A 115,343-nucleotide genomic window follows, 5' to 3' on the forward strand; every position below is an offset into this window, starting at 1 on the left:
AAATGATGATTTCTCGTTCCACGTGAGTGCCCACACAGATTGTCTGACTAATTTTTAAAGAGCTTGTCTCGTTCGAGACAGGACGCGAATCTTACGCTTCCTATTTTTCACCGTCAAGCAGAATTTCAAACTTTCTTACTTTCCGGTTTTCTTTAAGTTTTGAGCACTTCGCTTCAACTCTTAAAGAGGAGCGCCATTTTATTAAGTTAACTTCCGAAGTCAAGGACTTATTTTGAAAGTTTTCTTAGTGGCTGCTGCCTTATCAACCGTGACCAACCGCGTTACCGCTGTGCCCCGTCGATGGAGGCGCATTATAGGGAGCCGTTGAATTAGCGCAAGGCTATTTCGTAAATAAATTACCAAGCGTCGATTAATTCAACAAAACTAATCAAACCGCTAAAAATTGCAGCAAGTTACGCGCAAAAACGCTGCACTGAATTAAAGCCAAAGCGAGCTAATGCCGTTATTAACGAAGTATTGGGTTCAGCCCCGGTGAAATAAAAGCCGGCGGCCTGATTGTTCTTTGCTGAATTATTCGCCAGCAGTGCTAATACTCGTCTAGCAATCGCCGCTCCGGAGTCCACTAACTGCACCTTAGGACCCATTACCTCGGCGATCTCATCAGTTAATAGTGGGAAATGGGTGCAGCCCAAGATCACGGTGTCGACTTGCGGCTGCTGTAACGGCGCCAATACCCGGCTTAGCCGTGCCATATCCACCGGCGCGCCGGAGAGTTTGGCCTCAGCCATCATCACCAGTTCACTGCTGCCTAAGCGCAAGACCTGACAGTCAGCGGCAAAGTCGTTAATCAAATTATCGGTGTAACTGCGACGAACGGTGCCTGGGGTCGCTAACAAGGCGATGGTTTTAGTGCGGCTGATTTGTGCCGCCGGTTTAACGGCCGGCACCACCCCGACAACCGGAATCGATAAGCGCTGGCGCAGTGGGGCTAACACTAAGGTACTGGCGCTATTGCAGGCGACCACCACCAAATCAATCGGGTGCTGAGCAACAAAGGCTTCGATCAAGCTGACGCAGCCATCGATCAACTCTTGCTCTGGCAGCTCGCCGTAAGGGAAGCGGCCATTATCTGCTAAGTAATGGAGACACGCCTGCGGCAACACCGCAGCAATATGCTGCTGCACCGATAGACCACCAACGCCAGAATCAAATAGCAAGATTGAGCTCATGAGCACCTATATAGATAGAATGAATAACAGAACGATTAACGGCGCAATTCTCACACAGCCGCGGTTTGCCACCAACAATTCTGGACTTGTGCGCACCGCTGGTTAGAATTTGCCCCCTTTGCAACACCATCCGCTTGGAGACCCTATGGATCTGTCAGCCCTTGATCCCAAACACTATGACGCGCAACTGGCGGCCAAATGCGACCAGATGCGTCAGCTTTTTGCCGACTACCAAACTCCTGAGCTGGAGGTGTTTCGCTCTGAGCCACAACACTACCGGATGCGTGCTGAGTTCCGCATTTGGCACGACGGCGATGATCTGAACTACGTCATGTTCGATCAAGTTGAGCAAAAGCGTATTGCGGTAACCCAGTTCCTGCCAGCCAGCGCGCTGATCAACGAGTACATGCTGAAACTGCGCGAAGCGTTGATCCCCAATCCAACCCTGCGCTTTAAGCTATTCCAAGTCGACTTCCTCTCTACTTTAAGTGGCGAGCTGGTGATCAGTCTGATCTACCATCGTCAGTTGGATCAAAAGTGGCAAGATGAGATCAACCAACTGCGCAGCCAATGGGGCGAGCACGTCAGCTTTATCGGCCGCGCCCGCAAGCAGAAGGTAGTACTGGATCGCGACTACGTTGATGAAGTACTGCACGTGCACGGCAAACCGCTGCACTACCGTCAGGTGGAAAACAGCTTTACCCAGCCAAACGGCAAAGTAGCCGAGCAGATGCTGGAGTGGGCAGTCGACGTAACCCGTGGCAGCCAAGGTGACCTGTTAGAGCTGTACTGCGGTAACGGCAACTTCTCATTGGCGTTGGCGGATAACTTTGAACGCGTACTGGCGACCGAACTGGCTAAGCCATCGGTGGATGCGGCGCAACACAACATCGCCAAGAACCAGATCGATAACGTCACCATCATCCGCATGTCGGCCGAAGACTTTACCGACGCGATGAACGGCGTACGTGAGTTCACTCGTCTGAAAGGCATCGATCTGAAAGCCTTTAACTGCAATACCATCTTCGTTGATCCACCGCGTGCCGGTCTGGACTCAGAAACTGAAAAGATGGTGCAGGCTTACGAGCGGATCCTATACATCTCTTGTAACCCAGAGACGCTGCTGGACAACCTCAAGACCCTTGGCGAGACCCACAACATTACTCGCCTGGCCCTGTTTGATCAGTTCCCATACACCCACCACATGGAAGCCGGTGTACTGCTAGAGCGTAAGTAACGCCAAGCCACATAATACAATCCCGCCAAATGGCGGGATTGTTGTTTTGCGGTTACGGCAGATCGTCAATCAGTTCTACTGGTGGCTGGTAGTGTTCTGGGCTTAAGCCCAGCAACTCCTGCACCGTCGAGGCGATGGTGACCGATGACCAGGTACCGGTGACTACGCCGGCAAACAGGGTGATCGAAAAGCCATACAGCGCTTCCCCACCAAGCAACAGCAAGCAGCCGATGGTAAACAGGGTGGTACCAGCGGTGATCAAGGTGCGGGAGAAAGTCGCCGCCACCGCCAGATCGGTGCTGGCGTAGATGCTGTCATTCGGCCGTGCTTTAAGTACTTCGCGGAGGCGATCGGCAATCACGATCGAATCATTCAACGAATAGCCAATCACCGCCAGCATACCGGCAATCACATTCAGGTCGAGTTTAACCCCCAGTACCGCCAGTAGTCCCAAAGTCAAAATGGTGTCGTGCAGCAGCGAGGCGATGGCCGCCAACGCCAAGCGCCATTCAAACCGCAGCGCCAGATAAACCATGATCGACAATGACGCCGCCAGCAACGCCAAACCACCTTGGTTATACAGCTCTTCGCCCACTTGCGGGCCAATCACCGTCGCCTGCAGCAGCTGTACCGGCAACCCCAGTTGCTGACTTAATAGCGCGACTACTTGATGCGGATCTGACAGCGCCGCACCTGCAGGCAATAACAGTTGCCAACTGCCCGGTTCGCTGCCGGCTTTTAGGGTCAGCAGTTGCGCCAACTGGCCACTGAGCAGCCCTTGCAGTTCGGTGGCGCTGGCCAAGGTGGCCATACTGACCTCGATAACCGTACCACCGGTAAAATCGATGCTCAGTGCCAAACCATAATGCCAAATGGCCAGCAGGCTCAGCAGCACCAACAGCAACGAGCCGAATAAACCGCCATAGCGGATCTGAGTTAATGATTTCATGATCAACACTCCGTTAAATCTTCAGTGCTCGGCGGGAGTCACGACCCCACAGCGGATTAATGATGGCGCGAGTCCCCCAGATCCCACAGATCATGCTCGACAGCAGACCTAGGATCAGCGTGGTCGCGAAGCCCTGTAGCGGCCCCGAACCAATGCCATACAGGCACAGCGCTGAGATCAAGGTGGTGATGTTGGCATCAAAGATGGTGGTAAAGGCCGAGCGATAGCCAAAGTCGATGGCCACGGCTAACGATGCCCCCTGTCGCAGGCGGTCGCGGATCCGCTCGAAGATCAGCACGTTGGTATCCACCGCCATCCCCACGGTCAGCACTAAACCGGCGATCCCCGGCAGCGTCAGCACCGCCCCAGGCAACAGCACCAGCAAACCGATCTGCATCACTAAGTTGGCGGCCAGAGCGACAATCGCCACCCAACCAAAGCGGCGATACCACAGCATCATAAACAGCGCCATGCCAGCCATACCCAGCGCCAAGGCACTGATCCCCGCTTCGATATTCTGCGCCCCCAAAGTCGGGCCAATCGCCCGCTCTTCAACAATCTGAATCGGCGCGGTCAAAGCACCAGAGCGCAGCAGCAACGCCAGCTCCTGCGCCTCAGCGGCACTGTCGAGGCCAGTGATCACAAAGGCATTCGCCAGAGCACTGTTGATGGTGGCAACGTTGATCACCGAATCCTGAGGTCGCAGCTGATCGTTCGCTCCCAGTTGATACTCGGTGTATACCGTCGCCATTGGCTGACCGATATGCTGGCGACTGAAGTCCAGCATCTGCTCAGCACCGATGCCATCCAAGCGCACCTCAACCTGCGGCTGCCCCATCTCGCCCATGCTGCTGCGGGCATCGACAATGTGATCGCCGGACAACACCGGCTGGCGCATCATCCGTACCGGATTACCGTAGCGATCTTGCAGCACCATCGAGCCACTGCTGCTGGCTTCATAAAAGGCCAGCGAGGCGGTGGCGCCAATAACGCTTTTCGCTTGTTTAGGGTCATGTACCCCGGGCAGCTCGATGCGAATGTGCTCGCGACCTTGACGTTGCACACTGGCCTCAACAATCCCCAGCTCGCCGATGCGGTTGCGCAAAATGGCGATGTTTTGCGTCATTGCCGACTGAGTCTGTGCCAGCAGTTCGGTTTCACTCAAGCTCAGTAAGGTACGGCCATCTTGCTGCTGTTGCTGCCATTGGTTGGGATACTTGGCCAACACGCTATCCAGCAACGCTTGTCGCTGTTGTGGCTGACCGCTCAGTGCCAGTTGCGTCGACGACAGCGCCCGCACCGTCACCCCGCGAAGGCGCTGCTTACGGAACTCACTGCGCAGTTCATTGACCATCGCATCGGTGTATTTGCCATAGACCGCATCCAGATCGACATACAGCAGCAGTTGCACCCCGCCACGCAAGTCCAAGCCCAACTTCACCGGCTCTGCACCAATCTTGCTAAACCATGCCGGTGCCGCGGATTGATACTGAACGGTGATTTCGGCTTGATCCGCCAGCGTCTGGGTTAATAGTTTTTTCGCCTGTTGTTGCGCCTCAATATCGGCAAAGGTCAGCACCAATTGTTCATCGTTCTGGGTGAGCGAAGTCGCGGGCAGTTGTTGCTGCTCAAGCAGTTGCTCCACCTCGGCTAAGCTGACCAACTGGTCACGCTTGGCATGCACTCCTAACGCCGGCATGTCGCCGTAAAAACTGGGGATCGCTTGCAGCAGCAAGGTCAGTAGCATCAGCAGCAACAGCGCCGACTGCCAGCGGCTGATGCGGTTTAAGGTGGCTGGATTGCCAGCACGCTTACGGGAATTAGTCATCTTAAGCCTCCCCTGCGACACGGCGCATCGCCAAACGCCGATAGCGCAGCCAAGCGGCAGCCAGCAACGCCAACAACAAGGTCAGCATCGGTGCCAGCATCAACGCCATGGTGATGACGCGGCTAATCGGCTCTGGCAGTAATGGCAGCAAAAAACCTAATCCGGCCAATAGGCACACCCACAACAGCGCGCTTAGCCACGCGAACCACTGAAACTGGCTCTGACTCTGCAAGCGAGCGCCCATCATCATTGGCGTAAGCGAGCGGGCACCGGGAATAAAGCGAGCGCAAAACAGAGCCAGCAAACCGTGATGCTCAAGCAGGCTATCGACCCGCTGCATCGACTGCGGCGACACCTTGGCCAACCAACGCTGCACCACCGGCAACCGCTGCAGCCACCGTCCTTGCAGAAATGCCAGAGCACTGCCAGTAGCAGCGGCAATCACCAGTAGCGGCGCAATCAGAAACGGTTCCAACACCCCAAGGGCTGCCAGAGTGCCTGACAGCACCACAACGCTGTCACAGGGCAGCGGCGCCGCCGGCAGGAAGGCGCTTTCGAGCCAGATGAAAAGGGTAATAATTAGGTAGATCAAGCTGGCACTGCCCGGAGCGAGCAGCACCGCAACGTCCTGATCCCATAAGGCGATCAGAACCTGCTGAATAGTTTCGAACATGGAGACTCCATCTATCGACCAACAAAAAAGGGTTGTTTATGGCGATAGCGGGAGATCAGCGGCTGTGAATAAACCGATATTGGAGGTTTGACTCTTGCCAACCGGCGAGTCGATGGCTGGGGCTCAACAGATAACGGCGCGGCAGCAACACCGGCAGTCGCACCAACGCCAACAGCATGGCGATAGTCATCAACACCAGCGGCCAACTGTTGGGCAGTTTCGGTTTTAACTTTTGTTCGGATTGCGGCCCGCGGGGGCTGGCCAGTTGCGATAAGGTCGCATCCAACGACAGATCGGGACGACTGTCGTGACCGGCCAATACCGATTGCGGTGCTTGCAGTAAATCTTGGCTGAGCAGCGTCGTGGTATTGCCCAGCAGCAATACCATCAGCAGCGTCATCATCAGTGGCAGTCGTTGGATCAACTGTCGCATGCCAAGTTTCCTAATTAATCTGCTGCCGATGCTAGCGCTTCACAACGAAAAATCCAGCGATTTTATTAGCCAGAGCGACCATCAATCCGCGGTGAGGCCAATAACCGCCAGTAGTGCCACACAAACCAAGCAAACGCCAAACACCACAAGGTCGCCGCAGTCCACAACCAGCCGGTGGTGTTGGCCGGCGACAACAGCGGCAGTACCGCCCGCACTAACGAGGCTGCCGCCAGCGCTAAGAACGCCGGTGCCATATTTGGCCCGTCGTAGATATTACGGCCGGTATGACCCAACGACACCCGACTGATCATCGACAGACAGATGCTGGCCATGGTGCCGATGGCAAACAGGTGCAATAGCTGCCGTTCCAACAGCGGATCGCCAACATGATAGGCCATGAGAATCAGCGTCACAGGCAGCAACCAATAACTCAGATGCAGCGACCACAGCAGCGGCTCTTTGCGGGTTTTCAGCGGATACCAGCGGCTGCAACGGATCAGTTGCAGTACGCCTGCTGTCAACAACACCAACCCTTTGACTGGCAAGCTCATAAACGGCCATACCGCATTGATCAGCAGCAACAGCAACAGTGGCGGTAACGTCCACTCGACCCATGGCAGATCGGGCTTACGCTGCAATTGCAGCCGTGCAGCAGTGAAGAATGGGATCACCCGCCCACCCATGATGGTGATCAGCAGCGCCAACCACCAGATCATCCCCAGCCAGATCTGCAAACTTAACGATAAGTTGTGATTGGCCAGCGCCCAGTAGCTCAGCAGATTCACTGCCGCTGCTACCACCAACAGGATGGGGAAGACGATATTGCGCCACTGCCGTACCCGCAGCATCACCTGCGCCAACTTACCCGCCACCACCAGCAGAAACGCCACATCCAATGACGCCGGAACCCACAATGGTAGCGGCAATAACAACGTCAGCCGTGCCCCCGCCCACAGGCCAACCACCGCCGCCAACTTCGCGCCGGTTAATGCCGGTTGATTGGTCCAGTTTTTCGAGGCAGTCAGCAGAAAACCGGCAACCACCGCCATCGCAAAGCCAAACAGCATCTCATGCGGGTGCCACCACAACGGCACCACTGTGGCAAAAAACTGCTGATTGAAGGGCGCGTACTGCGGATAAAACCACGCCGTCAGCCACAGCGGGATAGCGATCAATGCCCACACCGCCGCCAGCAAGAAAAATGGCCGAAAGCCCAGTCGCAACAGCGCCGGAGTAGTATCAATCTTACGGGGATCTTCAATATTCAACATAAGTTGTATTTTTAATACAGCATAGTGGCGAGCACTATAAACCAGACTTTATACCAATTCACTTAAGTAAATGGTCTATCTATTGCGAAGGGGAAATCGTCTCAATCAAGGCACTCAACGCCGCTGCTAGTGGCTCTACCAGTAAGTTGAGTAACGCCGAGTGAGGCCCGATTTTGCAACAAGTGCTAACCAGCAATAGTGATCAGATATTTAGGTGAATTGGCATTACAGCAAGCGTAGTGAAGATCAGCGTCAACCAGCCAAAAAGCAAAACGCCCCAGTGATCGCGGCCGATCTCTGGGGCGTTGTGGCATCGCTGCAACCTTACATTGGCTGCAATTTTTGCGCGAAACGTTTACTGGTTGGCAGCGTCTCCCCGCCCACCGACAGCATTGCCACCTGTAAGATAAGTCGCTCGGTCAGCAACTTGCGCTCTTTGCGATTCATATCCAGCGCTTCCGAACCCGAGGCAAACACCAACACCACCATCGCTTCTGCTTGGGCGTAAGCCAGCTTTTGATCGACGTTAGAGCGCTGCATCACGTAGTCGGTCAGTTCGTCGGTAAAGTGGCGAATCTCGCGATTTACCGCCGCCCGAAATGCCGCCGAGGTGCCACTGCGCTCACGCAGCAATAAGCGAAACACGTTTGGATGCTCGTCCACGAACTCCATAAAGATCTGGATCGAGGCGGAGATAATGCTGCCGCCCTGCTCTGCCCGCTGCCGCCCTTTGCGCATCAACTGACGCAGAGTCAATCCGCCTTCGTCGACCATGGTTAGGCCAAGCTCTTCCATATCTTTAAAGTGGCGATAGAACGACGTTGGGGCAATGCCCGCTTCGCGCGCCACTTCGCGCAAGCTCAAACTAGAGAAACTGCGCTCGCTGCTAAGCTGATTAAAGGCCGCATCCACCAAGGCGCGGCGAGTCTTTTCTTTTTGTTGTGCTCGGATCCCCATTGGATACCACCTAATCTGAAAACTGGATGATAGTAGCGCTATCAGCAGGTTATTGCAGCCCAGCGGCGCACTTCTGTTGCGCTTTTGTGACGGTTTCGCCGCCATCCGAGCGATGTCAGCTCGCAATAATGCTGGCACTCGATGCTGCCATTCAGCGTGATGATTGATCCTTAGTCGACTTGCAAATTACTGACAAACAGCCACAATGGCGAACAGATGTACGCCGAAAGTATTATCACGGATGAACAAACAAAAACCGCTTATTTGGATTAATAATCTGGTGCTGTTTGGCACCCTCGCCGTCACCGTAACGGTGGTTCCTTGGTATCTCTACAGCCATTCCGTCGGCTGGGGCGTGTGGCTGGCGGCCCTGCTGCTGTGGGCCTGGAGTGGCCTGTCGATTACCGCCGGCTATCACCGCTTGTGGGCCCATCGCGCTTGGCAAGCTCACCCCGCTCTGCAATGGCTACTGGCCATTGGTGGCGCGATGGCGATGCAAAACACCATCTTGCACTGGTGCAGTGATCATCGTACCCACCATAAGCACGTCGATAACAACGACCGCGATCCTTACAGCGCCGGTAACGGCTTTTGGTACAGCCACATCGGCTGGCTATTGCGGGATCATGGCATCAGTGATGCCGACACCAAAAACGTCCGCGATCTGCATAAAAACCCCATCGTCCAATTTCAGCACCGCCACTACCTGCTGCTGGCCGGTGCCACTAACCTCGGGTTGCCGTTGGCATTGGGGTGGTTGGCTGGCGATCTCTGGGGCGGCTTGCTGATCGCCGGCTTCCTACGAGTGGTACTGGTGCATCACGGCACCTTTTTTATCAACTCACTGGCGCACATCTGGGGCAGTCAGCCCTACAGTGATGCCCACAGCTCCCGCGATAATGGCCTGTTGGCGCTGCTGACCTTCGGCGAGGGTTACCACAACTTTCACCACAGCTTTGAATACGACTACCGCAATGGCGTACGTTGGTGGCAGTTCGATCCAACCAAATGGCTGATCCAACTCGCTTATCAGTTGCGTCTGGCCAGTGGCCTACGGCGCACCCCGCAAGAGCGGATCGAAAAAGCGCGGCTGACGATGCAACTGCGTCGCAGCCAATTGCAGTTCGATGGTCAGCAACATGCGGCCGAACTGCTGGCACGGCTAGAGCAGGAATATGAACAGCTGGCGGTGCGCTTGCAGGCCTACTACCAACAGAAGCAGCGACTGCTGCAAGCCAACAAACGACGGCTGGATCGCAGTGCCAAACAGCAGCTGCGCGAACTGAAACAAGCGCTGGAATTGCAACGTCAGCAGTGGCTGCAACTACGCCAGCAACTGCATGCGATGGCATAAGCAACCAACCTTTGGCGGCCGTCCTGTGATTGTCGCCATTGTTTTTGGTGATGAGCGCACTACCATAAGCGCGGTCGACTTTCTCGGCCGCGTTTTTTGTTGAAGAACCCCCATGCCAAATACCATTGCTCCGTCCGACTACCTTTCCTTGCTGCTTAGCAACACGCCGATCATCGATCTGCGGGCGCCAATTGAATTCAACAAAGGCACCCTGCCTGGTGGCCGTAATCTGCCACTGATGACCGATGTCGAACGCGCCAAGGTCGGCCACTGCTACAAGCACAAAGGCCAAGATGAAGCGGTGAAGCTGGGTCACCAATTGGTTGGTGGCGACGTCAAAGCGGCACGGGTGCAAGCGTGGGTCGATCAGGTTAGCGCCCAACCAGAAACGGTGCTGTGCTGTTTTCGTGGTGGCATGCGCAGTCAGATCAGCCAAGGCTGGCTCAAGCAAGCTGGTTATGATCGCCCCTACATCGAAGGCGGCTATAAGGCGGTGCGGCAGTTCTTAATTGAGCAAACCGAGCAGATCGCCAGCGACAGTTCGTTGGTGGTGCTGACCGCCATGACTGGTAGTGGCAAAACCGATTTTCTTAATCAGCGCCAAGACAGTGTCGATCTAGAAGGGCTAGCCAACCATCGCGGTTCCAGTTTTGGTCGGATGTTAACCCCACAACCGGCGCAGATCGATTTTGAAAACCAATTGGCGATGGCAATGATCCGCAATCAGCTCAAAACCAAGCAACTGCTGCTGGAAGATGAAAGTCGGCTGATTGGCCGCGAGTCGGTGCCGCTGGAACTGTTCAATCAGATGCAGCAGGCGCCGCAAGTGATCTTAGAGCGCACCACCGAGGAACGGGTCGAGCAAACCCTGAAAGATTACGTCTGCGAACGCTTGGCCGCGTACAGCGCCCGTGATGGCGAAGAGCTCGGTTGGCAAGGCTTCAGCGAGTATCTGCTCGGCAGTCTCGAACGAGTGCAAAAGCGCTTAGGCTCGCTACGCTACAACCAGTTGCGCCAGCAAATGCTGCAAGCGCTGGCGCAACAACAACAAGGCTCACTGGATGGCCACCGCATCTGGATCGAAACCATGTTGCTGGATTACTACGATCCGATGTACCGCTATCAACAGAGCAAATTCAATGGCGTGATTGAGTTCCAAGGCAATTGGCAGGCACTGCATCAATACTTGGACGATCGCGCTAAGCGAGTTAACGGGTAGAAACAACTCAGGCCGCTAAGATAGCGGCCTGAGTGTTTTCAGAGCTTAAGGTTGTGGCGGCAGGATCTCGCGCCACGGCAACTGCTGCGATCCCAGCACCATGTAGTTGGGATTCTCTAGGCTTTCACGTTCGTTGTAACTCAGCGGCTGATAGCAGGTATCGACAATCATGCCACCGGCCTCAGCGACAATGCACTGGGAGGCACCGGTATCCCATTCGCCGGTTGGTCCCAAACGCAGATAGCAATCCGCCAGCCCCTCCGCCACCATGCAGCTTTTCAGCGACGCACTGCCATAGGGGATCAAATCGTAACGCCACTGCTGACTTAACCGCTCTAAGATCCGCTGTCGCTGCTGGCGCCGTGATACCGCAATGCGTAGCGGCTGATCCGCTTGTACCTTGCGGCTATGAATAGCCAAATTGATGCCATTGTGGCGTTTAAAGGCGCCACCGCCGCGATGGGCGAAATAACAGATCTCGCTCATCGGCGCGTAGATCACCCCCAGCACCGGCACCCCGTGGTCGATCAAGGCGATGTTGACCGCAAAATCGCCACTGCCAGCGATAAACTCTTGGGTACCATCAAGGGGGTCAATCAACCAGTACTGTTGCCACTGACAACGATCGGCAAAGGGGATTTCGGCGTCCTCTTCCGACAGAATCGGCAGATCCGGCGTTAGCGAGGCAAGACTTTGCAGAATCAATTGATGTGCGGCCAGATCGGCACTGGTTACCGGGGTATTATCGGTTTTGGTCAACTGTTGATACTGACCATTGAGGTAGATCTCGCGGATCTTGTCACCGGCTTGCTGGGCAATGGCAATGACCGGTTCGATTAAGGATTGCAGGCGACTCACACCACACCACCTTACTACAGCTAGGATTTATCCAGTTTCAAATGCTTACGAGCCAAAAACAAGGCCGTAATGGATCGAGACTCGGAAAAATCGCACTGGTCCAATAAGTCATCAACCGCATCAATAGACCAAGGCACCACTTGCAGTGGTTCTGGCTCATCGCCTGGTAAACGACTTGGCCGCAGTTGCTGGGCCAAAAAGATGGTCATCTTGCTGGCAAAGTAGCCTGGCGCAAGGGACACTTCCTTCAATGGCGTAAGTTGCCCTGCGGCGTAGCCAACCTCCTCTTGCAGTTCGCGGTTGGCGGCCTCAGCGGCGGTTTCGCCGGGATCAATCAATCCTTTCGGGAAGCCTAGTTCATAACTGTCAGTTCCGGCGCCATATTCCCGCACCAATAGCATCTGTTTATGATCCAGCATCGCTACCACCATCACCGCCCCACGGCTGCCGCCACGCATCCGTTCATAGGTGCGCAACTCGCCATTGCTAAAGCGCAGATCAACCTCTTCGATGGTGAACAAGCGACTGGCGGCGGCCACTCTGGTAGCAAGAATTTTTGGCTTAGTGGTCATCAGTGTCTCTGCTGAAATTGCGGTTATAACCCCGGAATGCGGCCGTTGTAGTTCAACGGGTAAACGCCAGCGGCATTGGCTTTACCAAGAAATGGCAGCGCTTGGCGCAAACTTTCTGGCTGCTCAGCGGTTTCAGTAATGGTAGCGGCCACTTGCACCTGCGCATCGGCTTGCAGGCGCAGCTCGCCGGCGACACCGATGCGGTTTTCGCTGCCATCAACATCAACCACCAGTTCGCCATTATCGCAACGCAGGTTGGCGGCGATGTCCCCCAATGGATAAGCGCCGAACTGATTATTTACATCTAAGCCATTGACCAATAACCGCCCCTGCAGCTGCGAGCACCATGGACCGCCTTGACTGAAGGTTCGCGCATTGAGAGTAACGCTGCCCGCCAGTTTGGTACGAAACGGCAGCCGTTGATTGCCCACCAGCCAAGTGAGTGGCGCCTGCAAGCGCAAACCCTCGGCCTCGGCGCCGCTAAAGCCATAACCGACATCGCCCTTGCCCTGCACCAACGCGCCGTCGACGCTGACGCTGGCGCTTAATTTACCGGTCAACAACGCGCTTGGATGCAGTTGCCAAGTGATCTGTTCCAGTTCCCGCCCTGCAATTTTCAGGTAGCCAATGCGCCCCTGCCACAGCGAGCCGCTGATCTCGCTGACTTGCACCTGTTTCGGTTTATTTGGTAACAGCTGCCACAGCCAAGCCGCCGGTGCGGTCACCAGCAAACACAGTAGGAAAAACAGCAGACCGCTGATGCCATAGATTACCGCTCGTTTCACTTAACTACCTCGTTACAGCTTAGCTAGCTGCAGCCGGCGCACCTGCACCATGCCGGATTTATCGGTGTTGCTGATATCCAACGCGCTGATCTGCACCCCTTGGGCGCTGACTTCGTTGAGCCAAGTCAGCAGCTGGGTAAATTGCACATCCGCCAAGGTCAGTTGCAACTTATCGCCCTGCGGTTGCATCCGTTCAATCTCAATGCGGTTGCCCTGCGCAGTACGATTAACAATCTGGCTTAAACTGCCAGCGGCGCTCGCGCCTTTGCTGGCGCCGCTGTTACTGACGTAGCGAATGGCATTTTGTTTTACCTGTGCCAACGCGGTAGTTTCCGCCTGCACCTGCCGCTGCGCCAATTGCAGTGCCTCTTGTACCGGTTGCCAGATGCCGTAGTAAAGGATCGCCAGCAACAGCAGTGGCGCGGCGATACTCATCAGCCGCCGCTCTTGCTCGCTGCGGTCAAGCCACTGCTGCTGCAGTTGTTGGATTAGACCATTCATCACTTTGCCCTCACAGTTAGGGTGCCACTGACGCCGTTATCTTCGTTATTGAGCGCCCCAGTCTGGACCTCAAAATTGGCCTTGATGGCGTTGCTGAATTGCTCGATCTGCGCAAAATCTTTACCGCTTAACTGCAGGCGGATCTCGCTGCGGCTGGCGTCGAACTTAAGCCCCTGCGGTTTGATCTCTGGACTGGCAGCAAAGCTTGGCTGCAACTGCGCCAGCATCGCAAATAGCTCGCCATTATCACCGCCGCCAAGCCCGCGAACTTTGGCTTGCAGCTGACTGCGAGGATTGACGATCCGTTTTTCGTTGGGGAACAGACTGCGGTAGATCCGCTCCTGCTCGGCCCGCAATTCGGCCCGCTGCTGCTGCAGTTGATTGATCTGCAACCCACTGTGCAGCAACGACAACACCGCCAGCACCGAGGCGGCAATGCCAACCTTGGCCCACACCTGCAGACTCTTGCTAACCCCTTTGGCTGGCGCATAAGCCCCAGTGAGCAAGCTGATTGGCGCTTTGCTAAAGCCCGCCGCCAGCTGCTGCATCGGCAACTCCAGCGGCTGTTCCAACGAGCTCACTCCCTCTGGCAGCGGCAGCGGTGAAAACAGCGCCCATGGACGGCTGTCTGCGGCACTGGCGCTGGCAATAAGTGGCAGCCAATCGGCCTCGATCACTTCGCCGGCCAGCGGCCCACGTCGCAACAACAACTGCGACTCCAACTGCAACAGTGACAACTGGGTATCCTCGACCAACGGCAGCGCCAAAATATCTGGCACCATGCGGGTACAGGGCAGCTCGGCTTCACTAAGCCATGCCAGCCACTGCTGCAACTGATGGTGAGCGACCACCGCCACTGGTTGCTGCCCGCCTTGACGAGCGCCAGTGACAAAATGCAGCTGCTCAACATCATCCGCCAGCTGCTCTTCCAGCATAAACGGCAACGCCTTCAGCGCCTGTCGTGCCGCTTTGGCCGGCAGCGTTACGCTGCAGAAACGGATGGCACTGGCATCCACGAGTACCTCGACCGGACGACCACCGGCACGCTCTTTCAGACTGGCCAGCGCCTGTGCATTGGGCAACACCCCAGAGCTGATCACGCCCTGCTGTTGCTCCGACCAAGTCACCCATGGGATCGGTTGCTGGGCGCTGCTGCCCAGTCGTACCACCAAGCGTTCGCTCACTGTTGGCCTCCAAATTGGCGACTGATGACGGTCAGTTTGTCGCCGTCACCCCGCCGAAAAATACTTTCTAATCGAAACACCGCGGTATCGCTTTGGGCGCCACCACGCAGCCGGAAATAGTTACTGTCCACCACCAAGGTGGATTTGGTTTTACTGGATAGATCGCTTAAGCGCTGCAGTGGTCCTTCGGCCCAGAAATCCTCGCTGCTTTCCCAGCCATCCGCCGGTCGAGCATTAAGCACATCCTGCGCCTCTTCATTGCTAAGGCGCCCCTCCAGCATCCCCACTAACAGCTGCGGATACTGCGGATCGAGGGTGTTCACATTCAGCAGTTGACTGTCTTCACCAGGAATGGCGCAGATCCGATCTTGCAAAAACTGATACAGCGTCGCCGAAGCGCCGAGCACCGCCCGCAGTTCACTGTGATGCTGCATCAGCTGATTCGGCGCTTGGTAGGGAAATGGGCGAGCCTGATACTCCGGTGATTCGGCGCCATAGCTGCCACTGCCGTCGTTATCGCTGTCGACAAAATCCCGCAGCCGATCCGCCACCAGTTCGGCGGTGTAGCTGTCGATTTCGTAGGCCTCTAACATCGCAATCAACTGCTTGGCTGGCAACGGCTGCTGATAGGGATCTTGCTGGCGTTCTTCGTCAGTCAGCCCTTGCGATAAGGCATTTACGTTAAAACAGCTGCGCAGATCGCTGATGGTGCCGCCAATGGTGCCGTAATCCACCGGATAAACCACATCGGCGGTCGCCCAAAACTGCTGCAGATGGGTAGTACCATCGGCGTCTGCAAAGTCCTGCTTTAACACCCGTTTGGCCAAGGCTTCAGAAGACATCGCGTACCAATAGGCCTGCTCTTGATGATTGAGGTTAACGGTGCGGCGCAGGCTTAAATAACTGCGGTTGGTCATGCCCGCAGCAATGGTCACCATAATGCTTAACACCAGCAGTACCGTCAGCAGCGCGACCCCAGCTTGGCGCTTCATGATTGCCCCTCCGCCGCGCCACCGTTCTGACCGCCGTTATCCCCATTGCCACCGTCAGGATCATTGCCATCGCCGCCACTGTCGACGTTGTCGGTGGCATCAGTGCCAGCGGGACCATCAGCCAGCAAAATATGGCGGCGGATGGTGCCAAGATCATCCAGCTCCAGCTCCACCGCAAGCGCCTGTGGAAAGGTGCGGGCATCGGTTTGAGTCTGCCAACTGCCATCCAGATAAAAGGCAAACTTTAAGTCGCTGACGCCATCCAGCAGCATCATCTCAATCGGCTCTTCGCCTTCGACCGGATCCGGATAGAGGGTGTAAAGCCGCTCCAGTTTGTTGTCGCGCACACGGTACATCACCTGCTGCAACGAACCGCGTGGCAAGCGCCCTTGTGGATTAAGCCAGCCAAGGCGATAGAAACGAATACCTTGGGCGTCGGAATCGAGGTAGTTGTCGCCATACTCAAACAGCTGCTCGCCAACCTCGCCAAAATCGTCACGACTGCCACGGGCGACCATCTGGCCAAAGTCCCGTTCCAGCATGTTGATGGTTTGCTGCAACGCTTTGAGCCGCTGCTGGCTAGCACGACTGATCTCATCGGATTGGATGGTTTGCTGCAAAATGCCGGCGGTAGACAGTGCCAGCATCGCAAACACCACCATCGCCATCAGCATCTCAATCAGGGTGAAACCAGCCTGCGTCGAGCCCCGCTTAGTTCGGATTAGCGACATAGGTCTGCACCTCCGCTAACACGTTATCGAAGCTGCGATTGAGCGCCACTTTCACTTCGATCATCCGCAACTGTTCATCACTGGCTTTGACCACCCGCTGTTGCCAATACCAGGTACGCTCGGCCAGCTCACTATTGCCCTGCTTGTTGCCCAGCTCTGGAAATGGGTTTTCCAGTTGCAGATCCACCAAGCGGTTGTGAGCAACGTAATTAGCTAAGGTACGTTCGGTCAGCAGCGGCGCGTTGCCCAGTTGAATCGACGCACTGTTGATCAATGCCAGCGCGGCGGTAGCAAACACTGCCAACGCCACCATCACCTCTAACAGGGTAAAACCGCCAAGAAGCCGCTTCATTGCTCGGTTTCCTGATGCAGCCAGCGACTGCGACCAAGGGCATCGCCGATCAGTTCTAGCGATTCGCGGCCACGCTCGGTAGCGGAAATTTGCAGATTAAACGCGGTCATTTCGCCGGATGGGAACAGCAGCAGTTGCGGCTCTGGGTGTTTAGCCAACTCCTCTTCATCCGGCGCAAACAACGATCGGTCCAAGCCAAACTCGGATTCCTCGTCGTCCTCATCTTGATCCAGCGGTAACCCCTCAACGCTTAAGGCGAATTGCAGGGTATTCGGCAATTTACGCTCGCGATACAGGCGGTCATCACCACTGACGGTCTGCCAGTGGTTGTTATCAACACTCCAGCGGGCAAAGAAGTAGCGATCCGATTCGACCACCACCCCCATTAGCTCGCCAGTAAGTTGCGCCTCTTCCAAGGCGGTGCCGATCACCACCGCAAACTCGTTGCCTTGTGCCAGCATCGCTTCGCGGGTTTTGTCGCCGCCCATCACCAATGACACCGCGCCAGCCATCACCCCAATCAGGGTAACCACCAGCAGCAGCTCAATTAAGGTGAAGCCTCGCTGATACGAGGCTGGACGGCGACCAAAGGCCATTACTGGAAGTCATTCAGGTTGTGGTTACAGATATCGTCTTCGCTGCCCAACTGCAGATCTTGGCCAGCAGAACACAGATCGTATCGGCCAACTTCGCCTGGGCTTAGCAGCACGTAGTCGTTACCCCAAGGATCGGTTGGCAGACGCTGAATGTAACCGCCCTCTTGGTAGTTGCGCGGCTCTGGCGAACCGGATGGGCGGCTTACCAGCGCTTCCAAACCTTGTTCGGTGGTCGGCATCATGTTGTTGTGGGCATAGTACATCTGTAGCGCGTTTTCGAGGCCAGAGATATCCGCCACCGCCTTCTGTTGGTTGGCGCGGTCTTTGTTGCCCAAGATGTTTGGCGCCACCAGCGAGGCCAACACCCCGATGATCACCAACACCATCATCACTTCCAGCAGGGTAAAGCCGCGTTGGCGGCGATCATTCATAGACTTTTTCATCGGTTTACTTCCTTACTCGCTTGGCGATTAACGCACTAAGCACAAATTAAATCATGGTGTTGAGCGCCAACATCGGTTGCAAAATGGCGATCACAATAAACATGACGATACCAGCCATGATCACCACGATCAGAGGCTGCAGCACCGCCAGTGCTACCGTCAGTAGCGATTCAAATTCTCGGTCTTGGTTGTCCGCCGCGCGGGCCAGCATATTATCCAGTTCACCAGATTTTTCACCGGAAGCGATCATGTGCAGCATCATCGGTGGAAACAGCTTGGTTTGCTCTAATGACCCCCGCAGTGAGGCACCTTCGCGCACCTTGGCAGCAGCTTCCGATACCGAGGCTTTGACCTTGAGGTTAAGCAGCACGTCGGAGGCGATCCGCATCGCTTCCAACATCGGCACCCCAGAGGAGGTTAAGGTGCTTAAGGTGCGGGCAAAACGAGCGGTATTAAGGCCGCGAGAGATCTTGCCAATCATTGGCAGCTTCAACAGCAGTTGGTGCCATTTCAGCTTAAACGCCGGCTTGCGCAGCCCCTGTTGAAACAGCACCAAGCCGATCGCCAGCGCCGCACCAATATAGAGGCCGTAGGCCATCAGAAATTCGGAGATGTCGATCAGCAGCTGAGTGGTCGCCGGCAGCGCCTGCCCCATATGCTCGAACTGTGACACTACCTTGGGCACTACCGAGGTAAGCAGGTAGACCACCACACTGATGGCGACGATGGTTAAGATGATCGGATACACCAGCGCTTGGGTCATCTTGGCGTTCAGCTCTTGCCGCGATTCGGTGTAATCGGCCAAGCGCTCCAGCACCACTTCGAGGTGACCCGATTTTTCGCCAGCCGCCACCATCGCCACAAACAGCTGATCGAAAATTCGCGGAAATTCCGCCATCGATTCCGCCAGACTGTAGCCTTCAACCACTTTGGCGCGCACCGCCATCAGCATCCCTTTTAGGCGCGGCTGTTCGTTCTGCTCGGCCACCGCCTTGATACACTCTTCCAGCGGCAAACCACCGGCCACCAAGGTGGCTAGCTGGCGGGTGATCAGCGCCAAGGCGGTGGCGTTGATCTTCGGCTGAAACAGGCTAAAGCCACCGTTCTTAGCGGCGCTCTGCTCGGCTTTGGCGGCCGGTTTTAGCTCCAACGGCATCAGCTTTTGCTCACGCAGCTGTGCCCGCGCCTGCTTCATGGTGTCGGCTTCGATCACCCCTTTTAGCTGCTTACCTTTGGCATTTAAGGCCTGATATTCAAACGCCGCCACTGGTTACTCCTCGCGGGTCACTCGCATCACCTCTTCCAAGGTGGTGCGCCCCGCTAGGGCTTTGCTAAAGCCATCTTCGCGGATCGATGGAGTGTTGCTGCGCAGGTACTTTTCGATCGCCAGTTCGCCGCGACCGCTGTGGATCAGCTCGCGAATTTGATCGTCCACTTCCAGCAGTTCATGAATGCCGGTACGGCCTTTGTAGCCGCTGAAGTTGCAGTTTTCGCAGCCGCACGGCTTGTACAGCGTAACCGCGTCATCGGCGCCCACTTCCAGCAGTTGCCGTTCACGCTCATTGGCTTGATATGGCTGCTTGCAGTCGTTACATAGGGTTCGCACCAAGCGCTGCGCCAACACCCCCAGCAAAGAGGAGGAAACCAAGAACGGTTCAACCCCCATATCTTGCAGACGAGTTACCGCGCCGGAAGCGGTGTTGGTGTGCAGGGTCGACATCACCAAGTGGCCGGTGAGCGAGGCTTGCACCGCGATCTGCCCGGTTTCAAGATCACGGATCTCACCAACCATCACCACATCCGGATCTTGACGCAGGATCGCCCGCAAACCGCGAGCAAAGGTCATATCGACCTTGGTGTTCACTTGGGTCTGACCAATGCCTTCCAGCTCATATTCGATCGGATCTTCGACGGTCAGAATGTTGCGATCGCGGCTGTTGATCTCAGTCAGACCTGCGTACAACGTAGTGGATTTACCGGAGCCGGTTGGGCCGGTCACCAGCAAAATGCCGTGAGGACGACGGATCAGCACGTTGTAGCGATCGCGGATCGACGGTGACATCCCCAACTGTTCCAGATTAAGCACCGATTGGTTCTTATCCAGCAGACGCATTACCACCCGTTCGCCACGAGACGATGGCATGGTAGAAACCCGCACATCAACGGCGCGGCCACCAATTCGCAGCGAAATACGACCGTCTTGCGGCACCCGCTTTTCGGCGATATCAAGCTTGGCCATCACCTTAATCCGCGATACCAGCAAACTGGCGATGCGGCGCTGCTGCTTCAGCACTTCTCGCAGCACGCCATCGACCCGGAAGCGCACCACCAAATCTTTTTCGTAGGTTTCCACGTGAATATCGGAAGCGCCGAGCTTGATCGATTCCGACAACAAGGCGTTAATCAAACGGATGATCGGCGCGTCATCGTCGGCATCCAGCAGATCTTCGGTTTCCGGCAGTTCATCCGCCAACGACGCCAGATCGTCGTCTTTGCCAATGTCTTCCATCAGCTGCTGCGCTTCGGAGGAGTCCTGCTGATACAGCTCGGTCAGTTTCAGCTCAAAGGCGTTTTGCTCCAGCAGTTGCAGTGGCAACGGCTGGCCAGCAAAGCGGCGCGCTTCTAACAAGGCGTCTAAGCTGGCGCTGGCAACGTGGCACAACTGCGGCGGTTCGAGGCGATCGTCGATCATCACCCCTGAACGGCGGGCAAAGGCAAACGGCAACCGCAGCTTGCTGCGCGGCGCTGGCGCTAATTCACCCGCGTCGGTGCTTTCCGCCAACTCGCTGCCCAGATCAGTGAGTTCACTCATCCTTTGGCTCCGCGCTGTTGGCTTCGGTGGTTTTCAGCTCGCCGGTACTGTCGTTCTGGGCCGAGACGTCGGCAACGGCTTCCTTCATCCACTGGGTTTCATCACGCAGTGGTGTCGCCATCCCTTGACCGGACTGGTGGCGTTTAAGCAGATCGATAATCTCTGGGCTCATGCCATCCGGTGCCACCCACTCATCCAGCACTGGGGTTTGCTCCCACGGCATCAGGTTGATGCCATCTTCGCGCTGTTTCAGTTGCTCGCCACGGAAGAAGTTGTACTTGCGGCTAGAGACCGCGTTCATGGTGGCACCATCGCGGATGATGGTCGGCTTAATGAACACCATCAGGTTGCGCTTGGTCTTCTTCGATGAAGTCGAGCGGAAGATGTTGCCGATCCACGGAATGTCGCCCAGCAGTGGCACCTTAGATACCGACTCCTGCACATCTTCGCTGAGCAAACCACCAAGCACTACGGTTTCGCCGGAATCCGCCAATACCGTGGTGGTCAGGGTGCGCTTACCAAAGGTGACATCGACCGAAGTACGGCCATTGACGTTGGAAACCTCTTGTTCAATTTCCAGCTGAACCGCATTGCCTTCGTTGATCTGCGGGGTCACCGTCAGCTTAATGCCAACCTCTTTACGCTCGACCGTGGTAAACGGGTTGTCGTTCGAAGAACCCGTGGAGGAACCGGTGATCACCGGCACTTCATCACCAACGATAAAGCTGGCTTCTTGGTTATCGAGGGTGGTGATGCTTGGCGCCGACAACACGTTGGAGTTGGAATCCGCCGCCACCGCTTGGATCAGCGCACCAAAGTCGCCAAAGGCCACGCCCCAGGCCATGCCGTTCACTTTCGACAGTGCCGCCGCCAAGGTGCTTATATCACCTTCGGTATCGGGATTAGTGATGGTCTGGCCGGTCTCAGAATCAACGATAGTATTCCCCGGCTGATCGCGCGCATCCCACAAACCGGCGCCGATCTCGCCGATGGTGGTGCCGAAGCTGGAGTTGTACTGCACCAAACCGCCGGACTCGGAGCCAAACTGGACGTCGAAACCAACTTCGTCGCCTTCGGCCACCTCAACGATGATCGCTTCCACCAGCACCTGCGCGCGGCGGATATCGAGCTGACGAATGACACTTTCTAGGGTTTGAATTTGATCCGGCTGAGCGTTGATCACCAAGGCGTTGGAATCTTCGTGGGCCATGATGGTGATGCCAGCGGCGCTGGTACGGCTTTTCGGCTGACCGGCAGCTTCCTCTTTTTCCAAGCTTTCGGCAAAACCAGAAAGCACGGTTTGCAGATCTTCTGCCTTGGCGTACTTCAGATACACCACTTTGGTGTTGCCAGAGCTTTGCATGTCGCGATCCAGATCGCGCACCAATTCAGCGGCACGGCTGCGAGCCCGTTCGTCACCGCTGATCACCACCGAGTTGGTCCGTTCATCGGCAACCACTTTCGGTGCACCGCCGGCACCGGCCGCCGCTTGGCCACCGGCACCACGGTACAGGGCATCAATGATCCGCACCATCTCACTGGCGCTGGCGTATTGCAGCCGCACCACTTCCACCTTGGTATCGCCCTGCAGATCGACCCGTTTAACGATCTCCACCAGTTTATTCACGGTGGCGGCGCGGCCGGTGATCATCAGCACGTTGGAGGGATCGTAGTTAACCACGTTACCGCCACCGGCGTTGTTGTTCAGCTGCCGCAGCAAAGGTGCCAATTGTTTGGCCTCGACGTTGTACAGCGGCACAATGCGGGTCACCATCTCATCGCCTGCGCCGGGGTTACGATCATCGGCAACGCGGATGTTGGCGTCTTTGGAATCCTTATCCTTGACCACCTTGATGATGTTGCTGTCTGGCATCTCGACCACGGCGTAGCCGTAGACCTGCAGCACTGAGAGGAAGAACTGGTAGTACTGATCTTCACTGAGCAGATCGTAACTGCGGACGTTGATTTTGCCGCGCACAGTCGGGTCAACGATGATGGTCTTATTCAGGTTCTTACCAACGATGTTGATAAATTCCTGAATGTCAGTGCCTTTGAAGTTGGCGGCGTACTGTGGCGCATCGGCGGCAACCGCCAACACGCTGGCGCCCGCTAACATCCCTGCTAACACCTGCTTCTTCAACCATGGCAGGCGACGCTGCTTATAACTCATTGTAATTCCTTGGTCTGTGCGCGTTATTGTTGCGGCAGTTCAAACAGAACTTGGGTCAACTGCCCATCCCGTTCAACCATCACCGACGCTTCGGTCAAATCTGATAATTGCCCCATTAACTCAGCCGCTTGCACCAAATCGGTCAAGTCATAGCCGTTAATGGAAACCGCTAAATCGTTTGGCTTTAAGCCAGCATCGCGAAACAGCTGACGTCCCTTACTGCCGGGATTCAACCGGTAACCTTTAACGCCACCGCTGTCGCGATCTCGCACCGGCGAGATGCTGATAAAATCGGTCAGTTTGCCGGGATCGTTCAGCAGCGCATCGCGGGCTTCGGCGACCGCTTCGGCCACTGCAGGGCTGGGCTTATTCGCCGCAGCTGGCTGACGCAACCGCTGGGTTTCGCTGCTGGCTTCGCGGGTGTACTCGACGCCATCGAGCATCAGGGTTTCATAGCGGCCTTGGTTAAGGATGATGGCGCGATCGGCGTAAACCTCATGCAAGCTGGCATTGGTGCGTTTGATCTTATCGCCGATGCTGTAGGTCTCTTGGCTGCCACCGCTTTCGATAATGGCGATGCCAAGTTCCTGCTGCGAGCTGGCAACCAGCCCAGTCAGCAAAATACGCAGGCTGGTTTTGGGGGCGTCGTTGATTAGATCGCGCTGCACCGGTTTGGCCGGCTCTGGCGCTTTGGCATCGGCTTTACCAAACAGGTTAAGCGCCAGCAGTGGTTCAATTGAACGATCCACGCCAGTAGTGGCCAGCTGCGCGGTCGGCCGCCACTGCGGTGCTTTCGATTGCGGCTGGGGCAGCAATAGCCAGCAGATCAATGCCAGCAGATACAGGCACGCGGCGATCAGCGCAGCGGTCACCAACTTGGCCGCCGGAGCTTGGGGAAAACGCGCCCAAAGGCGTTGTATCGGTGCGATCAAATCCATGAATTGAAAAGCGTTCCGTTAGGTGCTGCGGCAGTACAACCATAGCAAACATAATAAGTGTATCTTCGCCGCTAACTTACGGGATTGTCCTACGACAAACCAGCAGTAACGCCTCGGCTATAATGGCGAAAATTCAGCATTTATGCTAACTTCCGCCGCCTTATCTTGCCACGGTAAAACTTACCGTTTTTGATGAAGTTAAAGGACTTTATGGCCAAATCGAGCACAAATCATTCCGAACTCCAATCGGTTCGACTGGATAAGTGGTTGTGGGCAGCACGTTTTTATAAAACCCGTGCGCTGGCACAAGAGATGGTCAACGGTGGCAAGGTGCAAGTAAATGGGCAACGCAGCAAGCCCAGCCGTAAATTGGAGATCGGCGCCACAGTAACCCTGTGGCAAGGCTTTGATGAGAAGGAGCTGCAAGTTTTGGGGCTGTCGGAAAAACGCCTAAGTGCACCGCTAGCCCAAGAGCTGTACCACGAAACGGAACAAAGTCAGTTGCGCCGTGCCGAACGGGCTGAACAGCGTCGCCTTAAGGCCGATGCAGATCACAGCGCCGGGCGTCCGGATAAAAAGCAGCGCCGTCAGCTGCTACGAGTAAAACATCAGGATATCCAATGACATACACAGACCAACTGCAACGCTACCTGTTCGACAAGGCCGATGTCCGCGGCGAACTGGTGCAACTGGAACAAAGCTACCAGCAAATTCTGGCCAATCACGACTATCCTGCGGTAGTGCAGCGCCTGCTGGGCGAACTGCAAGCGGCCACGGCGATGCTGACCGCCACCTTGAAATTTGAAGGTGAGATTACCGTACAGATGCAGGGCGATGGCCCACTGAAACTGGCGGTGATCAACGGCAACCACCAGCACATTATGCGCGGTGTGGCACGCTTTGAAGGCGAAGTGCCAGAAGGCGATCTGCAAGCGCAGCTGGGCAAAGCCCACCTGGTGATCACCATCACCCCAACCAACGGCGAGCGCTACCAAGGCATCGTATCGCTGGACAAGCCAACTCTGGCAGGCAATATCGAGCAATACTTTAACCAGTCTGAGCAGCTAAATACTCGCATCTGGCTACACGCTAACGGTGAAAAAGCGGTTGGTATGCTGCTGCAACAGATGCCAGCATCCAACATCATCGCCACCGTATCGTTCGAGCACCTAGAAGCGCTGACCGACACCATCAAGCCGGAAGAGCTGTACAACCTGCCGTTTACCGAAGTGCTGTACCGTCTGTACCACGAAGAATCGGTACAGATGTTCGATGGCCATCAGGTGACTTTCTCTTGCGGTTGCTCCCGTGAGCGCAGCCTAGCCGCCTTGGCCACCGTCGGCCGTGATGAGCTGGACAGCATCATTGCCGAGCAAGGTTCGGTGCAGATGCACTGCGATTACTGCAACACCACCTACAAGTTTGATGCGATTGACGTTGCCGCCATCGGTCAAACCCAAGCGGGTAACGACACTCAGCACTGATAGATTCTGTGAATCAATACATAACAAAGCTGCCCTTGGGCAGCTTTTTTTACGCCTATAGTCAGTAGTAGCCGTGCCGATCGGTGCAAATTTTAGGCGGCTGTGGTTACACTGCAATTGGTGAGTTAAATTCACACAGACCCACAGTTAATAACAACAATGAACATCATCACACCGACTGTCCGTCTACGCCAGTCAGTGCGGTGGTCACCCCAAGGATCGAGGAACAACACTATGTCAGATAGCCAGCAGGATCTGTGCAGCGCCGCCCTAATCGACGCTGCCATCTCCCGCAATGAAGGCCAGCTTGCCGCCAATGGCGCACTGGTGGTGCATACCGGCAAGCGCACTGGCCGCTCGCCCAAAGACCGCTTTATTGTTGATGAGCCCAGCAGCCGTGATGAGATCGACTGGGGTGCGGTTAATCGCCCTTTCCCCCAGGATAAGTTCCAAGCGCTGTGGCAACGGGTCGAAGGCTATCTGAATGAGCGCGAACATTTCCGTTCCAACCTGCAAGTGGGCGCCGATCCGGTGCACTACCTGCCGCTGGATGTGCGCACCGAAACCGCCTGGCAGCAGCTGTTTGCCCGCAATCTGTTTATCGTTCCAGAGCAGGTAAACCCGGCGGACAAACCGGTTTGGCAGATCCTCAACGCCGCTGGCTTTGAATGCGATCCACAGCGCGATGGCACCAACTCGGATGGGGCAGTGATCATCAACTTTGCCGAACGCAAAGTGCTGATTGCCGGGATGCGCTACGCCGGCGAGATGAAAAAAGCGATGTTTTCGGTGCAAAACTTCCTGTTGCCAGCCAAAGGGGTGCTGCCGATGCACTGCTCCGCCAATGTTGGTGAACAGGGGGACACCACCTTGTTTTTCGGTCTGTCTGGCACCGGTAAAACCACCCTATCGGCAGATCCTAAACGCAGCTTAATTGGCGACGACGAACACGGCTGGGCACCGGGCGGGGTGTTTAATATCGAAGGCGGCTGCTACGCCAAGTGCATTAACTTATCCCAGCAAAACGAGCCGGTGATCTGGGATGCCATCCGCTTTGGCAGCGTGCTGGAAAACGTCATCTTAGATGAGCAGCGTCAGCCGGATTACGACGACGACCGCCTGACCCAGAACAGCCGCGCCGCCTACCCACTGGAACATATCCAACGACGAGTACTGAGCAACAACGGCGCCGAACCGGCGGCGGTAGTGTTTCTTACCTGCGATGTCTCTGGGGTGTTGCCACCGGTCGCTAAGCTCTCCAAGCAAGCGGCGGCCTATCACTTCCTCTCTGGCTATACCGCTAAGGTCGGTTCAACCGAGATTGGCTCCAGCGCGGCGATTGAATCCACCTTTTCAACTTGCTTTGGCGCACCGTTCTTCCCGCGTCCAGCCGGGGTTTACGCCGAACTGCTGATGGAGCGAATTGAATCATTTGGCAGCCAAGTCTATCTGGTTAATACCGGTTGGAGCGGCGGCCCCTACGGCGAAGGCAAACGGTTCTCGATCCCCACCACCCGAGCAATCATCGATGCCATCGTCAGCGGTGAGCTGGCCAGCGTCGACACCCAGCATATCCCGCAGCTGAACCTCGATGTGCCAGTGGCCGTTAACGGCGTCGACAACAATCTGCTGCTGCCACGCAACACCTGGCAGGACGGCGACAAGTACGACCGTTACGCCAAGCAACTGGCCGACGAGTTCCGCGCTAACTTTGATAAGTATCAAGTATCGGAAGCGATCGTTAACGCCGGCCCACGGGGATAAGCGTGTAACTAGTGCGTAGTCGTTAGCTAGTAGTAAAACCAAAGCGGGTGCCCAATGGCACCCGCTTCGTCTATTCACTAACTACTGATAGCTATCAACTAATGTCGGCGATTAACGTCCCATTGCGACTTTCAGCGCCGCCAAGCACAGCAGCACGTTTTCTTCACGGGCGGCGTGCCCCATCAGGCCAATCCGCCACGCTTTACCGGCGAAATCGCCAAGACCGGCACCAATCTCTAGGTTAAAGCGATTGAGCAACATGCTGCGTACTTCGGCATCATCGACACCAGCGGGGATCACCACGGTGTTCAACTGTGGCAGACGGTAAGCTTCCTCCACCACAAACTCTAACCCTAACTCGATTAAACCGGCTTTCAGCTGTTCATGCATAGCGCGATGACGTGCCCAAGCGTTTTCCAGCCCTTCGTTCTGCAGCAAGCGCAGCGATTCGTGCAGCGCGTACAGGCTATTTACTGGCGCGGTGTGGTGATAGCTGCGCTTGGCGCCGCCAGCCCAGTAGCCCATCACCAAGGTTTGGTCGAGGAACCAGCTTGGTACTGGGGTTTGGCGGGCTTCCAACTTGGCCACCGCCTTCGGTGAAAACGACACCGGCGACAAGCCCGGCACACAAGAGAGGCACTTTTGGCTGCCGGAGTAGATGGCATCAATGCCCCACTCATCAACCCGCAGCTCAACCCCGCCCAAAGACGTTACCGCATCAACAATCGACAGCACCCCGTGTTGCTGTGCCAGCGCACAGATCGCTTTGGCATCGGACAAAGCGCCGGTGGAGGTTTCCGCATGCACAAAGGCGACGAATTTGGCATCGGGATTGGCCGCCAGTGCCGCCGCGACTTTGTCTACTGATACCGGCTGACCCCAAGGGTCATCAACCACAATCGCTTCACCGCCAACCCGCACCACGTTTTGCCGCATCCGTTCGCCAAACACGCCATTGCGACAGACAATCACCTTTTCGCCTGGCTCCACCAAGTTCACAAAACAGGTTTCCATGCCAGCACTGCCCGGCGCTGAAACCGCAATAGTAAATGGATTCTGGGTTTGGAAGGCGTATTGCAGCAGCGATTTAACCTCATCCATCATCGCCACAAACTGCGGATCAAGATGGCCAATGGTCGGCTTAGCCAGCGCTTGCAGCACCTGCGGGTGAACATCCGATGGACCAGGGCCCATCAAGGTACGAGCGATTGGGTTAAATGCAGCAACGGTCATAACGAAACTTCCTTGAGTAAAGATGCGGTTACGCTATCACAGAAATTCCCAACAGGAAGTGGGGCAAGATCCAATTTCGATTAAAGGATAAGCAGCAAACCAGTCGTAGCCTCGAACGGGTTCGGGCAGCTGCTGGTTATAGAGCAAAAAAAACCGCCTCGTGAGGGAGGCGGTAAAGAATTTGCTACTTGCAGGGAGATGATGAATCTACTTAATCAGAGTCTCAGCAAAGCAAAAGGTTCAGCGGCTCAGCAAAATTTTTTATTCATCGCTTGGGGGCCAAGAAAAAGCGGTAAGCCGGCGAATCGGTAACCTCACGCCAATCGTCGTCGATGGTGGTTAGACAGCGTTCAAAATCCGCCGCCTCGAGGGCGCTAAGATCGGCGAACTGCACCCCCATCAACACTCGGCCACTGGCGGCACCGTGGTTGCGATAGTGAAATAGAGTGATATTCCAGCGATCGCCCAAGGCAGTGAGAAAATCCTCTAACGCACCAGGATGTTCGGGGAAATGAACGTGAAATAGCCGTTCTTCGATTGACCGCGGCGGCACCCCACCGACCATATAACGAACGTGCAGTTTGGCGGTCTCATCACTGGAGAGATCCTGATGCGGATACCCTGCTGCCGTCAGATCATCAAGCAGTTGCGCCCGCTCCTGGGGATCGCCACTTAAACGCAAACCGACAAACACCTGCGCTTGGGCATCGCTGCTAAAACGGTAGTTAAATTCGGTAATGGGTCGCCGGCGCATCAAGCGGCAGAACTGTAAGAATGCGCCTTTGCGCTCAGGAATGGTGACCGCCAGCACCGCTTCGCGGCCCTCGCCCAATTCACAGCGTTCGGAGATATATCGCAGACTGTGAAAATTGACGTTGGCGCCAGAGAGGATCGCCGCCAAACGCAGCGGTTTGAGCTGTGGATTGGCCGCAACATAACGCTTTAACCCAGCCAAGCTGAGCGCCCCAGAAGGTTCAGCGATGGCGCGACAGTCCTGATAGATATCGGCAATGGCGGCGCAGATCTCATCGCTGGAGACGGTCACCACCTCATCGACAAAGTGCTTGGCGAGGGCAAAGGGGTCGCGGCCAATGCGTTTAACCGCCACGCCATCGGCAAACAAGCCGACTCGCGGCAGATCCACCGGTTTGCCCGCTTGCAACGCCGCCGCCAAACAAGCGGCATCGTCCGGTTCCACCGCAATCACTTTGATCTGCGGCGCCAACGCTTTGATTGCCGCCGCCACCCCAGCGATAAGACCACCACCGCCGACCGGCACAAACACTGCATCCAGTTGCCGCTGTTGTTGCAGCAGCTCCAAACCAATGGTGCCTTGGCCCGCGATCACCTGCGGATCGTCAAACGGTGGTACCATGCTATAACCCTGCTGTGCCGCCAACTGCTGGGCTTTGGCGTAGGCGCCATCAAAATTATCGCCGTGCAGCAGCACTTCGGCGCCGAAGCCGCGTACCGCCTCAATTTTGATCTCTGGGGTGGTGGTTGGCATCACGATCAGCGCCCGTACCCCCGCTTTTTTCGCCGCCAGCGCCAATCCTTGGGCGTGATTGCCCGCCGATGCTGCGACCACTCCGACCGCTCGCTGTTCGACAGTTAGGCTGTGCAACTTGTTGTAGGCGCCGCGCAGCTTAAACGAGAACACCGGTTGCTGATCTTCACGCTTAAGCCACACTTCATGGCCGAGCCGCTGCGACAATTTCGGCAACCGATCCAGACTGCTGCGCTTGGCAACGTCGTACACCGGCGCCAGCAAAATCTGTTTTAAGGTCTGTTGCAGCAACGCCTGACCGTCATCGCCATGGTTCAGTTTTACCAGCGCCGTCACGATAGCCGCTCCAGATCCCGCACCGCGCCTTTATCGGCACTGGTGGCCAGCAGCGCGTAGGCTTTCAGCGCCGGCGACACTTGTCGTTGCCGCTGCGGGATAAAACTGCAGGCGCGGCGGCGCTCGGCCAATACCTCGACAGCAACGCAGTGGGTTAGCGAACGACTGGGGATATCGATGGCGATAAGATCACCATCTTCTACCAGCGCCAGTGGCCCACCACTGGCAGCTTCCGGCGACACATGGCCGATCGACAGACCGGAGCTGCCACCGGAGAAACGGCCATCGGTGACCAATGCACAGGCTTGGCCAAGCCCCATCGACTTCAGGTAACTGGTGGGATAGAGCATCTCCTGCATGCCGGGGCCACCTTTGGGGCCTTCATAGCGGATCACCACCACCTCGCCGGCCTGCACCACTCCGCCCAAAATCGCGCTCACCGCGCTGTCTTGGCAATCAAATACCCGTGCTGGGCCTTTAAAAGTCAAACAGGACTCTGGCACCCCGGCGGTTTTAACCACACAGCCATTCGGTGCCAGATTGCCATTGAGCACCGCCAACCCGCCCTCTTGGCTGTAGGCGTGGGCCAGCGAGCGGATGCAGCCATGGCGGCGATCTTGATCCAAGCTCGGCCAGCGACAGGCCTGACTAAAGGCTTGGGTGGTGCGGATCCCCGCAGGACCCGCACGATAGAACTCGGCCACCTCGGAGTTTTGATCGACGTCATAACGGCGAAGCACATCCGCCAGCGATTCGCCAGCGACGTGCGCCACCTCGGTATGCACCAAACCGCCTTTGGCCAACTGCCCCAGTAGCGCCATCACCCCACCGGCACGATGAACATCTTCCATATGGTATTGCGGCGTCGCCGGAGCGACTTTGCACAGGTGCGGCACTTCGCGGGACATGGCATCAATATCAGCCATGGTGAAATCAACTTCGGCCTCCTGCGCCGCCGCCAGCAGGTGCAAAATGGTGTTAGTCGAGCCGCCCATGGCGATATCCAACGCCATCGCATTTTGAAACGCCTGCTTAGTGGCAATCCCCCGCGGCAGCGCCCGTGGATCCTCATCGCGATACCAGCGCTGGCACAGCTCAACCACCCGCTTACCGGCATCCAAAAACAGTTGGCGGCGATCGGCGTGGGTCGCCAACAGCGAACCGTTGCCCGGCAGCGATAAGCCCAAGGCTTCGGTCAGGCAGTTCATTGAGTTGGCGGTAAACATCCCAGAGCAGCTGCCACAGGTAGGACAGGCGCTACGCTCCACTTGTTCAGCTTGTTCGTCGGAAACCGTCGGATCGGCGGCCTGCACCATCGCATCCACCAGATCGAGCTTGATGATCTGATCCGACAGTTTGGTTTTGCCGGCTTCCATCGGCCCACCGGAGACGAACACCACCGGGATATTCAGCCGCAGCGCTGCCATCAGCATTCCTGGAGTGATCTTGTCGCAGTTGGAGATACACACCAACGCATCGGCACAATGGGCATTGACCATGTACTCGACGCTGTCGGCGATCAGCTCCCGGCTCGGCAGTGAGTAGAGCATGCCGCCGTGACCCATGGCGATGCCATCATCAACGGCGATGGTATTGAACTCTTTCGCCACGCCGCCAGCCGCTGCAATCGCGCCAGCCACCAGTTGGCCCATGTCTTTCAGGTGAACGTGGCCGGGAACAAATTGGGTAAATGAGTTGGCGACGGCGATGATCGGCTTGCCAAAATCATCGTCGGTCATGCCGGTGGCTCGCCACAGGGCGCGGGCGCCGGCCATATTACGACCGGAGGTAGAGGTAGCGGAACGGTACTTCGGCATCAGTTACCTCACAGTACAGTGGCGGCGGTGTGCGCTTGAAACTGCTCGGGGCAATCTTGCATGCTAACCACCGGATCCAGCCAGCCCCACTTATCTTCGGTGCTGCCATCGAACAGGCCAAAGAACCGCTGTTGCAGTTTGGCGGTGATTGGCCCGCGTTTGCCATCGCCCAAAGCGATACCATCGACACTGCGCACCGGCACGATTTCAGCGGCGGTGCCGGTCATAAACAGTTCGTCCGCCAGATACAGTGCTTCGCGGGCGATCGATTCTTCGCGTACCTCAAGGCCGGCGTCACGGGCCAAGGTGATGATGCTGTCGCGGGTCAATCCCGGCAGAATCGCCGCGGTCACTGGCGGAGTGATTAACACTCCGTTTTTCACCACAAACAGGTTTTCACCCGCGCCTTCGCTGATCTGGCCATTGACATCCAGAGCGATGCCCTCGGCATAGCCGTGGCGCCTTGCCTCGCCGGAGATCAGCTGCGAAGAAAGATAATTCCCCCCCGCTTTCGCCCCTGTTGGCATGGTGTTCGGCGCTAATCGCTGCCAACTTGACACACAGACATCAACTCCGTTTTCGATGCTTTCTGCCCCCAGATAGGCGTTCCATGGGCAGGCATAGACCAGCACTTCCGCTTGGCTGTCTTGCGGTACATTCAGCCCCAAACCGACTTCGCCGAAAAAGGCGATTGGGCGGATGTAGGCGCTGTCCAAGCCATTGATCGCTACCGCATCGCGACAGGCTTGTTCCAGCTGGTCACGACTGTAGGGGATCGGCATTCGATAGATTTTGGCGCTGTCGAACAGGCGCTGGATATGATCCTGCAGCCGAAACACCGCGGTGCCAGTTGGGGTGGCATAGGCGCGAATGCCTTCAAATACCGACGAGCCGTAGTGCAAGCCATGGGACAGCGGCGAAATTTTTGCTTGGTCCGGGGTAACAAAGGCACCGTTAAACCAGAGTTTTTCAGGGTGATTCATCGCTTCTCCTTAAGCTTGGCGGGCGCTGCTGGATTCGGTTTGCTGCTGCTCTAACTGTAGGTGGCAGCTGTAGACGTCGATCAATTTGTCCAGTTGCCGGGTCAACTGGCTGATCGGCCGTTGGCTACGCACCGTCACCAGCAGTTGTTGGCTTTGGGTGTCGGCCTGCATCTGCATATTGGCCACGGTAAAACCGCGATGACGAGTGACTCGCAGTACCCGCTCCATCACGTCGCTGCTGGGGTTCATTTCGATATAAAGGGTGTGATCGCTCATAACTACTGCTCCATCATCTCGTCATTAGAGGCACCGGGTGGCACCAAAGGCCAAACGTTTTCTTTCTCAGATATCGACACGTGCAACAGGAATGGGCCAGGCGCCGCCAGCATCTCTGCCAGCGCTTGCTCAACCTGCTGTTTGTGCCAAATGTGCTTACCGGGGATATCAAAGGCGGCTGCCATGGCGACAAAATCGGGATTATCAGAGAGGTTGGTTTCGCTGTAGCGCTCCTCAAAGAACAGCTCCTGCCACTGCTTTACCATCCCTAACCGCTGATTATCCAAAATCACGATTTTGACTGGCAGCTGCGCCCGTTTAATGGTGGTCAGCTCCTGCACATTCATCATGAACGAGCCATCACCGCTGACCAGCAGCGACAGATCCTGCGGCCGCGCCAATGCCGCGCCAATCGCCGCTGGCAAACCAAAGCCCATGGTGCCCAGCCCCGCCGACGACAGATGATCAGCCGGACTATCGAACCACATGTGCTGCGCTACCCACATCTGATGCTGGCCGACATCGCAGGACACCACCGCTTGCGTCGGCATGGTGTCACACAAGCGCTTCAGCAGCGCCGGCGCATAGATGTTGTCGCCGGGATGGTCGTAGCGAGGCGCGCACCCGGCCGCCATCTGCTGACAGTGCTGACGCCAGTCACTCAGCTTGGCGGCCAACGGCTGCGCTAAGGTCGGCAGCAATACCCGCAGATCGCCGCTGTAGGAGATCATCGCCGCCCGTCGCTTACCGATCTCGGCAGGGTCTATGTCTAAATGGATCACCTTGGCATTCGGAGCAAAGGCGTCCAACTTGCCGGTCACTCGGTCATCAAAACGGGCGCCAACGGCAATCAACAGATCGCATTGCTGCACCGCACTGTTGGCAGCACGATTACCATGCATCCCCAGCATCCCCAAGTAACCCGGAGTGTTGGCCGCCACCGCGCCAATGCCCTTCAACGTCACCACCGACGGCATCCCGGTTTGCTCGATAAACTGGCGCAGTTGCGGCACCGCCTTGGCCATGCCAACGCCACCACCAACGTACAGCAGTGGCCGTTCGGCATTGTTCAACAGTGCGTGCGCCCGCTCTAACTCAAAAGTGTCATTGGCCGCGTCGGCCAACCCAACCGGCTTGGCTTGGTATTCCACCAGCGCTTGCTGCACATCTTTGGGAATGTCGATCAGTACCGGACCTGGGCGCCCCTGCTGGGCAATCGCAAAGGCCTGATGCAGCACCCGGCAAAGATCTTCCGGACGCTCGACCAAGAAGCTGTGTTTGGTGCAGGCCAAGCTCAGCCCGAGCAGATCGATCTCTTGAAAGGCATCGGTACCGATGGCGGCGGTCGGCACTTGGCCGGTGATCGCCACCAACGGGATCGAATCCATCATCGCATCCGCCAAAGCGGTGATCAGGTTGGTCGCTCCCGGACCGGAAGTAGCAATGCAAGCACCAACCTTGCCACTGCTGCGGGCATAGCCGATGGCCGCAAAGGCCGCGCCCTGCTCATGGCGACACAACAGATGCTGCACTGATGAATCTAATAAGGCGTCATACACCGGCATAATGGCACCGCCTGGGTAACCGAACACTTGGCTTACACCATGTTCCTCCAAGGCTTGCACTACCGCTGCTGCACCGCTGATCATCCCGCCACTGCTCATGGTTACTCCTCGCGCTTCAACCAGCTCATGCGGCTACGCAATTCGGCGCCAACATTTTCAATCGGATGCTGACAATCTTGTTGCTGCCAGCGACGGTAGTTGTGGCTGCCGCTTTGATGTTCGGCAATCCATTCACGGGCAAATTGACCCGATTGGATCTCCGCCAGTACCCGCTGCATCTCCGCTTTAGCCTCATCATTGACCACTCGCGGGCCGCGGGTCACGGCACCATAGGCGGCGGTATCAGAAACAAACTGATGCATCCGCGATACCCCGCCCTCATACAGCAGATCGACAATCAGCTTCAGTTCATGCAGACACTCGAAGTAGGCCAGTTCCGGCTGATAACCGGCTTCCACCAAGGTTTCCCAACCCTTTTGCACCAACGACACCGCGCCGCCGCAAAGCACCGCTTGCTCGCCAAACAGATCGGTTTCGGTTTCCTCTTTAAAGTTGGTGGTCAGCACCCCGCCGCGAGTGCCGCCGATGGCATCGGCATACGCCAGCGCTTTGGCGTGCGCTTCACCAGAGGCGTCTTGATGTACCGCCATCAAGCACGGCACCCCGGCGCCCTTCTCATATTCGGTACGAACCAGAAAACCAGGACCTTTCGGCGCCACCATGGTGACATCGATGTTGGCCGCGGGTTTGATCAGGTCGTAGAGGATGTTGAAGCCGTGGCTGAACATCAGCATCGCCCCAGGCTTGATATTGGGCGCGACAAACTCTTGATAGATCTCGCCTTGCACCATATCTGGGGTCAGCATCATCACCACATCGGCGTCTTTAACCGCATCGGCAAAGCCTACCGGCTGCCAGCCCTCTTGCTCAGCTTGCTGCCAGCTGGCGCCGCCGGGGCGCAGCCCAATCACCACATTGGCACCACTGTCACGCAGATTAAGGGATTGGCCGCGGCCTTGGCTGCCGTAGCCCAGCACGGCAATGGTTTTGCCTTCCAACAGGCTCGGGTTCGCGTCGGCTTGGTGGTACATCTGGGTCATGGGTTATCTCCGTATCTAATTGACCTAAAATGAAAAACCCCCGCATCTTGCGAGGCGGGGGTTTAGCGATTTGGTAGTTGCAATGTTGCTAGCTGCTTGCCCAAACGCGGTCCCCGCCGGTGACGATAATCACCACGGTAATTAGGACTAGAACTAGGCGTTGGGCTAATGAAGTCATTGGTTCGCTCTTTGGCTTTATTGATTATTAAGTTAGCGGTTATTAATTTGGCCGCTCATTTCGTAAGCGCAATTAAGTATTAGCACGGTCACTATTTAACCGCAAAGATTAATTTGCACGCAGCCGAAAATCAGAATGTTACAATTTGTTTCTGATATGACTGCCGCCAATATCCCGTGTTTGTTTCTGATCCTGCATAATTTTTTGGAGCAAGCATGGCCATCGCTCGAGTGCAAAGTCGCGGACAGTTAGGGGTAACCGCCCCCGCTGTTGTGGTTGAAACCCACCTTGGTGGTGGTTTGCCCAGCTTTACCATCGTTGGCCTACCAGAGGCATCAGTACGGGAATCTCGCGAACGGGTAAGGGCGGCACTGCAGACCGCCGGTTTTACCTTTCCAGCGGCGCGGATCACGGTCAATTTAGCGCCGGCGGATCTGCCCAAACATGGCGGTCGTTTTGACCTACCCATTGCATTAGGAATCCTTGCCGCATCGGCACAGATCGATGCCAAATCGCTTCATAATAGTGAATTTTATGCTGAGCTTGGTTTGGCGGGAGAACTGCGTAAAGTCAGCGGCTTACTGCCCGCTTTGGTCGCCGGTAACCATGCCAAGCAGCAACTGTATATCGCCAATGACAACGGCCAAGAAGCGGCGCTGCTGGATAATGCCGATATTCGCGCCAGCGGTTCACTTAGCGAACTGGTCGCCCATCTTAATGGCCAAGGCGAGTTGCCGTTGCTGCAAGCTGCCGATGCTATGCCACTGCCACAATCTGCTGACGATCTCAGCCAGGTGATCGGTCAGCAGCAGGCGAAACGGGCGCTGATCATCGCCGCCGCCGGTGGTCACAACCTGTTGATGGTGGGGCCACCGGGGACGGGCAAAACCATGTTGGCCTCGCGGATGGCATCGTTGCTACCACCGCTGTCGGTAGAGCATGGGCTGGAGGTGGCCGCCATTCACTCGGTGGCCGGTTTAAGTCGCGCTCCCCAGCAGCTGCGGCAGCGGCCATTTCGGGCGCCGCATCACTCCAGCTCTGCCGCCTCGTTGGTGGGTGGCGGATCGATCCCACAACCGGGGGAGATCTCCCTTGCCCATCACGGGGTGCTGTTTCTCGATGAACTGCCGGAGTTTCCCCGCAGCGTATTAGATAATTTGCGCGAACCGCTAGAGTCCGGCCAAGTGGTGATCTCCCGCGCCAACGCTAAATTGCAGTTCCCGGCGCGGTTTCAGCTGATTGCGGCGATGAACCCCAGCCCCAGTGGCGAGCTCGGTAGTGCCAGCCGCGATAGCCCTGAGCAGATCCGGCGTTATCTGGCGCGGCTGTCTGGGCCGCTATTAGACCGCTTTGACTTAAGCGTTGAAGTAAATCGACTGCCGCCGGGCAGCCTTAGTCAGCAAACCGACAGCAGCGGCAACAGTGAGGCGCTGAAGCAGGAGGTATTGGCCGCTCGACAGTTCGCGTTGAACCGCCAGCAATCACTGAATCACGCCATCGCCGGAAATCGTTTAGGGCCAGAATTGGGGATCAGCCAACCGCTACTGGCACTGACCGAACAGGCGATCAATCGTTTAAATCTGTCAATCCGCGCCTACCACCGGATTTTGCGGGTCGCCCGCACCATCGCCGATTTAGATCAGCGGCCACAGCTCAATAAAAGCGACATCAGCGAAGCACTGAGCTACCGCGCCATGGATCGGCTGCTGCAACAGCTGGCACAGCTAACCGCTTAACCACCATCACAACTACAAAGGGCTGCGATGGCAGCCCTTTGCTTTTTAGGGCGTGTTGACCTTTGCCGAATATTTTTGCGCCCATTATTGGCCACTTTTGACAGCAAATTGAACTTGGTCGGTTAATTTTACTGTTCGATGGTCACGAAGGGGCGCCTTGCAGGGTCGGACTAGCAGCTGTCACTCTTCGTCATACGATTTCGACGTAGAGCCACTATGCCTTCAATCGCAATCCTCGATTGACAGCCGCTATCCTCGACCAAATTCTGAACACCAAACGTCAACACGCCCTAGTAACCCCGGCAGGTGATTTACCTCGGTGTTGGTGGGATATGAACGTAGCCGCTCATCAATACCCTGGCACTGCGGCTCATGATCACCGCCTTGGCTTGCCAGTGGCCGTTATCTTCAACCACTTCAGCGCCAACTTTTAACGTGCCGGAGGGGTGACCAAAGCGCACTGATGCCGGCTTAGCGCCAGCGGCGGCCCAGTTGACCAAGGTGCCGGGGATCGCCGCCGCCACGCCTATCGCCACCGCACAGGTGCCCATCATCGCGTGGTGCAGTTTGCCCATCGACAGCGCCCGCACGTTGAGATCGATCTCTTCGGCGTGCACCGTTTTGCCGGATGACGCGGTGTAGCTTTTTGCCGCCGCCACAAACGCCAATTTCGGCGTATGCTGACGCACTTTCGCTTCGCTAATATCGCTGATCAGTCCCATCTGCAACGCGCCATAAGCGCGGATGGTTTCCAGCTTCGCCAGCAGCGCCGGATCGCCGTTGATGTCCTCTTGCAGCTCGACACCGGTAAAGCCCAATGCCGCCGCATTCAGAAAGATCGTCGGAATCCCAGCGTTGATAAAGCTGGCCTCGAAACTGCCGATCTCCGGCACCTCTAACCGGTCGATCAAATTGCCGGTCGGCAGCAGCCCGCCATCGCTGGGATCGGCAAACGCTACTTCCACCTCAGCGGCGGGGAAGGTGACGCCATCAAGCTCGAAATCACCGAGTTCTTGGACTAATCCGTAGCGAACAGGAATTTTGGCGGTGATGGTTTTGCCGATGTTGGCTTGCCAGATCTTAACCGTTTGATACCCATCCTCTACGAGGTCGGTAAGCATCCCTTGGCTAATGGCGAAGGCACCGACTGCGGCGGTTAAATTGCCGCAGTTGCCACTCCAATCGATCCTTGGTTGATCGATCGCCACTTGACCAAACAGATAATCGACATCGTGGCCCGGCTTATCGCTGGGACTGACGATCACCACCTTACTGGTGGACGAAGTGGCACCGCCCATGCCATCGGTGTGCTTGCCATAGGGATCTGGGCTACCAATCACCCGCAGCAGCAGCGCATCCCGCGCAGGCCCGGGTTGCTGCGCCGCTGCTGGCAGATCCGCCAAATTGAAAAACACCCCTTTCGAGGTGCCGCCACGCATGTAAGTGGCGGCGATCTTTTGTTGTTGCACAAGTTGTCTCCGACAAAAGTATTCCGTGGCTAGTTATCAGTAGGTCGGCGCTTCACCAACCTACTAACGACTAGGGCGTGTTGACGTTTGGTGTTCAGAATTTGGTCGAGGATAGCAGCAGTCAATCGAGGATTACGATTGAAGGCATAGTGGCTCTACGTCGAAATCGTATGACGAAGAGTGACTGCTGCTAGTCCGACCCTACAAGGCGCCCCTCAGTGGCCACGGAACAGCAAAACGAACCAGCAAGTTCAATTTGCTTTCAAAAGTAGCCAATAATGGGCGCAAAAATATACGGCAAAGGTCAACACGCCCTAATAACTGCTGTTCTCTGAAAGCTTGTTTTAACCGTTGGCTAAGAAGTCCTTGGCAAAGCGTTGCAACACGCCACCGGCGTCGTAAACGCTGATCTCTTCGGCGGTATCTAAGCGACAGATCACTGGGGTCTGAACCACCTCACCATTGGCGCGGGTGATGGTCAACGTCAGCTCTGCTGCTGGCGCTCGTTCTCCGCTTACCGCAAAGGTTTCGCTGCCATCCAGCGCCAAGCTGTGACGATCAACCCCTTCATGGAATTGCAGCGGCAACACCCCCATCCCCACCAAGTTGGTGCGGTGTATCCGTTCAAAGCCCTCGGCCACAATCACCTCAACCCCCGCCAGCCGTACCCCCTTGGCGGCCCAATCACGGCTGGAACCTTGGCCGTAATCTTTACCGGCAATGATGCACAGCGGCTGCCTGCGTTCCATGTAGGTTTCGATGGTTTCCCACATCCGCAGCACCTTGCCTTCCGGCTCCAGTCGCGCCAGCGAGCCTTGGACCACTTGGCCGTTGTCGGTCACCATCTCATTCAACAGTTTCGGGTTGGCAAAGGTCGCCCGCTGGGCGGTCAGGTGATCACCACGGTGGGTGGCGTAGGAGTTAAAGTCCTCCTCCGGCAGCCCCATCTTGGCGAGGTATTCGCCGGCGGCACTGCTAGCCATAATGGCATTGGAGGGTGACAGGTGATCGGTGGTGATGTTGTCGCCCAAAATCGCCAGTGGCCGCATTCCCGCCAGCGTCCGTTTACCGGCCAACGCTCCCTCCCAGTAGGGCGGACGCCGGATGTAGGTCGACATCTCGCGCCACCGATACAGTGGCTGGCGGTCGCCGTAATCCACTTTGAGGTCGAACATCGGATCATAGACTTGGCGGAACTGCTCTGGCTTGACGAAATCGCGACAGATGGCGTCAATTTCCTCGTCAGTTGGCCACAGATCTTTCAAGGTGATCGCGCTGCCGTTGGCGTCGTAACCGAGCGCATCTTGCTCGATATCAAAGCGCACCGTGCCGGCCAAGGCGTAAGCCACTACCAGCGGCGGCGACGCTAAAAATGCCTGTTTAGCGTGAGGATGAATGCGGCCATCGAAGTTGCGGTTACCGGACAGCACCGCGGTGGCGTACAGATCGCGATCGATGATCTCCTGCTGGATGTTGGGATCCAGCGCCCCGGACATGCCGTTGCAGGTGGTACAGGCAAAAGCAACGATGCCAAAACCGAGCTTTTCCAACTCCGGCAGCAAACCGGCTTCTTTAAGGTACAGCTCCGCCACTTTTGAGCCTGGGGCAAATGAGGTTTTAACCCAAGGCTGACGCACCAACCCCAGTTGGTTGGCTTTTTTCGCCACTAATCCCGCCGCCACCACGTTGCGTGGATTGGAAGTGTTGGTACAGCTGGTGATCGCCGCAATAATCACCGCGCCATCGGGCAGCAAGCCATCGGCCACCTGCGCATTGGCGCCTTCAAGATTGCTGGCGATGCCGCGTTCAGCCAGCGCCGAGGTCGGCAAGCGACGATGTGGATTGGATGGCCCCGCCATATTGCGGCCCACCGCCGACAGATCAAACTGCAGGGTGCGCTGGTACTTAGCGTTAGCCATGCCATCGGCCCACAACCCTTGCTGCTTGGCATAGGCTTCCACCAAGGCAATCTGCTCTGGCTCGCGGCCGGTCAAAGTCAGGTAATCGATGGTTTGCTCATCAATGTAGAACAGCCCAGCCGAGGCGCCATATTCTGGGGTCATATTGGCGATGGTGGCGCGATCGCCGATGGTTAGACTGCGGGCGCCATCACCGAAGAACTCCAGATAGGCCGACACCACTTGTTGCTGACGTAGAAACTCGGTCAGCGCCAACACGATGTCGGTGGCAGTGATCCCCGGCTGTCGTTTGCCGGTCAGTTCGACGCCGACGATCTCCGGCAAGCGCATCATCGATGGCCGCCCCAGCATCACCGTTTCCGCTTCCAAACCGCCAACTCCAAGGGCGATCACCCCAAGGGCATCAACGTGCGGGGTATGCGAGTCGGTGCCGACGCAGGTATCTGGAAAAGCAACGCCATCGCGGCTTTGCACCACCGGCGACATCTTCTCGAGGTTGATCTGATGCATGATACCGTTGCCCGCGGGGATCACATCGACGTTATCAAAGGCGGTTTTGCACCAATTGATAAAATGAAAGCGATCGGCGTTGCGGCGCTCTTCCACCTCGCGGTTTTTGGCGAAAGCATCGGGATCAAAGCCGGCGTGTTCGACCGCCAACGAGTGATCGACAATTAACTGGGTTGGCACCACTGGATTGACCTTGGCGGGATCGCCGCCCTGCTCGGCAATGGCGTCGCGCAATCCGGCCAAATCCACCAACGCGGTCTGGCCCAAGATGTCGTGACACACCACCCGCGCCGGGTACCACGGAAAATCGTGATCGCGGCGATTTTCGGCGATTTGCTGCAAACAAGCAGGCAACTCGGCGGGATCGCAGCAGCGCAGCAACTGCTCCGCCAAAATCTTGCTGGTGTATGGCAGGGTGTCGTAAGCGCCGGGGGCGATCGCCTCAATGGCGCTACGACTGTCAAAGTAGTCCAACTCGAAGCCAGACAACTTAACGCGAAATTCGGTATTCATGGCAGTTCCCTCTACAACGTATTCGCCCCAGCGCAAGCCGGGGCGAATCGAGCCAAATTAGCGGTCTTGAAGCGCTGGCACCGGGCGAGCGTCTGGGCCGATGTAATCGGCACTTGGGCGGATAATGCGGTTGTTCGCCCGCTGTTCAAACACGTGCGCCGCCCAGCCGGTCAAGCGGCTGCAAACGAAGATTGGGGTGAACAACTTAGTGGGAATGCCCATGTAGTAGTAAGCGCTGGCGTGGAAGAAGTCGGCGTTACAAAACAGCTTCTTCTGCTCCCACATAAACGACTCACAAGCCACCGATACGCGGTAGAGGCGATCGTCGCCATATTCGGCCGCCAGCTTTTCCGACCACTTTTTGATGATCACGTTGCGCGGATCCGATTCACGATAGATGGCGTGGCCAAAGCCCATGATCTTCTCTTTGTTAACCAGCTTGGACGACAGCACATCGACCGCGTGTTGCTCATCGCGGAGATCTTCAATCAGCTCCATCGCCGCTTCGTTGGCGCCGCCATGCAGCGGGCCGCGCAGTGAACCAATTGCCCCAGTAACGCAAGACACCAGATCCGACAGGGTTGAAGCACAAACTCGAGCGGTAAAGGTCGAGGCGTTAAATTCATGCTCGGCGTAGAGGATCAACGACACGTCCATCACCCGTGCGTGCAGTTCCGACGGTTTCTTGCCATGCAACAGATGTAGGAAATGGGCACCGATCTGCTCATCGTCGGTGGCGGTTTCAATCCGCACGCCATCGTGGCTAAAGCGATACCAGTAACAGATGATCGACGGGAACAGCGCTAGCATCCGATCGGTTTTGCTGTATTGATCGGCAAAGGTTTCTTCCGGCTCCAAATTGCCGAGCATCGAGCAACCGGTACGCATTACATCCATCGGATGGGCATCGGCGGGGATCTGCTCCAGCACGGTCTTTAGCGCTTCCGGTAGCGCCCGCAGCCCTTTCAGTTTGTGGCGATATTCGGTCAGCTGCTCGGCATTCGGCAGTTCGCCTTTGAGCAGCAGATAGGCCACCTCTTCAAAGCTGACCTTATCCGCCAATTCGGCAATATCGTAACCTCGGTAGGTCAGCCCGGAACCGGACTTACCGACAGTACACAGGGCGGTTTCACCGGCACTTTGGCCACGCAGGCCTGCACCACTTAACTCTTTCTTAGCCATCTTAAAATTCCTTTTTCCTAGAAGTATTCAGTTAAAAGTCATTGGCGAGTAGTTTTCAGCTAGCAGTTTTTAGTGATTAGTCAGAGCGTTACCTCACTGCTGTTACTAACCACCGCGAACCAATCACTGTCCACTGCTCTTCTCGATTTCCAGTCATCAGTCTTTAGTCGCTAGTTACCAGTAACAGCGCGCCCTCTATGCCCCGACTACCTACTGAGAACTAATAACTAATCACTATTTAGGGCGAAACAAGGTATCGAGCTTGTCTTCGTAGGCGTGGTAGCCAAGGAAGTCGTATAACTCGGCACGGGTTTGCATATTGGCCACTTGGCTGCGCTGATGACCTTCGCTGAGCATCGCTTGGTAGACCTTGAGGGCGGCGGCATTGGCGGCGCGAAACGCCCCGAGCGGATACAGCACCATGTCAGCGCCGGCGGCAAACAGTTCGTCCTTGTGGAACAGTTCGGTTTTGCCAAATTCAGTCATATTGGCCAGGATCGGCGCCTTAACTTTGGTGCGGAACTGGCGGTAGTGATCCAGCTCGGTCAGCGCCTCGGCGAAGATCATGTCGGCACCGGCTTCTAGGTAGGCTTGCGCCCGCTCAATACCAGACTCCAGCCCTTCTACAGCCACCGCATCGGTGCGCGCCATAATCACAAACGACTCATCGGTACGGGCATCCACCGCCGCTTTAATGCGATCGCACATCTCTTCAATGCTCACCACCGCCTTATTGGGGCGATGACCGCAGCGCTTCTGCGCCACTTGGTCTTCCATATGCACTGCAGCGACGCGGGCTTTTTCAAACTCTTTGATGGTGCGAGCGATGTTAAAGGCGCCGCCCCAACCGGTGTCGATATCCACCAGCAGCGGCAACTCGGTGGCCGAGGTAATGCGGCCGGCATCGATCAGCACATCGTTCATGCTGGTCATGCCGAGATCCGGTAATCCGTAAGAGGCGTTGGCAACGCCAGCGCCAGAGAGATACAGCGCTTGGTGGCCAACCCGTTCAGCCATCAATGCCGAGTAGGCGTTGATGGTGCCGACAATCTGCAGCGGCTTGGCATTGGCAACCGCATCGCGGAAACGTTGCCCTGGGGTATTACTCATCCTGAAAATCCTCCAATTTGGCGGCCAGTACCTTGGCGGTATTGGCGGCGCCGGCTTCGATATGGCGTCGCATCAACAGCGCCGCCAGTTCGCCATCACGCTGTTTAAGGGCAGCGAGGATCTGGCGATGTTGGGCAAGCGCTTGCAGCGGTCGGCGGCTGCTGATGCATTGGTGACGGTAGATCTGCAGCTGATGATAAAGATCGCCGCAGAGGGTGTTGATCAGGGTTTGATTGCCACAGGCATTCAATACCCCAACATGAAAATCGATGTCGTCTTGCAGACTGGTTAACTGTTCCGATTGAAACGCCTGTTGCTGGCGATCCAGCAATTGTTCCAGTTCGATAAGTTGCTGATCGCTGATGCTACTGGCGGCGATGCGACAAGCCATCGCTTCCAATTCAGCGCGGACTTGGTAGAGATCGTGAAGGTGATTGGCGGTCAGCTTAATGACGCGGGCGCCAACATGGGGAATGCGTTCAATCAAGCGCCGCTGCTCCAGTCGCTGCAACGCCTCCCGCAGCGGCCCACGGCTGATGCCGTATTGGCTGGCCAGCTCCTGCTCATTGATCTTACTGCCGGGGATCAGTCGCCCCTGAATGATCGCCGTTTGCAGCTGTTCAAAGGTCTGATCCGCCAGGGTGTGACGCGCTTCCATCGCTCACCTCCGGTCGAAAAGATGAACAAAAGGTGCGCAATAGTGATGATATTGTCAACAATATCCGGATAAGACTTTAGTTACTTGCTGTTTTAGATTGTTTCCAATATCGATTGTCGACAATTACAGCTATTAGATTAATGTTGTGATCTTCTGCTGCGAATTCGGAACCACCATCTAATTTTACTGATTGGTATTCGCCTCCGGCGGGAAAGGGTTCCACCCTTTTCAATCCCAACTGCCTCCAACACGGCGACAACCCTTCGCTCCTTGTGCTGCTCCTTTCGGCACTGCGCGGATGCATCTTCCCTGATTTAGCCACGCACTTCGGCCATCCATGGCCTCCGGCCTCAATGCGCAGCACACCACTCAGCGCCGCGAGTCGGCCAAAGCCCGTTGGCGCAACCGTCAGTGGTTCAATCGTAACTGCGAACCGGTTCGCGAAAATCTAGCGGGTTCAGACCGCAAACAGGTGATTTCACGGTAACAGCTATTCAGAATGCTTTTGCCGACTTGTTGACGCCGAGTGAAACCGCAAACGTAGCGGTAAGCCGAGGGCAGGATGCCCGAGAGGCCCGCGAAGTGCGGTGAGAACGAGGGGCTTTCGTCAACCTTGAAGGCCGAGGGGATTTCAAAGGGCACCGCCCTTGACCGCCGGAGGCTAAAACAAGAGGGTTTACAGGGAAAGCCGGATAGACCAGATGATTATGCAGAATGGTATTACAGCGTCCTAACCAGAAATGCACTCGGTGAAGTGGCGATCGCTGCGCAACAGTCCGCCGTCGTCGTCCAACCAAGCGATGTACAGTTCGAGGGTTTGTGGGTGTAACCGCATCAGCGCCGTTGGGATGTGGTTGTTATCAAGGGTATGCCATTGCAGTACGCCAGTGGCCTGCATTGGTGGCATCGATAGGTAGTTGTCGTTGCTTAACAGGTAGCGATGAACGTAAATCTCACCACGGTGATCCACCTGTAGCTGAAATCGGTGCGGCCCGGCAGCACAGTGATACTCATTGGAAGGCAGGAACGGCGAACCGGAGAGGCTCGCCGCCAACAACATCATTAGCATCAGCGGTATCCAACATTCACGGGGAATACCACTGAATTTAGCTAACTTTGAGTTAGTCGGAAGTCAGCGCTTGATAGAAACTGTCGGCAACCAGCTCGGGCTGATGCTGCCGAAGTTGCTCATCAATCAACTTGTCTTTACGCAACCAGCGCTGATTAAGCCACTGCTGAAATTCAACTCGGTAGCCCTTATCGGTTTGGTAATCCCCCTGCGGCACTTGGGTCATCGGCACCACATCGATGTCGATCACCACCTTCGGCACCTTGCCACTAACAAACGCCGCCATAATCCCATCCGGGGTTCCAGGATAGACCACCGTCAAATCCAGCAGCTGATCAAACTGGTCACCTAAGGTCGCCATCGCAAAGGCGATGCCGCCGGATTTGGGCTTTAACAGGTAATGATAAGGACTGCGCTGACGGCGATGTTTATCCAAGGTCAGTCGTGAACCTTCGACGAAGTTGATCACGCAGGTGGGGTAGCCGCGAAATTTCTCGCAGCTTTGGCGGGTGGTCTCGATGTCAGCACTGCCGCGTTTGGGATCCTTGGCGATATCACTTTTGCTGTAGCGGCGCATAAATGGCATATCCAACGCCCAACAGGCCAGTCCTAAAAATGGGAAATAGAGCAGCTGCTGTTTTAAGAAAAACTTCAACATCGGCACATGGTGGCGCAAGGCGATAGTCACCGCGGCGATATCCATCGCGCTCAAGTGATTACAGATAATTAAGTACGATTTGTCTTTGCTCAGCGGCTGCGATAACCCCTGAATGTGCCACTGAGTCGGTGCAAAAGCTTTCAGCACCAGTTCGTTGCCCAGCACCCAACCGTGCATGCAACCATTGGCGGCTCGGCTAGCGACCAAGCGCAGCGGCGGCAGCAGCTTTAACGGCACCGTTACTAGCACCAAGCAGCCCCACAGCATCAAGTTAGCGATGCACAGGCTCAAGATAAAAAAGGCGATCAACGGCCCAGGGAGGAAGGACAACATCCGTCGGTGGCCTCGCTAGGTAGGGGGGAATGCTGCAGCCGCTGCAGCGTTTCAGCTTTGCGCTGCCACAACTGATTGAGCCATCGCTGAAACTCAACTCGGTCGCTGTTGTCGTGGTAATCCAGTTGATTTACTTCGGCCAACGAGCGCTGACACACATCGACGTTGACCTGACCAACTTCGCCGCAGAGAAACTGCCAAAAACTGGGAATGCCATCGGGATAGTGGATAGTCACATCCAGCAATTGCTGCAACTTGCCATCCATCGCCGTCAACGCTAAGGCAATGCCGCCGGCTTTGGGGGTCAACAAATTGGCAAACTTGCCCTGCTGGGCAGCGGCTTTGGCGGGCGTAAACCGAGTGCCCTCGACGAAATTCATGATCGCCACTGGCTTTAATTGAAACTTGGCGCAGGCGTCACGAGTGGCTTGTTGATCTTGACCTTTAAGGTGCGGTTTTCTGGCCAAGGTCGATTTCGAATAGCGCTTCATAAACGGAAAATCTAGCGCCCACCATGCCAGTCCAATCACTGGCACGTACAACAATTGCTGCTTTAAAAAGAACTTGAGGATTGGAATGCGGCGGTTGAACAGATTTTGCAGCAGCAAAATATCAACCCAAGACTGGTGATTGGCGATCACCAGATACCACTGCTGCGGGCTCAGTTCCGGCAGTTGATTAACCACCAACTTGGTGCCGCTGAGTAGACGCTGATTAAGGTTATTGATGGCAATCCAAGTGGTGGCAATGCCATCGATCAGATAGGTACAACACTGTCGCAGCGGTTTGATTGGCAACAGTTTGATGACCCCCAACGAGATCACCCAAGGGCCCCAAAACAGGGTGTTGAGCAGATAGCCAGTAAAGGCCAGACAGCCGCGGAGTATCGCAAGCATTACAGTGGTCATCCATGAAGCACATTGTTGATATGTTACTCAGGCCAAAGTCGAATAAGCAAGCCACGCAAGCGTAAAACGCCATCACGGCTATCGAGCAATAGATTGGCGCGGATCGGTGACGTAAAAATTGATATAAATCAGCTCATCGCCATTGCCTTAGGCTGTCTGCTTGTTCAGTACAATTGCATTAGTAAACAATAACCTAATCTATATTGGCACGACGATTTCTAATGCCGAAGCGCCCCCCTTTACCAACTGGCTTTAGCCTAGTAGAACTGACTATCGTGCTGGTGCTATTGGCACTGCTGGCGGCAATCGCCGCGCCTAAGTTTATCGATCTGCAGCGGGAAGCCAGAGCCGCCGCTTTAACCCAATTTGCCGCTAGTGTGGCGGCCGCCAATCGGCAACTGGAGATGCTAGCGAAGATGCCCAGTTATCGGGCGCAGCCAGTCCAAGGCCGTCCGGATCTGACCGACGTTGACATCGATGGCGATGGCCACTTCGAAACGCGGTTGAAATGCGCCAACTTGGACAACACCGACGTGCTCAAGCGCTTGGATTACTCAGATGACAAGTTCACTTGGCAGTTAGATGATCCGGAATATCTGTACGTTGGCTTTGCCCCCAGCAACCGTTTGCTCAGCAGCCAATGCTACTTCCGCTACACCCAAGCGAATGGCAGCAATAACAGTTGCCCGGTCGGCGCTAAGGCCCACTATCAGCTGGAAACCTCCGGTTGTTGATTCAATTTCGTCAGCCAGTTGGTCATCAGCAGCAAACATTTCTCTATTTTTTGTTCAATAAGTGCCCACTTCGCTTGTAACAGCGGTTGCTGCCGTATCCGCCGCTATTTGCGCTTGATACACTCGATAACACGGTTAAATCAATGGGATGTCACCATGAGCTTAGAGTTACTGGAACAACTGGAATCCCGGGTGAACAACGCCCTGGAAACCCTAGAATTGGCGCAAATGGAGCTGGAAGAAGAGAAAGCTCGCAGCGCGGAACTGGAACAAGCGCAAACCGCTTTGCAAGAACAGAACCAGCGTCTGCAAGCCGAACTGGATTCTTGGCACCAGAAGGTCCAAGGTCTGCTAGGTAAGCTGCCACAACAGGCGTAATCTCGCGTGTAGACGCAATAAAAATGCCGCTCATTGAGCGGCATTTTTGTGTCTTGGCTTGGCTGTTTAGCTTGCTGGTGTCAATAAACCGTTCAGTTCTTGCACGACTTGACGGGTACGGTTGCTGCAGTGATGCGGCATCACAAAACGCCCATCTTTAAACTCCAACTGCCCCAGTTGGTCTTCCCTTACAACCACCACTCCATCACGAAAGATCTTGGCGTGTTTGGCGATCAAACGCGGAGCATATAAAGGAAAAATTCTCACTTGCGATTCCTTATCGATTTCCATTTCATCCATGAAGTCAGACATCCAGCGATTCCCTGAGTTCACTATCTAACCCGAGCAACAACGAGCCTACCCTGCCGCTCGGGTCGCACAGTTTACGGTTTTGTTGCCAAATAGTTAAGTAGACTGTGCAGTTGTTCCAAAGAACGGATGCTGCCCATCTCAACTTGGTATTTGTTGTTCACTACCAGCGCTGGAACGCCACGGATACCAGTGGCGGTTTGGTCTTTTTTCCACTTCTTCACCAGCGCGTTTACTGGGAAGCTCTTAGCGGCTTTATCGAAGTCGGCTTCAGCAACCCCGTTGTCCAAGAAGATCTGCTTTACCTGAGCGTCAGTACCGATACGACGACCTTTGTCTTGAATCGCTGCAAACAGTGCCATTTCGATTTTTTGAGTCACTTTCAGGGTTTTGGCGATCGCCAGAGCGCGGCTTAGCGCTTCACCGCTGCCAGCACCGGCACCATTGATAAAATCAACGTGGGCTTGATTAAACCGTACCCCATCCGCCAGACCGTCTTTGATCGGACCGACGTAGGTCTTGGCAAAGTCATAGCAATGCGGGCAGTAGAAAGAGAAGTATTCGGTCACGGTCGGGGTGCCGTTCACCGGCGCTTTGCTGACGGTGGTGTAGTGTACGCCTTCTTGGTAATCCGCAGCCCAAGCCAGTGGCGTTAGCAATAGCGCGAGCATGATGCCCATTAATTTTTTCATAGTTCGCTCTCGTCCTAGAGTGGGTTAGTGGCGCTGCTGCTGGGCTACAGCCCAGACATCAGCGTCAAAGGGGTTTGGTGCAGTGCCGCCAGCTGTTCCTTTAGCGCCAGCACCTGTTGTTCCCAGAATTTGTCTGTACCGAACCAAGGAAAGTTCCTTGGGAAGGCTGGATCTTGCCAGCGTTTAGTAAGCCATGCCAAATAATTAATCATTCGCAGTGCCCTAAGTGGCTCTATCAGGGCTAACTGTGATGTCGGTAAATGGCTAAAGGTTTGATAGCCTTCCAACAAGATATCGAGCTGCAATAACTGCTGCGAACGATCGCCATTAAGCATCATCCACAGATCTTGAATCGCCGGCCCCATGCGGGCGTCATCCAAGTCAACGAAGCTGGGACCCTCATCAACATACAGAATGTTGCCCGGATGCATGTCGCCGTGCAGTCTAAGCAGCGGCTGCGATTGTGCCAAGGGAGTTGAAATCGCCTGTAACAATTGATCCAGCACGGTAAAAAACGGCGTCTCCAGATAACTGCCGAGCTGCGCTTGCTCCGCTAGGATCTGCCGCGCTTGGTGACCAAACTCATCGATTCCAAGGGTGGGACGATGGCAAAAGGCACGCTTACTTCCCTGCTGATGCAAGCGCCCCAAAAAACGGCCGACCTGTTCCAACTGGTCTAGGTTATCGACCTCAAACTGGCGGCCGCCGACGCTGCGCCACAAGGCATATTGATAGCCTTGATGCTCAAACAGGGTATCGCCGTCGAAGCTCAGCGGTGCTGCCACCGGTACCTCGGCCTCGGCCAACTCCAGCGCAAACTGATGTTCTTCACGGATCTGCTCGGCACGCCAGCGCTGCGGCCGGTAGAACTTGGCGACATAACGGCCACCGTCGTCGGCACGAAACTGATAGACCCGATTTTCGTAACTGTTGAGCGGCAATAAGCCGCTATCGGGGTAGATCCCTAAGGCTTCGATGGCATCTAAGGTGAGATCGGGAGTCAGCGATTGGAAGTCGAATTGAGCAGTGGTCATTGATAGGGGTTCAACTTAGCAAGAAATTGGATCTCCGCCACCGGGCCTTCCAGCCACAGGCTGTCGCACACCGCCTCAAATTGCAGGGTTAACTTGGCGTCTTCAAACCGCACTGGCCAAAACAACCGGTCGGCCCCCTGTTGCACCGCTCCTAAGCGACAATCGAGCCGTGCCATCAGCTGCGGCACGATCTGCAGCACCTGCTCTTGCGATAACGGGCAGTGCCACAGCAGTTGCGAGGCGCTACCAACTTGAGCGGTTAACTGCTGCAAGAGAGCGTCAGTGTTTGGCTCCACGGTGGTGCCTCCTGGCAATAGTGGTGATCCTCTGGTTGTGGATCATAGGGGCGGGTCAAGGCCTGATGCAAGCGTTGCAGTGGCGCTAAGTCATCGGCCTCGGCGGCGCTGATCGCCTGTTGCGCTAAGTGGGTTCGCAGGATAATCGCCGGATTGGCGGCACGGCGCTGCTGCTGCCAGCGCGGCACATCCGTTATCGCGCCAAGGCGCTGTTGATATTGCTGCCACCAAGATTGGCTTGCTGCCCCCAACGGGCTGTTGGCGGCATTGGGATCGCACTCGGCCAACCGGCGCAGACTGATGTGATAATCCAATCGCTGGCTTTCCAGCAGTTGCAGCAGGCCAGCTATCAACGGCAGATCATCGTGGTTGGTGTTGGTCAACCCTAAACGATCAGCAAATCGCTGCAGATAACGCGCCACCAATGCCGGTTCATACTGCGCCAATGCAGAGCGGATCTGTGCTGCGGTTAACTGCGAGCTGAGCGCTTGGCCGAGTCGCTGCAGATTCCACAGCACCACCCCGGGCTGCTGATCAAAGGCGTAGCGGCCATGGTGATCGGAATGGTTACAGATGTAGCCCGCGCTAAATTGGTTTAGAAAAGCAAACGGCCCGTAATCGAAGGTTTCCCCAAGGATCGACATGTTGTCGCTGTTGAGTACCCCGTGACAAAAACCAAAAGCTTGCCAATCCGCTGCCAACTGGGCGCTGCGCTCAACCACCTCGGTGAACCACAGCAGCTGCCGTTGCGGATGCTCGCGCAGATGCGGAAACAGTTGGCTAATGGCCTCATCCACCAACGCCGCCAGTCGGTCGTGCTGGCCGGTATAGTGAAAATACTCGAAGTGACCAAAACGCAGATGCGACCGCGTGACCCGCAGTGTCAGCGCGCCGGTTTCCGGCTGTTCGCGGTACACCGGCGTATCGGAACCAATCAGCCCCAATGCCCGCGTGGTGGCGATACCTAGATGATGCAGCGCCTCGGAGGCAAGAAACTCCCGCAGCGCACTACGCAGCACCGCACGGCCATCGCCTTGACGGCTGTATGGGGTTGGCCCACTGCCTTTGACGAACAACTCCCAGCCGTTGCGCATCCCCAAACTGGCGCCACGACCATCGCCGAGTTGCGGGGTATAGCCACCGAATTGATGGCCACTGTAAACCTGCGCAAACGGCGGCCACGGTAAGCTTTGTTCGCCATTACACAGCGCCAGCAGTTGCGGCGTTTGCTGCAGCTCCAACAGCGCGGCCGTGGCGTCGCTCCAAGCGAGCCAACGGGGATTTTGCAACGGCGTGATGGTGACTGCGCTGCCCAACCACGGCAAACGACGGTCGATACCTTGCTGCCACTCAGTCATTGACTTACCTTTAAGTCAGACTCCATTGAGTATTGGCATCGCTGATGCATAATCCCGCTGTCATTCGTCAAATTACCCACGCTGTTGCTATCCATGTTGTCCCTACTGTCGTTAACTGCCCACTTGATGGGGTTGCTGAACGCGCTGCTGCTGATCATGCTGCTAGCCGACGGCGATCGCAGCAAACGTGCACTGTGCGCGATGCTGTTGGCCTTGGTGGCACTGTACGGTGAAGGACTACTGCATTTGTGGCCGGAAGCCACCCCAGTGCCCTGGCTACTGCTGCCACAAACCCTAATGCTGCCTAGTTTTTACCTATTTCTGCGCTATTGGTTGCAACCGCAGCCTTGGTTGTCCCCTTGGCGGCACGGGTTGCTGGTCAGCCTACCCAGTTTGATGGCGCTGCTCTATCTAACCGACGCAAACGCCCTGCCACTGCTATTAACTACGTTAGCGATACAGTGGCTGATCTATCTGCGCCTGACGTTGTCGCTGCTGCAAGCACAGCGCCGCCGTAAAGCCACCATAATGGCCGTATTATTTGCCCAGATCTGGCTGCTGTGGATGCTGCATCTGGCGTCACCATTGCTGCCCTTTAGCCAGCTGGAGACTCAGGCTAGCTGGCTGCTACCACTGTTGATCACCATCCCCGCACTGGCGATTGGCGTATTGGGGCTGTCGATTAAACCTAATCGCGTCCCCCCCAAGAAGCGTCAACTAACCGTCACCGAGGTGCTGGATGAAGAGGAGTTAGCGATGCTGCACAGCCTTTGGCAAAACGAAAAACAGGACGACAGCGATAACCACCATCGCTGACGTCCTTAGCTCTTTTACAGCTAACGCCAACTTGGCTGTTGTTGTTCAAAGGCGCTAATGGCGGCCGCTTGAGTCATGGTTAAGCCAATCGGATCGAGACCGCTAAGCAGGTTATCTCGCGCCGCCGCCTCGATACTAAAGCGGAAACAGTGAGTCCCTGCCCGCACTTGGCACTGCTGCAGATCAACGGTCACGACCTCGCCGCAATCCGCCAGTTGCGCAATTTGCGCCAGTGGCAACGACACCGGCAACAAACCGTTGTTGAGCGCATTTTGCCGAAAGATGTCGGCAAAACTGGGGGCAATCACCACACGAATGCCGAAATCCGCCAGCGCCCACGGCGCGTGTTCACGGCTGGATCCGCAGCCGAAGTTCTCCCCCGCCAGCAAAATCGACGCGCTATCAAACGGCGCTTGGTTAAGGATAAAGTCGGGATTGGGCAACGTGCCGGCCTCATCCAAATAACGCCAATCGTGAAACAGGTGCACACCAAAACCATCACGGCTGATCTTGGCCAAAAACTGCTTGGGGATCAGTTGATCGGTATCGATATTGGCATTCAGCAGCGGCGCCGCAATGCCTGTGTGGGTGGTAAAGGGATTCATGCCAGCGCCTCCAGTTTACGAACATCGGTAAAGTGGCCGGTCACCGCCGCGGCGGCGGCCATTGCCGGGCTAACCAAGTGGGTGCGAGCACCGCGGCCTTGGCGCCCCTCAAAGTTACGATTGGAAGTCGACGCGCAACGTTGACCGGCGCTTAAGCGATCTTCGTTCATCCCCAAACACATCGAACAACCAGGCAAGCGCCACTCAAATCCGGCCTCGATAAAGATCCGATCCAACCCCTCTTGTTCCGCTTGCTGTTTCACCCGTTGCGAGCCGGGCACCACGATCGCCGCCACCGAGTCCGCCACCTTGCGACCTTTGGCAATCGCCGCGGCTGCGCGCAGATCTTCAATCCGTGAATTGGTGCAAGAGCCGATAAACACCGCGTCGACACCAAGCTGATCCAGCCGCTGCTGCGGGCTCAGCCCCATATAACTGAGCGCCTTTTCCGCCGCGCTGCGCTCAACCAGATCGTTAAACTGCTCGGGATTTGGCAGCGGCTGGTCGACCGCCACCACTTGCCCCGGATTGGTGCCCCAACTGACTTGCGGGGCGATGCTGGCAGCATCGATGCTCACCTGCGCATCAAACTGGGCATCGGCATCGCTGTACAGCAGTTGCCAATCAGCAACCGCTTGCTGCCACGCGGCACCTGTCGGCGCATAAGGACGACCTTTAAGGTAATCAATGGTGGTCTGATCCGGCGCGATCAAACCGGCTTTCGCCCCCAACTCGATCGCCATATTGCAGACGGTCATCCGCCCTTCCATCGACAACTGGCGGATCGCCTCACCACAAAACTCGACCACATGACCGGTACCACCGCCATGGCCGACTTTGGCGATGATCGCCAGCACCAGATCTTTGGCGCTAATACCACTGCCAAGCTGACCGCAGACCTCAATCTTCATGGTCTTGGCTGGGTTTTGTCGTAAGGTTTGGGTCGCCAGCACATGCTCCACTTCACTGGTGCCGATGCCAAATGCCAGCGCCCCGAAGGCACCGTGGGTGGCGGTGTGAGAATCGCCGCAGACGATGGTACTGCCGGGCAGAGTTAAGCCCAGCTCGGGGCCAATCACATGGACAATCCCTTGGTTTTGATGCTGGGTATCAAACAGTTCGATGCCAAACTCAGCGCAGTTGCGCTGCAGCGCCTCCACTTGAGTGCGCGCCAGCGGCGGCAATGCCGCAATCGAGGCGTTGGTGGTCGAAGTGTTGTGATCCATGGTGGCGATGGTGCGCTCCGGCCGAGCCACCGTGCGCCCCGCCTGACGTAAGCCGGCAAACGCCTGTGGCGAGGTGACTTCATGGACCAGATGGCGGTCGATATACAGCAGCGGCATCTGCCCGGCCTCAGCAGCGACCAAGTGCTGCTGCCAAATCTTGTGATAGAGGGTTTGCGCCATCATTGGGCTCCTTGCAGGCGGGCGGCAATGGCATCGCCCATTGCGCTGGTAGACAGGTAAGGCTTATCGGCGGCCAACTCTTTGGTTAGACAGCCAGCGGCTAACGCTTGGCCAACCGCCGCATCAATGGCGTCGGCAGCGGCGGTTTCGCCAAGACTGTGCCGCAGCAGCAAACTGGCAGAGAGGATCTGCGCCACCGGATTGGCAATGCCTTGACCGGCGATATCTGGGGCGCTGCCACCGGCCGGTTCATACAAGCCAAAGCCTTCACTGTTGAGGCTGGCAGAGGGCAACAGCCCCATCGAACCGGTGATCATCGCCGCTTCATCGGAGAGGATGTCGCCAAACAGATTGGGGCACAGCAGCACATCGAATTGATTGGCGCGGCGCAGCAGCTGCATTGCCGCGTTGTCGACGTAGATATGCTCCAGCTCCACATCGGGGTAATCCGCTGCCACCGCATTGACCTCTTGCCGCCACAACATCGAGGTTTGCAGGACATTGGCTTTATCGACCGAACAGAGCTTGCCGCGCCGCTGACGGGCCGCTTCGAACGCTAATCGGGCAATACGCCGAATTTCGCCACGGCTGTAACGCATGGTGTCAAAGCCGTACTCCGCCTCCCCCTCACCAGCACGACCACGAGGCTCACCAAAGTAGATGTCGCCGGTAAGTTCGCGCACCACCAACAGATCCATCCCCTGAGCCAGCGCCGGTTGCAGCGGCGACAATGCTTCTAAGCCCGGATGCACCTGCGCCGGACGCAGGTTACAAAACAGCTTGAAATGCTGGCGCAGCGGCAGCAGTGAACCTCGCTCCGGTTGCTGCTGCGGCGGCAGATCCTGCCACTTCGGGCCGCCAACCGAACCGAACAGGATGGCGTCCGCCTGTTCGCAGCCGCTAAGCGTGCTGGCAGGCAGTGGCTCACCGGTTTGGTCAATCGCCGCACCGCCAACCGGATAATGCTGCCAATCGATGGCAAACTGCTGCACCGCTGCAATCGCATTGACCACTTTGATCGCCTCCGCCATCACTTCTGGACCGATGCCATCCCCCGCCAGCACCGCTACTTGATGTTGTCTCATACCGCTTCCTTGCCCTGTTGTTGCTGTTTTTGTTGGTCGATCTGCTGCTGTCGCCAGATCAGGTTATGGACGTACAAGCGCGCCTCGGCGGCGGCTTCAATGATGTCGGTCGACAACCCCATGCCGTGGAACACCCGGCCGTTAAATTCGGCGGTAATGTCCACCTGCCCCAAGGCATCGTGGCCACCGCCCTTGGCGGCGATATCAAAGCTTTGGATATTAAGCGGCTGGCCGGTAGCGCGTTCGATGGCACGGTAAACCGAATCGACAGGGCCGTTGCCGGTGGCCGCTTCGGTCACGATCTGCTCGCCTATTTGCAGCTCGACCGAAGCGGTGGCGAAGTGATTCGAGCCAGCCTGGACATGCAACTGCCGCAGTTGGTAGTGGCCTTCGGTCTGCTGATTTTGGATAAACAGCAGCGCTTCCAGATCGTAATCAAACACTTGGCCTTTTTTGTCCGCCAGCGCCAAGAAACGCTGATAGAGGCCGTCGAGATCGTAGTGATGGTCGTGGTAGCCCAGCTCACCCAAGCGATGCTTGATCACATGACGGCCAGAGCGGGAGGTCATATTGAGGGTATTGCGCGGCACCCCAACCGATTCGGGGGTCATGATCTCGTAGGTGTTTTGCGACTTAAGCACCCCATCTTGATGGATGCCGGAGCTGTGGCTAAAGGCATTGGCGCCGACAATCGCCTTGTTGACCTGCACCGGGGTGTTGCACAGCTTGGCCACCTGCTGCGAGGTGCGATACAGCTTGCTGGCATCGGCACGGCAATGCAGTCCCAAGCGATCTTGGCGGGTCTTGAGGATCATCATGATCTCCTCCAGCGCCGCGTTACCGGCTCGTTCACCCAAGCCATTGATGGTGCCTTCTACCTGCCGTGCGCCCGCTTCCAGCGCCGCAATCGAGTTAGCCACCGACAACCCTAAGTCATCGTGACAGTGCACCGAGATAATCGCCTTGTGGATATTGGGCACTCGGTTAAACAGATCGGTGATGATGCCGCCGAACTCGCTGGGGGTAGTGTAACCAACAGTATCGGGAATATTGACGGTGGTGGCGCCGGCGTTGATCGCCGCTTCGACCATGCGACAAAGGTTATCCGGCGGCGTCCGGCCGGCGTCCTCGCAGGAAAACTCAACATCATCGGTATAACGGCGAGCGTGTTTAATGGCGCCTGTCGCCATGGTGAGCACATCGGTAAAACTGCGCTTCAGCTTGCTTTGCACATGGATGTCCGAGGTGGAGATAAAGGTGTGAATGCGAAACTGATCCGCCACCCGCAGTGCTTGCCCAGCAGCATCAATATCCGCCTCGACCGCCCGCGCCAGCGCGCACACCCGGCTGTGTTTAACGGTTCGAGCAATCTGCTGCACCGAATCGAAGTCCCCCGGCGATGACACCGGAAAACCGGCCTCGATGATGTCGATCCCCAAACTTTCCAGCGCCGTGGCGATCTGCAGTTTGGCGTTGACCGACAGACTGGCCGCTAACGCCTGCTCACCGTCACGCAAAGTGGTATCAAACAAGATCACCTGTTCCGTCATACTGTCTCCCTTACTGATCAATCTTGCGCCCTGCGTTGGCCATAAAAAAACCCGCGCAGTGCGCGGGTTTTTTCGTGCTCGAGCATCCTTATCGACCGCCCACAGCCCTACCCCACGCAGCGTCCTGCTGGTAGTAGTGCTAGTAGTCGTAGGGTGGCGATAACGGTCATTGCAAATGAAATGTGCTCGTAAAAGATACAGTTATAGTTGACCGGTCAGTGGCGATTTGTCAAACGACTTTGGCGGATTATTTCGCCAAAACGAGTGATCAGTTATCAGTTATCAGTTATCAGTTATCAGTTATCAGTTTATCGTGATCAGTAAGAGCACCAGCAGAGTCGCTATGAACTAACCAACCATGGTAACAGCACCTAACTTCGTCACTAATCACTGACAACTAACCACTGCTCTTAAATCAACTGTCGACGTAATCGCGGATCAGGTTCAAAAACGGCTCGCCGTAGCGTTCCAGTTTGGTTTCACCAACGCCACTGATCCCCAGCAGTTCAAAGTCACGGGTTGGCATCTCCGCCGCCATCTCTGCCAAGGTGGCATCACTGAACACCACGTACGGCGGTTTACCGGCCTCATCGGCTAGGGTACGGCGTAGGCTTTTCAGCTTGGCAAACAGCTTGCGGTCGTAATCCTGCGGCAGCGCTTTACTGCGCCGGCTTGGGGCTTTGGCCAGCGCCAGTCGCGGCTCGGCTAACTCCAGCGCCCGCTCGCCCTTTAGGATTGCCCGCGCCGCGGGGGTCAACAGCAAAATCGAATGGCGGGTGATGTCCTGTTGCAGCAGACCATGGTGGATCAGCTGGCGAAACACCGACAACCAATGATCGTGGCTTTTCTCTTTGCCAAGACCCCAAGTGGATAGCTTGTCGTGGCCACGATCCAGCACAGTGCTGTTGCTGCTGCCGCGCAACACCTCAATCACATGGCCTACGCCAAAGCGCTGACCAACGCGATAAACGCACGACAGCGCCTTTTGCGCTTCGATGGTGCCATCATAACGCTTCGGTGGATCGGTACAGATGTCACAGTTACCACAGGCAGCGTGGCTTGGTTCATTGAAGTAGTTCAGCAGCACTTGCCGGCGACAGGTTTGCGCTTCAGCAAAGGCCGCCATCGCATTGAGCTTATGCAGATCCACCGGGTTAGCACCGTTCTCAGCTTGATCCAGTAGATGGCGCACGCGGGCAATATCGGCCGGGTCGAACAGCAGCAGCGCTTCCGATTCCAAGCCATCGCGGCCCGCCCGACCGGTTTCTTGGTAGTAGCTCTCAATCGATTTCGGTAGATCCCAATGAACCACATAGCGAACGTTGGATTTGTTGATACCCATACCGAAGGCCACCGTCGCCACCACAATATCCAAGCGTTCGCGTAAAAACGCTTCTTGGGTATGGGCGCGCTCATCGGCACTCATGCCAGCGTGGTAACCACCAACCTTGTAACCGGCGGCACTGAGTTTTTCGGTCAGCTCATCAACCCGCCGACGACTGCCGCAATAGATGATCCCAGCGTTGCCCTGCTGACTTTTTAAGTATTGCTGCAGCTGCGCCAGTGGCCGCAGTTTGTCGACTACGGTGTAGCGGATGTTAGGGCGATCAAAGCTGGACAGGTGTTTATGAGGGTTCACCAACGCCAAGCGATTGACGATATCTTGGCGAGTGGCCTCATCGGCGGTAGCGGTTAAGGCCATTACCGGAATGTGCGGCAGTTGCTGCTTAATCCAGCCCATCTGGGCGTATTCCGGCCTAAAATCATGACCCCACTGACTGATGCAGTGGGCTTCATCGACCGCCACTAATGACAACGGCCACTGGTGCAGCATTTGCTGCAGCGACATCAGCCGCTCTGGTGACACGTACAGCAGTTTGATCTCGCCACGGCTGATCTGGCTGAACAGTTCGCTAACCTGCTGGCGGTCGAGACTGGAGTTCAACGCCGCAGCCGCCACGCCACTCTCTTTGAGGGCATCGACCTGATCTTTCATCAGCGAGATCAGCGGCGAGATCACCACCGTCAACCCCGGCAGCAGTAGCGCCGGCAACTGATAGCACAGACTTTTGCCGCCACCGGTAGGCATGATCACCAAGCTGTCACGGCCAGAGACAACCTGCTCAATCACCTGCAGTTGGCCGCTGCGAAATTCGCGATAGCCGTAGATCTGCTCCAGCAAGGCTTGCGCTTGCTCGGCAATGGCGGTGGTATGGGCAACGGCGGCGTCGGTCATGATTTCCTAGCTTGGCGATGGGCAATAGGGGCGCTATTTTACGGACTCGGGTCGGGAAAGTAACCCGCTCGCTAACCTCTTTGAAAACAACATAAGGATCAATGGAATGAGCAAAGAAATGGCCAAAACAACGGTGCAGCAGCAACAGATCCTCAAACAGATCCAAACCATCTTCACCGAACAACTGCCGTTCCACCAGTTGCTGCAACTGCAGATCCGCCGCTTCGACATCAACGCGGTCGAGGTGGTGGTCGAGATGCGCCCAGAGCTTATCGGCAATCCGATGCACCAGATCCTCCATGGTGGCGTCACCGCGACCCTATTGGATATCGCCGGCGGCATGGTGGCCTTTGCCGGAGTGATTGAACGCCATCCGGAGGCCGATTGGCCAACCATCCAAAAACGCTTAGCCAACCTCGGCACCATCGATATGCGCGTCGACTATCTGCGCCCCGGTCGCGGCAATCAATTTATCGCCAGCGGCCAAGTGCTGCGTACTGGCAACAAGGTGGCAGTAGTACGAACGGAGTTACATAACGAAGATGGCCAACAGATCGCCTCTGGCACTGGCACCTACTTGGTCGGTTAGCGCCATCTAAGCTGAACCACAGCGTCACTGCGATGCAGTTGACCCACTAAAGTCTTACGGTTTTGCCAGCCATGACTGGCATAATGACCGCCCTTTTTTATTGTGACCGCGATCAACTATGCCGCAGCAACGCCAAGGGGTGCTTTTCGCCCTCGCCGCTTACACCATGTGGGGCATCGCCCCACTCTATTTCTTTGCGATGAAAGCGGTCCCCGCCGACGAGATTCTGATGCATCGGATCTTGTGGTCGTTCCTGTTGGTGCTGGGGTTGGTACTACTGCAAGGCCAGTGGGGGCAAATACGACAACTGCTAAAGCAACCAAAGAAGCTGGCGATCTTGACCGTCTCGGCGCTGGTGATCGCCAGCAACTGGCTCGGCTTTATCTGGGCCATCAGTAACGAACGGGTGATCGACGCCAGTTTGGGCTATTACATCAACCCGCTACTGAACGTGGCATTGGGCATGTTGGTGCTAAAAGAACGCCCGGGCAAGCTGTCACTGGTGGCAATTGCGGTCGCGGCCACCGGGGTGGTGTTGCAGCTAATTCAATATGGCTCGGTGCCACTGCTGTCGCTGTTCTTAGCCAGCACCTTTGCCTGTTACGGGCTGCTGCGCAAACGCATTCAGCTGCAGGCCGCCACCGGTTTACTGATTGAAACCGCACTGCTGCTGCCGCTGGCAGTTGGCTATTGGTATCTGCTGGATACCCCAACCTCCAACTTGGCCAACAACAGCACTACCATCAATACGCTGCTGCTGGCGGCGGGGGTGGTCACCACCTTGCCATTATTGGCGTTCAGCGCGGCCGCAACGCGGATCCCGTTCTACTTACTAGGGATGCTGCAGTACATCGGCCCAACCTTTATGCTGCTGATGGCACTATTGGTGTTTAACGAACCGTTTAAGGCCGAGCAAACCGTGACCTTCGGCTGCATCTGGGCGGCGCTGGTGTTAATGAGCATTGACGCGGTGCTGACCGCCAAGCGCAAACGCCGCGAACGCAAACTGGCGGCGCAGGGTTAATCTTCTGCCCAACAAAAATGGGAGCCCCAACGGCTCCCATTTTTTGTTTGCTACTAGGGCGTGTTGACGTTTGGTGTTCAGAATTTGGTCGAGGATAGCAGCTGTCAATCGAGGATTGCGATTGAAGGCATAGTGGCTCTACGTCGAAATCGTATGACGAAGAGTGACAACTGCTAGTCCGACCCTGCAAGGCACCCCTTTGTGACCACAAAACAGCAAAACAAACCGGCCAAGTTCAATTTGCTTTCAAAAGTAGCCAATAATGGGCGCAAAAATATACGGCAAAGGTCAACACGCCCTACCTAACTGGCTTGCATCAAGGTCAGCATCTTGCGGTAGTTCGACAACGCTTTGTCATTACGATTAAGCGCTTCTTGCAAGCGGATCACCTGCTGATAACGGGCCAGGCTAGGTTCGCTATCCAGCGCAAGCTGATAGTGCTTCAGTGCCAACTCGAACTGATTGCGCTGTTTTGCTAAAGCGCCCAAGCAGCTCTGCAGCGCTGGATCGTTGTTGTCTGGAAACTTGCGCTTAAGGATATTGGCCACCTCTTCCGAGGCGCCCTTACTGGCGTCCACCAACAGCGCCAGCAACGGCGCTTGCTCGGCTGGATCGACCAGTTTATCCAAGATAAAGCTGCGGGATTTTTCCGGCTGCTGCAGGCGCAACAGCGCTTCGGCATAGGCCAGTTGCAGTTGCGGCGCTTTCTTCATCGGCCGCTTCAAACCGTCCCACACCGCCTTAACCCCGTCGAAGGTTTCACAGGCATTAAAACGGGCTTGCTCCGCTTCGATCGGTAGCTCGGCTAGGGTTTCCGCCGGCAAACTGCGATCCCGTTTTAACAGCGGGATCAGTCGCGCCAAGGCATCCCAATCTTGCTGGGCACGGAACAGCGCTAACGCCAACCGCAGTACCGCAGGCTTGTGCTTAATCACCACGTCCAATTGGTCATACAACTGCCGCGCTGACTCAAGCTCACCATCATCAAGCAGGTAGCGGATCCGAGTGATCTGCGCGGTTGCCTCGGCGCCCTCTAGCTTGCCAGCCTGTTCCAGGTGTTGCTGCCACGCCTCACTGTCACCACGGTGGTGCGCAGCACGGGCAGCGGCAAAATAGTTAAACAGCGGGATTTCGCCTTCATTGGCGCCTTTCAGCATCGCTTTTTCCGCCCGCGGCCAATCCTGCTCTGCCAACGCCAAGATCCCAGTTAGGGTATGCTTCTTAGCCTGACGACGACGCCAGCGCTTAGGCATCAGCAAGGTCGCACCCGTCGCTTGCACCAGCTTGATAAAGCCCCACTCCAGCAGTTGCAGCGCGGTAAACGCCACCAACGCGATCAACACCAACGCCACCAGTGAGGTTTCGATGGTGTAATCCGCCACCGAAATCATCACATAGCCTTTGTACTGCACCAGTTGTGGCCCCGCGAGCAAGCCCGCCAGTACCAACAGCGCCACTACCAATAAGCGGATCATGGCGCCTCCCGCAGCAACTTATCGTCAGCGGCCTGTTTCAGACCAGCAAGAGATTCAAATTGCACCGCTTTAAGCTGAGCCATATCGGCCGCTTGCCAACGTTGCAGACGCGCCAACGCCGCTTGCACTTGGCTGGTGTCGAGATCAAAGTAATTCTGCAACCACTGTTGAGCGGTTTGCAGCGACTGTCGCAATGCTTGTTGATCGCCGTGATACAGCGCCAATTGCGCTTGCAACAGCTTGCCGCGCATGTGCTCGCGCAGATACCACTCTTGCGCTGGCGCCAGCAGCGGTTGTACCTGTTCGGAACGACGGCGGACGGTGATGAAATCCTCCATCAGCGCTTGCCAACTGCGGCTCAGATTGGCTTGCCAATCGTTGATCTGATCGCTCAATTCGGTGCTCTGTGGCTGTTCAGCCACTTCCGGCAACTGCACTCGATTCAGCGGCAAGCGATCCACTTCGCGTACCAGCGCTTCAATCGCCATGGCGACGCCATCACGATCAAATTGCGGTAGCCCCTGCACCATCGCCAAGTCGTTTTGCAGCGCTTGCCGCAGTGGTTTCAGATCTGGATTACCCAGCAGCGCCAAACGGCTATCGGCGTCTTGCAACAGCTTGATGGCGGTAGCGGCGTCTTGTTCCAGCACCAGCTTGCGTTCGGCCATCTGTACCAGATAACTGGCCTCCGCCAGCAGCCAGCTTTGCGGCGCCAACTGCTTCAGTTTCTGCTGCTCAGCTAAGATGGTTTGCTCGGCTTGAGCAAAGCCCGCTTGCACTTTGCCAATCGCCTGTTGATTCCCCAATTGCACCTGCCGCAGCTGCTCTAGCGTGGCGGATAGCTCACCGCCTTTTTGCTGCAACTGCTGCTTCAGGTTGCTGACTTCGGCACCGAGGGCAGCGCTGCTTTCGCGCTCTAACTGGCCCTGCTGCCACATCCAGCCGCCAAACACCAATGAGCCCACTCCCAGCAGCAATGCCACCACCGAGATGGTCAGCGCAGCACCAGCACCTTGCGGTTTTTGCTGTGGTTGCGGAGATTCTGTCGCCGCCGCTGCAGCAACCGTGGTGGCAGGCTCGCTCTGTGGTGCTGGCGCAACGGTTTGAGCCGGCTCCTCTGGGCTGGGTGAGTTGGCCTGATCAGCTTGGTCAGCGTTACTTGGGCTGTGCGGATCTTGGGGTTTCTGCTCCATGAGTATCCAATGTTCCTATCAAGTTGATAACGGCGTCATCGCTGGCACTACCGATCACCGAGACTCGGTGGCAACCATGTTGACGAGCCAATTGCGCCAAGCGCGGCACCGGCAACAACCAGTGCAATTGTTGTAACCACGGATGAGCAGATTCTGGTAACTGCTCAAAAAAGTTAGTAAATATCTCGCCACTGGTAGCCAGTATGGCGTCAACACCGGCCTGTTGCCATCCCCGCAGATGGTTATCGGTTAATGGCGGATAGCGGCGCTGGTATAGCACCCATGAGTGTACCCTATGTCCTTGCTGTTGCAGAGTTTCCGCCATAAAAGTGCGGCCGCCTTCGCCACCGACAATGACAATGTCTGCCTGTTCAAACTGCTGCCATTGAGATAACGCCAGCACCCCCTCGGAGGTTTCTTGATCCGGCGGTGGGCAGATGGCGTTGGCTCCGCATTGGCGTAGCGCCTTAGCGGTAGCGCCACCGACCGCAAAACAGGGCAAGCTTGGCCATTGCCCCCCAAGCTGCTTGTCGGCCAACTCGACCGCGTTTTTCGATACAAAAAACGCCGCGTCAGCATGCTGTAGCGGCGTTGTCGTTTGAGGCTGGCGCGGCTCAATCACCACCATCGGTTGGATGGTGGTGAGATGCCCTAACGCTTGTAACCGTTCCGCCAGCGCCTCATTGCGGCCGACGGGACGGGTTAGCAAAATATGCATCGGTCGATAAATTAACGATCGCCGTAGACTTTAGCGAGGATCTCGCCCGCGCCTTGAGCGCGCAGCTGCTCGGCCAATTGCTGGCCCAGCTGCTCCGCTTGCGCCACGCTGCCGCGGATCTCATCGGTCAGGATCTTAGAACCGTCTGGATCGCCAACCAAGCCACGCAGCCACAGCTCATCGCCAGTGATCTCGGCGTAGGCACCGATTGGCACCTGACAACCGCCTTCCAGCGCGGTGTTCATGGCACGTTCCGCCAGCACCCGAGCGCGAGTTGGGGCGTGCTCCAGCACTTTCAGCAACGCGATTAGCTCGGCGTCATCCAGACGACACTCAATGCCGACCGCACCTTGGCCGTTAGCTGGCAGAGACTGTTCTGGCTCGATGAACGAGGCAATGCGCTCCTCCAGTTCCAGACGCTTTAGGCCAGCCGCCGCCAGAATGATAGCGTCGTATTCGCCGGCATCCAGTTTGGACAGACGGGTACCGACGTTGCCACGCAGATCGCGAATTTGCAGATCTGGGCGCATCGCCCGCAGTTGGCACTGGCGACGCAGAGAAGAGGAACCAACGATGGCGCCATGCGGCAGCTCTTCTAGGGTCTTGTAGCTGTTAGAGACAAACGCATCGCGTGGATCTTCACGCTCGCAGATCACCGTCAGGCCCAGACCTTCAGGAAACTCCACCGGTACATCTTTCATCGAATGCACCGCGATGTCCGCTTCGCCTTCCAACATCGCCACTTCCAGCTCTTTGACGAACAGGCCCTTGCCACCGACTTTGGCCAGCGGGGTATCGAGAATGATGTCGCCCTTGGTGGACATTGGCAGTAGGGTTACGGTTAACCCTGGGTGAGCTTGTTCCAGCTCAGCCTTTACAAATTCAGCTTGCCACAAGGCCAGTGGGCTCTTACGGGTTGCGATACGGATTTCTGTACGCGCCATGTTGGTGTTTCCTTGGCTGCAGATCGGCCAGCGATCTGGCTTTATGTATGGGTCAGTGGTCAATTATGTTGCCAGCTATAACAGAATGGAAAAAGGCGAACAGGTAACAGATCCGCAACAGCATTACTATTGGACTGCTGAATAATCGAGGTCGATCACGTTTTTAACGAACCACAACAAAATGTTAGCCTGATCACAGTTCCGCCGTCGTTAAGGCCACCCTTTGAGCAATTTGCCGGATCGGCTCGCCCTTGCCGAGCAACTCAATCAGCACCGTTTGCAGCAAGCACAGCGGCGGCTGACGTCGCTGCAAGCAACGCTGTGGCAACAACTGCCGTGGCTGCTGCACAGCAATCGACCAGCACAGCTTGGATTTGTTAACGGCGCTCCCTATCGATTTAGCACAGCGCCAACCCTGACGGCCCCCGACCAATTTACCGACAGCGACGATAGCTGCGAGCCACAACTGCTGGGGTTATACACCATGGGCAGCACCGGCAGTGTCGGCCAAGGGCCCGATAGTGACATCGATTGTTGGCTGATCTATCCGCCGAGCCTAACCGAAACCGCGCTGCAAAAACTGGAGCAAAAATGCCAACTGATCAGCGATCACTATCTGCAACTTGGCCTCGAACTGCACTTCTTTTTGCTGCCCCCAAATTGGTTGGAGTGCGGCCAGCGCGGCCAGCTTAGCCACGATCACAGCGGCCACGCCCAACAGTGGTTGTTACTGGAAGAGGTCTATCGCAGCCACATCCGCTTGGCTGGCAAGCCGCTGGCGTGGTGGCCACACGCACCGCAAGACGATCCGCGCCTACTCAGCCTTGGTGAACTGCGCCATCTGCCGGCGGCCGAGGTGATCAGCACCGCCTTATGGCAACTGTTTAAAGGGGTCGATAGGCCGCACAAGGCGCTGCTGAAGATCTTATTGTTGGAGAGCTACATCGCCAGCTACCCCGACCGTCAGATTATCCGCGATGAGCTGTGGACCGGCCTGCGCGCTGGCAAACCTTTGGCGCAGTTAGATCACTACCAACTGATCTACCAGCGTATCGAACGCTACCTTAACCGTATTCAAGATCGGCGCCGGCTGACTTTGGCTCAGCGCTGCTTCTATCTAAAAATCGCGGTGCCGATGAGCCGACCGCTGAGCCAGCAGGATGACCGTTATCGCTATCTGCGTGGATTAATTGGCAGTTGGCGTTACACCCGCCAGCTGCTACAGCACCTGGATAACGCCCAACAGTGGCATGCGGGTCAACTGCAGTGGTTCAACGATCGTCTTGACCAAGCGCTGCTAACCAGCTTTCAACGAATGGCGCAGCACGCGCAACGGATGCAGTTGCCAAAACAGCTGCCGCTGGGTGAGCTAACCGTGATCAGCCGCCGCTTAGCGGCCACCTTCGATCATCGCGATGGCAAAGTGGCCAAACTGAATCGGCTTTGGAGCCAACAGCTGACTGAAGCCAAACTGACTCTGGTTGCCAGCAACCAGCCGGAGCAGCGCCAGCAATGGTATCTGTATCGGCATGCCCCCCAGGACAAACAGCTGTTGGGGCAAAGCCCGCTGTATCACAGTCAAGACCGGCTGCAGTGTCTGGCATGGGCCGCCAGCAACGGCCTGATCGACAGCCACAGCCAAATTTACTGCCATCAACAGCAGCACAGTCGTTTAAGCCAGCGCCTAACCGATATTGGCCGTCGTCTAGCGCTTTGGTGCAGCGAGCCCAAACGCCCCCGCTTTGATGCCTTAAGCCAACCATGGCACTACCAGCGCGCTTTGGTGGTGATCAACTTGGACGACGATCCCAGCCGGCAGTTGCCGCTGCAACAGCGCTGGCCCAACGCCAACCCCTTGGCACTGGGGAAACCGGCTACATCGCTGCTGGGGCAACTGCATCTGTTAACCATCAGCAGTTGGGGGGAACTGCACTGCCGCCGCTATGACGGTCTCGAGGCGCCACTGCAATTGCTCAAACAGCTTGGTGGCGGCAGCGACAACCGCTTGCAACTGCAGGTACTCGGCTACGCCAAACGCTTTAATCAGGCCCTGTGCGCCAGCATCCAAGCGCTATTAAGCCAGCCGAAAACCGCGCTGCCATGGTCATTGCAATTGGCCAACCAACGGTTTGCAGTACAGTGGCAGCACCGACAGCTGCACTGGTGTACCGCAGAGCAGTCGTTGCCCGCACTTAGCAATCAACAACCGCAAGCCTGCCTTAGCGCCCACGCTCGTTTGGGGCTGCAACAAGTGTTTATTCAGCCTTACGGAGCGCAGGTAACGGTGCATCAATCGGATCACCACAATCGCCTGCACAGCCATACCATCGACGCCAATACCCTGCCGCTGGCACTGGATATGCTCAGCCTGCAGCGCGTCTGCCAACTCAGTGGCGTGGCCGCCGAAAACCGCCACGGCTTTGAACTGCCGCAGTTCTATCGGCTTCTTGAGGGTGATGATGGCAAGTTTCGGGTGGAGGATTGGCAAGGATAAGTGGTTAGTTGGCAGTCATTAGAGAGCCACAGCAATCAACACGCATGGCTCTGCTTTTGCTCTTCACTAACAACTACTTACTGTTAACTATTAACTGGCTTTGACAAAAAACGGCACCGCGATGGGTGCCGTTATTGCTTAAAGGGCTCGAATTACGCCGCTTTGTCCTTTGGTGCTGCTTTCGCTTGTTGGTTGCGCTCGAGATCTTTAAGCATCTGCTTAACGCGTTTGTTGCTCATTTGCTTAGCCATACTGATTCTCCCTGTATTGGCGGAAATATGCCCTGTCACTATAACGCAGTGGGCAAAAAAAGCTCAATAACAGGGTGTTATCTTGGTGGTAAATCCACCAATGGCAACACAAACTACGTCAGCTCAGAGTCAGTGAAACAGATAACCGGCGACGGCAAAGCCTAACCACGACAGCGCCAGCAACAACCACGGCAACCGCGCTGGGTTGGTCGTTGTCGCCGCCGCTGCAACCGGCTCGGTTGTTGCCGCGGCTTTGCTGCGCAGTTGTTGTTTCTTGGCTTTATCGGCAGCGCGAGCTTTGGCCTTTTGCTGCTTCTTGTACTGCTCGATGCCGTGCTGAATGTCTTTGGCGATCAGCTTGGTTTGCTCTTTGGTCTGCCCAGCCACTTGAGTGGCGCGCGCGATTTTCATCGCTTCGGCCACCACCTGCTCCGAAGGCTTGTTGGTGGCAGCTTTGGCGGTTTGAGATTGGCTCATTCGGGTTTCTTTTTAGCTCTGGGGTGGGCGTTATCGTACACCGCCGCCAGATGTTGAAAATCAAGATGGGTATAGATCTGGGTGGTCGACAGATCCGCGTGGCCTAGCAACTCTTGCACCGCCCGCAGATCGCCGCTGGACTCCAGCAGATGAGTGGCAAAGCTGTGACGCAATTTGTGCGGATGCACTCGTGCCTCGACCCCTTGGCTTTGACCCCAGCGTTGCAATCGGTCTTGGACATTGCGATGGCTGATGCGCTGGCCGCGATTGGAGACAAACAGCGCTGACTGCTGACCATCACGGCACAGTTGCGGCCGCAATTGCAGATAGCGCTGTAGCCATTCACTGGCATGGCGGCCAATTGGCAGCAACCGGGTTTTTCCGCCTTTACCGGTCACTCGCAGCTGCTTATCCGCCAGATCAACCCGGTCGAGATCGAGCCCAACCAGTTCATCCAAGCGCAGACCGCTGGAGTAAAACAGCTCCATCATCGCCCGATCACGCACCGCCAGCGGATCGCTGCTGTTGATCTCCAGCAACTGATTAAGCTGATCGGTATCGAAATTCTTCGGCAGCGGCCGCCCTTGTTGGGGGGCGCGCACGCCGTGGGTCGGATCGTGACTTAGCAGCTCTTGCCGCTGCAGATAACGCACCAACTGGCGCAGCGCCGACAAGGTTAACGCCAACGACCGCGGTGACTGCCCTTGGCGGTGGAGTTTCGCCAGCGCCTGCTGACAGTGCTCTGGCTGCAAGTGCGCCCAGTCACTGACGCCCAACTGCTGCAATAGCGGCACTAGTCGTTCCAGTTCGCGTTGATAGTTGCGCAGGGTGTGCGCCGCCAGATTGCGTTGATCCCGCAAAAAGCCGATAAATGGGGCGATCTGCCGGTCCATCTAGCCCTGCCGTAGCCGACGAGTCAGCATCTGCTGCAGATTATCCAGCAGCATGGTGCCCATATCTGGGGCGAAATGGCTGGGATCGTGCGAAGCGATCGCCAATACCCCAAGCCATTGATTCGGTTCACCAAGACCGATCAGTGCCACCGAACCGGTTTCAATCTGCACCAGCAAGCGCGCTTCCGCCGCTGGCAAACGTCCTAAGTAGTAACCCCGATGATCAAGCCGTTTTTTCAGCAGCGGTGCCAGTTCCGCGATGGCGAACTGACCATCAGCATTGCGTCGAAACAGAGTCACGCTAACAAAGCGAAACTGCTGTTTGAGTTGCTGTTCTAGGGTGTTAGTCAGTTGCTGAAGATCGTCGATCTCGAGCAAATCGAAGAGTAATTTGCTGTAAAACTGATGGATCTGTTCATTGCGAGTGGCGGTGCTCAGCAATGCCGCTTGCTCAGTTTCCAATTGCTTCAGACGTTCGCGCAGCAACTGCTGCTGCCGTTCTACCAGCGAGATGGCGCCGCGCTCGGGGTGATTCACCCGTAAGTGCGGCAGCAGTTCCGGGTAGAGATCGAAGAAGTTGGGGTTATCCAGCAGGTATTGCGCCACCGTCAGCGGCTCCAGCTCGGTGGCGGAGGCGTCACTCATAGCTGGATTTGGCCATCATAAACGTGGGTCGCAGGGCCAATCATCTGCACCGATTGACCGGGACCACGCCAGCGGATGTTTAAGGTGCCACCGGGCAGATCTACGCGTACGCGTTCACCCAGCAAACCTTGATGCTGACCGATCACCGCCGCCGCGCAGGCACCGGTGCCGCAGGCGCGGGTTTCACCGACGCCGCGTTCAAACACCCGCAGTTTAATGTGCTCTGGGCTTAACACCTGCATAAAGCCGACATTCACCCCTTTAGCGAAGCGTTCGTGGCGTTCCAGCAGTGGCCCTAAGGTGTCCACCGGCGCGCTGTCGATGTCATCCACCTGCAGCACACAATGGGGGTTCCCCATCGATACCGCCCCCGCCAGCACCGCCTGTTTATCGGCTTGCAGCAGGTAGGTTTTCTCAATCTTGTTGGCGCGAAACGGCAACGAGGCCGGCTCGAAATTGGGCACGCCCATGTTGACGCTGACTTTGTCGTTGTCTTCAAGCTTTAAGGTCAATGGCCCAGCTTGGGTGGAAACGCGGATCAGATCTCGCTGGATCAGCCCACGTTGCCGCACAAAACGAGCAAAACAGCGGGCGCCATTGCCGCACTGTTCCACTTCGCTGCCATCGGCATTGAAGATCCGATAGTGAAAATCGAGCTCAGGATCATACGGGGGTTCAACCAGCAGCAGTTGGTCAAAGCCAACGCCGGTGTGGCGATCCGCCAGACGTCGGATCAACCCCGGCGACAGATAGAGGTGTTGGGTCACCCCATCAATCACCATGAAGTCGTTGCCGAGCCCATGCATCTTGGAAAACTTAATCAAAATGACCGCCTTAGGAACACAATTGGCATTTATCTTACGGCAGAATCGCTTCGCCGTGCCACAGTTGCGCTCGGCTCTCACGCTGGCGCACGACGAAACTGTTGGCGCCATCAACCATCACTTCCGCCACTCGGGGCCGACTGTTGTAATTGGAGGCCATCGCAAAGCCATAGGCGCCGCTGGAGCGCACTGCCAATAGATCGCCCATCTGCAGCGCCAACTGGCGGTCTTTCCCAAGGAAGTCGCCGGTTTCGCAGACCGGACCGACGATGTCGTAGCTGCGGGTCGGCTGATCACGGGGCGCCACGGCAATGATCGCCTGCCAAGCGCTGTACAGCGCTGGCCGCAACAGATCGTTCATCGCCGCATCAACGATGGCAAAGTCGCGCTCCTCGCCCTGCTTCAGGTATTCCACCTTGGTCAGCAGCACCCCGGCGTTGGCCATGATCGCTCGGCCCGGCTCCATCACCAGTTTCAGGTTACGGCCCTGCAGCCGCTGTTTTAACGCTTTGGCGTAATCGCTTGGCAGTGGCGGCTGTTCATCTTGGTAGTTGACCCCAAGGCCGCCGCCGACATCCAGATGCTCAAGCACCATGCCGTGGTCGGCCAGACGGTCAATCAACAGCAGCAGCCGATCCAGCGCATCAAGGAACGGCGCGAGGCTGGTGAGCTGACTGCCGATGTGGCAATCGACGCCGATCACCTTCAGGTTTGGCAGCGCTTGCGCCTGCAGATAGACCGCTTCGGCACGCTCCATGGCGATGCCAAATTTGTTCTGTTTCAGGCCGGTGGAGATATAGGGGTGAGTTTGGGCATCAACGTCCGGATTGACCCGCAACGAGATTGGCGCGATTAACCCCAACTCGCTGGCAATGGCGCTGATCCGCGCCAGCTCAGGCTCGGATTCAACGTTAAAGCAGTGAATGCCCAACTGCAGCGCCTCGGCGATCTCCTCATGGGTTTTGCCGACCCCAGAGAACACCACCTTAGCCGGATCGCCACCCGCCTCGATTACCCGCGCCAACTCGCCGCCGGAAACAATGTCGAAGCCGCTACCAAGTCGCGCCAGCAGATTCAGCACCGCCAAATTGCTGTTGGCCTTAACCGCATAGCAGATCAGGTGCGGTTGCCCCGCCAGTGCCTCAGTAAAGGCACGGTAGTGGCGCTCAATGGTGGCGCGAGAATAGACGTAACACGGGGTGCCGTGCTCGGCGGCGATCTGCGCCAGCGGCACTTGCTCGGCGTGCAACTGTTGCTGCTGACCAAGGTTTACATATTGAAAGTGATCCAACGTATCTCCCTATATCGTCTGATCGCGACGATGGCTGGTTTATTCGGCGGCGGGCTCGGCGGCAGGCTGATTAACTTGTGGTTCCGCAGGCAGATACAGCGGGCCGGTTTGACCACAGGCTGACAGGGTAAGCACGGTGGCGATCAAAAGCAGAAAACGGCGCATGGTGAGCCTCAAAAAAACGATAATTTGGCTATGTTAGCAACGATTGTGGCGCGGGCGTAGACGCACGACTCGCAGCTTTGGTTTTCTGTTGATAACGACCACTTGCAGGAGGTTGTCGATGGCAAGCCACAATTGGGTATACTCGAACCAATTTGATCCCTGTTTTAAGTGAGTCCCCTATGTCGATGGATACCCGTCACTACCACGATCTGGCCGATGCCGTACTGGAGCAGATCACCGAGCGCATTGATGATGCCGAGCTAGAGCTGGATTACGAGCAAGCCGGTAACGTCGTCGATATCGAGTGCATTGATGGCAGCCACATCGTCATCAATAAGCAAGAAGCGCTGCACCAGATCTGGGTAGCCACCAAGCAAAACGGCCACCACTTCGCTTACGTTGATGGCCAGTGGATCGACGACCGCAGTGGCGTTGAGCTGTTCGCGCTGCTAAACCAAGCGGTGCAACTGCAAGGCGGCGAGACTATCGACTTCGCCTAATTCGCGGTATGGATGTGCAATGGGCGGCTGCGGCTGCCCATTGTTGTTTTTGCGGTTGTGGTTTCGTTGCCACCGCAATAAGTAGCCGCCAACGTGTTCGCGGAATTATTGGTTGGGCTGTCAGCGTCAGTTATCGGCAACAGTTTCCCGATAACGGTTGCCGCCAATGAGCTTCGGCTCTGCTCCTACCAACGACTGCGAACTAATCACTGATAGCTCTCTTACCTTTGCCTCCGGCGGCCACGGGGCTTCGCCCCATTGGATTCCCCTGCGCCTCCAAGGTTGACGAAAGCCCCTCGTTCTCATCGCACTTCGCGACAGCACCAGCCCGAGGCGGCATCCCTGCCTTCGCGGGCCTCTCGGGCATCCTGCCCTCGGCTTGCCGCTGCGTTTGCGGTTTCACTCGGCGTCAACAAGTCGGCTTAGAGCACTCTGAATCGCCGTTATCGTGAAATCATCAGTGTGTGGTTCTGAACTGTTGGGATTTCCGCGAACCTGTTCGCGGCTACGATTGAACGAGTGAGGGTTGCGCCAACGGGCTTTGGCTCTGCTCTTACTAACGACTGCGAACTAATCACTGATAACTCTATCAACCTACACCCCGCGAACAATGATTAACCCCACCAACAGCAGCAACGTCAGTAACCAGCCTAACACCACCCGTCGCATCGCCCGCTTGGCCAACTCTTTTTCAACCCAAGTGCGCGGATCGATGCCTTTGTAGATAAACACCACTTTACTGGCGAGGTTGACGCAGACGATGTTGATCGCCAGCAGCAACGCCGCGCCTGCGGCCAGCTCTAAACGGCCACTGCCGAGCATAATGCCGATGCAGCTGGCCGGTGGCAGCAGCGCCACGGCCACCATCACCCCCACCAAGGTGCTGGATAAGCCAGTGGTGATCGACAACGCCGCGGCGGCGCCGGAGGCCAACGCTAACGCAATGGAATCAAGTGAGGCATCGGTGCGAGCCAACAATTCCGGGCTATCCAATGGTCCCGGCCACAGCAACCCAAATAACATCGACAAGCCGATGGCGAGCGTGACCCCAACGGTCAGGGTTTTAACCGCCTGCTTTACCAGTGCTTTGTCGCCCAAGGCGGTACCGAGGCTTAGCGCCAAGTTCGGCCCCAACAGTGGCGCAATCACCATCGCCCCAATCACCACCGCGACGTTATCTTGAATAAGCCCAATCGCCGCCACCACGGTCGACAGCAACACCAACAGCAGATAATCACGACTGAGATCGGCATTACCGGCCACCTCCTCGTAGATCGATTCCCGCGCCGCCGCTTGTTTGTCTTTCTTGTTTGGCTTGCCGCCGCCATTGGCCTGCTCATCTTTCGGTAAGCTGGCTTCCACCGGCAACACGATGATCCGCGCCAGCGGTTGCGCGCCTAGGACGTTTTGCAAATCATCCAGCGCTTGCTGCAGCGCGTCATCCCGCAGCAGTAACCGATATTGGCAGTTGTTGTTATCGGCCACCTCACCATGCCAACAGTGCAGCGCTTTGCACTTATTAGCGATGGCGTCGATGGTGCCGCAGCTGCTGGCCGAAGCAATAATCTCAACGTATTTCATCTACGCTCCCTGTAGTCACTATGGCATCCTTGCGGCATCGTCAGCCCGTTTCGCTGCCTACCCTGTGGAGATCCTATGCCGCTTAGCCACCTCAAGCCTTTTAAAGTGATCAGCTTCGATCTCGACGACACCCTATATGACAATAAACCGGTATTGGCGCGAGCGCAGCAACGGCTGCTGGATCATCTCGGTACGCTGGGTAATCAGCCGCAGTTAACCGACGGCCAATGGTGGCACCAGCAAAAACTGGCGCTGCTGGCCCAACAGCCGCAGCTAGAACACGACACCACCGCCTGTCGTTTGATCACCCTGCAGCGTGGCCTGCAGCAATTGGCGATTACCGATGCCGACAACCTAGCCGAACAAGCGATGAACCACTTTTTGCGCTGGCGCAGTGACATTCAAGTAAGTGCCGAGGTCATCGAACTACTGCAACAACTAGCGGCCCGTTATCCGCTGGCGGTGATCACCAACGGCAATGCCGATGTCAGCCAGTTTCTGCCACAGGTGCCGTTTCAAGCAGTATTAGCCGCCGGCCAAGATGGTTTGATGAAGCCCGATCCCGATCTGTTCGCGCAGTGTTGCCAGCGACTCAATATCGCCGCCAATGAACTGCTGCACATTGGCGATCACCCGCTTGCCGACGTCGCTGGCGCCATCGAGTTTGGCGCCCAAGCGCTGTGGTTATCGCCGCAATACAATGGCGTCTATCGCCAAGCGGGCGCGATTAAGCCAAGCGCTGAGATCTCCTCATTGGCGCAGCTTCGCCAGTTGTTATAATCCCTTCTCATTTCTTTGTACGAGACAGATTTGCCGATGTCAGACACCGCAATGTCACCGCTGGTGGCCTCTTTAAACGACAAACAGCGTGCCGCGGTGGAAGCCGCCCCAGGGGCGGTACTGGTATTGGCGGGCGCCGGCTCCGGTAAAACCCGAGTGCTGACCCACCGCATCGGCTGGCTGCTGGAAGAACAGGGTGAAAGCCCTTACTCGATCTTGGCGGTAACTTTTACCAACAAGGCCGCCAAAGAGATGCGCGAGCGGATTGAGAAACTGGCCAATGCGCCGATGGGGCGGATGTGGATCGGCACCTTCCACGGTCTGGCACACCGACTGCTGCGAGCCCACCACAACGAAGCCAAGCTGCCGGAAGGGTTTCAAATTCTTGATGCCGATGACCAACAGCGACTGCTGAAACGGATCATCCGCACCCTCAATCTGGATGAGAAAAAGTGGCCGCCACGGCAAGCGATGGGCTACATCAACGCCAAGAAAGATGAAGGGCTGCGGCCACAACACATCGACGCCAGCTACCATCCGGTCGAGCGCACGTGGCTGCAGATCTACCAAGCCTATCAAGAGGCCTGTGATCGCGCAGGCTTAGTGGATTTCGCCGAACTGCTGCTGCGTGCCCACGAACTGTGGCTGAATCATCCCCCGCTGCTGCGTCACTATCAAAACCGTTTCCGCCACATTTTGGTGGACGAGTTCCAAGACACCAACACCATCCAGTACGCCTGGATTCGGATGCTCGCCGGCGACCAAGCCAACGTGATGATTGTTGGTGATGATGACCAGTCGATCTACGGTTGGCGCGGTGCCAAGGTGGAAAACCTGAGCCAGTTCTTAAAAGATTTCCCCGGCGCTGAAACCATCCGTTTGGAGCAGAACTACCGCTCCACCGGCACCATTTTGAAAGCGGCCAACGCCTTGGTGGCGCACAACAGTGACCGGATGGGCAAAGAGCTGTGGACCGATGACGCCGATGGCGACAGCATCAGCATCTACAGCGCCTTTAACGAGCTGGAAGAGGCGCGCTACATTGTTGGTCAGATCAAGCGCTACCACGAAGAGGGCGGCAATCTGGCCGACTGCGCCATCCTCTATCGTTCCAACGCCCAATCACGGGTGATGGAAGAGGCGCTGCTGCATCGCAACGTGCCCTACCGGATCTACGGCGGCCTGCGCTTCTTCGAACGCCAGGAGATCAAAGACGCGCTGGGCTACCTGCGCCTTATCGCCAACCGCGATGACGACGCCGCCTTTGAGCGGATCATCAACACCCCAGCCCGTGGCATCGGCACCCGCACCATCGACATCATCCGCAGTACCGCCCGCAGCGAAGGGATCACCCTGTGGCACGCCTGTCGCCGGCTGCTGGCAGACAGCGGTTTAGCCGGCCGCGCCGCCACCGCAGTCCGCAACTTTATGGAGTTGATCGCCAGCCTTGAGGCGGAAACTGAAGAAGCCAGCCTGAAAAACCGCACCGACCATGTGATTCAGCACTCCGGTCTGCTGGCGATGTACCAAGCAGAAAAAGGCGAAAAGTCGGAAGCGCGAGTCGACAACTTAAAAGAGCTGGTAACCGCCGCCGGTTCTTTTATCAAACCAGACGACGCCGATGAGATGGACGATCTCAACGCCTTTTTGGCCAACGCCGCGCTGGAAGCCGGTGAGCGTCAAGCCGGTGAATCGGAAGACGCGGTGCAGATGATGACCCTACACACCGCCAAAGGTCTGGAGTTCCCGCAGGTGTTTATCTGTGGTGTCGAAGAGGGTTTGTTCCCATCGCAGATGGCGCTGGATGAAGGCAACCGCTTAGAGGAAGAACGCCGCCTTTGTTATGTCGGCATGACCCGAGCGATGAAGAAGCTGACCCTGACCCACGCCGAATCGCGCCGGATTTACGGCCGCGAAACGCTGGCACGGATCAGCCGCTTTGTGCAGGAGATCCCGCAGCAATATCTGGATGAAGTGCGGTTGACCACTCAGGTGGCGACCCCACGCCAGCACAACCGCTTTAACCAGTCGCAGCAGCGTTTTAACGAAACCGGCTTTAACCTCGGCCAGCGAGTTCATCACCCTAAATTTGGCGACGGGGTGATTCTCAACTTTGAAGGCAGCGGCCCGCAATCACGGGTGCAAGTGGCGTTTGATGGCCAAGGAGTGAAATGGCTGGTAGTCGCCTATGCGCGACTGGAGCCGAGATAAACGCTATAGCGAGCTATCAGTTGGCAGTGTTTAGTTTTTAGCTAAGGCAAAAGCGGAGCTCGATTTGAGCTCCGCTTTTTTATTGAACATAAACATAGTGTTAGTAGATTATTGAGCATCAAAGTGAAGCAGATGGACGTAACAAAGTGCGAGGCAGAATAATTTCATATTTCGATATGTGCCTAAGAGAGGGAAGTAGCTTGCAACGTGGGATGAACTTCCGCCTCAAGAACCGCCACTCAGTCATTTTAATGTCTCGGCAACCTAATGCCCCCTATCAGGACCAAATTTCCGACGATGGCTCGGTATTAATCTATGAAGGCCATGACACTCCCAACGCCGCCAATGTTCGCAACCCTAAGGCATTGGACCAACCAGAGTATTTGCCTTCAGGTAATTTGACCGAAAACGGCAAATTTCATCGTGCCGCACAGCAACATAAGATGGGCTCGAAACACCCAGACATCGTGCAAGTTTACGAAAAAATCAAAAAAGGCATTTGGTCAGATAATGGCTACTTCCATCTGATCGACTCATGGCAAGAGTCTGATGGCGTCAGAAAGGTGTTCAAATTTAAGTTGGTCGCGGTCAGCAACGTCAGTAGCGACGATCTTTTTGAAGATGCTCAAGAGACTGAGTCCAAGCGCAGCCGCATTATTCCAAGCGACATCAAATTCGAGGTTTTCAAGCGAGACAGAGGGCGATGCGTTGAATGCGGTGCCACTGATGAATTGCATTTCGACCACATCATTCCCTATTCGAAAGGCGGAACTTCACTCAAGGTGGAGAACGTCCAATTACTTTGCGCCCGTCACAACCTATCAAAGAGCGACAAAATTCAGTAACCAAAGGCAAAAGCGGAGCCCGATTTGAGCTCCGCTTTTTTGATTAGAAAGTGTAGCTAAGACCTATCGAAGTACTGTTCAACTCCGCTTCATCACGCTCAAGCATCGACATAAACTCCAACCCAATGGCAATGTTCTCGGTAATGGAGTAGCTAATACCCACGCCATAACTGAGCCCTGTCTCATTATCGAGCGAGGGCTCATTGGGGATATCGTATTGGACCCGCGTTACCCCGAACATCACATATGGTGTAAAACCGTTATCCATTTTGACCTGCGGCTTCAAATACGCCCCGATGTAATAATTAAGCTCAATCGCCTCAGACTTCTTAGATTCGACATCAATATAGGTATCGTCATCCCCTACGCCCGCACGAAACTCAGCAGCCAAAAAATCAGTCAGCTCAAAGCCACCAAAAACAGAGAACGACTGAAAATCAACAGAGTGGGGTTCTGTTACTACAATTTTTTTAGGGGGATTGTTAGTGTCCTCCGGGTCATCCACTAAATACGGTTCAGCAAATTCACCTTCATGTACATGGCCGCGCAGACCAAAATAGAAATTGTCTGCAGCAACAGTCAAACATGGCAACAAAGCCAGTGCAGCTAAGACTTTTTTCATTGTTCTTCCTTAAACTTCAATCATCATCCCAAGCAGCAGATTAATCTAATAAATCGATACTAATCATGATCTTAAACAAGACCAAAACAAAAAGCGGAGCTCAGTTAAGCTCCGCTTTTTCATCTGTATCTAAAACACTTTGAGGAGGCGCAATAGTTCACAATCAAGGAATGAAGCCGACGGTGTGGTGCGCCACATCGAGGCTGAAATGACGCCGAGTGTGGACTAGTGAGCCACTCAAAGATCACATGTTGGGGTAATTGGGGCCATTCCCGCCCTCAGGCACCACCCAAGTAATGTTCTGACTGGGATCCTTAATGTCACAGGTCTTACAGTGAACGCAGTTGGCAAAGTTGATCTGCAGCTTGGGCTCGCCTTCGGCCTTCACCACTTCATACACCCCCGCCGGACAATAGCGTTGCGCCGGTTCATCGAATTCGGCCAGATTCACCACAATCGGGATTTGGTTATCGGCCAAGCGCAGATGGCAGGGCTGATCTTCCTCATGATAGGTATTGGAGATAAACACCGACGAGAGGCGATCGAAGCTGATTTTGCCGTCTGGCTTCGGGTAACTGATCGGGCTGGCGTCGGCGGCTTTGGCAAGGCTGGCGTGATCGCAGCCGCCATCGGTTAGGGTCAGCGGCAGTTTGCCGTTAAACCAGTTCTGCTCGATGTAGTTAAAGGCGCCGCCGCCCATCGCGCCAAACTTGTGCAGCGCCGGGCCAAAGTTGCGGCTGCGGTACAGCTCATCGTACAACCACGACTGTTTGAAGTGGGCAGTAAACTGGCTCAGATCCAAACCGCCAGCGGCGTTGTCTTTAAGGGATTCCGCCACCACTTCCGCCGCTAACATGCCGGATTTCATCGCCGTGTGGCTGCCTTTGATCTTGGCAAAGTTAAGGGTGCCAGCATCACAACCGATCAGCAGACCACCGGGGAAATGCATAGTCGGCAAACTATTAAAGCCGCCCTTGGCGATGGCGCGGGCGCCATAGGCGATGCGTTCGCCGCCCTCAAGGTATTGGCTAATTTGCGGATGCTGCTTAAAGCGCTGGAACTCCTCGTAGGGACTGAGGTGCGGATTGCTGTAGTTAAGATCAGTGATCAACCCCACCAACAGTTGGCCGTCGTCACCGTGATAGAGGAAACCACCGCCGCTGGCACCATGGTCTGCCAGCGGATAGCCGGCGGTGTGGATAACCAAACCCGGCTGATGCTTGCCCTCCGGCGCTTGCCACACCTCTTTAATGCCCAGGCCGTAGTGTTGCGGCGACTTGCCCTGATCGAGGCCAAACTGACTGATCAATTGCTTGCCCAAATGACCACGACAACCCTCAGCAAACAAGGTGTAACCGGCGCGCAACTCCATCCCCGGCATGTGGCCATCTTTCGGTTCGCCATCGGCACCCACGCCCATGTCGCCGGTGATCACCCCTTTGACAATGCCCTGCTCGATGATCAGTTCGCTGGCGGCAAAGCCGGGGTAGATCTCAATTCCGAAGCCCTCGGCCTGTTCAGCTAGCCAGCGACACAGATTGCCCAAGCTGATGATGTAATTGCCATGATTGTGCATGGTTTTCGGCACCAAGGCGTTATTAAACTTGGTCTGGCCGCTGGCTTTCAGTAGGTAGATCTCATCCTCACTGACCGCGGTGTGTAGCGGTGCCCCTAGCGCTTGCCAATTCGGTAGCAACTCATCCAAGGCGCGGGTTTCAAACACCGCCCCAGAGAGAATATGGGCACCGACTTCCGAGCCCTTCTCGACCACACAGACATTTAAATCAGCATTGAGCTGCTTTAACCGAATCGCACTGGCAAGCCCCGCAGGGCCGGCACCCACCACCAGCACGTCAAATTCCATTGACTCACGTTCCATAACAACCTCTTGGCTTGGCCGCTTCTAATACCAATGTCGTTTATACGGCGGCATCGGCATTTGCGACTCTGGATATTCCTTCGCCAGCTAGCTTACTCGATTGGTGACTGCGATCACAGAGATTGGCCAGCAACATCAGCACAATGCCAAACTCGGCGAAAACCCAATCGCCATCGGCGCCTAGTCGCAATCGAAAAGATTGCTTAAGACGCTGGCTATACTTAGCTTTAAATAAGTTAACAAACTGTAAGCCGAGCCTAATTGACCTAACCCACCGTTGTGGCATGGCGACTAGGCCGTGATCGTGCGATCACCGGGCCGAGTACGAAAGTCCTCGACCTCCCGACCATTTGGAAAGGTGACAGATGCAACAACTCCAAGATCGGTTTGGCCGTCGTTTTCACTACCTACGACTGTCAATCACCGACGCCTGTAATTTTAAGTGCGAATACTGCCTGCCGAACGGTTATCAACCACAAGGCAAACCTCGCCACTTAGCCGCCGACGAACTCGGCCGGGTGATGGCCGCGTTCAGTGAATGCGGCACCCGCAAGATCCGTATCACCGGCGGCGAGCCAACCCTGCGCAAAGACTTTGAACAGATTGTCGAGCTGGCCGCCAATACCCGCCACATCGATACCGTCGCCACCACCACCAACGGCTATCGGTTAGCGGAGTGCGCCGCCGATTGGCAGCGCGCCGGTCTGCAGCAGATCAACGTTTCGGTCGACAGTCTTGACCCTCAAGCGTTTGCTCGGATCACCGGCGACAGCCGCTTTGACTTGGTCCTGAAAGGGATCGACCGCGCGCTGGAACTGGATTACCGCAAGGTGAAGATGAACGCGGTGCTGCTGAAAGAGCACAACGGTAAGCAACTGCCGCAGTTCCTTAACTATATTCGCGATCGCCAAGTCGATATCCGCTTTATCGAGCTGATGGAAACCGGCCTGCACCACGATTATTTCAAACAACACCACCTGCCTGGACAGCAGATCCAACAACAACTGCTGCAACAAGGTTGGCAGTTGGACGCTCGTGACCGAGACGCCGGACCGGCGCTGAACTACAGTCATCCCGATTATGCCGGTCGCATCGGCCTAATCATGCCGTACGCAAAGGATTTTTGTGCGTCCTGTAACCGATTACGAGTCTCGTCTACTGGTAAACTGCATCTGTGCCTATTCACCGAAGCGGGCATTGAACTGCGGGATCTGCTTGGCAGTGATCAGCAACAACCGGAACTGATCGCGCGTCTGCACAGCGCCCTGCATGGCAAGCATGAAACCCACTACCTGCACGACGGTGATTCCGGGGCAACGCCACATCTGGCCTCCATTGGCGGCTGATAATAATGAGAACAGAAGATGCAACACCTCTGTGCCAAAGCCTTTGTACCGCTGAATGTGGCGGTGCTGACGATGTCAGATACCCGCGACTGGGACAGCGATAAATCCGGCCAATTCTTGGTCGACAGCCTACAGGAGGCTGGCCACAACGTGGTTGAGCGGCAGATCATCAAAGACGACAAGTACCAGATCCGCGCGGTCATTTCCGAGTGGATCGCCTCTGACCACGTGCAGGTGATCATCACCACCGGTGGCACCGGCTTTACCGAACGTGATTCCACCCCAGAATCGGTGCAAGTGCTGTTTGATAAAGAGATCGAAGGCTTTGGTGAACTGTTCCGCCAGATCACCTTTGCAGAACTCGGCACCAGCACCATTCAGTCCCGTGCCATTGGGGGTTTCGCCAATAAAGTAGCGATATTTTGTTTACCCGGCTCAACCGGTGCCTGTCGCACCGGTTGGAGCAAAATTTTGAAACAGCAGCTGGATGCGAGCCATCGCCCCTGCAACTTTGTGCCTCACCTAAAAGTGATTACTCAATGAGCGAATTTACCCACATCAACGACAGCGGCGAAGCCCACATGGTGGACGTAACCGCCAAGTCGGTTACCGAGCGCGAAGCCCGTGCCGAAGCGATCATCAAGATGGCACCGGAAACCTTAGCGATGATCATCAACGGTGAGCATCACAAAGGCGACGTCTTCGCTACCGCCCGCATTGCCGGGATCATGGCAGCCAAGAAAACCTCCGATCTGATCCCGCTGTGTCACCCATTGATGCTGACCAAAGTCACCGTCGATCTGTACCCAGAGCCAGAGCACAACCAAGTGCGAATTCAAAGTCTATGCAAACTGTCCGGTCAAACTGGGGTCGAAATGGAAGCGTTAACCGCCGCCACCACCGCCGCCCTGACCATCTACGACATGTGCAAAGCGGTACAAAAAGACATGTTGATTGAAGGCGTTCGTTTGTTAGAGAAAAAGGGTGGCAAATCTGGCCACTTCAAGGTGTAAGCGATGATTAAAGTGCTGTTCTTTGCCCAGATCCGCGAAGTGACTGGATGCGACAAATTGGAAATTGAAGCCAGCGAAGGCCTGACCGCAGATGGCTTGCGTCAGCAACTGCTCGAGCGTGGCGACAAGTGGCAGTTAGCGCTGGGCAGTGCCAACGTACTGGTGGCAGTAAACCAAACCCTGTCCGGTTGGGATACCGCGCTGACCAGCGGCGATGAAGTGGCGTTCTTCCCACCGGTGACCGGCGGCTAAGCCAGGAGCATTGATCATGAATCGAGTGCAAACCGAAGATTTCAGCGTTGCCGAGGAGTACGCCAAACTGGCGGACAACCCAAGCTGCGGCGCAGTGGTCACCTTCGTTGGTAAAGTCCGTGACTTTGGCGACAGCAAAGACGTTTCAGCAATGACCTTGGAACACTACCCAGGCATGACCGAAGCGGTACTGACCCAAATCGAAGCGGAAGCCCGCAACCGTTGGCCACTGGATGAAGTCACCATCATCCACCGCGTTGGAGACCTAAAGCTGACCGATCAAATCGTATTTATCGGCGTTTCCAGCGCCCACCGCAAAGCGGCCTTTGCCGCCTGCGAATACCTGATCGACTTCTTAAAGACCCGCGCGCCGTTCTGGAAAAAAGAAACCAGCAACCAAGGCACCGTCTGGGTTGACGCCAAAGACGCCGACCAGCAAGCGGCGGAGCAGTGGGCGCGCTAACTCAAGCACCACTGACACTCATCCCCAAAGGGCGCTACGGCGCCCTTTTTGCTATCTAAACCACCGCCAGCGCCAACATGAACAAAGTTTAATGTTGCCGCCACCTTGGCGCCATCCACCGCCCCGTACACTGCGCTCCGTAATCAACCAAACCCGATTCAGAGAGCAGTACCAATGAAACCAGTTATCCTGCCAGCCTTGCTGGTGACCTTGTTAAGCGCCTGCGGTGGCGGCGGTGGTTCCAGCAGCAACGACAACGGCGGCACCGTGCCACCGGCAACCAAACTGCCTACCGCAGTTAATGGCACCGTTGAACAGCTGAGTGTTAAAAACAACAGCATCAAAGTAAACGGCGTAACCCTGCCACTGAGCGACAGCACCAAGGTGGTCATTAACGACCAGGCTGGCGATGCTCAAGCTCTTAGCGTTGGCATGATGGTGGACGTACGCACCAACGGTAGCCAAGTCACCGACATCATCTACAACGCGGAACTGCGTGGCATGATTGAAACCGGCTCTATCGTTGGCCGCGAGTTCAAAGTTGCCGGTATCACCGTCGTTAACAACACCAACCCACAAGTGGCCGTGCAAGATGGTGACTATGTTGAGGTAAGTGGCATCTACAACGGTCAGCGTCTACTGGCTCGCTTTATCGAACAAGAAGATGAGTTTGACGCCGACAACGCCGAGTTAGAAGGCACCGTGACCAACTTGGACACCACTCAGCAACAGTTCACTCTTGGCAGCCTAACCGTGAAATACGGCCGCGCCACTGAAACCGAAGGCAAACTGGCCAATGGCGCTTGGGTTGAAGTTGAAGGTACTTTGAGTGGCAACGAACTGATCGCCAGCGAATACGACGTTGACGGTTTTGAGTTCGACGGCAACGACCAGGATGAGCTGGATTTCGAAGGCGCCATCGTTGAAGTCAACAGCAACAACACCGTTGTTCGCGTTAGCCCTAACTGGACTGTCAACATCGATAGCCGTACTCAGTTCGACGGTGGCAACGCCAACGATCTGCAACAAGGTAAGCTGATTGAAGTGGAAGGCTATTGGAGCCAAGGCGCCGTTGTCGCCACCGAGATCGAGTTTGAACACAACAACGATCAAGGTCCACAACCGGTTAGCAACGAATTCACCATCGAAGGCTTAGCCCAATTGGAGAACAACAATACCTTCACCATCAACGGGATTGAGGTTACTCCAGCCGCTTACGCCGAATACGAAGACGTTACTTTGGCAACTCTGGACGGCAAGTGGATTGAAGTGGAAGGTCGCCAACTGAACGACCAACTGCTGGCTTCCAGCATCGAGATGGATCGACAGCACCCAACAACTCCAGAGCTGGAAAATGGGTTCTACGAAATCTCCTTAGAGGGACCAGTGGATGCCAACGGCCTGTGGGGCTATAAGGCAACCGACAACTCTCTGAAGGCGTTACAAGGCCAATGGGTAGAAGTTGAGTGCCGCATCAACGACAGCTTCACCACCATCAGTCACTGCGTCCTAGATCGCGACTAATTAAACACTAATTTAAACAACAATAAATCCAAGCCAGTTACCGCCACATTCAAGCGGTAACTGGCCCCTTAAAATCGATAACAATAGCGACCAACATTATGAAAAAAATCATCGCCATCGCCGCCCTAGCGGCCAGCATCCAAGTTCAAGCCGCACCGGCACCAGCAGCGGTTTCTCCAGAATTTGAACTGGAAGGCATCGCCACCGTCAGTGCCGACGGCCAACGCTTTAGCATCAACGGCATTGAATTCAGCCCGGTAGCCCACACTCGTTACAAGCATGTGGCATTGGCTAACCTGAACGGCCAATGGATCGAAGTGGAAGGCCAGCAGTTCGGCCAACAGCTGCAAGCCCATAAAATTGAATTGGACCGTGACCACCCAACTACTCCAGAACGCGAATGGGGCAACTACCAAGTGCAACTGCAAGGCCAGGTGACCGCCGACGGTCGTCTGTGGGGTTACCAAGCCAACGACAACTCTTTGATGCCGTTAGCAAATCAGTGGGTTGAAGTAGAGTGCCAAATCAACCTCGACGATAATAACGTCAGCGACTGTCGCATCGACGACTAACAACTAAAATTCGAACTCTTAGCCATGCCAGCAACCTCTGCTGGCATTGCCATAAACTGAGCCAACACCATGAAAGCCTTGATTGCTCTGCCACTGCTCCTGTGCAGTGTTGCCACTTTTGCAGCCCCAAGCAGCCTCTATCAGAAGCTGCAGCAGGCTAATCCCAGCCCGCTGCAGATCATTGCCTTGGTCGAACAGCAATACCGCCAACATGGTCAGATCATTGAGTTTGAAGTAGAGCAAGAACGCGGCCAAATCGTCTACGAAGTGACCTTAGCCAATGACGACCGCCAGATCACCGAAATGGAACTCAGCGCCAGTGGTGAACTGTTGTCGCTGGAACAAGAGGCCGCCGAAAGCGATGACCAAGCCAGCTACGACGCGATCGAAGCATTTAGCCAGCGCTATCAGTCATTAAGCCAACTGTTAAAAGCCACTATCGGCGATACCAACGAACAGCTTTATGAAGCGCAATTGGATGCCAATCGCGGTATTCACTTCCTCGAGATTGAGCTGCTTGGCGCCAACGGTAAGCGTAAACTGGCACTGAATCTGGATACCGGCAAACAACTGCCCATCTTGCAGTGGGACTAAGCTACCCACGGAGTAACACCATGAAATTGCTGATCGTTGAAGACGACGCCACCAATCGCCAATACCTGTGCAAAGGCTTTCGCGAACAAGGCTACGTGGTTGATAGCGCCGAGGATGGCCAACAAGGACTGCTGCTGGCCAGCGGCGAATCTTACCGCGCCATTATTCTCGACCGGATGCTGCCGAAGCTCGATGGGCTGGCGCTGCTGGCGGCACTGCGGGCGATGGGCAACCAAACTCCGGTGCTGATCCTCTCTGCCCTCGGCGATGTTGATGAGCGCATTCGCGGTCTGCAAGCCGGCGGTGACGACTACCTCAGCAAACCGTTCGCCTTCGCCGAGCTGCTGATCCGAGTGGAACGCTTAGTCCAGCGCCCCAGTGCCGAGACCGTTAGCACCGAACTGAGCCTTGCCAACCTGCGCCTCGATAAACTGGCGCACCGCCTTAGCATCGACGGCAAAGCGATCACCATGCAACCGAAAGAGCTGCAACTGATGCGCTTTTTGCTGGAACACCAAGGTCAGCTGGTCACCCGTACCCTGCTGTTTGAATCGGTGTGGGACTACCACTTCGATCCCGGCAGTAACGTCATTGATGTCCACGTCGCGCGGCTGCGCAAAAAACTGCAAGAGCATGGCGCTCAGGTCGCGATTGAAACCGTTCGTGGCGCTGGCTATCGCTTGGTGGCCCAATGCCCTTAAACCAACCACTGGCGCCACGGCAAAGCTCGCTGTGGCGCTTAACCCTAGGCTTGTTCGCGTTAAGTGGCGGCACCTTAGTGCTGGCGCTGGCGTTGCTGTACCACCTGCTGCTGGGCGCCGAGCAGAAAAACCTTGATGAACAGCTTGAGGTGCAAGCGCAGTTGCTGCACGAACAAGCCGAAATCTTGGACGAGAACCAATTTAGTCATTTGCTGCAGACCAAACTGAAGCAGAGCTTATTGCTGTTTTCATGGCAGGGTCCGAACGGCATGATTGGTCCGTTTAACTTCCTGCCAAACGATCTGCCAACCCTGCCCCAGACCAGCGAACTGAGTGTGCTGGCCGCTGCGCCGCGAGAGATCCTCACCTTCCAAAGCGGGATGGTCAGTACCAGCCACGGTCCAGTGATGGTGGCGATCTCCACCGCGCCACTGCAACGGCTGCAGCAACAACTGCTGCAAACCGGCCTGAGCGCCCTGGCGGTCACCTTGCTGCTGGCGCTGCTGCTGGGCTACCTGTTGGCCAGACGACAATTACGCCGACTGCAGCGCTTTAATCGCTTAGCGCAACAGGTTGAGCAAGGCCGTTACGACGCCCGTCTGCCCGTGCGTGGCGGCGGCGATGAACTGGATCAGTTAGCCCACTATTTCAACGTCGTGCTCGACAACCTCACCGCCAGCCTCGCCACTGTGCAGGGGATCAGCGACAACATCGCCCACGACCTACGTACGCCACTCACCCGCATGCGCTTAGGGCTCGAACAACGCTTAAGCCAAGACCCAACCCTTGGCATCGAATTAGAGCAACTCGATGGCATCCTCGCCACCTTCGAAGCGATGCTGGCGCTGACCAAACTTGAACAGGGGCAACGGCAATTGAGTTTTGAACCGGTCGAGTTAAGCCACTTAATTGCCGATGCAATGGAGATGCTCGAACCCAGCGCCGAAGACAATCAGCAACAATTACAGTTAGCGGGCGAGGTCACTTTGGTGGTCAACGGCGACCGTTATCTGCTGTTCCAAGCGCTATTCAATCTGATCGATAACGCCATCAAATACGCCGGCAGCGGCGCGACCATTGTCGTCGGCGCCGATGAGCGCGGTTTATACGTTGCCGACAACGGCATTGGTGTCGCCGATCACGAGCTAGAACAGTTAAGCCAGCGACTGTATCGCAGCGACAGCAGTCGTCACTTGCCAGGTTTTGGTTTGGGGTTAGCAATGGTGCGAGCAATTTGTCAGGCCCACGATGGCCAATTTATTGCCGAGCATAACCACCCAGGCTTGAAGATCACCTTGGCACTGCCACCGGCACCATCGCTATAATCCGCGCCCACCCGTTATTGCCAATTGAGAATCCGCCATGACCGCCAGCTTTACCCTAATCGCCGACACTGCCGACTTTGTGGTGATCGACAAAGCCGCAGGGGTGCACTTTCACAGTCAGGATGGCAGTGCTGGAGTGGTGGCTCAGGTGGAAGCGGCACTGGCTCGCAAACTCTATCCGGTACATCGGCTGGATACGCCAACCTCCGGCCTGCTGCTGCTGGCCAACAGTAGCGCTGCGGCCGCGAAACTGAGTCAGCTATTTGCCGAACACAAAGTAGAAAAGCGCTATCTGGCGCTCAGCGGCCATAAGCCAAGTAAAAAGCAAGGGACGGTGGAAGGGGCGATGGCCAAAGCCCGTCGCAGCCAATGGAAGCTGACCCGTGATAAAGACAACGGCCACAACAACTACGCCATCACCCAATTTGTTAGCGCCGCACTGCAACCAGGGATCCGCGCCTTTTTGCTGCGACCACTGTCTGGCCGCACCCATCAAATTCGGGTGGCACTGAAATCAGTGGCAGCACCAATCTTGGGCGACAGTCTCTACGGTGGGGCCAGCGCCGATCGCACCTACCTGCACGCCTACCAACTGACGTTTGAACTGGACGGTCAACAACACCAGTTCACTTGCCCACCAATCCTCGGTGAGCACTATCAAAGCAGCGAGCTAACTGCCCAGTTGGCGCAGTGGCAAGCCGAACCACCAGTGTGGCCCAAGCGACGCTGAAACCGCTACTTAATCAGTTTGTTGTAGATCAGCAGCACCACCAAAGCGCCAACAGTAGCGGTGATCAAGCTCGGTAAATTGATGCCATCAACCTGGCTGGCTAAGCCAAGCAAGGTCCCCAGATAACCACCGACAAAGGCACCTGCGATCCCCAGCACCATGGTCATCAGCCAACCACCGCCGTCTTTGCCGGGCATCAACCACTTAGCCAAAGCGCCGGCAATTAACCCCAAGATAATCCACGAAAAGAAACCCATAGTGTCACCCTCGAAATTTGCATCCATCTAAGGGTAGAAACAAAAACCGCCGAGCGATGGCTCAGCGGTTATAAAGTTGGCTAGTTTGGGGTTTGGCTTAGCCGCAGACGGGGCAACCGGGGCGCTTCGGCAGATTCATCTCGCGAAACTCCATGGTCATCGCGTCGATCATCAAAATTCGGCCAGAGAGGGTTTTGCCCATACCACTAAGCTGTTTTACCGCTTCGGTAGCCTGCAGACAGCCGACCATCCCGACCACCGGCGCCAAAATCCCAGATTCAACGCAGGACAGTTGCTGCTCGCCAAACAAGCTGGAGAAACAGTGGTAACACGGCTTGTCGTCACCGTAATCAAACACCGTCACTAAGCCTTCCATGCGAATGGCGGCGGCGCTGATCAGCGGCACCTTCGTGGCAAAGCAGAACCGGTTCAGTTGGTCGCGGGTCATCAGGTTATCGGTACAGTCGAGCACAATCTGATGCTGCTGCACTTGTTGCTCAAGCTCTGGCTCATCCAACAAGCGATCAATCACCTTGATAGTGACGTGCGGATTAAGCTGTTGTAGCTCAATCGCCGCCGACTGCGCCTTGTTCATCTTGATCCGCGCATCACGGTGCAGCACCTGCCGTTGCAGGTTCGACAACTCCACGTGATCAAAATCCACCAGGGTGATCTCACCAATGCCGGCGGTCACCAGATATTGGCTAGCAGCGCAGCCCAAACCACCAGCGCCGATGATCAGCGCTTTGGCCTGTTTCAGCGCTTCTTGGCCGTCGATATCAAAGGCACGAATAACGATCTGACGGTTGTAACGCAGCAGCTCTTGGTCGCTTAAGATCTCGGCCATTACCAGCCCCCCAGCACCGCGTTAAACGGCTCAACGGTAACGATTTCACCGGCTTGTGGATCGGTCTTATCCTGCGGCAGCACGATAAAACAGTTGGCGCGGCTCATCGAGGTGGTCATGTCGGAACTCTGGGCGCCGGTGGCGGCCACTTGCAAGCTGCCATCGGCAGCGCGAGACAGCACCCCACGCTGATATTCCTGACGGCCTGGGCCTTTTTTCAGCGAGGTGGTCAGCACCGCATTAAAGCCAAGATCCTCAGCGGCAGTTTCGCCGGCTAAGTGTTTCAGCATCGGCTGCACCAGTTTGTAACAGGTCACCATCGACGAGACTGGGTTGCCCGGCAAGCCGCAGAACCAGCTGTTAGGCAGACGACCAAAGGCAAACGGTTTGCCCGGCTTGATTGCCAGTTTCCAGAAGTTCACCTGACCCAGTTCATCCAGCACAATCTTGATGAAATCCGCTTCACCGACGGATACCCCGCCGGAGGTGATCACCACATCCGCCAGCTCATCCGCTTTAGCAAAGGCCGCGCGAACCTGCGGCAGATCATCGGCGATCACGCCAAGATCGATCACCTCAACCTGCATCTGGGTCAGCATCGCTTTTAAGGCATGGCGGTTGGAATCGTAGATCTCACCCGCTTGCAGTTCGGTGCCTGGGGCTTTCAGTTCATCACCGGTGGAGAACAGCGCCACTTTTAAGCGGCGGTAGACTGGCACTTCGGCCACGCCGACGGTCGCCAACACGCCCACTTCGGTTGGGCTTATCCGCTGACCTTGTTTGAGCACCACGGTACCGGCCGCCAGTTCCGAGCCGCGACCACGAACAAATTGGCCAACCCGTGCCGCTTCAGCAAAGGTCACTTGGTCGCCGTCGACTTCGGTCAACTCCTGCATCACGATGACGTCCAAACCCGCTGGCAGCAAAGCCCCAGTCATGATCCGCACGCACTGATTAGCGCCGATTTCGCCCTCAAACGGCACCCCGGCAAAAGCTTTACCGGCCACGGTTAACGTAGCGCCGGCGCTCACTTCACTGCTGCGGACGGCATAACCGTCCATCGCCGAATTGGCAAACGGCGGCAGATCGATGGCGGCAACCACATCATTGGCCAACACTCGACCAAAACAGTGCTCCAGCGGTACCAGTTCGGTATCGCTGATCACCTCAACTTGTGCGCGGATGCGCTCTAGGGCTTGGTGAGGCAACATCAGCCCCGGCTGGCTACAACAATCTTGTTTCACAGTGCGTTCCTATTCGATGGGTCGATGGCGGCGCTGCCACCACATCAATCCAGTCATTATGCCACCGGATCTGAAAAATTTTCCGACACGGCTCAAACTAAGACTTGCGCCGTTTATTCGCCTGCCTATAATTTGCGCCCTGCTGCGCGTGCGCAGCAAACAACCGTAGTCCGGGTTCCCTCACCCCGTTAACCAAAAAGGTGACATTGATGCTTCAATTGACCTCGGCGCAGCACCAGCGCGCTTTGCTGATCTTAGTCAGCTTCCATATCTTTATTATCGCCGCCAGTAACTACTTGGTGCAGCTGCCATTCCAACTGTTTGGTATGCACACCACTTGGGGCGCATTCAGTTTTCCGTTCGTGTACCTTGCCACCGATTTGACAGTGCGGATCTTCGGCGCCGGCGCCGCCCGCAAAATCATCTTCGGAGCGATGCTACCGGCGTTAGTGATCTCTTATCTGATCTCGGTGCTGTGGTTTGAAGGCCGCTTTGTTGGCGCCGAAGGATTAAGTGAATTTAATACCTTTGTTGGCCGCATCGCCTTTGCCAGCTTTGCTGCGTACCTGTTTGGTCAATTGATGGACATCAAAGTCTTTGCTCGTCTGCGAGAGAGCAAAACCTGGTGGTTGGCGCCTGCCTGTTCCACTGTGATTGGTAACTTAGTCGATACCCTACTGTTCTTCTCTATCGCCTTTTACGCCAGCGCCGACCCGTTTATGGCCGAACATTGGACCGAAATTGCGATGGTCGATTACGGCTTTAAATTGCTGATCAGCCTATGTTTGTTTTTGCCTGCCTACGGCGTACTTTTACGGCTATTGGCTGATAAAATCCTGAGCCCCGCTTCCAGCCGAACTCAGGAAATTTAGTGATCTTTAGCAAGCAATGGCAGCAACGCTGTCGTGACTGGGCCGCCGCCGCAGGCAGCGATGGCGCTCATGATCTTAGCCATATCGAACGGGTGGTTGTCACCGCCGAACGGTTAGCGATCCGTGAAGGCGCCGATCTGGCGGTAGTGCTACCAGCAGCTTGGCTGCACGATGTGGTGTTGATCGATAAGCGCGATCCACGCCGCAATCAGGCCTCGCAACTCAGCGCCGACAAAGCGGTTGAACTGCTAGCGGCGGCGGGCTATCCCAGCGAATACCTGGATGCCATTCACCACGCCATCGCCGCCCATTCGTGGTCTGCCAACATTGCTTGCCAATCACTTGAAGCCCAAGTGGTGCAAGACGCCGATCGTTTAGATGCCCTAGGCGCCATCGGTTTGTCTCGTTGTTTGATGCTGGGTGGCCAGTGGGGCCGTGATCTTTACGATCCGCAAGATCCGCTGGCCAACCAACGCCCACTGGATGATGACCGCTTCAATCTGGATCATTTCTTTATCAAGCTGAATAAATTACCCGCCACCATGGGTACCGCCGCCGGCCGCGCAGAGGGGCAACGCCGTTGGCAATTTATGCAGCATTACGTCGATACCTTGATGGCCGAACTGGGTCAGCAAGCCAACGCAACTGAAACTGAGTAACTGACAATGATTGAACAAGGTTGGCGCAACGGCAGCATTGCCGAAGTGGTCGCGCTAAGCCGCACCATTCCAGAATTCAACGATCCCTATGGCGAATCCGAGTATCAACAGCGTTTAAGCGACCGTCGCGGTTGGCTACAAATTGCTGAAGTGCAAGGTGAAACTGCCGGTTTTGCGGCGGCTTACATGGATGGCGATGATTGCTATCTATGGATGAGTGGCGTGCAGCCGGATTTTCGCGCCTTGGGGTTAATGGCTGACGCCTTAGAGCAACTGCAAATCTGGGCGCTGCGCCAAGGGGCAACGGCCTTAACCGTCAAAAGTCGCAACCGCTATCCAAGCATGTTGCGCTTGCTGCTTAAGCACGGTTTTTTGATTGAGAAGTTCGATACCAAGGGCGACAGCTTGCTGGATCATCGGATCTACTTCCGCAAACCACTGGTTTGATTGCCGTTAGACAGACTAAGCCGCCCGTTATCCGGGCGGCTTTTTCTTTACCTAGAACTACTTGGCTTGCACCCACAGCAATAATTGTTCAACTAACGCATCAACGCTGGCTGCCACTTCGCTGATATTGCTCGCCAGCATATAGGCAGGCGACGAGACGATTTTACGTTGATGATCGATCGCCAGCTGCTCAACCAACCGCGGCTGATGTTGGCCGCCCAAATGGTTAAAACTGGCCGCGGTGGCGCGATCGGTGCCGATGGTGCCGACCACCCCTTGGCCTGCGATCTGGGGCAACATGATCGGCGCAATACACAAGTAGCCACTGGGCTTACCAGCCTCGATAAAGCCTTGCGCCGCCGCCAGCATGTCCGCCTGTACCGTCATCTCATTGCCGGCAACCGCAAAATCACACAGATTTTTAGCCACGCCAAAGCCGCCCGGCACCACCACCCCATCGAAATCGGCGACGTTCAGTTCCGTTAATGGCTTGACCTCGCCACGGGCGATCCGCGCCGACTCCTGCAGCACATTACGCTGCTGTTCCAGCACCTCGCCAGTAAGGTGGTTGATCACCTGCAGTTGCGGCCGATCCGGCGCAAAACACTGCACCTTAACCCCCGCACGATTAAGCGCCAGCAGGGTAAGCACCGCTTCATGGATCTCACTGCCATCAAAAACCCCACAACCAGCGAGGATCACCGCGATTCGACTCATATTACTATCTCCTTGTTATTCCGATGCTTAGTCCGTTCGGTCGACATTAGACTAAAACGATTTAACAAAACCGTCATCGTCACTCTAGCGCTGACGTTTTTTTGTGCTATGTTACCCATCGACTAAGGATTGGTGCTGCAATTTTCACCACTAGCAACGTAGATAAGTCAAGGATGACAAGCAATATCCACAGTTGCGATCCATCGTTTTTAGAAGTCCCAAATCCACTTTAGATCAACCAGTGATCCGCGTGATCTCTGGGCTTTTGTGTGGATCGTCGATCCAGATCACAGATCGCTTGATCGTTATCCACAACGTCTGTTCACAAACTTATCCACAAGATCGACAACACCGGATCGGATCTCTGTCGTTGGCAAGTTATGCACAACAAACCGATCCAAGCACCGATTGATTGCTGCGTGCTGGATTGGCTTAGATCGCCGTGGCATCCTATCGTTTTCTTTTTTCAAGCAAGTTCTCGCTTATGTCCGACCATCCGCTGATCCTCGTTGACGGTTCCTCCTATCTGTATCGCGCTTTTCATGCGCCACCGCACTTAACCAACTCCAAAGGAGAACCGACTGGGGCGGTATACGGCGTCGTCAACATGCTGCGCAGCTTGCTGAAACAGTACCAACCAACCCATATCGCGGTGGTGTTTGACGCCAAAGGCAAAACCTTCCGTGATGAGATCTACCCAGAATACAAAGCCCAACGACCACCGATGCCGGACGATCTGCGCTCTCAGGTAGCGCCGCTGCACGCGATCATCGAAGCAATGGGTTTGCCGATGATCGTCGAGCCGGGCATAGAGGCCGATGACGTGATCGGCACCTTGGCGCGCCAAGGGGAAGCCGCCGGTTACAACGTGCTGATCAGCACCGGTGATAAGGACATGGCGCAGCTGGTGACCGATAAGATCACCCTGGTGAACACCATGACCGATACCGTGATGGATCCCGATGGCGTACGCGCTAAATTCGGCGTTGGCCCCGAGCTGATCATCGATCTATTGGCGATGATGGGTGATAAGGTCGATAACATCCCGGGCTTGCCGGGGGTGGGCGAAAAAACCGCATTGGCGATGTTGCAAGGGATCGGTTCCCTGGAAGCGATCTATCAAGACATTGATGCGGTGGTGCCACTGGGCTTCCGCGGTAGCAAAACCATGCCGAAGAAGCTGGCTGAACACAAAGACGCGGCGTTCCTGTCCTACACCTTGGCCACCATCAAAACCGATGTTGAGCTGGCACTAAAGCCCGACGATCTTGCGATTAAACCGGCAGATAACGACAAGTTAGCCGAACTTTACGGCCAGATGGAGTTCCGCCGTCTGCTTGCCGAGGTACTTGATGGCGGCGCGGCGGCGCCAGCCCCAGAGCAAGTGGATCTGTTCACTGGCGAAGTGGCCGCAGTGGCGCCGGTAGAGACCAACTATCAAACCATTTTAACCAACGCCCAGTTAGATGAGTGGCTCGCCAAGCTCGAAAGTGCCGAACTGTATGCCATCGACACCGAAACCACCAGCCTCGATTACATGGACGCCAAATTGGTCGGTTTATCGTTTGCGGTAACCGCCGGTGAAGCGGCTTACCTGCCACTGGGCCACGACTATGACGGTGCCCCGGTGCAACTGGATCTCAGCGAAACCCTAGCTAAGCTGAAGCCATTGCTGGAAGATCCGGCGCCGAAGAAGATTGGTCAAAACCTCAAGTACGACATGTCGGTACTGGCCAACTACGATATCGCCCTGGCTGGCATCGCCTTTGACACCATGCTCGAGAGCTACTGCTACAACTCCACCGCCGGTCGTCACAATATGGACGACTTGGCGCTGAAGTACCTCGGTCATAAGACGGTTAAATTTGAAGAGATCGCCGGTAAAGGCGTAAAGCAAAAAACCTTCAACCAGATCGAACTCGAGCCTGCCGCCCACTACGCCGCCGAAGACGCCGACATCACTTTGCGCCTGCATCAAACCTTGGCACCACTGCTAGCCAGTGAGCCAAGTTGCCAAGCGGTCTTCAACGACATCGAACTGCCGTTAGTACCCGTAATGTCGATGATGGAGCGCAACGGCGTCATGTTGGATGGCGATATGCTGCATCAGCAAAGCAGTGCGATTGCCATGCGCTTGGATGAACTGGAAAGCGAAGCGCACAACATTGCCGGTGAAGTGTTTAACCTAAGCTCGACCAAACAGCTGCAAACCATACTGTTTGAAAAACTTGGCTATCCGGTACTGAAGAAAACCCCGAAAGGGGCACCATCCACCGCCGAAGAGGTACTGCAGGACTTAGCCCAAGACTACCCGCTGCCGAAAGTGATTCTGGAGCATCGCTCGTTGGCGAAGTTAAAGAACACTTACACCGACAAACTACCAGAGCTGATCAAAGCCAGTGGCCGCATCCACACCAGCTACCACCAAGCGGTGACCGCCACCGGCCGTCTGTCCAGCAGCGATCCAAACCTACAGAACATTCCAATTCGCACCGAAGAGGGCCGTCGCATCCGTCAGGCATTTGTTGCGCCCAAAGGCTACAAACTGCTGGCGATTGACTACTCACAAATCGAACTGCGGATCATGGCGCACCTGTCTGGCGACGCCAGCTTGGTAACCGCCTTTGCCGAAGGCAAAGACATTCACCGTGCCACCGCCGCTGAGGTATTTGAGGTCGGTTTCGACGACGTTACCAGCGATATGCGCCGTAAGGCCAAAGCGGTTAACTTCGGTTTGATCTACGGCATGTCCGCTTTTGGCTTGGCGAAACAGCTGAACATCCCACGCTTTGAAGCGCAGGATTACATCGACCGTTACTTCGCCCGCTACCCAGGGGTGCTGCAGTACATGGACGACACCCGCAAGCAAGCGCATGAACAGCAGTACGTAGAAACCCTGTTTGGTCGCCGCCTGCATCTGCCGGAGATCAACGCCCGCAACAAGATGCGTCAGCAGGCCGCCGAGCGCACCGCAATCAACGCGCCAATGCAGGGCACCGCCGCCGACATCATCAAAAAAGCGATGCTGGCCGTCTACGACTACCTGCAACAGCAATCCGCTGATGAGATTAAGCTGCTGATGCAGGTACACGATGAATTGGTGTTTGAAGTCCATCAAGACAGCGTGGCACAGCATCAGGCGGCGCTGGTAACGTTGATGGAAAGTGCCGCTGAATTGGCAGTGCCACTGATTGCGGAAGCGGGGATCGGCGATAACTGGGATCAAGCTCACTAAATTGATACTGAACTTCGTTCAAATCACGTTTTGACGCAATCTGCGATGAAAGCGCTTTACCCGTCAGTTCAGCTCTAGTTATGCTTGCTGGGTAGGGTACAGAGGTAAGATGTTCTATATCTGAACAAAAGGTGGCGACACCTTGAACTTCAGTGACTATCTTTCAAACCTGTTTTTGATTGACCGTTAGGTTGATCGCCAAGAATTGGCACCCCGTCCTCCTTGTGAGGGCGGGGTTTTTTTGTGCCTAAAATTTGCCGTTCGGCAGTATTCAATCATTAGCAGCAGCAACACGGCATGGTTGGCCAAGAAGCCACACTGACAACAAGGCTTTAGAGCAAATGCTTTAAATCGAACAAATGTTACGCTATAGTGGCTTCATCAAGTTAGCCACTTGGCTGGTTGATATTGTTATCGTTTTTAAAAGCTTCTCCCCAAATTAGCTTTTGATAGTCCGGTGCTGACCTTAGTGTCATCACCGGTTTTTTTTGCCCAAGCGGCCGCCTTAGGTACAAAAAAAGCGATCCGAAGATCGCTTTTTCGATGGTCACAGAGACTACTCAACGTCGAACTGCTGTTCGCTGTGACGTTGGAACCAACCATTCAGCACTCGCAGTGCTGGTTCACGGCCGGTGCCTTTCAGCGACGAGAACAGCTGTACGATTACTTCGCCGCCCAGCTCTTCCAGTTCGCTCTTAACGTGCTTCAGCACCTTGTTCTTTTCGTTCTGCTTCAGCTTATCGGCTTTGGTCAGCAGTACCAATACTGGCATCTGCGCCGCCACACCCCAGGCGATCATGTTGGCGTCCAGATCTTTCAACGGATGACGCACATCCATCAACACCACCAGACCACGCAAACACTGACGCTGCTCTAGGTACTGTGCCAGTTTCTCTTGCCACTGCAGTTTCATCTCCAGCGGTACTTTGGCAAAGCCGTAGCCCGGCAGATCGATCAAGCGGCGTTCGTCATCCAAACGGAACACGTTGATCAGTTGAGTGCGACCTGGGGTTTTACTGGTGTGAGCCAATCCCTTGTGGTCGGTCAGTGTATTCAGAGCGCTGGATTTACCGGCGTTAGAACGGCCAGCAAAGGCGATCTCCATGCCAACATCGGCAGGCAAAAACGTAATGTCCGGGGCGCTGGTGACAAAGCTGGCCCGGCGAAAATCAATCATCTGTTCAGTCACGGTATTCTCCAAGGATCCATGTAAGCGGTTTGGTCGTAGCCATTAGTGGGATAGCGATCAGCGCTTGTGCAGAGCTAAGTCTCAGAAAAGCGTGGCTATTCGATCTGGATCCGATTTTGTGTAAAATGCGTGGCGCATGCTCACCATAGTTTATCAGGCGAGCATCGCAGCAGGGAATTTATCGCTGGCCAAAGCACTCGCATTGAGCAACAGCGCCAGCAACTGCCCCGAACCCGCTTAGGTTCGACGCAATTGCTACGGATAACAAGTTGGAACGTTATGAAAAAGTATGCAGTAGTATTGGCCGCAATGGCGGCGTTTTCCTCTCCGTTGCTGGCGCAAGGCGATGCCGCCGCTGGCGAAGCTAAAGCCGCGACCTGCGTCGCCTGTCACGGCGCCGATGGTAACAGCCCAATCGACATCTATCCGAAATTGGCTGGCCAGCATCAAGCTTACCTATTGAAACAACTGATCGAACTAAAGCAAGCGGCAATGACCGGCGGCAAACAGGGCCGTAACGATCCGGTGATGAGCCCGATGGCAATGGTGCTTGCTACCGAACAAGATATGGCGGACGTCGCTGCCTTTTACGCCAGCCAGACCATCAGTGCCGGCAACGCCGCTGAGCCCGCGCTGATCGCCAAAGGCAAGCAGCTTTACCTTGGTGGCGACGCCGAACGTAAGATCACCGCCTGCGTCGCCTGTCATGGCGTTAACGGCGAAGGGATGGAACTCGCCGGCTACCCTGTGCTGGCCAAACAGCACAGCGGTTACCTGAAGTCGCAGCTAGAAAAATTCCGCAGTGGTGTCCGCAATAACGATCTGAACGGCATGATGGGCGATGTCGCCAAACGCTTAAGCGATGATGACATTAACGCCTTAGCGGCCTTTATGAACGCCCAATAAACGGCGCCTAACCGGCTCGCTGACAACGCGGCAAAGCATTTCGCTTTGCCGTTTTTTATATTGCTTTGACGCAAGCCAGCATAAACCGCCAGAAACCCCCAAAAACCATCCATAAGCGACTAAAAACTAAGAAATTAGCAACAAATTCGATGTAAGAGATCTGCCATTGTGGCGCTACGACAATCACAGATTATTCTGCTAACAACTTGATTAAAGCCGTTTAAATTCAAAAAGATACTTCAAAGGCAAAATTTACAAAAAGAAACATCTTTGTAAAATATGTTGCAGATAAGTTTAAAGTCGGTAAAGTGGCACTCAAACAAGAGTTGGCAACAACAAGACTTTGGTCTTAGCCCACAGGATGTGAGCAACGGAAGCCAACCTGTATAGGAAGACAGACAGGCCGGAGAGCCTGAACTCCCAAGGAATGGGGCAACACGGACGTGTTTTGTTTGAATCGTCAGGATGACGAGCTAACCGGACTTTGGTTAGTACCATACGGAAACATCCACACGGATGATCAATAAAGTGTCAGGAATGACCAAAAACGACAAAGCAGCACGGAAGCAAATAACTCTAACAGGAAGACAGACCGGGAACGTCTCTTAGCGGGTATGGATGCTCGGTAATAAAATTGGAGGAGTGCTGACTTAGCACCATTAGGCGACAGAGCAATCTGTCGCCTTTTTATTTGCCGATTTGTTTGGCTATTTGCCAAGCGGACACTGGTATACTAAGCATCAACGCTGTCGCCAAGGATCCCGCCTGTTCATGCTCTGCCCGCTGTGCCTAAATCCACACCCAAGTCATTACCACCAAGACAAGCGCCGTCACTACTTCCAGTGTCCAGAGTGCCAACTGGTGTTTGCCGATCCGGCCGCGTTGCTGCCACAAAGCGCCGAAAAACAGGTGTATGACCAGCATCAGAACAATCCCGATGATCATGGCTATCGACGATTTTTGAATCGCTTGGCGGAACCACTACTGGAACGGCTGCCGCTGCAACAGCAAGGGCTCGACTTTGGCTGCGGTCCGGGGCCAGTACTGGCACTGATGCTGCAGGAAGCTGGCCATCAGATGGCGACCTTCGATCCGTACTACGCGCCAGATCGCAGCGTGCTGCGCCGCAGCTACGACTTTATTACCTGCACCGAGGCGATTGAACACTTCTATCAGCCGCGGCGCGAATGGCAGCTGTTGCTGCAACTGTTAAAACCCGGCGGCTATCTGGGACTGATGACCAAGTTGGTGCGCAATCGCGATGCCTTTGCCCAGTGGCACTATAAAAATGACCCGACCCACGTCTGCTTCTTTAGCGAGGCCACGTTCCGCTATTTGGCCGAACGATCCCAACTGCGACTGGAGATCTTGGGCAACGACGTCATCCTGCTGCAAAAACCAACATAATCTGGTAAAGTCCGCCGCCCAATTTCTGAGGACCCGATAAATGACCCGCGCTAAGAAAACTCGCAAGGTGAACGCTAACGGCCCAGCTCGCCCACCTCGGGCCAAGCGGGACGAAAGCTTTAAAACTGGCAAACGCAAAGGCAAAGGCCAAGCGTCTGGCAACCGCCACAGCAGCACCGAAGTACGTACTGCCGCCAACACCAAAGCCGACAAAGTTGATCCACGCCACGGCAGCAAAAAGAAAATTGCCCTGGTGATCGAGCCAACTCAAGCACCGGTAGTAACCAAGCTGAGCCCAGAGAAAGAGCTGGCGAAGCTGGAGAACAACCCACGTCTGGGCGCGCTGCTGGATAAAGTGGAAGGCGGCGAACTGCTGGCCCCTGCGGATCAGTTCTGGCTGGACACCACCTTGGCACGCATTGCGGTGCTAATGGATGAACTGGGCATCGACGACGACGCGTACGACGATGAGCCAGTGGCCGCACCAAGCAAAGCCCAAGGCGCAACCGACGAACTAGACCTGCTGGCTCAGTTCGAACAAGGCGCCAGCCTGCTGGATCAGTACAAAGACTGATTTACTGACGTAACGATCATCAAGGAGTAATGATGACGGTAATACAAGGAAGTTTGATTGTGGTGGCGCTTGCCATCATCCTCGGCCTGAGCGGCTACGCCATCACCCTATGGCGTAAGGTGTTTGCCCAACAGCGGCAGCAACAAGCCAGCGCCGCTCAGCGCCGAGACACCCTCCTAGAACAAGTTCAGCACATCACTAAAGCCGCGGTGGCCGAACAATGCCAACCCGCCGAAGCTGCCCTAAGGCTGGTGAACTTGCTGCGCGCCATTCCCAACGTCAATGCCGAGCAACTGGCGCAACAATTGCCGCATCTGCATGCCATGTACGCCGCCATCAGCGAACAGCCGATTTTGGCCGAACGCAAAGCCCTACCAAAGCTGGAGCGACGCCGACTGGATCGCGAATTAGAACGGCAGCAAACCGAGTTAGGACCAGCAATGCTGACTGAGATCACCGAAAAACTGCTGGATGAGACTCAGTTTGCACAATGGTTACAGCAATAAGTTCCGCGAGTGAATCAACGTTATTGTGATTTATTGAGCTTGATCCCATCCTGTTAAATACGGCTCGAATCGCCATCGGCGACACTCGGCAAAGGGTGCATAATTGATGGCAATTAAAGTTGAGGAGAGATCCTGTGCAACAGCAGATCAGTTGGAATCAAGCGTTGATCGAGAAGTATAACTACTCCGGTCCACGTTATACCTCCTACCCGACCGCGGTAGAGTTTCATAAGGAATTTAATGAGTCAGACTTGGCGGCAGCGATTGCTGGCTCGGATAAACAGCGCCTATCGCTGTACATTCATGTGCCGTTTTGCCACAAGCTTTGTTACTACTGCGGTTGCAACAAGATCATCACTCGTCATGCCCACAAGGCCGATCAGTACCTCGACTACCTAGAGCGTGAAATCAAAGCCCGCGCACCGCACTTTAAGCACTACAGTGTTACCCAAATGCACTGGGGCGGCGGCACGCCAACCTTCCTGAATGACGAGCAGATCCGTCGTCTGACCACCCTGTTGAAGTCCGAATTTAACTTCGCGGATGAGGGCGAGTTCTCCATCGAGATCGATCCGCGCGAAATCAATCTGGATACCTTAGATGTCCTCAAAGAGGTCGGCTTTAACCGGATCTCTGTTGGCGTCCAGGATTTCAATAAGCAGGTGCAAGCGGCGGTAAACCGCGAGCAGGACGAGCAGTTCATCTTCGATCTGATCAACACTGCCAAAGCCAAAGGCTTTAGCTCCACCAACGTTGATCTGATCTACGGTCTGCCGCATCAGACCCCTGAAAGCTTCAACCAAACCTTGGAGCGCATCAAAGCGCTGAGCCCAGATCGCTTAAGTATCTTCAACTACGCCCACCTGCCGCATCGCTTTGCGGCGCAGCGTAAGATCCACGACGAAGATCTGCCAAGCCCACAGCAGAAGCTGAAGATCCTGGAAAACAGCATCAACTACCTGACTGGCGAAGGCTATCAGTTCATCGGTATGGATCACTTTGCCAAGCCAGATGACGAACTGGCCAAGCTGCAGCGCGCGGGCAAGTTACACCGTAACTTCCAGGGCTACACCACCCAGCCAGATGCCGATCTGCTCGGCCTAGGCGCGTCGGCGATCTCCAGCATCGGTAACGCTTACGCCCAGAACGCGGTCGATCTGAAAGACTACTACGCCACCATGGATGCCCAAGGCACCGCGCTGATCAAAGGCTGCAGCCTCGAGCGCGATGACTTTATCCGCCGTGCGGTGATCAAGCAGCTGATCTGTCACTTCGAGATGGATAAGACTGAGATCGAGCGCGATTGGCAGATCAACTTTGACGAGTACTTCGCCACCGATCTGCAACTGCTGCAGACCTTCGTTGACGACGAACTGGTGGAACTGGACGGCAGCATCATCCGCGTGACTGCCCAAGGCAACCTGCTGATCCGCAACATCTGCATGTGCTTCGACCGCTACATGCGCGAAAAAGCCCGCCAGCAGCAGTTCAGCCGGGTTATCTAACGCCGCGCCAATTCAGTGTAAACGGCAGCCTTCGGGCTGCCGTTATTGTTTTAGCTCGACAACTTGGGTCGCCCATAGCGATGCCGTAGACTGATGTTTTTTAACGCAGTTTCACGGAAGAATCATGCTTAACTCAAAATGCACGGTGACCGCTCTTGCCCTCGCCACCCTGCTGAGCGGCTGCGCCGCCACCCCGGAATCCACCACGGCCAGCGGCAATACCGCGAGCACCGAGGCGGTTACTCAAGCCAATGCCGAGCAAGTTCGCGCGATCATGGACGCCAGCTGGCAGCTACAACTTAGCGCCAGTCCAATGCTGGCCAAACGCTTTGGTGATGACAGTGCCGATGCGCGCCTGCCAGACTACCGCCCCGAAACCCTCAGCCAACGGCACCAACAACAATTACGGCTGTTGACCCAAGCCAATGCCATCGCCACTGACGGCCTAAGCCCCCAGCAGCAAGCGGATCTGGCGATTGTGAAATACCAACTGCAAAACCAGATCGACAGTTACCGCTTTAATGAACATCAGCGGCCCATCTCCGCCGAAGGCGGCTTCCACAGCTATCTGGCGGGCATCGCCCGCAATCGCCAGCTGCAAACCGAACCCGAGGTCGAGGCATATCTCAGCCAACTACAGCAAGTACCGCAACTGTTTGCCCAGCAACAACATTGGCTCAGCGAAGGTGCCCGCAGCGGCAATACCGTCCCGCGAGCGGTGCTGACCGGCTTTGACGACGGCATTCGCGCCTTTATTGGCGAAGCCGAGGCCAGCCTGTTCTACCAACCCTTTGCCAACTTGCCAGCGGATTTCCCCAATCGCGATCACTGGCAACAGCAAGGCTTAGCGGCGGTCAGCACGCTAGTGATCCCCAGTTACCAAGGCTTTCTCGACTTTTATCTGCAGCAATATCTGCCCGCCGCGCAACCCCAGATCGGCGCCAGCGCCTTGCCTAATGGTGGCGCCTATTACGACAACCGCGTCCGCCATTTCACCACCCTCGAGATGACCGCCGAGCAAGTGCATCAACTGGGGCTGGATGAAGTGGCGCGGATCCGCGCTGAGATGCTGGCGGTAATTGATGCCAGCGGCTTTGACGGTGACTTTGAGGCCTTTCTGGCGTTCCTGCGCAGCGATCCTCAGTTCTATCCGAAAACCGCCAATGAACTGCTGTATTACGCTGCTCACCTATCCAAACAGGCGGATGCGGCACTGCCCAAGCTATTCAATACCCTGCCGGTGACCCCTTATGGCATTAAGCCGGTGCCCGCCGAGATCGCCCCGAAATACACCACCGGCCGCTACAGCCCCGCCAGCAGCGCCACCGATGCCGGCTATTACTGGGTGAACACCTATGCCCTTGGCAAACGACCACTGTACGAGATGGAAGCCCTGACCCTGCACGAAGCGGTACCGGGCCACCATCTGCAGATTGCGCTGGCGTCGGAGCTGGATCTACACCCGCTGCGGCGCAGCTACTACATCAGCGCTTTTGGCGAGGGGTGGGGACTGTACGCCGAAAAGTTGGGGCTAGAGATGGGTTTTTACCAAGATCCCTACAGCAACTTTGGCCGCTTAACCTACGAGATGTGGCGCGCCTGCCGTTTGGTGGTGGACACCGGCATTCACGCCAAAGGCTGGAGTCGCCAACAAGCGATCGACTATCTGGCAGCCAACACTGCGCTGTCATTGCATAATGTCACCACCGAGATCGACCGCTATATCGGCTGGCCAGGACAAGCGCTGTCCTACAAAATCGGCGAACTCACCCTATGGCGACTGCGGCACCAAGCCGAACAACAGCTCGGCGATGCCTTTGATATTCGCCAGTTCCACGATCAGCTGCTGCAAGGTGGCTCAATGCCACTGGGACAGCTAGAACAGCAGATCCAGCAATGGATTACCCAGCAACAGCAAACGGTTAAGTCATAATCGCCGTAAAACCATGGTGCCGTTTTCGCCGGCACTGTGGTTACAATCTCAAAAAACTCAAACAGATGACGTTGATGTTCCAATTACCAAGCGATACCTCACTGTGGCAACAAGCCGAGCATGGTTACTTTGATGGCGTGCAAAACCTCGCCCTGCGCTACTGCATCTTGCGCCAGCCAGCCGCCCGCACCAGTCGCGGTGCCTTGGTGCTGTGCACCGGCCGTGGTGACAGTTTCAGCCGCTACTGGCCGCAGATTGAGTGGCTATATCAACAGGGGTTTTGTCTGTATTTGTGGGATCACCGTGGCCAAGGGTTGTCGGCTCGACTATTGCCTAACCGGCAAGTGGGCCATGTGCAGCATTTTGATGACTACGTCGCTGATATGACGCGATTTATCCGCGAAAAGCTCAATCCAGATAATCCTACTCAGCGTTATCTGCTGGGGCATTCTATGGGCGGGGCGATTGCGACACTGTATCTGGCCAAGTATCCACACCAATTTGATAAAGCGATGTTGGTGGCGCCGATGATGGACATCAATCTGCCCGCGCCCCGGAAGTTGCTGACGCCACTGTTGGCGCTGTTTCATCGCTTGCGCCCGACCGGCTACGCCATTGGTGGCAGCGATTATCAGGTGAAACCGTTTGCCGACAATCCCTACACCGGCGACCGAGCGCAATTTGATTGGAATCATTGGTTGCATCAACAGCAACCAGAGCTGCAAGTCGGCAGCCCCAGCGTTCATTGGATCCGCCATGCGTTAGCGGTCTGTGATCGTTTGAGTAACACCCAAGTCACTACGCCGCTGCTACTGGCCATCGCCGAACAGGAGCGGATCGTTAGCAACCCGCCGATCTATCAATTTGCCGAGCGTGGCGGCCACCAAACTTTGACCATCGAAGATGGTCGGCATGAGCTATTGATGGAGCGCCCGCCGCTGCGCCAGCAACTTTATAACGCCCTGCTGCAATGGTTTAACTAGCCGTTGATTGCGCTAACTCACGGTTCACTTTGTCAGTAATATCGATATGGGTGCCGACCATCCGCAACGGTTTGCCGCGTTCATCCCATTCCACAATCAGCCCTTGGGTTTTAACCCACAAATAATGGCCATCACGATGCTGTAAGCGGATCTTGGCGGTCATCACCCCTTGTTGATCTTGCAGATGCTGCCGCAACACCATCAACATCCGCGGGCGATCACTGGGGTGAACCCGCTGCTCAAAGGCGGCAAAACTGGCGGCGAGTTCATCGTCGCGATAGCCCAGCATTGATTTCCAGTGATGGGAAAAGTAGACCTGATCGTGCTCGATATGCCACTCCCACACCCCGGCTTGCAGGCTTTCGATGGCAAACAGCCAACGCTGCTCGGTCGCTGCCAATTGCAGATAAGCACGGCGCAAGCGTTGATTGCTTTGGTGGTAATGGCGCCACAATTGATGGAACTCTTTCACCGGCCCCAGTGGCAGCGTTTCGCTGCTGCTTTCATGAAACTGCGCTACCCCCAGTTGTAACTGCCTGAGCGGCAACACCAACCAGCGATAACACAGCCACGCCAGCAGCAAAAAACTCAGTCCCGCCAACGCCACCAGACGCCAATGGTTGTGCAGCAACGCTTGGTCTATCTGACGTTGATTGCCCATCAGATCCAACTCAAGAAACAGCAAGCGACCACTGAATTGGGGCAACAACTGCAGCAGCGGATAATACAACTGCACTCGGTACTCGCTGGCCATATGCTGCGATACCGGGGTGGCCGAATCCAAAGCGCGCTGAGCCGCGATCGGATCGAACCGTTGCCAAGGTGGCCGCAGCGCATTGGCTGAGGCCAACGGCTGTAACTGCCGATCGACAATCGCCAAAAACACCGCACTGTGGCCAAGCTGCCAAAAATCCATCCCAGCAAACGCCTCGCTTTTGGAGGTCAAAATCCGCTGTTCAATCCATTTCGCTTGCCCCATCAGCAATCGCTGTTGTTGCGCCAACAGCTGCTGATCGATTACCCGATGGTGAAACACCATATCCACCAGCAACATCACCACCAACACCACCGCCAGCAGCGGCAAGATCAGGCCCATCAATGGCCATTGGCGACGGGTTCGCAGTCCCCTTTTCATCCTTGAATTCCGTAATCAATTATTGCTAATCCGCAGCATAAAACCGTTGCTACGGCGGCCAAACGGTTTGCCGTTAGCTATTGGCGGAACAGCCAATAAGCGCTCGATCCCAGTACGGCGGATCGCCATAGGCATCGGCAAAAAAGTCGATAAAAGCTCGCACCTTCGGTGCCAACAGCTGCGAGCTGGGATAAACCGCCCACACCGCCGCTTGGTTATACAGCGGGTACTGCGCCAGCACCTGCACCAGCTCGCCCCGTTGTAGCTCTTGGTAGACACTCCAGGTCGCGGAGATCGCGATCCCCAATCCCGCCACGCAGGCCTGCTTTAGCGCGGTACCATTATCGGTGCGCAGCGGTCCCTGTGGGCGAATGCTGAGCTCGCCATCGGCAAACTGCCAATGCTCCAGCCCAATCAAACTTAAACACTGATGTTGCTTTAGCTCTGCCGGTGTCTGTGGCGTACCGTGCTGCGCTAAGTATGCCGGTGACGCGGTCAGAATACGTTGGTCCGGCGCCAGTTTTCGGGCAATCAAGCTGGAGTCCTTTAACGCCGAATTGCGGATCGCCACATCAAAGCCGCCCTCAACCAGATCGACCACGGTATCGGTAAAACGCAGATCCAGTTTTAGGTCGGGGTAACGCGCTAAAAACTCACTCATTCGCGGCATCAAGTGGGTACAACCGAACGATGCCGGCGCGGTGATCCGCAACGTCCCGGAGGGAGTGACGCTGCCAGAACCAACCGCCGCCTTGGTGACTTCCACCTGTGCCAACAGCGATTCAGCGTGCGGCAGCAGGGTCATACCCTCTTCCGTTAGCGCCACCTTTCGGGTGGTGCGATGCAATAACCGCACCCCAAGGGATTGTTCCAACTTATTGATGTAGCTGCTGGCCACCGCTGCTGATAACCCCAGTTCGGTGCCGGCGGCACTAATGTTATGGGTAGCTGCCACGCGCACAAATAGCTGCAGATGATCCAGATTCATTATCTACATTTTGTTGATAGTTAATTTATGAACAACTGTATTATCAATATAGAAATCGGGCAATACAATCACCCTCATATTGAGCGTCCATTCCGACAGGAGAACCCCCATGAGCAAAACCATTCTGATCACCGGCGCCACCGATGGCATCGGCTTGGTTACCGCGCAGATGCTGGTTGAACAAGGTCATCACGTTATCGTTCATGGCCGCAACCCAGCCAAGATCGATGCGGTGGTTGCCCAGCTGCGCGAAATTGGCAGCGGCCAAGTGGCCAGCGTAGTGGCGGATCTCTCCAACATTGCCGACATCGCGCCAATGGCGGCGGCAGTGGCCAGCAAGGTTGAACGCCTAGATGTGCTGATCAACAACGCCGGGGTGTTTACCAGTGGCGCGCCGATCACCGCCGATAATCTGGATGTACGCTTTGCAGTCAACACTATCGCCCCGTATGCGTTGACTAAAGCATTACTGCCGTTGCTGGACGCCAACTCGCGGGTGGTGAATCTCTCCAGCGCCGCACAAGCGCCGGTGGATCTGCACGCCTTGGTCAATCCTGTGCGTTTGGGCGATAACGCCGCCTACGCCCAAAGCAAGCTGGCGCTGACCATGTGGACCAAGCAGTGGGGTGAGCAGCTGAAAGGCCAAGGGCCAATGTTGGTGGCGATAAACCCGAAATCGTTTCTTGGCAGCAAGATGGTCAAGGATGCCTATGGCATCGCCGGCAACGATCTGCGTCTGGGCGCCGACATCCTAGTGCGAGCGGCGCTAGCAGACGAGTTTGCCGACGCCCATGGTCGTTATTTTGATAACGACGCCGAGCGCTTTGCCAACCCGCACCCGCAAGCGATGAGCAGCGCCAATAACCAAGCGCTGATCGACACCATCGAGCAGTGGCTGGCGCAGCACTCTAGCTAATTTAACCCAGCCAATTTTCCGCTTTGACCACCGCATCGCGGTGGTCACAACTTTCTCTTGCCTAAAAAAGGCACATCACCCTCTCAGCCAAAGAGGAACCCTTTCGTTTTTGAGGATCTAACCATGCAGTATCAAGGTAAAGTTTATCGCCCTTGGCCAGAAGCACAGAGTGTGCTGATCCAAGCCACGCTGGGGTGCAGCAACAACCAGTGCACCTTCTGCACCATGTTTGACGACAAGCGCTTTAAAGTGCGCGATATCGACGATGTGTTTGCCGACATCGACCGCTTGCGCATGTTCTATCGCCATGTGCCATCGGTGTTTCTGATCGACGGCAACGTGATGGCGATGCGTACCGACAAGCTGCTGCAGATCCTCAACAAGATCACCGCGACTTTCCCAGAGTGCGAACACATCGCCCTGTACGCCGGCATCAATGATATCCGTCGTAAGAGCATCGACGAGCTCAAGCAATTGAAAGCCGCTGGGCTAACCATCGCCTACACCGGTCTGGAATCCGGCGACGAGCTGGTACAGCAGAAGATCAAAAAGGGGATGACCTCCAAGCAGGTGATCGAGGGGATGGCGATGATGAAACAGGCCGGCATTCGGGTGCTACTGTCGTTCATCTTTGGCCTTGGCGGGCGCGATCGTTCGTTGCAACACATCAAAGCCACCACCGATCTGCTTAACATCACCCAGCCGGAGGAGATCGCGCCGATGGCGCTGGCGATCCAGCCGGGCAGCGAATTGGAGCAAGAGGTACAGCGCGGCGAATTTGTGCTGCCAACGCCACTGCAGATCCTGGAGGAAGAGAAGTACTTGCTGGAAAACCTCGATCAGTTCCCGCTGTTTTACTGGGGCGATCATGGCAACAACATCGTCTCCTCCCGTGGTTGGCTGCAGGATAACCGTCAGTTGTACCTAGATAAGGTCAATCACGCGATTGCCAACCACCCAATCACCCAACAGCAGATCCTAATGACCTCGCCGTGGTGAGACCCATGGGTGCCAAGGACGGCACTTCAATTGATAGATAAAAACTAACAAACAGTTAGTTTTTGTTGGTCTTATTTGCCGCAACGGTAGCATCTACACTGTGCTCATCAACCTTGCTATTGGAGCAGTCCCATGAGCCACATCGTCGTTATCTCCGGCCACCCAGAGCTGGCTAAGTCCAACACCAACAGCCTGATTTTGGATCGCATCGGCAATCATTTTGATTCCATCGATGTGCGCCGCTTAGACAGCCTCTACCCTGACTACCGCATCGATGTCGAAGCCGAGCAACAGGCACTGCTAAAAGCCGATGTGGTGGTGCTGCAGTTCCCATTCTTCTGGTACTCAATGCCGGCACTGCTGAAGAAGTGGCTCGACGATGTGTTTAGCTACAACTTCGCTTATGGCTCCAAAGGCGACAAACTCAAAGGCAAACAGCTGCTATTGTCGTTCACTATTGGTGGTCCGGCTGAATCTTACGATCCGCTTGGCTACAACCACTTCGCCATCGAGCAGTTTATGTTCCCATTGCAGCAGACCGCCTACCTGTCTGGGATGATCTACAACAAGCCGATCTACAGCCACGGCATGGTGTATATCCCGGGGGTATACAACACCCTAGAGGCGGTGCAAGCCAATGCCCAGAGCCATGCACAGCGATTGATTGTGGCGGTTGAACAGCTGATTGGCAGTGATGAACCGGCACTTAAGCAGTTTGCCCAAGATTGGTTTGCGGTAATGGATCAGTTACCAGAGAACAACCTGTGGCTGACCGACCACGTCGCCGAACAGGCACTGTTTGTGACCCCAGATGGCGAGTTTGTTGGCCCTCAGGGATTCAACGACTGGTACCAAGTGCTGCGCAGTGTGTTTAAGCCTGGCGGCGATCACAACATCGAGCAGCTGCAGATCAACCGCAATGACCAAGGCTATCAACTGGATCTACGGATTCGTTTGCAGGCCGAGACCCATTCCGGCAAACAGCTGAATATGCTGGTCAATGAGCAGTGGCAACTGCAACTGCGCGATGGCCGCCCGCAGATCCTGCGCTACGCGGTCGAGCCAGTGCAGGGCTAACCCGAAAATTGCGGCGGTGCTCGCCTAACCCACCGCCACAAAAACCCCAAAAGCCACGTCAATGACGTGGCTTTTGGGGTTTATAGCAAACGCTTAGCGCTCGCCCAGCACTTCGAAATGATCGCTCACCAGCAGCGCTCGACCATCTTGCTGCAGCTGCCAGTGTTCGCGATGAACCACCCCAAACGCCTTATTCATGGTCCACTTGGCCGACAACAGATAACCATCATCACCTTCAGGTTGCCACTGCACTTCGGTGTAATCGACGTCGGCAAAGCCTTGGTCGATGATCCCCTGCCAAAACGCCTGAATCGCTTCACGGCCAGTAAACTCGCCAAACGGAGCCGCCTGCATCCGACAATCCGGATGATATTGCGCCGCACAACCGGCGGCATCTTGTTGATTAAAGGCCTGCTGCCACGCGGCAATCGCTTGCTGACAAGCGATCAGAGTTGGGTTGTCGGTCATTGGAGCCTCTGCCAAAGAAAGTTGATTACCCAGTTAGCTTAGCCAACTCAACCACCAGCAAAAACGCGCTAATATCAGCAACTCTGTTTCATTAAATCGAACAATTAGATGCGCTCACTACGCCATATGATGCTGTTTGCTCAGATCGTCGAGTCCGGCTCCATCTCCGCCGCCGCGAACCACTTGGATCTATCCAAAGCGGTGCTCAGTCAGCACCTGAAAACCCTAGAACAGCAATTGGGAGTAACGCTGTTGCAGCGCACCACCCGCCGCCAGCAGTTAACCCCAGCCGGTGAGCGCTTCTACCGCCATTGCCAAGCGATCGGCCAACAAGCGCAATTGGCGTGGCAACAAGCCCAACAAAGTCACGATGAACCGCAAGGGCCGGTGCGGATCACCGCCCCCCATGCGCTGATGACCACCATCGTCACCCCGGCGATTGGTCAGCTGATCCAGCGCTATCCGAAGCTGCGGCCGCAACTGCAGATCAGCGATCAACAGCTGGACTTACACCAGCAGCAACTGGACTTAGCGCTACGGGTCGGCCCTTCGGTCGATAGCGAGCTGAGCCAACGTCGGATTGGCCAATTTCGTGATGTGCTGTGTGCCAGCCCCAAGTTGGCCAACGCTGAACAAGGTCGCTACATCGCCAACCACTGGCAAGGGCACACCATTCATCATCAACTGCGCAATCTGCATGGCGACACCATCGAATTTAGCGCCGAGCCCCACTGCGTCTGCGATTCGTTTCACAGCTGTTTGGCACTGATTGAACAAGGGGTGGGGATCGGCTTGGTGCCGGATTTTGTGCTGGCGCAGCGATCGGACCGGCTGCAGCCGCTGTTTGCGGGCTACCAACTGCCAGCCAACCCGATCTACCTGCTACACCCTTATGGCAAACAACTGCCCAGTGCCGTCAGCCACTGCATCGACGCCATTGAACAGCAAATATACCAATCTGACTAAATATCTGATCGCTATTGCTGGTTTAAATCGCCTCACTCGGCGTTGCTCAACTCACTGTTAGAGCCACTAGCAGCTTCGTTTCGCTCCTTGATTGAGACGATTTCTCCTTCGCACTAGGGAGACCATTTACTTAATCAAATTGGTATTGCAACAAGCGCCATTGCGCTGATTATCAACCGTAGCTTGATTCAGTGTTTCGCCTTTGCTGGCTTATCAAACGGCGGCCGCCAGCTACTATTAAGGCGTCAATTGCCCGTCTCGTAGAAGGAGCGCTCCGTGAGCCAATTAACCATCGTTGCCAATATCGTCGCCAAGCCCGAACACATTGAACTGGTGAAAACCGAGCTGCAAAAACTGATCGCCATAACCCGCGCCGAAGCCGGTTGCATCAATTACGATCTGCACCAGAACAACGACAATCCAGCCCACTTCCTGTTTTTTGAAAACTGGCAAAGCCGCGAGTTGTGGCAACAACACATGGGCAATCAACACCTGCAAGATTACCTGGCCGCCACCGACGGCTGCGTGGCGGAATTTACCGTCAACGAGATGACTCACATCGGCTAAGCCTAACCGCCGATTTGAGCAGAAAGTAAAACCCCCGCGGTGGTAACACCGGCGGGGGTTTTGCTGCTAATACTCTAGCGATGCCGCTTAAGCGTGCTTTCCGGCGACATAACCGGACGCCCACGCCCATTGGAAGTTGTAGCCGCCCAACCAGCCGGTGACATCCAGCACTT

At 55.8% G+C, this 115,343-nt stretch carries 112 protein-coding genes and 1 riboswitch (1 of these 113 running past the window's edge); of the genes, 44 read left to right on the plus strand and 68 right to left on the minus strand.

Annotation, left to right across the window (positions count from 1 at the left end):
• Positions 1-413: 413 nt before the first annotated feature.
• Positions 414-1,190, minus strand: coding sequence for a glutamate racemase (gene murI, locus G506_RS0108585; RefSeq protein WP_028116505.1), 777 nt, complete (start codon positions 1,188-1,190; stop codon positions 414-416).
• 145 nt (positions 1,191-1,335) lie between these two features.
• Between murI and trmA the strand changes: the two genes are divergently transcribed.
• Positions 1,336-2,427 (plus strand): tRNA (uridine(54)-C5)-methyltransferase TrmA, encoded by a 1,092-nt coding sequence (trmA, locus tag G506_RS0108590; protein WP_028116506.1) that lies wholly within the window; start codon positions 1,336-1,338, stop codon positions 2,425-2,427.
• 52 nt (positions 2,428-2,479) lie between these two features.
• Here trmA and secF read toward each other — a convergent pair whose 3' ends face one another.
• The 6 genes from secF to fabR form a co-directional block, all read right to left on the minus strand.
• Positions 2,480-3,376, minus strand: a complete 897-nt coding sequence (secF, locus tag G506_RS0108595; RefSeq protein ID WP_035387188.1) for a protein translocase subunit SecF — start codon at positions 3,374-3,376, stop codon at positions 2,480-2,482.
• A gap of 13 nt (positions 3,377-3,389) precedes the next feature.
• Complete coding sequence (gene secD, locus G506_RS0108600) at positions 3,390-5,204, minus strand: protein translocase subunit SecD (RefSeq protein ID WP_051202011.1); 1,815 nt, start codon at positions 5,202-5,204, stop codon at positions 3,390-3,392.
• A gap of 1 nt (position 5,205) precedes the next feature.
• Complete coding sequence (locus tag G506_RS0108605; RefSeq protein ID WP_028116509.1) at positions 5,206-5,877, minus strand: DedA family protein; 672 nt, start codon at positions 5,875-5,877, stop codon at positions 5,206-5,208.
• 55 nt (positions 5,878-5,932) lie between these two features.
• Positions 5,933-6,310: a hypothetical protein gene (locus G506_RS19300; RefSeq protein WP_035387199.1), complete on the minus strand. Its 378-nt coding sequence runs from the start codon at positions 6,308-6,310 to the stop codon at positions 5,933-5,935.
• 65 nt (positions 6,311-6,375) lie between these two features.
• Complete coding sequence (locus G506_RS0108615) at positions 6,376-7,581, minus strand: NnrS family protein (RefSeq protein WP_028116510.1); 1,206 nt, start codon at positions 7,579-7,581, stop codon at positions 6,376-6,378.
• Between the two features lie 324 nt (positions 7,582-7,905).
• On the minus strand, positions 7,906-8,538 hold the full coding sequence (gene fabR, locus G506_RS0108620) for an HTH-type transcriptional repressor FabR (protein ID WP_028116511.1): 633 nt from the start codon (positions 8,536-8,538) through the stop codon (positions 7,906-7,908).
• Positions 8,539-8,779: 241 nt separating this feature from the next.
• Here fabR and G506_RS0108625 point away from each other — a divergent pair, with 241 nt between their 5' ends.
• Both G506_RS0108625 and mnmH read left to right on the plus strand, forming a co-directional pair.
• Positions 8,780-9,892 carry a fatty acid desaturase gene (locus tag G506_RS0108625; protein ID WP_028116512.1) on the plus strand — a complete coding sequence of 371 codons (1,113 nt, stop codon included), beginning with the start codon at positions 8,780-8,782 and terminating at the stop codon, positions 9,890-9,892.
• 112 nt (positions 9,893-10,004) lie between these two features.
• Positions 10,005-11,111 carry a tRNA 2-selenouridine(34) synthase MnmH gene (gene mnmH / locus G506_RS0108630; RefSeq protein ID WP_028116513.1) on the plus strand — a complete coding sequence of 369 codons (1,107 nt, stop codon included), beginning with the start codon at positions 10,005-10,007 and terminating at the stop codon, positions 11,109-11,111.
• A 45-nt stretch (positions 11,112-11,156) separates the two neighbouring features.
• Here mnmH and cysQ read toward each other — a convergent pair whose 3' ends face one another.
• Genes cysQ through gspC form a run of 14 tightly spaced genes read right to left on the minus strand, consistent with a single transcriptional unit; the run spans position 11,157 to position 24,045 of the window.
• On the minus strand, positions 11,157-11,969 hold the full coding sequence (cysQ, locus tag G506_RS0108635) for a 3'(2'),5'-bisphosphate nucleotidase CysQ (RefSeq protein ID WP_028116514.1): 813 nt from the start codon (positions 11,967-11,969) through the stop codon (positions 11,157-11,159).
• A 20-nt stretch (positions 11,970-11,989) separates the two neighbouring features.
• Positions 11,990-12,541: an ADP compounds hydrolase NudE gene (nudE, locus tag G506_RS0108640; protein ID WP_035387189.1), complete on the minus strand. Its 552-nt coding sequence runs from the start codon at positions 12,539-12,541 to the stop codon at positions 11,990-11,992.
• A gap of 23 nt (positions 12,542-12,564) precedes the next feature.
• Positions 12,565-13,326: a type II secretion system protein N gene (locus G506_RS0108645; protein ID WP_028116516.1), complete on the minus strand. Its 762-nt coding sequence runs from the start codon at positions 13,324-13,326 to the stop codon at positions 12,565-12,567.
• Between the two features lie 12 nt (positions 13,327-13,338).
• The gene (locus G506_RS0108650) at positions 13,339-13,827 is read right to left on the minus strand and encodes a type II secretion system protein M (protein ID WP_051202012.1); all 489 of its coding nucleotides are present in this window, start codon (positions 13,825-13,827) and stop codon (positions 13,339-13,341) included.
• A complete protein-coding gene (gene gspL / locus G506_RS0108655; protein ID WP_028116518.1) occupies positions 13,827-15,011 on the minus strand; it encodes a type II secretion system protein GspL in 1,185 nt (394 codons plus the stop codon). The genes G506_RS0108650 and gspL overlap by 1 nt, the downstream gene beginning before the upstream one ends.
• A complete protein-coding gene (gene gspK / locus G506_RS0108660; protein WP_028116519.1) occupies positions 15,008-16,003 on the minus strand; it encodes a type II secretion system minor pseudopilin GspK in 996 nt (331 codons plus the stop codon). The genes gspL and gspK overlap by 4 nt, the downstream gene beginning before the upstream one ends.
• The gene (gene gspJ, locus G506_RS19305) at positions 16,000-16,734 is read right to left on the minus strand and encodes a type II secretion system minor pseudopilin GspJ (protein ID WP_035387190.1); all 735 of its coding nucleotides are present in this window, start codon (positions 16,732-16,734) and stop codon (positions 16,000-16,002) included. The genes gspK and gspJ overlap by 4 nt, the downstream gene beginning before the upstream one ends.
• Entirely contained in the window at positions 16,715-17,086 is a 372-nt protein-coding gene (gene gspI / locus G506_RS0108670; RefSeq protein ID WP_028116520.1) for a type II secretion system minor pseudopilin GspI, read from the minus strand. The genes gspJ and gspI overlap by 20 nt, the downstream gene beginning before the upstream one ends.
• The gene (gene gspH / locus G506_RS0108675) at positions 17,083-17,682 is read right to left on the minus strand and encodes a type II secretion system minor pseudopilin GspH (protein WP_028116521.1); all 600 of its coding nucleotides are present in this window, start codon (positions 17,680-17,682) and stop codon (positions 17,083-17,085) included. The genes gspI and gspH overlap by 4 nt, the downstream gene beginning before the upstream one ends.
• A complete protein-coding gene (gene gspG / locus G506_RS0108680; protein ID WP_276197524.1) occupies positions 17,682-18,125 on the minus strand; it encodes a type II secretion system major pseudopilin GspG in 444 nt (147 codons plus the stop codon). Before gspG ends, gspH begins: the two co-directional genes overlap by 1 nt.
• Before the next feature lie 46 nt (positions 18,126-18,171).
• Positions 18,172-19,392, minus strand: coding sequence for a type II secretion system inner membrane protein GspF (gene gspF, locus G506_RS0108685; protein WP_028116523.1), 1,221 nt, complete (start codon positions 19,390-19,392; stop codon positions 18,172-18,174).
• 3 nt (positions 19,393-19,395) lie between these two features.
• On the minus strand, positions 19,396-20,937 hold the full coding sequence (gene gspE / locus G506_RS0108690) for a type II secretion system ATPase GspE (RefSeq protein WP_028116524.1): 1,542 nt from the start codon (positions 20,935-20,937) through the stop codon (positions 19,396-19,398).
• Positions 20,930-23,107: a type II secretion system secretin GspD gene (gene gspD / locus G506_RS19310; protein WP_051202014.1), complete on the minus strand. Its 2,178-nt coding sequence runs from the start codon at positions 23,105-23,107 to the stop codon at positions 20,930-20,932. The genes gspE and gspD overlap by 8 nt, the downstream gene beginning before the upstream one ends.
• A 23-nt stretch (positions 23,108-23,130) precedes the next feature.
• A complete protein-coding gene (gene gspC, locus G506_RS0108700; RefSeq protein ID WP_028116525.1) occupies positions 23,131-24,045 on the minus strand; it encodes a type II secretion system protein GspC in 915 nt (304 codons plus the stop codon).
• A gap of 210 nt (positions 24,046-24,255) precedes the next feature.
• Between gspC and G506_RS0108705 the strand changes: the two genes are divergently transcribed.
• The 3 genes from G506_RS0108705 (at position 24,256) to G506_RS0108715 (ending at position 27,293) form a co-directional block, all read left to right on the plus strand.
• On the plus strand, positions 24,256-24,669 hold the full coding sequence (locus G506_RS0108705) for an RNA-binding S4 domain-containing protein (protein WP_028116526.1): 414 nt from the start codon (positions 24,256-24,258) through the stop codon (positions 24,667-24,669).
• Positions 24,666-25,529, plus strand: coding sequence for an Hsp33 family molecular chaperone HslO (gene hslO / locus G506_RS0108710; protein WP_028116527.1), 864 nt, complete (start codon positions 24,666-24,668; stop codon positions 25,527-25,529). Before G506_RS0108705 ends, hslO begins: the two co-directional genes overlap by 4 nt.
• A 234-nt stretch (positions 25,530-25,763) precedes the next feature.
• Positions 25,764-27,293, plus strand: coding sequence for a phosphoenolpyruvate carboxykinase (locus G506_RS0108715; RefSeq protein ID WP_028116528.1), 1,530 nt, complete (start codon positions 25,764-25,766; stop codon positions 27,291-27,293).
• Positions 27,294-27,404: 111 nt separating this feature from the next.
• Here the strand turns inward: G506_RS0108715 and G506_RS0108720 are convergent, their stop codons facing one another.
• The 7 genes from G506_RS0108720 to ilvC form a co-directional block, all read right to left on the minus strand.
• The gene (locus G506_RS0108720) at positions 27,405-28,526 is read right to left on the minus strand and encodes a pyridoxal-phosphate-dependent aminotransferase family protein (protein ID WP_028116529.1); all 1,122 of its coding nucleotides are present in this window, start codon (positions 28,524-28,526) and stop codon (positions 27,405-27,407) included.
• 265 nt (positions 28,527-28,791) lie between these two features.
• The gene (gene ilvA, locus G506_RS0108725; protein WP_051202015.1) at positions 28,792-30,369 is read right to left on the minus strand and encodes a threonine ammonia-lyase, biosynthetic; all 1,578 of its coding nucleotides are present in this window, start codon (positions 30,367-30,369) and stop codon (positions 28,792-28,794) included.
• The gene (gene ilvD, locus G506_RS0108730; RefSeq protein ID WP_028116531.1) at positions 30,366-32,186 is read right to left on the minus strand and encodes a dihydroxy-acid dehydratase; all 1,821 of its coding nucleotides are present in this window, start codon (positions 32,184-32,186) and stop codon (positions 30,366-30,368) included. The genes ilvA and ilvD overlap by 4 nt, the downstream gene beginning before the upstream one ends.
• Positions 32,187-32,194: 8 nt before the next feature.
• Positions 32,195-33,169, minus strand: coding sequence for a branched-chain amino acid transaminase (locus G506_RS0108735; RefSeq protein ID WP_028116532.1), 975 nt, complete (start codon positions 33,167-33,169; stop codon positions 32,195-32,197).
• A gap of 9 nt (positions 33,170-33,178) precedes the next feature.
• Complete coding sequence (gene ilvM / locus G506_RS0108740; protein WP_028116533.1) at positions 33,179-33,445, minus strand: acetolactate synthase 2 small subunit; 267 nt, start codon at positions 33,443-33,445, stop codon at positions 33,179-33,181.
• 2 nt (positions 33,446-33,447) lie between these two features.
• Positions 33,448-35,109 carry an acetolactate synthase 2 catalytic subunit gene (ilvG, locus tag G506_RS0108745; protein WP_205619492.1) on the minus strand — a complete coding sequence of 554 codons (1,662 nt, stop codon included), beginning with the start codon at positions 35,107-35,109 and terminating at the stop codon, positions 33,448-33,450.
• Between the two features lie 2 nt (positions 35,110-35,111).
• Complete coding sequence (gene ilvC / locus G506_RS0108750) at positions 35,112-36,110, minus strand: ketol-acid reductoisomerase (protein ID WP_028116535.1); 999 nt, start codon at positions 36,108-36,110, stop codon at positions 35,112-35,114.
• Between the two features lie 393 nt (positions 36,111-36,503).
• On the opposite strand from ilvC, the gene G506_RS0108755 reads away from it, so the two are divergent.
• Positions 36,504-38,024, plus strand: a complete 1,521-nt coding sequence (locus G506_RS0108755; RefSeq protein ID WP_028116536.1) for a YifB family Mg chelatase-like AAA ATPase — start codon at positions 36,504-36,506, stop codon at positions 38,022-38,024.
• Between the two features lie 311 nt (positions 38,025-38,335).
• On the opposite strand, the gene prpF is transcribed toward G506_RS0108755, so the two are convergent.
• The 8 genes from prpF to G506_RS19320 all read right to left on the minus strand — a co-directional run bounded on the left by prpF (position 38,336) and on the right by G506_RS19320 (position 48,341).
• A complete protein-coding gene (gene prpF / locus G506_RS0108760; RefSeq protein ID WP_028116537.1) occupies positions 38,336-39,493 on the minus strand; it encodes a 2-methylaconitate cis-trans isomerase PrpF in 1,158 nt (385 codons plus the stop codon).
• A 344-nt stretch (positions 39,494-39,837) separates the two neighbouring features.
• Positions 39,838-42,435 carry a Fe/S-dependent 2-methylisocitrate dehydratase AcnD gene (gene acnD / locus G506_RS0108765; RefSeq protein WP_028116538.1) on the minus strand — a complete coding sequence of 866 codons (2,598 nt, stop codon included), beginning with the start codon at positions 42,433-42,435 and terminating at the stop codon, positions 39,838-39,840.
• Between the two features lie 57 nt (positions 42,436-42,492).
• A complete protein-coding gene (gene prpC, locus G506_RS0108770) occupies positions 42,493-43,617 on the minus strand; it encodes a bifunctional 2-methylcitrate synthase/citrate synthase (protein ID WP_028116539.1) in 1,125 nt (374 codons plus the stop codon).
• A 234-nt stretch (positions 43,618-43,851) separates the two neighbouring features.
• Positions 43,852-44,727 (minus strand): methylisocitrate lyase, encoded by an 876-nt coding sequence (gene prpB / locus G506_RS0108775; RefSeq protein WP_028116540.1) that lies wholly within the window; start codon positions 44,725-44,727, stop codon positions 43,852-43,854.
• Positions 44,720-45,385 (minus strand): GntR family transcriptional regulator, encoded by a 666-nt coding sequence (locus G506_RS19315; RefSeq protein ID WP_035387191.1) that lies wholly within the window; start codon positions 45,383-45,385, stop codon positions 44,720-44,722. The genes prpB and G506_RS19315 overlap by 8 nt, the downstream gene beginning before the upstream one ends.
• Positions 45,386-46,115: 730 nt before the next feature.
• Positions 46,116-46,454 (minus strand): hypothetical protein, encoded by a 339-nt coding sequence (locus G506_RS0108790; protein WP_028116541.1) that lies wholly within the window; start codon positions 46,452-46,454, stop codon positions 46,116-46,118.
• A gap of 52 nt (positions 46,455-46,506) precedes the next feature.
• On the minus strand, positions 46,507-47,445 hold the full coding sequence (locus G506_RS0108795; RefSeq protein WP_028116542.1) for an acyltransferase: 939 nt from the start codon (positions 47,443-47,445) through the stop codon (positions 46,507-46,509).
• Positions 47,418-48,341, minus strand: a complete 924-nt coding sequence (locus G506_RS19320; protein ID WP_156904851.1) for an acyltransferase — start codon at positions 48,339-48,341, stop codon at positions 47,418-47,420. Before G506_RS19320 ends, G506_RS0108795 begins: the two co-directional genes overlap by 28 nt.
• Positions 48,342-48,574: 233 nt before the next feature.
• Between G506_RS19320 and G506_RS19325 the strand changes: the two genes are divergently transcribed.
• Both G506_RS19325 and G506_RS0108810 read left to right on the plus strand, forming a co-directional pair.
• Positions 48,575-49,087, plus strand: a complete 513-nt coding sequence (locus G506_RS19325; protein ID WP_051202018.1) for a prepilin-type N-terminal cleavage/methylation domain-containing protein — start codon at positions 48,575-48,577, stop codon at positions 49,085-49,087.
• Between the two features lie 156 nt (positions 49,088-49,243).
• On the plus strand, positions 49,244-49,465 hold the full coding sequence (locus G506_RS0108810) for a cell division protein ZapB (protein WP_028116543.1): 222 nt from the start codon (positions 49,244-49,246) through the stop codon (positions 49,463-49,465).
• A gap of 66 nt (positions 49,466-49,531) precedes the next feature.
• On the opposite strand, the gene G506_RS0108815 is transcribed toward G506_RS0108810, so the two are convergent.
• From G506_RS0108815 to G506_RS0108835, 5 genes are all read right to left on the minus strand, one after another.
• Positions 49,532-49,777 (minus strand): DUF1107 family protein, encoded by a 246-nt coding sequence (locus tag G506_RS0108815; protein ID WP_420806080.1) that lies wholly within the window; start codon positions 49,775-49,777, stop codon positions 49,532-49,534.
• Positions 49,778-49,848: 71 nt separating this feature from the next.
• Entirely contained in the window at positions 49,849-50,466 is a 618-nt protein-coding gene (locus tag G506_RS0108820; RefSeq protein ID WP_028116545.1) for a thiol:disulfide interchange protein DsbA/DsbL, read from the minus strand.
• 44 nt (positions 50,467-50,510) lie between these two features.
• Complete coding sequence (locus G506_RS0108825; protein WP_028116546.1) at positions 50,511-51,500, minus strand: serine/threonine protein kinase; 990 nt, start codon at positions 51,498-51,500, stop codon at positions 50,511-50,513.
• Positions 51,497-51,796, minus strand: coding sequence for a DUF3630 family protein (locus tag G506_RS0108830; protein ID WP_169628088.1), 300 nt, complete (start codon positions 51,794-51,796; stop codon positions 51,497-51,499). Before G506_RS0108830 ends, G506_RS0108825 begins: the two co-directional genes overlap by 4 nt.
• Positions 51,760-53,154 carry a protein adenylyltransferase SelO gene (locus tag G506_RS0108835; protein ID WP_028116548.1) on the minus strand — a complete coding sequence of 465 codons (1,395 nt, stop codon included), beginning with the start codon at positions 53,152-53,154 and terminating at the stop codon, positions 51,760-51,762. The genes G506_RS0108830 and G506_RS0108835 overlap by 37 nt, the downstream gene beginning before the upstream one ends.
• A gap of 93 nt (positions 53,155-53,247) precedes the next feature.
• Here G506_RS0108835 and G506_RS0108840 point away from each other — a divergent pair, with 93 nt between their 5' ends.
• Entirely contained in the window at positions 53,248-53,970 is a 723-nt protein-coding gene (locus G506_RS0108840) for a hypothetical protein (protein WP_156904852.1), read from the plus strand.
• A 20-nt stretch (positions 53,971-53,990) separates the two neighbouring features.
• Here G506_RS0108840 and leuD read toward each other — a convergent pair whose 3' ends face one another.
• The 5 genes from leuD to recQ all read right to left on the minus strand — a co-directional run bounded on the left by leuD (position 53,991) and on the right by recQ (position 60,852).
• Positions 53,991-54,575, minus strand: a complete 585-nt coding sequence (leuD, locus tag G506_RS0108845) for a 3-isopropylmalate dehydratase small subunit (RefSeq protein ID WP_028116550.1) — start codon at positions 54,573-54,575, stop codon at positions 53,991-53,993.
• Positions 54,572-55,981 carry a 3-isopropylmalate dehydratase large subunit gene (gene leuC, locus G506_RS0108850; protein WP_028116551.1) on the minus strand — a complete coding sequence of 470 codons (1,410 nt, stop codon included), beginning with the start codon at positions 55,979-55,981 and terminating at the stop codon, positions 54,572-54,574. The genes leuD and leuC overlap by 4 nt, the downstream gene beginning before the upstream one ends.
• Positions 55,981-57,066: a 3-isopropylmalate dehydrogenase gene (gene leuB, locus G506_RS0108855; protein ID WP_028116552.1), complete on the minus strand. Its 1,086-nt coding sequence runs from the start codon at positions 57,064-57,066 to the stop codon at positions 55,981-55,983. Before leuB ends, leuC begins: the two co-directional genes overlap by 1 nt.
• Positions 57,063-58,616, minus strand: coding sequence for a 2-isopropylmalate synthase (gene leuA, locus G506_RS0108860; RefSeq protein WP_028116553.1), 1,554 nt, complete (start codon positions 58,614-58,616; stop codon positions 57,063-57,065). The genes leuB and leuA overlap by 4 nt, the downstream gene beginning before the upstream one ends.
• Before the next feature lie 415 nt (positions 58,617-59,031).
• A complete protein-coding gene (gene recQ, locus G506_RS0108865; protein WP_028116554.1) occupies positions 59,032-60,852 on the minus strand; it encodes a DNA helicase RecQ in 1,821 nt (606 codons plus the stop codon).
• A 106-nt stretch (positions 60,853-60,958) separates the two neighbouring features.
• Here recQ and G506_RS0108870 point away from each other — a divergent pair, with 106 nt between their 5' ends.
• On the plus strand, positions 60,959-61,441 hold the full coding sequence (locus tag G506_RS0108870) for a thioesterase family protein (RefSeq protein WP_084631273.1): 483 nt from the start codon (positions 60,959-60,961) through the stop codon (positions 61,439-61,441).
• Between the two features lie 118 nt (positions 61,442-61,559).
• Complete coding sequence (gene rarD, locus G506_RS0108875; protein WP_028116556.1) at positions 61,560-62,465, plus strand: EamA family transporter RarD; 906 nt, start codon at positions 61,560-61,562, stop codon at positions 62,463-62,465.
• Positions 62,466-62,767: 302 nt separating this feature from the next.
• Here the strand turns inward: rarD and G506_RS20435 are convergent, their stop codons facing one another.
• The 4 genes from G506_RS20435 to hemC are packed head-to-tail and all read right to left on the minus strand — an operon-like array spanning position 62,768 to position 66,795.
• Positions 62,768-63,940 (minus strand): heme biosynthesis HemY N-terminal domain-containing protein, encoded by a 1,173-nt coding sequence (locus G506_RS20435; RefSeq protein WP_051202019.1) that lies wholly within the window; start codon positions 63,938-63,940, stop codon positions 62,768-62,770.
• Positions 63,937-65,133, minus strand: coding sequence for a uroporphyrinogen-III C-methyltransferase (locus G506_RS0108885; RefSeq protein ID WP_028116557.1), 1,197 nt, complete (start codon positions 65,131-65,133; stop codon positions 63,937-63,939). Before G506_RS0108885 ends, G506_RS20435 begins: the two co-directional genes overlap by 4 nt.
• Positions 65,096-65,851, minus strand: coding sequence for a uroporphyrinogen-III synthase (locus G506_RS0108890; protein ID WP_028116558.1), 756 nt, complete (start codon positions 65,849-65,851; stop codon positions 65,096-65,098). The genes G506_RS0108885 and G506_RS0108890 overlap by 38 nt, the downstream gene beginning before the upstream one ends.
• Before the next feature lie 11 nt (positions 65,852-65,862).
• Positions 65,863-66,795 (minus strand): hydroxymethylbilane synthase, encoded by a 933-nt coding sequence (gene hemC, locus G506_RS0108895; RefSeq protein ID WP_028116559.1) that lies wholly within the window; start codon positions 66,793-66,795, stop codon positions 65,863-65,865.
• A gap of 223 nt (positions 66,796-67,018) precedes the next feature.
• On the opposite strand from hemC, the gene G506_RS0108905 reads away from it, so the two are divergent.
• Positions 67,019-69,289 carry a class I adenylate cyclase gene (locus G506_RS0108905; protein WP_028116560.1) on the plus strand — a complete coding sequence of 757 codons (2,271 nt, stop codon included), beginning with the start codon at positions 67,019-67,021 and terminating at the stop codon, positions 69,287-69,289.
• A gap of 380 nt (positions 69,290-69,669) precedes the next feature.
• Here G506_RS0108905 and G506_RS0108915 read toward each other — a convergent pair whose 3' ends face one another.
• Genes G506_RS0108915 through lptM form a run of 6 tightly spaced genes read right to left on the minus strand, consistent with a single transcriptional unit; the run spans position 69,670 to position 73,835 of the window.
• The gene (locus G506_RS0108915) at positions 69,670-70,017 is read right to left on the minus strand and encodes a DUF2956 family protein (protein WP_028116561.1); all 348 of its coding nucleotides are present in this window, start codon (positions 70,015-70,017) and stop codon (positions 69,670-69,672) included.
• On the minus strand, positions 70,014-70,910 hold the full coding sequence (gene xerC, locus G506_RS0108920; RefSeq protein ID WP_028116562.1) for a tyrosine recombinase XerC: 897 nt from the start codon (positions 70,908-70,910) through the stop codon (positions 70,014-70,016). Before xerC ends, G506_RS0108915 begins: the two co-directional genes overlap by 4 nt.
• Entirely contained in the window at positions 70,911-71,555 is a 645-nt protein-coding gene (locus tag G506_RS0108925; RefSeq protein WP_028116563.1) for a DUF484 family protein, read from the minus strand.
• Positions 71,552-72,379: a diaminopimelate epimerase gene (gene dapF, locus G506_RS0108930; RefSeq protein WP_028116564.1), complete on the minus strand. Its 828-nt coding sequence runs from the start codon at positions 72,377-72,379 to the stop codon at positions 71,552-71,554. Before dapF ends, G506_RS0108925 begins: the two co-directional genes overlap by 4 nt.
• Positions 72,380-72,413: 34 nt before the next feature.
• A complete protein-coding gene (lysA, locus tag G506_RS0108935; protein ID WP_028116565.1) occupies positions 72,414-73,670 on the minus strand; it encodes a diaminopimelate decarboxylase in 1,257 nt (418 codons plus the stop codon).
• Positions 73,671-73,709: 39 nt separating this feature from the next.
• On the minus strand, positions 73,710-73,835 hold the full coding sequence (gene lptM, locus G506_RS20700; protein ID WP_084631275.1) for an LPS translocon maturation chaperone LptM: 126 nt from the start codon (positions 73,833-73,835) through the stop codon (positions 73,710-73,712).
• 179 nt (positions 73,836-74,014) lie between these two features.
• Here lptM and cyaY point away from each other — a divergent pair, with 179 nt between their 5' ends.
• Positions 74,015-74,335 (plus strand): iron donor protein CyaY, encoded by a 321-nt coding sequence (gene cyaY, locus G506_RS0108945; protein WP_156904854.1) that lies wholly within the window; start codon positions 74,015-74,017, stop codon positions 74,333-74,335.
• 594 nt (positions 74,336-74,929) lie between these two features.
• Here the strand turns inward: cyaY and G506_RS0108955 are convergent.
• Complete coding sequence (locus G506_RS0108955) at positions 74,930-75,916, minus strand: TIGR00341 family protein (protein WP_028116568.1); 987 nt, start codon at positions 75,914-75,916, stop codon at positions 74,930-74,932.
• A gap of 75 nt (positions 75,917-75,991) precedes the next feature.
• Here G506_RS0108955 and G506_RS0108960 point away from each other — a divergent pair, with 75 nt between their 5' ends.
• The 3 genes from G506_RS0108960 to G506_RS0108970 all read left to right on the plus strand — a co-directional run bounded on the left by G506_RS0108960 (position 75,992) and on the right by G506_RS0108970 (position 79,752).
• Complete coding sequence (locus G506_RS0108960; protein ID WP_028116569.1) at positions 75,992-76,696, plus strand: HAD-IA family hydrolase; 705 nt, start codon at positions 75,992-75,994, stop codon at positions 76,694-76,696.
• Between the two features lie 36 nt (positions 76,697-76,732).
• On the plus strand, positions 76,733-78,907 hold the full coding sequence (uvrD, locus tag G506_RS0108965) for a DNA helicase II (RefSeq protein WP_028116570.1): 2,175 nt from the start codon (positions 76,733-76,735) through the stop codon (positions 78,905-78,907).
• A gap of 200 nt (positions 78,908-79,107) precedes the next feature.
• Positions 79,108-79,752, plus strand: coding sequence for an HNH endonuclease (locus G506_RS0108970; RefSeq protein WP_205619493.1), 645 nt, complete (start codon positions 79,108-79,110; stop codon positions 79,750-79,752).
• Between the two features lie 43 nt (positions 79,753-79,795).
• On the opposite strand, the gene G506_RS0108975 is transcribed toward G506_RS0108970, so the two are convergent.
• Together G506_RS0108975 and G506_RS0108980 are read right to left on the minus strand one after the other, a co-directional pair.
• Positions 79,796-80,374, minus strand: a complete 579-nt coding sequence (locus tag G506_RS0108975; RefSeq protein ID WP_028116572.1) for a porin family protein — start codon at positions 80,372-80,374, stop codon at positions 79,796-79,798.
• 244 nt (positions 80,375-80,618) lie between these two features.
• A complete protein-coding gene (locus G506_RS0108980; protein WP_028116573.1) occupies positions 80,619-82,253 on the minus strand; it encodes an electron transfer flavoprotein-ubiquinone oxidoreductase in 1,635 nt (544 codons plus the stop codon).
• 237 nt (positions 82,254-82,490) lie between these two features.
• Positions 82,491-82,628, plus strand: a riboswitch (molybdenum cofactor riboswitch).
• Between G506_RS0108980 and moaA the strand changes: the two genes are divergently transcribed.
• From moaA to G506_RS0109040, 11 genes are all read left to right on the plus strand, one after another.
• Positions 82,619-83,599 carry a GTP 3',8-cyclase MoaA gene (moaA, locus tag G506_RS0108990; protein ID WP_028116574.1) on the plus strand — a complete coding sequence of 327 codons (981 nt, stop codon included), beginning with the start codon at positions 82,619-82,621 and terminating at the stop codon, positions 83,597-83,599. It overlaps the preceding riboswitch by 10 nt.
• 18 nt (positions 83,600-83,617) lie before the next feature.
• A complete protein-coding gene (gene moaB / locus G506_RS0108995) occupies positions 83,618-84,142 on the plus strand; it encodes a molybdenum cofactor biosynthesis protein B (protein WP_028116575.1) in 525 nt (174 codons plus the stop codon).
• The gene (gene moaC, locus G506_RS0109000) at positions 84,139-84,612 is read left to right on the plus strand and encodes a cyclic pyranopterin monophosphate synthase MoaC (RefSeq protein WP_028116576.1); all 474 of its coding nucleotides are present in this window, start codon (positions 84,139-84,141) and stop codon (positions 84,610-84,612) included. Before moaB ends, moaC begins: the two co-directional genes overlap by 4 nt.
• A gap of 3 nt (positions 84,613-84,615) precedes the next feature.
• Positions 84,616-84,864, plus strand: a complete 249-nt coding sequence (gene moaD, locus G506_RS0109005; protein WP_028116577.1) for a molybdopterin synthase sulfur carrier subunit — start codon at positions 84,616-84,618, stop codon at positions 84,862-84,864.
• Positions 84,865-84,880: 16 nt separating this feature from the next.
• Positions 84,881-85,327 carry a molybdopterin synthase catalytic subunit MoaE gene (gene moaE / locus G506_RS0109010; protein WP_028116578.1) on the plus strand — a complete coding sequence of 149 codons (447 nt, stop codon included), beginning with the start codon at positions 84,881-84,883 and terminating at the stop codon, positions 85,325-85,327.
• Between the two features lie 174 nt (positions 85,328-85,501).
• Positions 85,502-86,851, plus strand: coding sequence for a DUF5666 domain-containing protein (locus G506_RS0109015; RefSeq protein ID WP_028116579.1), 1,350 nt, complete (start codon positions 85,502-85,504; stop codon positions 86,849-86,851).
• A gap of 98 nt (positions 86,852-86,949) precedes the next feature.
• Positions 86,950-87,423: a DUF5666 domain-containing protein gene (locus G506_RS0109020; RefSeq protein WP_028116580.1), complete on the plus strand. Its 474-nt coding sequence runs from the start codon at positions 86,950-86,952 to the stop codon at positions 87,421-87,423.
• Positions 87,424-87,492: 69 nt separating this feature from the next.
• Positions 87,493-88,017, plus strand: coding sequence for a PepSY domain-containing protein (locus tag G506_RS0109025; protein WP_028116581.1), 525 nt, complete (start codon positions 87,493-87,495; stop codon positions 88,015-88,017).
• A gap of 20 nt (positions 88,018-88,037) precedes the next feature.
• Positions 88,038-88,718 carry a response regulator transcription factor gene (locus G506_RS0109030; RefSeq protein ID WP_028116582.1) on the plus strand — a complete coding sequence of 227 codons (681 nt, stop codon included), beginning with the start codon at positions 88,038-88,040 and terminating at the stop codon, positions 88,716-88,718.
• A complete protein-coding gene (locus G506_RS0109035; protein WP_035387194.1) occupies positions 88,709-90,043 on the plus strand; it encodes a sensor histidine kinase in 1,335 nt (444 codons plus the stop codon). Before G506_RS0109030 ends, G506_RS0109035 begins: the two co-directional genes overlap by 10 nt.
• Before the next feature lie 37 nt (positions 90,044-90,080).
• Positions 90,081-90,773: a TIGR01621 family pseudouridine synthase gene (locus tag G506_RS0109040; protein WP_028116584.1), complete on the plus strand. Its 693-nt coding sequence runs from the start codon at positions 90,081-90,083 to the stop codon at positions 90,771-90,773.
• 5 nt (positions 90,774-90,778) lie between these two features.
• Here G506_RS0109040 and G506_RS0109045 read toward each other — a convergent pair whose 3' ends face one another.
• The 3 genes from G506_RS0109045 to moeA all read right to left on the minus strand — a co-directional run bounded on the left by G506_RS0109045 (position 90,779) and on the right by moeA (position 93,088).
• On the minus strand, positions 90,779-91,030 hold the full coding sequence (locus G506_RS0109045; RefSeq protein WP_028116585.1) for a GlsB/YeaQ/YmgE family stress response membrane protein: 252 nt from the start codon (positions 91,028-91,030) through the stop codon (positions 90,779-90,781).
• A gap of 97 nt (positions 91,031-91,127) precedes the next feature.
• Positions 91,128-91,877, minus strand: a complete 750-nt coding sequence (gene moeB / locus G506_RS0109050; protein WP_028116586.1) for a molybdopterin-synthase adenylyltransferase MoeB — start codon at positions 91,875-91,877, stop codon at positions 91,128-91,130.
• On the minus strand, positions 91,877-93,088 hold the full coding sequence (moeA, locus tag G506_RS0109055) for a molybdopterin molybdotransferase MoeA (protein ID WP_051202020.1): 1,212 nt from the start codon (positions 93,086-93,088) through the stop codon (positions 91,877-91,879). The genes moeB and moeA overlap by 1 nt, the downstream gene beginning before the upstream one ends.
• Positions 93,089-93,330: 242 nt before the next feature.
• Here moeA and G506_RS0109060 point away from each other — a divergent pair, with 242 nt between their 5' ends.
• From G506_RS0109060 to G506_RS0109070, 3 genes are read left to right on the plus strand one after another with little or no spacing between them, the layout of a single operon-like run.
• Positions 93,331-93,993, plus strand: a complete 663-nt coding sequence (locus G506_RS0109060; protein WP_028116588.1) for a 7-cyano-7-deazaguanine/7-aminomethyl-7-deazaguanine transporter — start codon at positions 93,331-93,333, stop codon at positions 93,991-93,993.
• On the plus strand, positions 93,993-94,652 hold the full coding sequence (locus G506_RS0109065; RefSeq protein WP_028116589.1) for an HD domain-containing protein: 660 nt from the start codon (positions 93,993-93,995) through the stop codon (positions 94,650-94,652). The genes G506_RS0109060 and G506_RS0109065 overlap by 1 nt, the downstream gene beginning before the upstream one ends.
• 6 nt (positions 94,653-94,658) lie before the next feature.
• Positions 94,659-95,099: a GNAT family N-acetyltransferase gene (locus G506_RS0109070; RefSeq protein ID WP_035387195.1), complete on the plus strand. Its 441-nt coding sequence runs from the start codon at positions 94,659-94,661 to the stop codon at positions 95,097-95,099.
• A 57-nt stretch (positions 95,100-95,156) separates the two neighbouring features.
• On the opposite strand, the gene elbB is transcribed toward G506_RS0109070, so the two are convergent.
• Positions 95,157-95,816 (minus strand): isoprenoid biosynthesis glyoxalase ElbB, encoded by a 660-nt coding sequence (elbB, locus tag G506_RS0109075; protein ID WP_028116591.1) that lies wholly within the window; start codon positions 95,814-95,816, stop codon positions 95,157-95,159.
• 484 nt (positions 95,817-96,300) lie between these two features.
• Between elbB and polA the strand changes: the two genes are divergently transcribed.
• A complete protein-coding gene (polA, locus tag G506_RS0109085; RefSeq protein ID WP_028116592.1) occupies positions 96,301-99,051 on the plus strand; it encodes a DNA polymerase I in 2,751 nt (916 codons plus the stop codon).
• A gap of 556 nt (positions 99,052-99,607) precedes the next feature.
• Here polA and yihA read toward each other — a convergent pair.
• Positions 99,608-100,240: a ribosome biogenesis GTP-binding protein YihA/YsxC gene (gene yihA / locus G506_RS19335; RefSeq protein ID WP_051202021.1), complete on the minus strand. Its 633-nt coding sequence runs from the start codon at positions 100,238-100,240 to the stop codon at positions 99,608-99,610.
• A gap of 279 nt (positions 100,241-100,519) precedes the next feature.
• Between yihA and G506_RS0109095 the strand changes: the two genes are divergently transcribed.
• From G506_RS0109095 to G506_RS0109125, 7 genes are all read left to right on the plus strand, one after another.
• Positions 100,520-101,146, plus strand: a complete 627-nt coding sequence (locus G506_RS0109095) for a c-type cytochrome (protein WP_035387196.1) — start codon at positions 100,520-100,522, stop codon at positions 101,144-101,146.
• A gap of 771 nt (positions 101,147-101,917) precedes the next feature.
• Positions 101,918-102,553, plus strand: a complete 636-nt coding sequence (locus tag G506_RS0109100; protein WP_028116594.1) for a class I SAM-dependent methyltransferase — start codon at positions 101,918-101,920, stop codon at positions 102,551-102,553.
• Positions 102,554-102,593: 40 nt separating this feature from the next.
• Positions 102,594-103,127 (plus strand): Der GTPase-activating protein YihI, encoded by a 534-nt coding sequence (gene yihI / locus G506_RS0109105; RefSeq protein ID WP_028116595.1) that lies wholly within the window; start codon positions 102,594-102,596, stop codon positions 103,125-103,127.
• A 32-nt stretch (positions 103,128-103,159) separates the two neighbouring features.
• A complete protein-coding gene (locus G506_RS0109110) occupies positions 103,160-103,633 on the plus strand; it encodes a DUF2489 domain-containing protein (protein ID WP_169628089.1) in 474 nt (157 codons plus the stop codon).
• Positions 103,634-103,767: 134 nt separating this feature from the next.
• Positions 103,768-105,138 carry an oxygen-independent coproporphyrinogen III oxidase gene (gene hemN / locus G506_RS0109115; RefSeq protein ID WP_028116597.1) on the plus strand — a complete coding sequence of 457 codons (1,371 nt, stop codon included), beginning with the start codon at positions 103,768-103,770 and terminating at the stop codon, positions 105,136-105,138.
• Positions 105,139-105,262: 124 nt separating this feature from the next.
• The gene (locus G506_RS0109120) at positions 105,263-107,071 is read left to right on the plus strand and encodes a DUF885 domain-containing protein (RefSeq protein ID WP_051202022.1); all 1,809 of its coding nucleotides are present in this window, start codon (positions 105,263-105,265) and stop codon (positions 107,069-107,071) included.
• Between the two features lie 74 nt (positions 107,072-107,145).
• A complete protein-coding gene (locus G506_RS0109125) occupies positions 107,146-108,054 on the plus strand; it encodes an alpha/beta fold hydrolase (protein ID WP_169628090.1) in 909 nt (302 codons plus the stop codon).
• Here G506_RS0109125 and G506_RS0109130 read toward each other — a convergent pair.
• Together G506_RS0109130 and G506_RS0109135 are read right to left on the minus strand one after the other, a co-directional pair.
• Positions 108,047-109,189: a PAS domain-containing protein gene (locus G506_RS0109130; RefSeq protein WP_084631279.1), complete on the minus strand. Its 1,143-nt coding sequence runs from the start codon at positions 109,187-109,189 to the stop codon at positions 108,047-108,049. The two genes, G506_RS0109125 and G506_RS0109130, sit on opposite strands and share 8 nt — an antisense overlap.
• Before the next feature lie 73 nt (positions 109,190-109,262).
• The gene (locus G506_RS0109135; protein ID WP_028116601.1) at positions 109,263-110,177 is read right to left on the minus strand and encodes a LysR family transcriptional regulator; all 915 of its coding nucleotides are present in this window, start codon (positions 110,175-110,177) and stop codon (positions 109,263-109,265) included.
• A 109-nt stretch (positions 110,178-110,286) separates the two neighbouring features.
• Between G506_RS0109135 and G506_RS0109145 the strand changes: the two genes are divergently transcribed.
• From G506_RS0109145 to G506_RS0109155, 3 genes are all read left to right on the plus strand, one after another.
• Complete coding sequence (locus tag G506_RS0109145; protein WP_028116602.1) at positions 110,287-111,093, plus strand: SDR family NAD(P)-dependent oxidoreductase; 807 nt, start codon at positions 110,287-110,289, stop codon at positions 111,091-111,093.
• Positions 111,094-111,216: 123 nt separating this feature from the next.
• Positions 111,217-112,092 carry a radical SAM protein gene (locus G506_RS0109150; RefSeq protein ID WP_028116603.1) on the plus strand — a complete coding sequence of 292 codons (876 nt, stop codon included), beginning with the start codon at positions 111,217-111,219 and terminating at the stop codon, positions 112,090-112,092.
• Between the two features lie 132 nt (positions 112,093-112,224).
• Positions 112,225-113,169 carry an NAD(P)H-dependent oxidoreductase gene (locus tag G506_RS0109155; protein WP_028116604.1) on the plus strand — a complete coding sequence of 315 codons (945 nt, stop codon included), beginning with the start codon at positions 112,225-112,227 and terminating at the stop codon, positions 113,167-113,169.
• 93 nt (positions 113,170-113,262) lie between these two features.
• On the opposite strand, the gene G506_RS0109160 is transcribed toward G506_RS0109155, so the two are convergent.
• Positions 113,263-113,637, minus strand: coding sequence for a YybH family protein (locus G506_RS0109160; RefSeq protein ID WP_028116605.1), 375 nt, complete (start codon positions 113,635-113,637; stop codon positions 113,263-113,265).
• Between the two features lie 108 nt (positions 113,638-113,745).
• On the opposite strand from G506_RS0109160, the gene G506_RS0109165 reads away from it, so the two are divergent.
• Together G506_RS0109165 and G506_RS0109170 are read left to right on the plus strand one after the other, a co-directional pair.
• Entirely contained in the window at positions 113,746-114,603 is an 858-nt protein-coding gene (locus tag G506_RS0109165; RefSeq protein ID WP_028116606.1) for a LysR family transcriptional regulator, read from the plus strand.
• 276 nt (positions 114,604-114,879) lie between these two features.
• Positions 114,880-115,170 (plus strand): putative quinol monooxygenase, encoded by a 291-nt coding sequence (locus G506_RS0109170; RefSeq protein WP_028116607.1) that lies wholly within the window; start codon positions 114,880-114,882, stop codon positions 115,168-115,170.
• A gap of 87 nt (positions 115,171-115,257) precedes the next feature.
• On the opposite strand, the gene G506_RS0109175 is transcribed toward G506_RS0109170, so the two are convergent.
• Positions 115,258-115,343: the final stretch of a BaiN/RdsA family NAD(P)/FAD-dependent oxidoreductase gene (locus tag G506_RS0109175; protein ID WP_028116608.1), read on the minus strand. Its footprint extends 1,102 nt past the window's final position; only the last 86 of its 1,188 coding nucleotides appear in the window; its start codon lies off the right edge, out of view; its stop codon occupies positions 115,258-115,260.

Origin of the sequence: Ferrimonas senticii DSM 18821, assembly GCF_000422665.1 — a bacterium.
In the GTDB taxonomy this organism is placed as follows: domain Bacteria; phylum Pseudomonadota; class Gammaproteobacteria; order Enterobacterales; family Shewanellaceae; genus Ferrimonas; species Ferrimonas senticii.

Excerpts from the sequence above, each read along its gene's own strand:
- G506_RS0108605 (WP_028116509.1), bottom strand. The coding sequence starts at position 5,877 with ATGTTCGAAACTATTCAGCAGGTTCTGATCGCCTTATGGGATCAGGAC.
- G506_RS0108755 (WP_028116536.1), top strand. The coding sequence starts at position 36,504 with ATGGCCATCGCTCGAGTGCAAAGTCGCGGACAGTTAGGGGTAACCGCC.
- G506_RS0108715 (WP_028116528.1), top strand. The coding sequence starts at position 25,764 with ATGTCAGATAGCCAGCAGGATCTGTGCAGCGCCGCCCTAATCGACGCT.
- G506_RS19325 (WP_051202018.1), top strand. The coding sequence starts at position 48,575 with ATGCCGAAGCGCCCCCCTTTACCAACTGGCTTTAGCCTAGTAGAACTG.
- G506_RS0109120 (WP_051202022.1), top strand. The coding sequence starts at position 105,263 with ATGCTTAACTCAAAATGCACGGTGACCGCTCTTGCCCTCGCCACCCTG.
- G506_RS0108625 (WP_028116512.1), top strand. The coding sequence starts at position 8,780 with ATGAACAAACAAAAACCGCTTATTTGGATTAATAATCTGGTGCTGTTT.
- moeB (WP_028116586.1), bottom strand. The coding sequence starts at position 91,877 with ATGGCCGAGATCTTAAGCGACCAAGAGCTGCTGCGTTACAACCGTCAG.
- moaA (WP_028116574.1), top strand. The coding sequence starts at position 82,619 with ATGCAACAACTCCAAGATCGGTTTGGCCGTCGTTTTCACTACCTACGA.
- elbB (WP_028116591.1), bottom strand. The coding sequence starts at position 95,816 with ATGAGTCGAATCGCGGTGATCCTCGCTGGTTGTGGGGTTTTTGATGGC.
- hemC (WP_028116559.1), bottom strand. The coding sequence starts at position 66,795 with ATGGCGCGTACAGAAATCCGTATCGCAACCCGTAAGAGCCCACTGGCC.
- gspJ (WP_035387190.1), bottom strand. The coding sequence starts at position 16,734 with ATGTCGCTAATCCGAACTAAGCGGGGCTCGACGCAGGCTGGTTTCACC.
- G506_RS0108840 (WP_156904852.1), top strand. The coding sequence starts at position 53,248 with ATGTTGTCCCTACTGTCGTTAACTGCCCACTTGATGGGGTTGCTGAAC.
- G506_RS0109060 (WP_028116588.1), top strand. The coding sequence starts at position 93,331 with ATGCTTCAATTGACCTCGGCGCAGCACCAGCGCGCTTTGCTGATCTTA.
- G506_RS0109025 (WP_028116581.1), top strand. The coding sequence starts at position 87,493 with ATGAAAGCCTTGATTGCTCTGCCACTGCTCCTGTGCAGTGTTGCCACT.
- G506_RS0109155 (WP_028116604.1), top strand. The coding sequence starts at position 112,225 with ATGAGCCACATCGTCGTTATCTCCGGCCACCCAGAGCTGGCTAAGTCC.
- leuA (WP_028116553.1), bottom strand. The coding sequence starts at position 58,616 with ATGACGGAACAGGTGATCTTGTTTGATACCACTTTGCGTGACGGTGAG.
- nudE (WP_035387189.1), bottom strand. The coding sequence starts at position 12,541 with ATGACCACTAAGCCAAAAATTCTTGCTACCAGAGTGGCCGCCGCCAGT.
- recQ (WP_028116554.1), bottom strand. The coding sequence starts at position 60,852 with ATGACCGACGCCGCCGTTGCCCATACCACCGCCATTGCCGAGCAAGCG.
- G506_RS0109135 (WP_028116601.1), bottom strand. The coding sequence starts at position 110,177 with ATGAATCTGGATCATCTGCAGCTATTTGTGCGCGTGGCAGCTACCCAT.
- leuD (WP_028116550.1), bottom strand. The coding sequence starts at position 54,575 with ATGAATCCCTTTACCACCCACACAGGCATTGCGGCGCCGCTGCTGAAT.
- ilvM (WP_028116533.1), bottom strand. The coding sequence starts at position 33,445 with ATGAGCGATCACACCCTTTATATCGAAATGAACCCCAGCAGCGACGTG.
- G506_RS0109110 (WP_169628089.1), top strand. The coding sequence starts at position 103,160 with ATGACGGTAATACAAGGAAGTTTGATTGTGGTGGCGCTTGCCATCATC.
- acnD (WP_028116538.1), bottom strand. The coding sequence starts at position 42,435 with ATGAATACCGAATTTCGCGTTAAGTTGTCTGGCTTCGAGTTGGACTAC.
- G506_RS0109015 (WP_028116579.1), top strand. The coding sequence starts at position 85,502 with ATGAAACCAGTTATCCTGCCAGCCTTGCTGGTGACCTTGTTAAGCGCC.
- G506_RS0108720 (WP_028116529.1), bottom strand. The coding sequence starts at position 28,526 with ATGACCGTTGCTGCATTTAACCCAATCGCTCGTACCTTGATGGGCCCT.
- yihI (WP_028116595.1), top strand. The coding sequence starts at position 102,594 with ATGACCCGCGCTAAGAAAACTCGCAAGGTGAACGCTAACGGCCCAGCT.
- G506_RS0109100 (WP_028116594.1), top strand. The coding sequence starts at position 101,918 with ATGCTCTGCCCGCTGTGCCTAAATCCACACCCAAGTCATTACCACCAA.
- G506_RS0108790 (WP_028116541.1), bottom strand. The coding sequence starts at position 46,454 with ATGCTAATGATGTTGTTGGCGGCGAGCCTCTCCGGTTCGCCGTTCCTG.
- ilvG (WP_205619492.1), bottom strand. The coding sequence starts at position 35,109 with ATGAGCAGTGGCGGGATGATCAGCGGTGCAGCAGCGGTAGTGCAAGCC.
- G506_RS0109040 (WP_028116584.1), top strand. The coding sequence starts at position 90,081 with ATGACCGCCAGCTTTACCCTAATCGCCGACACTGCCGACTTTGTGGTG.
- gspK (WP_028116519.1), bottom strand. The coding sequence starts at position 16,003 with ATGAAGCGCCAAGCTGGGGTCGCGCTGCTGACGGTACTGCTGGTGTTA.
- G506_RS0109145 (WP_028116602.1), top strand. The coding sequence starts at position 110,287 with ATGAGCAAAACCATTCTGATCACCGGCGCCACCGATGGCATCGGCTTG.
- G506_RS0109095 (WP_035387196.1), top strand. The coding sequence starts at position 100,520 with ATGAAAAAGTATGCAGTAGTATTGGCCGCAATGGCGGCGTTTTCCTCT.
- G506_RS0108825 (WP_028116546.1), bottom strand. The coding sequence starts at position 51,500 with ATGACCACTGCTCAATTCGACTTCCAATCGCTGACTCCCGATCTCACC.
- G506_RS0108795 (WP_028116542.1), bottom strand. The coding sequence starts at position 47,445 with ATGTTGTCCTTCCTCCCTGGGCCGTTGATCGCCTTTTTTATCTTGAGC.
- gspE (WP_028116524.1), bottom strand. The coding sequence starts at position 20,937 with ATGAGTGAACTCACTGATCTGGGCAGCGAGTTGGCGGAAAGCACCGAC.
- G506_RS0109150 (WP_028116603.1), top strand. The coding sequence starts at position 111,217 with ATGCAGTATCAAGGTAAAGTTTATCGCCCTTGGCCAGAAGCACAGAGT.
- gspD (WP_051202014.1), bottom strand. The coding sequence starts at position 23,107 with ATGAGTTATAAGCAGCGTCGCCTGCCATGGTTGAAGAAGCAGGTGTTA.
- G506_RS0108810 (WP_028116543.1), top strand. The coding sequence starts at position 49,244 with ATGAGCTTAGAGTTACTGGAACAACTGGAATCCCGGGTGAACAACGCC.
- ilvC (WP_028116535.1), bottom strand. The coding sequence starts at position 36,110 with ATGACCCAGATGTACCACCAAGCCGACGCGAACCCGAGCCTGTTGGAA.
- G506_RS0109030 (WP_028116582.1), top strand. The coding sequence starts at position 88,038 with ATGAAATTGCTGATCGTTGAAGACGACGCCACCAATCGCCAATACCTG.
- lptM (WP_084631275.1), bottom strand. The coding sequence starts at position 73,835 with ATGCGCCGTTTTCTGCTTTTGATCGCCACCGTGCTTACCCTGTCAGCC.
- gspH (WP_028116521.1), bottom strand. The coding sequence starts at position 17,682 with ATGGCCTTTGGTCGCCGTCCAGCCTCGTATCAGCGAGGCTTCACCTTA.
- G506_RS19300 (WP_035387199.1), bottom strand. The coding sequence starts at position 6,310 with ATGCGACAGTTGATCCAACGACTGCCACTGATGATGACGCTGCTGATG.
- G506_RS0108615 (WP_028116510.1), bottom strand. The coding sequence starts at position 7,581 with ATGTTGAATATTGAAGATCCCCGTAAGATTGATACTACTCCGGCGCTG.
- G506_RS0108960 (WP_028116569.1), top strand. The coding sequence starts at position 75,992 with ATGCCGCTTAGCCACCTCAAGCCTTTTAAAGTGATCAGCTTCGATCTC.
- G506_RS0108980 (WP_028116573.1), bottom strand. The coding sequence starts at position 82,253 with ATGGAACGTGAGTCAATGGAATTTGACGTGCTGGTGGTGGGTGCCGGC.
- cyaY (WP_156904854.1), top strand. The coding sequence starts at position 74,015 with ATGTCGATGGATACCCGTCACTACCACGATCTGGCCGATGCCGTACTG.
- G506_RS19315 (WP_035387191.1), bottom strand. The coding sequence starts at position 45,385 with ATGGAAGCGCGTCACACCCTGGCGGATCAGACCTTTGAACAGCTGCAA.
- moaE (WP_028116578.1), top strand. The coding sequence starts at position 84,881 with ATGAATCGAGTGCAAACCGAAGATTTCAGCGTTGCCGAGGAGTACGCC.
- mnmH (WP_028116513.1), top strand. The coding sequence starts at position 10,005 with ATGCCAAATACCATTGCTCCGTCCGACTACCTTTCCTTGCTGCTTAGC.
- hslO (WP_028116527.1), top strand. The coding sequence starts at position 24,666 with ATGACATACACAGACCAACTGCAACGCTACCTGTTCGACAAGGCCGAT.
- G506_RS0108925 (WP_028116563.1), bottom strand. The coding sequence starts at position 71,555 with ATGAGTGACGCCTCCGCCACCGAGCTGGAGCCGCTGACGGTGGCGCAA.
- moaB (WP_028116575.1), top strand. The coding sequence starts at position 83,618 with ATGCAACACCTCTGTGCCAAAGCCTTTGTACCGCTGAATGTGGCGGTG.
- leuC (WP_028116551.1), bottom strand. The coding sequence starts at position 55,981 with ATGGCGCAAACCCTCTATCACAAGATTTGGCAGCAGCACTTGGTCGCT.
- G506_RS0109165 (WP_028116606.1), top strand. The coding sequence starts at position 113,746 with ATGCGCTCACTACGCCATATGATGCTGTTTGCTCAGATCGTCGAGTCC.
- leuB (WP_028116552.1), bottom strand. The coding sequence starts at position 57,066 with ATGAGACAACATCAAGTAGCGGTGCTGGCGGGGGATGGCATCGGTCCA.
- G506_RS0108815 (WP_420806080.1), bottom strand. The coding sequence starts at position 49,777 with ATGTCTGACTTCATGGATGAAATGGAAATCGATAAGGAATCGCAAGTG.
- G506_RS0108735 (WP_028116532.1), bottom strand. The coding sequence starts at position 33,169 with ATGAATCACCCTGAAAAACTCTGGTTTAACGGTGCCTTTGTTACCCCG.
- xerC (WP_028116562.1), bottom strand. The coding sequence starts at position 70,910 with ATGGACCGGCAGATCGCCCCATTTATCGGCTTTTTGCGGGATCAACGC.
- G506_RS0109045 (WP_028116585.1), bottom strand. The coding sequence starts at position 91,030 with ATGGGTTTCTTTTCGTGGATTATCTTGGGGTTAATTGCCGGCGCTTTG.
- murI (WP_028116505.1), bottom strand. The coding sequence starts at position 1,190 with ATGAGCTCAATCTTGCTATTTGATTCTGGCGTTGGTGGTCTATCGGTG.
- G506_RS20435 (WP_051202019.1), bottom strand. The coding sequence starts at position 63,940 with ATGATCCGCTTATTGGTAGTGGCGCTGTTGGTACTGGCGGGCTTGCTC.
- G506_RS0108915 (WP_028116561.1), bottom strand. The coding sequence starts at position 70,017 with ATGAGCCAATCTCAAACCGCCAAAGCTGCCACCAACAAGCCTTCGGAG.
- polA (WP_028116592.1), top strand. The coding sequence starts at position 96,301 with ATGTCCGACCATCCGCTGATCCTCGTTGACGGTTCCTCCTATCTGTAT.
- G506_RS0108835 (WP_028116548.1), bottom strand. The coding sequence starts at position 53,154 with ATGACTGAGTGGCAGCAAGGTATCGACCGTCGTTTGCCGTGGTTGGGC.
- trmA (WP_028116506.1), top strand. The coding sequence starts at position 1,336 with ATGGATCTGTCAGCCCTTGATCCCAAACACTATGACGCGCAACTGGCG.
- fabR (WP_028116511.1), bottom strand. The coding sequence starts at position 8,538 with ATGGGGATCCGAGCACAACAAAAAGAAAAGACTCGCCGCGCCTTGGTG.
- prpC (WP_028116539.1), bottom strand. The coding sequence starts at position 43,617 with ATGGCTAAGAAAGAGTTAAGTGGTGCAGGCCTGCGTGGCCAAAGTGCC.
- G506_RS0108975 (WP_028116572.1), bottom strand. The coding sequence starts at position 80,374 with ATGAAAAAAGTCTTAGCTGCACTGGCTTTGTTGCCATGTTTGACTGTT.
- moeA (WP_051202020.1), bottom strand. The coding sequence starts at position 93,088 with ATGTTGCCTCACCAAGCCCTAGAGCGCATCCGCGCACAAGTTGAGGTG.
- secF (WP_035387188.1), bottom strand. The coding sequence starts at position 3,376 with ATGAAATCATTAACTCAGATCCGCTATGGCGGTTTATTCGGCTCGTTG.
- moaD (WP_028116577.1), top strand. The coding sequence starts at position 84,616 with ATGATTAAAGTGCTGTTCTTTGCCCAGATCCGCGAAGTGACTGGATGC.
- G506_RS0108650 (WP_051202012.1), bottom strand. The coding sequence starts at position 13,827 with ATGAATGGTCTAATCCAACAACTGCAGCAGCAGTGGCTTGACCGCAGC.
- uvrD (WP_028116570.1), top strand. The coding sequence starts at position 76,733 with ATGTCAGACACCGCAATGTCACCGCTGGTGGCCTCTTTAAACGACAAA.
- G506_RS0108820 (WP_028116545.1), bottom strand. The coding sequence starts at position 50,466 with ATGAAAAAATTAATGGGCATCATGCTCGCGCTATTGCTAACGCCACTG.
- gspI (WP_028116520.1), bottom strand. The coding sequence starts at position 17,086 with ATGAAGCGGCTTCTTGGCGGTTTTACCCTGTTAGAGGTGATGGTGGCG.
- G506_RS0108885 (WP_028116557.1), bottom strand. The coding sequence starts at position 65,133 with ATGGAGCAGAAACCCCAAGATCCGCACAGCCCAAGTAACGCTGACCAA.
- ilvD (WP_028116531.1), bottom strand. The coding sequence starts at position 32,186 with ATGCCGAAGTACCGTTCCGCTACCTCTACCTCCGGTCGTAATATGGCC.
- G506_RS0108870 (WP_084631273.1), top strand. The coding sequence starts at position 60,959 with ATGAGCAAAGAAATGGCCAAAACAACGGTGCAGCAGCAACAGATCCTC.
- G506_RS0109160 (WP_028116605.1), bottom strand. The coding sequence starts at position 113,637 with ATGACCGACAACCCAACTCTGATCGCTTGTCAGCAAGCGATTGCCGCG.
- G506_RS0109130 (WP_084631279.1), bottom strand. The coding sequence starts at position 109,189 with ATGAAAAGGGGACTGCGAACCCGTCGCCAATGGCCATTGATGGGCCTG.
- G506_RS19320 (WP_156904851.1), bottom strand. The coding sequence starts at position 48,341 with ATGCTTGCGATACTCCGCGGCTGTCTGGCCTTTACTGGCTATCTGCTC.
- gspC (WP_028116525.1), bottom strand. The coding sequence starts at position 24,045 with ATGGATTTGATCGCACCGATACAACGCCTTTGGGCGCGTTTTCCCCAA.
- secD (WP_051202011.1), bottom strand. The coding sequence starts at position 5,204 with ATGACTAATTCCCGTAAGCGTGCTGGCAATCCAGCCACCTTAAACCGC.
- G506_RS0109125 (WP_169628090.1), top strand. The coding sequence starts at position 107,146 with ATGTTCCAATTACCAAGCGATACCTCACTGTGGCAACAAGCCGAGCAT.
- G506_RS0109070 (WP_035387195.1), top strand. The coding sequence starts at position 94,659 with ATGATTGAACAAGGTTGGCGCAACGGCAGCATTGCCGAAGTGGTCGCG.
- G506_RS0108890 (WP_028116558.1), bottom strand. The coding sequence starts at position 65,851 with ATGCATATTTTGCTAACCCGTCCCGTCGGCCGCAATGAGGCGCTGGCG.
- moaC (WP_028116576.1), top strand. The coding sequence starts at position 84,139 with ATGAGCGAATTTACCCACATCAACGACAGCGGCGAAGCCCACATGGTG.
- rarD (WP_028116556.1), top strand. The coding sequence starts at position 61,560 with ATGCCGCAGCAACGCCAAGGGGTGCTTTTCGCCCTCGCCGCTTACACC.
- G506_RS0109020 (WP_028116580.1), top strand. The coding sequence starts at position 86,950 with ATGAAAAAAATCATCGCCATCGCCGCCCTAGCGGCCAGCATCCAAGTT.
- prpB (WP_028116540.1), bottom strand. The coding sequence starts at position 44,727 with ATGAGTAATACCCCAGGGCAACGTTTCCGCGATGCGGTTGCCAATGCC.
- G506_RS0109035 (WP_035387194.1), top strand. The coding sequence starts at position 88,709 with ATGCCCTTAAACCAACCACTGGCGCCACGGCAAAGCTCGCTGTGGCGC.
- G506_RS0108955 (WP_028116568.1), bottom strand. The coding sequence starts at position 75,916 with ATGAAATACGTTGAGATTATTGCTTCGGCCAGCAGCTGCGGCACCATC.
- gspG (WP_276197524.1), bottom strand. The coding sequence starts at position 18,125 with ATGAAAAAGTCTATGAATGATCGCCGCCAACGCGGCTTTACCCTGCTG.
- G506_RS0108705 (WP_028116526.1), top strand. The coding sequence starts at position 24,256 with ATGGCCAAATCGAGCACAAATCATTCCGAACTCCAATCGGTTCGACTG.